Here is a 115,343-nt window from a genome sequence, read left to right as displayed (position 1 = left end):
AAGGTGGTATAGCACGAATTATAGCCTCATAACCTATATTTGCCATTTGCGCTAAGGCACTGGCTGCCCATAAACGCACTGCGGGAATATCTGTTTTTAAAGCATCCGTGAGGGGGTTTAAACAACGATGATCATGGCAATTACCTAGTGCCCAAACTACACCCTTTCTCACATAACCATTTAAATCAAGATTTAGCTGATTAATTAGGGGGTCAACCGCTTCCATAGCAGTATTACGACCTAGGGCGTATGCCGCACTAACTCGAACTAAAGGACAATAATCAGATAATAGTTTAATTAGGTAGGGGATGGATCGTGGATCGGAAATATCACAAAAAGCACGGGCAGCCAACATTCTTTGTTTAGAATCGGATGCTTGCAAGAGTTCTAGCATGACATCAGGATCGGGTTTCACTATTTCCGATTCCGAGGTAATTGGTTCTATATTATCTAGTGGACTTTGTAGATCTACTTCATCATCGAGCAGACTAACATTCTCTTTGTCATACATAATATCTTTATCAGTTAGTTAAAAATCAGCCCTCAAGTGATTTTATCATCCAGAGGGATTGGGTTTGATAACCTAGCTGTTTATAAAGCTCTAGAGCAGGGGTATTAGTGGTGAACACCTGGAGTCCAATTTGTGGGTCTCCCTTCTGTTTAGCCCAGTTTTCCACGTGTTGCATGAGGGTTTTGGCAATACCCTGTCTACGGTGGGTAGGTTCTACGTAAAGTAGAAATATGTGGGTATGACGACTACCTGTTACCTGATCTATGGCATTACCAGCCCACAAACAAGCTATTGGAGACGGCTGCTGATTTTTATATACCCACCACAAAGGCGTATCATTGGAAAGATAGTTCTCCACAGTACGGGACAGGTGGGAAAAGTCTCGGGAGGGAAAAATTTCTTGGTAAGTACGCTGGATAAACTTGACCAAGAGGGCCTTGTCTAGGATAGAACCTCGACGAAGAGAATAGTCCGGCAAAGGAAATTCCAAAGTCAAATGTTAAAATTGTAACTTAGGGTGTAAACTGATAAATGATGAACGATTGTGCCAACTGGAGCGGGTGCAGCCATATCGGCGGGTAGAAAAATCCTCGCACTGACAGCAGCCAAGGCAACTAAAAATACTAAAACAACGAGCAAGGGAGCGATGTACTGACGAAAAATAGACATGATCTGTAATAATCTGAGTGGTTTTAATGTTGATCCCGATCTAAATCATCAAGGACTTTTTCACAGTACCAATTTTCTGGCATTCCTGGATAGTTTTGTTGGGCCTGTTCAATTAATCTTTCCGCAGCAGCTACATCACCAGATAGTCTGGTAATGAGTCTGTTTTTCAGGTAACTTCCTGTTATTTCCTCATCTACTTGTTTGACAGAACCGAAATTTGCTGGTTGTAACTGTCGTCGCAATTGCCAAAATATTACGTAGTAGAGGGCACCAAAAATCAACACCAGGCTGACTGTTCCTAGCAGGGTAAGAAGGCTAAACCCCAAATATCCTAAAACTAATTGTGAAACTACATAACCCAATAACAACCCTGTAATTATTAATACGATTGTACCAAGAATAATTACTGCTTGTGGTTCCATAAATCCTCCTTTTCAAGTCCTGGTCTGTTTACTGTTAACGATTTATTATTCCAAGGGGCGGCTATAGGTAACAGTATTAATCCAGGTAAAGCTGCTAATATAGATAACAGAAAGAAATTTGGCCAACCAGTAGCTTTTGCCCAGTCCCCTGCAGGTGCTGAAAGTATGTCTCGACTTAATGCCATAAGGCTAGAAAATAGAGCAAATTGTGTGGTGGTAAAGTTATGACTACATAAGCTCATTAGGTAAGCCACTGTAGCTACGGTGACTAGTCCAGCACTGCTGTTTTCGATCATAATAGCGATCGCCAGGAGAGGGTAGTCTTTGCCAACAATAGCTAGTGTATAATAACCTAGGTTGCTGAGTAGTTGGAGGATGCCAAATATCCAAAGGGCGCGGTTGATGCCAATTTTAGACATTATTATTCCACCGAGGATGACCCCTGTGGTGGTGGCTATTAGTCCAATAATGTAAACTGTTGCTAGTTCCTGGTTATTAAAGTTAATTTCTTTGGCAAATAGGTTGGCTGTGATTCCTACGAGGGAATCACCCAGTTTATAGAGTATAATGAAGATGAGGATAATTAGTGCTTTACTAATGCCATATTTTTCTAGGAAGATTTGTAGTGGTAAGATGACTGCTTCTTGTAGGGTGTGTGGTGTCAGGTCTTGGGAGTGTTCATTTAGTTGGGGTTTGGGCAAGATAATTGAGGCCAGAACCCAAGTTATTAGTAGTCCACCTAATATCCAATAAAAGACTTGCAGGGGGATTACCTGGGAAATTACACCCCCCACTAAAGCAGCAGTTATGGTGATAATCAGCAGGAGAAATATAATATCCTTAGTTTTTAAAAACCTATTGTTGGTCTTGGGTGAGTTGTTTTTCTCTTGGGTTTCTGGTGGAGCCAAAAGAGTGGTAATGAGTCCCACGGTCATAAATCCTGCCATGAGTAGGTATACCATATTCCATGACAGAAATCCTGCTAACCATGCTGCTAAAGAAAAGGCAATAAATAGAGCTACCCGATAACCTAAAACCCATACAGATGCTCCTGTTTCCAATTCTAGGGGCTTTAAAATTTCCGTTCTATAGGCATCCCCAGCAATATCTTGGGTGGCACTAAAAAAGGCAATAATAAATGATATAATGGCTAGGGTGATTAGCACTTGGGTGTTTTGGGTTGGTTGCTGTAATGCCATGATTACTATTGCTAGCACTAACCCCAATTGAGTAAGGAACAACCAACCTCTCCTCCCCCCTAAAAAGGATGGAGAAAATCTATCAATTAGGGGAGACCAAATAAATTTTAAGGAGTATGGTAGACTGACTAGGCTAAATAATGTGATTTTGGCAACCTCTACATCAGCATCTTTCATCCATAGTTGCAGGGTGCGAGTGGTGAGAAACAGTGGTAACCCGGAAGCAAAACCGAGCAACAGCAAACTCCCCATCTTGCGACTATAAAATGCCTGTTTTAGTGCTTGGATTTCTTGAATCATCTCTGGTGCTATGGTTGATCAACTAGATTATTACTAGCTTTTCACATTCTTGCTAGTCAGATCTATGAAATCTTCAATACTCTTAATATTTGGATCCCCTGCTAAATATCCTATACCTCTATGTAGGTGCAAGCGAAATTGGGTGATTAGGGTTTCTGAGTCTGTTCCTAAACCGTCGTTATTACACCGTTGTTTTAGTGCTAACAGCAAAATATCTGCTATTTCTCCCCCAAATACTTTCCACGTCAGCTCTACATTACTGTCTTGGGGTATGGGTATGGGTGATGGGGGACTGGTTTCAGCTAGAGAACGACAAAACGCCCACCGACATAGTATATTCCATTGTTCTATACGGGTGACACGTTTTAATTTCAACAGTTGATCCTTGGCCGTCTGCGATAGTTTAATTCTTTCTATGGGTGATTCCATTTTCATACCTGGTATGATATTAACTCTCTTACCTAATTACCAAAAATATCCCTCTTTGATGGTTGTTTCTCTTTTTCCTGAATCATACTCTAAAATATATTCTCGTGCGATCGCCTGATGTTCTCTGAGTATTGCTATTTCTTTCCTGGCTATTTCTGTATCTGTGGATAGTAAAATTACTTGATGGCTTGCTGTGGGGAAATATCTTTCCAGTAGGTTATTTCTATGGGATGAATCTAGTCTTCCTAGGGGGGTGTCAATTGCCACCGGTAGTTGTTTTCCAGACACTTTTGCTAAACCCCATAAAAAGGCGATCGCCAAGAGTTGTTTTTCTCCTGCGGATAGTCTATGTTTAGGGACTAATTTACCGTGGAGATCATACAATGAGAGTTGGAAACTTTTAGCATCAATTCCCACTCTATAGACCAAATATGATTTATGTAGTAAATACAAAAAACAGTTTTTTACTTCTTCTTCTAATTTATTTAATTTCCTTAAAGTTAGTTTTTCTTTAAACAACTTTAAATTTTCTTGTACTCTATGGACTGAAGCAATCAAATGTTGATTACTTTGATATTTAAGATTTTTGTCGGTATAACTATTCAACTCTCGTTTGGTTTTATCAATGGTGGTAGTTAAATTGATGAACTGACGATTGAGTATTTCCAAATTGGTATTTGCTCGACTCCATTCTTTTTCAGCCAGTTCTCGGATTTTTTGTAGTTTGATGTATGCTTCTGGTGGAGCAGCAGCTTGAATTTGCCTATCTAGGCTGACAATTAATTCTAGACAATTGCGCAGTTCGAGCAGGTGGTTTTTGGCGTTATTTTGGACTGTTGGCAAGCCATAGATCAGACGATCTAAAGAACTTAAAGTTTCTTCGTCTGCATGTAAGAAAGACCCTTCATAATTATTGGCATTATTGGCTTTCACATTGGCTTTAACTGTTTTATTATCATACAATTTAGTAGATAAATCCATATATAAACTATCAATATCCTGAAGCAGGAAATTTTCAATACTGGTGATTGTTTCCAGTTTTAGATTCAATTGATGGAGGAAGGAAACCAATCTTTTATCTCTAGTAATTAAAATATCTCTAGCCACTTGATTTTGTAACTGTATTTGTTGAAGTCTTAACTCTTTTTCACCCTGGATCTGGACTTGAGATAATAAATTACTAATTAACTGTAAAGGTAACACACCCTCAGCCAATTCGCATAAAGTTTTCCGTAGATTTTCCACCTTGCCAACCTGAGTTTCCCTCTCCCTATCCAGTTGACTGCGTTCCCCGGCAATTTTGCCACCTTCTGATATATACTTATTTAGGGCTTCCTCATATTTAACTTTTAAATTTTTTACCTGCTCCTCTAGGTCTTGCAACTGAGATTTTTGAGAATTTTTTTGCTCCATTTGTTTATGCAAACGGGTTTCCAATTCTTCCAACTTAGCCAAATCCTGATCATCAGCATTTTCCTTTTTTTTGCGATTGACTAATATTTCCAAATCTAAGGACAATTTATCTACTAACTCCAATCCCAAGAGTCCATTAATTGCATCCACCACTATGGGAGGAGGAACTTCCTGTTCTGCTAGTTCCTTGACCTGCTCACCATCAAATAAAAATAAATTAGAAATACCCAAGGGCAATATATTTTCTATGTATTCGTCCCAGATATTGGCTAAAGACTGGGGCCAGGTTTCGTCATCCCCCAAAATTCCCAGGGAATCTTTACCATCCTTGGGGTTTTTTTCCCAAGTTCTCACTACCCGATACCTCACGGGTTTATCATCTTCAATGTGTTCAAAAACCAACTCGATTCTGGTTTTATTAATCGGGTCAGCTTTGTTATTCACACACTGGGTGAGAAAGTCACCATAACTTAAATTTCCCCTGGTGGAACATTGGGCCCTTGCTCCATATAATGCCAAGCGAATAGCATCCATCAGGGTGGTTTTTCCTCCTCCGTTCATCCCCCCCAAAAGAATAATTGGACGAATGTTATTCTGATCGATTCTGGTATCCAAATTAATCACTTGCTTACCAGCATAAGGACCAAAGTTTTGCAGTACAAGTTCTAAAAAAATCATAATTCCAGCAGTTCAAAAATCAAGATGGCAAACTAATAATCTAAGAATCTATTCTTCTTGCTTATATTCATACTTTCTATATTTCATGCTCGCAAAACTCAGTGGTTGCTCTAGGGGTTTTTTATCTTCGGTCTTATTTTCAGTGTTATACTCAGTGTTATTTTGCTCTTGCACCCGTGGTATATCTAATTGTTTAAATGCCTGACGAATTGTTGCTACATTGCCTTCACTAGCTGCTAGACGTAGATCTCTTTTAAAATGAGCATAATCAATAGCCTCTTGTTGGGAACGGGAACTAGTTTCAAAGCACTTTTCTAAAGTTTCAAAAATCCCTACTCGGCGGGTTTTTTTCTTGAATTGTCTTTCCGTGTCTAGTAACTTTGCCATCAGCTCTAATTCCATAGAGTTACCCGCACAGATTTGTTCTAACACCTCCCACTCATCCCCACCTAATAGACTATAATCTGCGCCAGGTCGAGAATCTTTAAATTTTTCTCCTGTCACTTGTTCATATATTTGGGGTAAACTGTCGTCAAATTCGTGTTTTTCTTCCAGCCAGATACGGCGAATTTCACTCAGTTCTTCCATTGAGATTAGGGTGATATTGGCCATGTTTTCTGGTGCATTCTCTCTCATTTCTTTTTGTGCTGTTAATAATTTTCTTAACCAGTATTCTCGCCAATATTTTGTATATGGCCCAGGTATGGGTTCAACCGACATTTCCCCATTTCTGTTCCGTTCAAATAATTGAACTTCCCCCCAAATGCGACGAAAATCCCTTTTTTCTCTGTCATTTTCAATATCTAATTCCTTCCTAAACTCAACTATTGGTTGCATCCACTCTTTTTCTTGATCATTTTGAATCATTGCACTCAGGGATACATCACGATCAACTAGGGTACAAACCCAACAACCAAAACGAGAACTGCCACAACTAGGAGTAGATGTGTCAACAACCAATGGGCATTCATTGTCTTCCGTTGATTGCCTATACATCACAAATAGATCCTTATTACTGTGCCCCCAAGGATTATCCCACTGCATCAAATATAGCCAAACTTCATCAGTCCGCCAATCTTCTATGGGACTGTAAACCAGGGAATTGGGTAAATTGCCATTGGGACTCAGGCGATCGCGCAGTCTTTTAGCCTCCATTTTTTTCATGGTAGCAGCACGATTTTTACTTTCGGTCTTGCGAATACCCAGAACCAGGATTGTTTCTCCACTTTCCCTAACCATATCACGAATAAAACGGTTAGATGGGCTGATTTTTAGGCGTTCAGTACACCAGCGAAATTTTTGACGGGGAGCAGGATATCCCTTACCAATTAGACCCACCCAATATGTCTCCTTTGTTTCTGGTTGTAAAAGGTGAGCTTGCATGGGAACTTGCTGTTCTTGGGCAGCTTTTTTGATATTTTCATGAGAAGCACGTACCCAAGCGGAAACATAAGGATTCTCTACGCCTGTGTCTGTGGTAATGACGTGAATGGTCTTAGTTCTTTTTTCTGGTGGTAAATCAGAAATAGCATTCCAAATCAGTTGTAAGATTGCCGTACTGTCTTTTCCTCCAGAATAACCAACCACCCAGGGTATGTCGTCCAAACAGTATAATTGCTGAATTTCTTTCGTAAGAACTAGAATATTCTCCACCAGCTCAGCTACAGTTCGATTCGGCGGGGTTTTACTTTCTGATGTCACCATGGTTGTAATTGGGGATAATTGTTGTAATTAGGAGGGATAATTGGGAAAACAATTGCTGATGATCTTATCAATTCACCGATGAATTCTGTGGGAATTCAAGGTCGGGAATGTAAATCAGACCTTTACAAGGGAAATTTCTAGAAAGTATTGACAACTATAGTTTCGTACTAGTATGTAATATTTTGGCAAAATAGACAACCTAATCTCCAATTAAGTTTTTAAAAAATTAACTTCATGGCAAAAATACCTCAAGATAACCGTAGCATTTTTCCTCAGTACCCAGTAGGTCAACCCCCTCAACTTCCATCTCAAATTATAGTTCAACAAACGAAAATGGGTGATGTTACCGCTTATCTAGGCTCAGTTACTTTGGAATGGTTTGCAAAAAAGGTTGAGTTCGCTTCTACTCTACCGATATTGCAAAATAAATATAATCCGGTTACAGACAACATTGAAATTGACGCGGATAGTATTGAGCAGATTCAACAGCGTTCTTTAGATTGGTCACGTCAAGCTTCATTATTACAATATCTAACTATACATAGAAATCATAAGTTTCCACCAGTACTAGTTGTAATCAATCAACCCTGGGCGAATGATGCAAAATCAGAATTATGGGGTGGGGAGGGACGCGCCAAAAAAGCAACTACTGATTTTACCCCTTTAGATGCAAATGGTCATATTGGTTTATTGAATGTAGCAGAAAAAGATGTAAATATCTATGCTTTAGACGGTCAACATAGATTAATGGGAGTTCAGGGTTTATTAGAACTGTTAGAAAATGGAAGAATAACAAAATATAACCGAGATAAAATCCCCACTGATAGTTATATAGATCTGTCAGAGTTGGTAGACCAATATAGGATTAATATTGACTATCTCAAACAATTACCCCAGGAAAAAATTGGAATTGAATTTATTTGTGCAGTCAATAGTGGAGAAACCTACTCAGAAGCCAAACAGAGAGTCAGATCAATTTTTGTGCATGTGAATTTAATGGCTACCCCCTTGACTAAAGGTCAACTGATCCAATTAAATGAAGATAATGGTTTTGCAATTGTAGCCAGAAAAATAGCAGTAAGTCATCCCCTGTTAGCGCACAGAGAGAATCGGAAACCTCGGATTAACTGGAACAGCGCCACAGTAGCAGCTAATTCCACCGTATTGACCACATTACAAGCCTTACAAGATATGTCAACTAAATATTTAGGATACAAATTTCCCCATTGGCAACCCCAAATTAAGGGATTGATTCCCATGCGTCCAGACCCTGACGAGTTAGCAGAAGGAATTAGGGAATTTGAACAGCTATTTGACCATTTAGCCACCCTCCCTAGTTATAAGATTTTAGATCATGAAGATACAACTGTTTTACGGCGATTCAGTTTTGAAAAAGTTGGTGGTGAGGGCAATATTTTATTTCGTCCTGTGGCACAAGTTGCCTTAGCAGAAGCTTTAGGAATTTTAGTTTTTAAAAATGGTCTCTTATTAGAAAACATTTTTAAAAAGTTGCAAAAATTTGATCTTCAGGGTGGTTTTAGTCAAATGGAGTTTCCTAATTCTCTATGGTATGGAGTTTTATATGATCCGAATAAAAAGCGGGTTCAAGTGTCTAAAAAAGAATTGGCAGTAAAATTATTAATTTATCTATTGGGAGAAATCAAAGACCAGATGGAAATTGCAGAACTACGCAAAGCAATAGCAAGTGCTAGAACCACGGAAGATCGTGCTATTGACTTTGATGGGAACTGGGTTAGTGCTCAAGAGGTAGGACTTCCATCCATATAAGTAGGGAGGCGTAATTATTTGTAGGATGGGTTAGCGGTAGGGTAACCCATGGGGGTGTTGGGTTTCATACTTCAACCCAACCTACGTTCTACGTTCATCTTATATTTAATTCCAATCACCCACTTAGATTACAAATGGGGGAGACTAGGATAAAAATCTAGAGAGATCAAATTCTCCATCTTCCCCATCAATTGTTTGATGTTCACGCTGTAAAAACAATAGAATTCTCTCCGTATAATCGACGGATCCTCTGATTTGAGTCTCTAAAATCTCTAACCCTCCATTAGCATATTCTTCAAAAATTTGATTACGTTGTTTTTCTTCTTCGTCATTATTAGGTGATAAAAGTTGAATGTTCTCCGTTTCTACAATTGCCAGTAATTTGATCAACACATCATATCCTGATGTTGCAAAAACCTCTAATCTGATGGGAGAAGGATCCCTTTTAGAGATTTCTTCAAATGGAATACGCTTCTGATATTTAATACCTAAAGCAGCAGCAAAAGCAATCACATCAGCAAAGGTCTGAAAGGGACCCTGGGCCCCATCATTAGCAACCAAAGCCTTGACAAAATCGGCTTTATCCCCAGCAATTCTAATTCTACTAGTTTCAGCCATAACCAGAAAAAAATTAACTCCTTTCTACTTCTACAATTTCACTGTACTCGAAACCATTAGAACTTTGACGAGTTAGGTAATACTTCTCCCTACCTATTTGCAAAAAGTCCTCTTCACAGTTGGTTTTAGAAGAATAATAGGTCAACACATATTCCTTACCAATTCGCTCCATAATCTCGGACTCAACTTCCTCTCTCCATTGGGTCTTAGTCACCAGCACTACTAACTGATTTGCCAACTTGGGAATGGTTTGTGCAATATGACGACGAGAGTTAGCATCTAAACTGCCAAAGGGTGAGTCCATTACTATGGGGAAGGTACTACTATCGGGAACCATCATGATTTTTTTCTTTTCACTCCATTCCCTTACTTTATCAATAATACTGGCGATAAATGATAAACTCAGAATTTGATTTTCCCCGGTAGATGCTGCAACAGCAGCTTCTATTCCGGTTGTATTCTCTACTAAGGTCAGTTCATATTTTTCGCTAATTTTGGGAATATATGGTGTAACGGAAATTTCTGAGAATATTTCTTGCACTCTTTTTTCTAATTGCAATCTAAATTGCTTTTCTTGTCTATTTTTCACTTCAGTTAATATGTCAATAGCATCTTGGGTAGCAATAATTCGACGCTGTGCCAAAATCTGTCTTCCTTCATTTTGTTTTTGCTTGGCAATTTGTTTGACTACAATATCAATTTCTGTATTGAGGTGAGAAATTTCTTTTTGGTTTGCTCCTTGCTCCCGATTTAAATCGTCAATTCTTGCTTCTATTTCATCCAATCTCTTTTGTAAACCGCTAATGTCTTCATTTGGGTCTTTCCGCAAAATCTCCTCAATGCTATCTAAATTCATCTCTATGTCAGAAAGTGATGTCTTTAACTGATAGATTCTTTGTTGTTCTCGATTGATCATCTCTAAAAATAATTGAGCTTGTTTTTCCAGATCATCTATTTGCGCTCCCATTCTAATTGCAGTTTCTTCCACGGAAGAAGATCCGGTTTTTCTCAACAGTGATTTAACGTGAAAATGTCCATTCCCTCCTTCTTTTAATTCTGCGCCACAAATACACCTACCACTTTTCATCAGTTCGCTGACAAATTCTCTGGAAATACCAGATTTTAATTGCCCGCGCTGTTTAAAAGCAACAATAATCTGTCTGAATTTAACTGTTGTCTCACTTAATAATAATGTGTATGCCTGTTTGGAAATAGCTTTTTTCAAACCCTCTTTAGTTTTTTTTAATTCATCATAATTATTGCGTTTTTGATTTTCTAGCCTTTCCCTTCTTTCTTGTAAATCCCTAACTGAACTTAATTCTACCAATCTGGCGCTGATATCTTTTTTAAAAACTTGTTGACTTTCTAAATCTTCAGCTATTTCCGTTTGTCTTTGGGAAATTTTACTAATTTCTTTTTCTAGTTTACTTTGCTGTTTTAATAATTGTTTAGTTTCCGCATCTCCAATAGCTGCCAATTCACTATCTAAAGTTTTTTTAGCCTCCTTTAAATGTTTTGTCGCCAGATCAATTACCTTAACACCTAAAAATATTTCCGTGGCTTCAGCAATTTCAGCTTTTTTATCAGAGCGGACAATTTCTTCTATTCTTTCTCCATCAAAAAAGAAGTATTGATGTAAACTTACAGGCAATATATTATTGATTATTTCCTCCGGTTGTTCAATGGGAAAATACCACTTGCCATCATCCCCCACAATTTGAATTGTTAATTTAGTTTTGGTAGCATCAATACTAGTGGGATTTTTATAAACCCGACAGTTACGTTTTGCCCGGTAGCGAACTCCTTCATGTTCCCAACCTACTTCTACCCAACATTCTACAGCTTGATCCTCTCCTACTTCTGAAATCGCACGTTTATTAACCAGCTGCTCTGTCACCGCGAAAGCAGCTGTAAATTTTTCATATAGCACCCAGGTAAATCCATTTAATAAACTGGTTTTTCCCGCACCATTATTACCATGAATTATGGTGGTATTCTGAAACTCTCCACCTGCTATGGCAATTTCTGGTGTTTGTCCATAAAAGGAACGAAAATTACAAAATTTAATCGAAGTTAGTTTCATTGCTACACTACTTATTTTACCGCTTCTTTAATTATTGCTAAAATGTCTTCATTAACTGCACCCTTGCTTTTTCTGGCCAGTCGCGATTTTTCTAATCTACACACTTTTTCTATTATCTGTTTTACTTCCGGTGATGCAGCAGTAATTGGTGCTTGTACATCCTGAATTTTTGACTCTTGAGCTTCTAGTTCTCTGTTCATAATATTCCCCCAGGTTTCACCTTTCGATCATACCACAATATTGTGTGTGTAGTATATATTATTAATCTATACAAGTTGACAAATTAATTGCGCTTGTAACTTTATTTATTTGGTCTTGTCTTTTATCGTATAAAACTGATTGGTCATCTAGAATTAAAATAAACTGACTGCTTATGATTCTAGCATGGTCAAACAAATATTCGTCGCCTTGAGTTAACACCGGAACTAATTCAACTCAACCAAAAGTATCCTTTATCTCACCTTTGGCTTATGGGAAATCTTGGAGGAGTGCTAAACGTTTAGAATAAATAATAATACGGAATAACCATGTTGTTACCAAAAGATGACATTTTCCCCGATTTCTCCACCAAATCTCCCCTAAATATTTACCCTAACCTTGTAATATTGACTTCATCAACACATCATAGAAATCAAAAGCAATGCGCAGAAGACACTTACTTTATCTGGGTGGTGGTGCTACCTTAGCACTTGCGACCCATGGTTGTACCCAAGGGAATTCCAAATCCACCCCGGATACTAGTGAGAATCCTGGTAAAATCACCATTGGGTTTTGGCCTGTAGCTTCTGGGTTACCCTTATTTGTAGCGGATAAAAAAGGCTACTTTAAAGAAGCGGGTCTCAACGTGGAAGTAGCTCAATTTGCTTCTCCCAATCAAGTAGCTGAGGCTTTAATTGCTAGTAGATTACAGGGTACGGGTAATGGAGTGGCCAGTGGTGTATTGGGCCTGTCTGAAATTACTTCACCGGGTCTGTTTAAAATTATTGCAGCTAATCCCAGTAATGTGGATTATAAACTAGATCAAGTTGTGGTTGGTAAAAACAGCCCTATTAAATCTGTTGCCGATTTAAAAAATAAAAAGTTTGCCACAGGACCGGGAGCGCAAAATCTAGCCATTGCTCAAGCTATTTTAGCCGCAGCAGGGGTTGAAAAACCAGAAATCCAACAGTTAGAGATACGCCAACACGTAGCAGCAATTGAATCAGGACAAATAGATGCTGCTTATACTTTAGAACCTACAGGTACGGTTGGGGATATGAAAGGTATCACCAGAATTTTAGAAAATGGTGTGGTGTCGAAATATATCCTAGGAGATCCTAAAGCACCCTGGTTTGGTGGTGCGGCGGTTTTAAGCACTCAATTTTTGCAAACCTATCCCAAGTCTACCCAATCTTATATACAAGCTTATCGTCGAGCTATTGCGGATATTAAAAACCAACCGGATGCAGTGCGACAATACTTAGTTGGATATACAGCCATCTCTGGGGACTTAGTACAAAAAGTGCCACTAATTACCTACACCATGTATGATGAATTTACCGCTGAGGATATTAACTACTTCCAAAAATTCTTCGATTTTATGACTGATAAAAAAGTCTTTTCCAAAAAAGTAGATGTGAGTAATCTGTTATATAAAAATTCGTAAGGATTCACGCCATCAACCCATTCTGGCTAAAGCCATTATTCAGCAATAATTGAAGATAATCATGGATTCACTTCTACAGACAAAGACAGCAAAATCGGAAGAATTTATCACGGTCAAAGGGTTGTGTAAGTCCTTTGCTGGGCAACCTGTATACAAAAACTTTGATCTCAACCTAGCCAATCATCAATTAGTCTCGATTTTTGGTCCTAATGGGTGTGGTAAATCTACTTTAATCAATATGATGAGTGGTTTAATTCCGGTGGATCAAGGTGAAATCAAAATCCATGGTAAACCCATTCAGCGGACTCGGATTGGCTATGTATTTCAAAATTACCGAGACTCTCTTTTTCCCTGGATGAGTGCTTACGATAATATTGCCTATCCACTTCGTGTTAAAGGTATTTCTGAACGGGAGTGTCGTCATTCTGTAGAGCATTTAATTGAGACTTTCAATATTTGCTTAGATCTAAAACGATATCCCTATAGTTTTTCTGGTGGACAGCAGCAGTTAGTTTCAATTCTCAGAGCGTTAGTTGCTCAACCGGAGGTGCTATTTTTAGATGAACCCTTTTCAGCTTTAGACTTTGAAACTACGTTATTTGTACGGGATAAATTGCAAGAGATTTTTATGGCCACCACCATTCCTATGTTGATGGTTGTACATAACCTAGAAGAGGCTATCTTTTTGGCTGATAAGATTTTATTACTAAGTAAACGTCCAACCCGGGTAGTTGAAATGGTGACCTTTGATGCTCCTCGACCTCGCACACCTGAAACTCTAACTTCTCATAAATTTGTAGAAGTCAGTCGTTATTGTTTAGATATTTTTCGTCAGGAAATGCAAAAATGAATTTCCCATTTTCCATCAAGAACAAAAATTCAAACCAAGTTTTAAACCTGGATTTAATCCTGAACCGTTGTTTACCTTTAACTGGTGTTCTATTGTTTTTTGGATTGTGGTGGTTTATTGCTGTATCGGGATTTGTTAATCCTGTTTTGCTACCAACTCCTTTAGCAACAGTCCAAACCTTGATTGAGGGATTGTTTGGTGGTTCCATGTTCTCTGATTTAGCTACCACAGTTTTACGAACATTTAGTGCCTTTTTCCTAGCTACCTTATTTGGCATTCCCCTAGGTGTGGGATTGGGAAGCTCTGAAAAAATCTATCGTAGTGTGGAGTTTTTAATTGAGTTTTTTAGGTCTACACCTGCTAGTGCATTGATTCCCTTGTTTATTCTCTTTTTTGGCATTAGTGATTTTTCTAAGGTGGTAATTGCTGGATTTAGTGCTTTTTTATTAATTGTTTTCAATAGTGCTTACGGAGTAATTCATGCCAAACAATCTCGAATTTTAGCTGCTAGGGTTATGGGAGCAAATCGTTGGCAAATTTTCAAGGATGTATTATTGTTGGAGAGTTTACCACAAACTTTTATTGGTCTGCGCAGTGGAATTAGTATTGCTCTTGTGATTGTGATTGTTTCTGAGATGTTTATTGGTAGTCAACAAGGATTAGGAAAGCGCATTATTGATGCTCAACAGATTTTAAATGTTCGGGACATGTACGCATCAATTTTAATTACAGGGAGTTTAGGCTACCTGCTGAACATGCTATTTTTAGGACTAGAAAAGCGTCTGATACACTGGAGTGGTAAGTAATATGATTGAATTTGCTGTAAATGGTACTCTAATGAGGGGACTAAAATTAAATAATAATTTGCTGAACGTGGGTGCGGTTTTTGACCGAGAATCTTTCACAGCACCCTGCTATCGTCTATGGTCAATTAAGGATCAATATCCGGGAATGCTTCGTGATGTGGAAGGAGGTAAATCTATTAGTGTGGAGATTTGGCAAGTTCCTTTAGGGGGAATTGCTGATATTTTAATACAAGAACCACCAGGGTTGTGTGTGGGTAAAATTGAGTTGGATGATAAAAAAGTAGTTTTAGGAGTGTTAGCAGAGCCTTTTTTAGTAGCAGGACAAAAAGAAATTACTATTTATGGTGGATGGCGAAAGTATGATCAATTATGTCATCAATAAGTGATCTACTCAAAAATTGGTAATTTCACTATAACCACTGTTCCTTGACCTAGTTCACTTTCAATTTTCCATTCACCCTTATGTCTTTGTATACAAGCTCTGACAATAGCTAGACCCAATCCAGTACCCCCAATTTCTCCCACATTACTACCTCGATAAAATGGGTTATAGATATGAGGTTTATCATCGGGAGAAATGCCAATACCAGAGTCTTGAATTTGCCAAATAATTTTTTTTTCCTCTCGGGTAATTCTCAGTTGGACTGGAATTGCACTTGGGGAATATTTAATGGCATTATCTAGAAGATTAATTAGAATAGAACGAAGCAATTTTTTATCTAAGAATACTTGGGTTAATTTAGGAGAAAATTCTAACTCAATAGGGTGATCGGTAGTTAACTGGATTTCTGCTATGATTTTCTGACAAAAATCTTTTAAATTAAATATCTCAGGTTGAAATTCTAACTCTTGAAATTCGGATCTGTTTAAAAGTAATAAATCATTAATGTGCCTGCTCATTTGTCGAGCAGTTAGGTTAATACGCTGAATATTAAATTGTTTTTGTGTTTCTGTCAGGTGATCATAGTTAATTTGCAGGCTTTCACTAGATAATAAAATGGTGCTCAAGGGAGTTCTTAATTCATGGGAAGCCATGGAAAAAAAACGAAATCTCAATTCACTTAAAGTTATAGTTTTTTCTAAATCTCGATTTAAAATATATAAGAAAAATACCAGGCTACTGGTTATTAAACATCCTATAATAAGAGTGGCAAAAGTGGTGTAGGGTTGTTCTACAGGATAATCTGGTGATGGATAAAATTCAATCCTCCATTTTCGTTGCCCCATTTTGAGAGTTTTCTGACACACTTGAGGATCGGAACATAAAAAATAGTGATAGATATTTCTGGTGACTGGTATGGATTGGTTGACAACTGTTTTACGGGTGGCGTCATACTGACCCAGAAATTTTTCTCCTGACTTTGCATCCTGATCTTGGATGATAAAGTTAATGCTATATCGCAAGTTTTTCAGGGACTCTTCAACTACGTCTGACAACCGAAACACACCTATTAAAACTCCCCTAATTGGCAATGTCATCTTCTCTTTAGACTGTGGATCATCCACTGGTAAAAAAACTAAAAATCCAAATTGATCCCGTCTTTCTTGTACCAAACGAATTCTCCCAGTAGTGGTTATCTGTTTGGTTTTAATAGCTTGACTAATAGCTATTTTACGAGTAGGATGGGAATTAAGATCATACCCGAAAGCAGACTCATTACCTTGGAAGGGCGCTACATAAGTTACGGGAAAATAATAGGGACGTTTTTGAGCCACTACCAGTTGATTTTGCTGGTTTAATTCCCTAATGCGAAAATTTGTGTATCCTTCAAGTTGTATTTGTTTTTCATAGGAAAAACGCTCTTGGTGGGAAATCAGAGGCGCCCATTCTAAAGCTTGTATCCCAGAATAGATTTGGATTGAACGATGGGTAAATTTATTGAAGGATGAACGATCAATTGGCTTTTTGTCTTTTTGTATATAATCTGTGGTGTAATAGTCTCCTAAAAATCCTATAATATCAATGTAGCGATTTAAACTACGTTGTAAGGCTGTGGTTAGATTTTCAGTTTGTCGCTGGAACCGTAATTGCTGATTGGATTTTTCCCAATGACTGATCATAAGTGTGGCTAATCCCGATAAGGTCACACCTACAACTGATACAATAATTAGTAATCTATTATTAACCATCGATTATAGAGTATAAGCTATATTTGATGCGCATTAAGGTATCCATTCATCAATAGCTCATATCCTTGGTCCAGAATAGATCTTCCCCGGAGAAAGCCAATATGAGCACCTGGACAGATGTATTGTAATGTATCAGGAGAAAAGCGATCGCATAGTTTAGCAAGACTTTTGAGTTGTCTAGGCCAATGGAAAGTTGTTGCAGTGCGAAATGGTGCTAGTTGAGCTTGGGGATTAGGGACTAAATGTCTTCCGGAAAATAAAATTCCTCCAAATTCGCGATAGTATAGACAAGAGGATCCTGGGGAATGACCTGGAGTCCAGATTAATTGTGTGGTGTGATCAACAGACAGTTCTTGACTAAAAGTGGTGAGAGTTAAACCTGGTAATAAATAGGCTTCCTGCTCTTGGATGAGAATTTCACAGTCAAGAGCTTGTTGAATTTGGGCAACCTTACCCATAGCACCGCGATGACTAATAAACAACCAACGTACCGCACCCTTTTGCAGGTAGGTCTGATTCCCAGCTATTTGTTCCCAAGCGGGACAATCAATGAGGATATTACCCCCATTCCTGACAATCAAATAGGAGGTTCCACCCAAAGTTTCCCGATTTGGGGGAAAGGCTAAAATTTTGGTTGACTTTTGGGAATTGGTAAATTTTGTATCTGGTGATACTGTTGCTTCCTCCTCCGGATCTTGAGATAGTATAATTTGTGGAGGTTTTATTGTATTACTAGATGTTGGAGGTGCTAAGGACATAAGTTGATAACGATTCGAAAAATAATTAAGAGCAATTATACTGGATTAATCGTGTTCATTAATCAATTTCAAATATAGATCATTTGGGGTCCAATATTTCTGATAAATCCTGAACCTCCCAAACTCTGAAAAAATCTGAAAAAATATGACATCTTGGTTTCTAGTGTTATTAGGACTGTTTATCTATGTTATAGTGAGAAACGTCCTTTCCCATATAACCCGCGTTCCTGTCTGGTTATTATGGTTGATATTAATGGCCCCAGCAATTATTTGGGAACTTTGGACAATTATCTATGGTTCAACCCAATCACCGCCATTAGTATTCATTGTTGCGTGTGTATTTTTAAGTGTGTTCTTATGTTGGATTTTGTTTATTTCTGGAAACAGGGGACAAAGAAATAGAGAAACTGAGAATAGGGAATCAACATCAATAAGTAATAGCGAACCACAGCAGTCACCAGTGAGACCAATTGAAATAGGAGAAGAGACAAATCTGAGAAATTGTTTTCCTTGGTCCTTATATTATATTCATAGTATTGAGTATAGACCTCAAGCAGTAATATGTCGTGGACATTTACGAGGCAATCCCCAGGAAACCTATCAGCAGATTAAGACCAATATTGAAAGAGAATTTGCGGATCGCTTTTTGGTCATTTTTCAAGAAGGAGCAGATGGCAAACCATTCTTTGTTCTAATTCCCAACAAACAGGGCAATAGACAAGAGAGAGAAAAAGACAATTTACGCCAAGGGTTCACAGCATTAACACTATTAATACTCACCCTAGTGACCACCACTGGGATAGGTGTACAAATTGCCGGAATTCAAGCAGGAAGATTACAAGCTGACTGGTCTTTGATGATTTATGGTTTACCCTATGCTTTGGGGTTAATGACAATTTTGGGTATTCATGAACTGGGGCACTATTTTACTGCTAAATTGTATAGAATCAATTCCACCCTCCCCTATTTTATTCCCGTACCTTTTTTCTTGGGGACATTTGGAGCATTTATTCAAATTAAAAGTCCCATCCCCAACCGAAAAGCTCTATTTGACGTGGGTATAGCAGGTCCATTGGCTGGTTTTTTGGCAACTTTACCCTTACTATTGTGGGGTTTAGCCAATTCAGAAATCGTGACTATTAGTCAACAGGCAGGAATTTTAAATCCTGACGCATTGAATCCTCGTTATTCAATATTATTAGCCCTACTATCTAAATTGGTATTGGGTGGTCAATTAACAGCTAACTCAGCCCTAGATTTGCATCCTGTAGCCGTAGCGGGACTTTTAGGTCTAATAGTCACAGCCTTAAATTTAATGCCCGTGGGTCAATTGGATGGTGGTCATATTGTTCATGCCATGTTTGGTCAGAGAACTGCCATGTTAATCGGGCAACTTGCTCGGTTTCTTCTGTTGATTCTTTCTTTTATTAGACAAGAGTTTTTATTCTGGGCAATTATGTTATTGTTTATTCCTCTAGTTGATGAACCAGCTCTCAATGATATTACAGAATTAGACAACAAAAGAGATTTTTTAGGGTTGATGGCAATAGCTTTATTATTACTAATTGTCCTCCCCATTCCTGACTTCTTTGCCCGTATTTTACAGATTTAGGTAGGGAGGCACAATTATTTTACCTTTGTTTTGCCAGCTTCTTCACCATCTTACGTAAACGTATGGACTGGGGTGTTACTTCTACTAGCTCATCTGAAGCAATGTACTCTAACGCCCTTTCTAAACTCATTTCTACTGGTGTTTGTAACTGCACAAGTTCGTCCCCACCCGATGCCCGGTGGTTAGTTAACTGCTTAGTTTTACAAACATTCAGTTCTAAGTCTTGAGGACGATTATGCTCACCTACAATCATACCCTTGTAGACTTTGGTTCCAGGATGAATAAAGAATACACCACGGTCTTCCGCGTTTTTCATGGCGTAAAATGTGGAAACACCTTCTTCAAAGGCAATTAACACACCTTTGTTGCGGGCTTCAATTTCTCCAGAAAGGGGGCGATAGTCCAGGAAACTGTGGTTCATAATACCTTCACCACGGGTCATGCGCATAAATTCCCCCCGGAACCCAATTAAACCACGAGCAGGAATCACAAATTCTAATTGGGTGCGATCGCCTGCTCTTGGTTGCATATCTTGCATTTCTCCTCGACGTTGACCCAAACGTTCTATACAGCTACCAACAGCATCAGCGGGAACGTCTAATACTAACAGTTCGTAGGGTTCACAAGGTTGACCGTTAACTTCTCGGTAGATTACTTGAGGTTGGGAAACCTGGAACTCATATCCTTCCCGACGCATGGTTTCAATCAAGATCCCCAAGTGCAGTTCACCTCGACCAGATACGTGGAACTTATCAGGTGAATCGGTTTCTTCCACCCTTAAAGCTACGTTGGTTTCTAGTTCGCGGAACAGGCGATCGCGCACTTGACGAGATGTGACCAGTTTACCTTCCTGTCCAGCAAAGGGTGAATCATTTACCCAGAAGGTCATCTGTAAGGTTGGTTCATCCACTTTAATGAGTGGTAATGCCTGGGGTTCATTGGGGTCTGTAATAGTTTCTCCAATATAAGCATCTGCGAAACCAGCTACTGCCACAATATAGCCAGCAGAAGCTTCTTCTAGTTCTACTCGCTTTAAGCCTTCAAATCCCATCAGTTTAGAAATTTTGGACTTGACAATATTGCCAGTTTCTGTTACTAAAGCTGCCTGTTGTCCAGCGCGAATAGTACCATTATGGATTCTACCAATTACAATCCGTCCCAGATATTCCGAATAGTCCAGGGTGGTAACTTGTAGTTGGAGTGGTTTGAGGGGGTCACCCACCGGTGCGGGAACGTGGCGTAAGATTGCCTCAAACAAGGGTTTCATGTCTACGGATTCTGCTTCCAGGGTTTCTTTAGCATAACCAGCCATTCCCGATGCGAATAGATAGGGAAAATCACACTGATCATCATCTGCACCCAATTCCAGGAACAGGTCTAAAACCTTATCAACAGCCACATGGGGATCAGCCTTAGCGCGGTCGATTTTGTTAATTACCACAATGGGACGTAAGCCCTTTTCCAAAGCCTTTTTCAACACAAACCTGGTTTGAGGCATTGGTCCTTCATTGGCATCAACAATTAGTATACAGCCATCAACCATGCCCAGAACCCGTTCCACCTCTCCACCAAAGTCAGCGTGACCGGGAGTATCCACAATATTGATTAGGGTATCTTTATACTTAACCGCAGTGTTCTTGGAAAGAATAGTAATGCCTCGCTCTCTCTCTAGATCATTGGAGTCCATGACACAATCCGGAACGTCTTCGCCTTCGCGGAAAATGCCGGACTGTTTCAGGAGAGCATCAACCAGGGTAGTTTTGCCGTGGTCAACGTGGGCGATAATGGCGACGTTACGAATTGGGAGCGTCATAGAGAGCCTTTGTGAGTTTTTGAGTTTTTATATTTGAGAACTAGATAGGGCTTGCATATCAGAAATGGGGGTCTTTTGCCAGCTCTGTAACAAACCTTTAATAATTCTAACTCAATTGTCACGAATATGGTTTTTGCGATCGGAAATTCATTGGAAATATCAATGTTTTTTTGTATAAGCACTAATATGAGGGTTTTGAAGAGCAATAATAAATGCTGGCTATCCAACATATACTAGTTGATAGTGATCCCGTTGAGTATCAAAAATCATTTTTGCTTGAATACGTTTATATTAGGAAACTATAAGTACGGTAATCATCATTAAATAAGTGAGAGAGCCGAATTTACATCTTTTTTAACTAGGAATAACATAATAGTCAAAGGGTTGATAAAACTCTTGCAATCACTAAACAAACTACTAATAAATTGACAGAGGAATCGGTTATGGCACTAATTCGTTACAGTCCTTGGAAAGAAATAGAAACCCTAGAACGTAATTTGAACCAATTGTTGGGTGATTTTGTACCTACTAGCTTAAAGGATTTAAATACTGTGGCTAGGGTTCCAGCAGCAGAAATGACTGAAACTGAGGACACAATTGTTCTCAAGCTAGAGATTCCTGGCATGGAAGCTAAAGACCTGGATATTCAAGTTACAGAGGATTCAGTTTCTATTACCGGAGAAAGGAAGTCTCAAACTACTGTTGAGGGAAAAAACAAAACCAAGACAGAGTTTTATTATGGTCAGTTCCACCGAGTGATTTCCCTTCCCGTACCTGTTCAAAACACCAATGTTACTGCTGATTACAAAGATGGTATTTTGCATCTGACCTTACCCAAATTGGTAGAAGAAAAAAGCAAAGTGGTGAAAGTTAGTTTAGGCAGCAATTCCTAGTTCTTCCTAGTTCTTAGTTAAAATCCCCCCAGGTTCCATCAGAACCTAGGGGGATCTTACTTTGTATTTTTCCTACTTGTCTTCTAAACTAGTATAATTACCTCAAGTTTTTAAAAATGTCAGCGTCCTAATTGTATGAATGACCAAGAATATGATCATTGTCCAAGAATTACTGGAAAAACTAAAATTATGGGAGTGATTGGCTATCCTGTGGAGCATTCCCTATCACCCTTGATGCACAATTCAGCTTTGCACCACTTAGGATTAGACTACGTGTATTTGCCTTTTCCCATTGCACCGGATAATTTACAACAGGCGATCGCTGGTTTTGCTTCCATTGGTGTGGTTGGTTTTAATGTCACAATTCCCCATAAACAGGCAATTATACCTTTATTACATGAAATATCTCCTGTTGCTCAAGCTATAGGTGCAGTTAATACGGTAATTCGTGTAGGGGAGAGGTGGATAGGAACAAATACGGATGTGGCAGGATTTATAGCACCACTACAAACTACATACAATCAAAACTGGCATGAAAAGAAAGCGGTAGTTATAGGCAACGGTGGTGCAGCAAGAGCAGTGGTTGCTGGTTGTATTCAACTGGGAATGGCAGAAATTCACCTAGTAGGTAGGAATATGGAAAAATTAAAACAACTTGAGCAAAGTTGGATAGATTCTCCCTTGGCTCATGAATTTACTAATAAACTAAAGACCCATACTTGGGAGCAATTACCACAGCTTATCCCTCAAAGTAACTTATTAGTCAATACTACACCCATTGGTATGTACCCAAACACAGATGAATCACCTGTGACTCAAGACCAACTACATAAATTACCTAGCCATGCGATCGCGTATGACCTAATCTACACTCCCAAACCAACCCGATTTTTACAATTAGCACAAGCACAGGGTGCGATCGCACTGGATGGATTGGAAATGCTGGTGCAACAAGGTGCAGCAGCTTTAAAACTTTGGCTACAACAAGAAAATGTCAATGTGGAGATCCCCATTGTCAAAATGCAGCAGGTTCTCACACTCGGGGTCCAAACTGCAAGTTAAATTTTACCGCTCATTTTATACGTTCTAGCTGCACGACAGCTTATTACTACTCTTTTGCCAGAGCGATCGCATGAGCAAGGATAGTCGGACTAATGCGTAAACCAACTTGTATCAGCTTTTCTAAACACAGTTCACTGAGTAAATAATGTATGCGATTAATTTTGACTAGGCTGATAATCGGGGAGGCATTGACTACCCAACGCTTAACCACGGTTAATTTCCTCCGTGAGTTCTTCTAAGGTAGTCTGAAATGGGGAAACTCCAAATCGCTCAAGGGCCTGTAAAAAAGACTGACGACTGATGCCAGCAATTTCGACAGCTTTGGATTGGGAGATCATGCCAATTTCATACCACTTAACTACGCCAGCGATAAGCAATTCTTGAGCGAACTCCTCTGGGGTGCTGCGGAGAGCAGAGAAGGCACCCTCGGGTAGGTTGAGTTGAATTTGAATCATTAGGTGGGCGAGTCTGGTTTATACGAACTGGGATCATGAAGACAATCAAGGCTCAGCACATGATTATAACCCTAATTTATCTAACTTTGTTGAGTAAGTCAAGCGTGATATTTAGATAGATGGTTTTTTTGGCATAATTCAGGAGGCGATCGCTCTCAAGCATGAGTAAAGATATTAGATTTAATCAACTCAATTAATTTTAAGTGGGGGTACGAAACACATTTCTACAGAAGCCATGTTATAGTAAGTTAAACCGATTGAGTCAGTACCAAAGTCAATGGGAGGTATAGATATGGTGAGGCAAGTTCCACCAAAAACTCAACTAGGGGTGATAAAATCTAATAAAAATCAGCTTGGAGAGACAATCGTCCCTGAAATTGTCTACCCAGAAAGTGATGGTGAACCCATGGCGGATAACACTAAACAATTCACATGGATTGTCAAAATCAAAGAGAATCTGGAAATACTATTTAAGTCTAATCCACATGTGTTTGTAGCTGGGGACTTATTTTGGTATCCAATAGAGGGGAGCAACAAAATTAAACTAGCTCCCGATACCATGGTGGTGTTTGGGAGACCCAAGGCACACCGGGGGTCTTATCGACAGTGGGAGGAGGATAATATTCCTCCCCAGGTGGTTTTTGAAATTTTATCTCCCGGGAATACTCAAGATGAAATGGACAAAAAAAAGCTGTTTTATCTGAAACATGGAGTAGAAGAGTATTATGTGTATGACCCAGATAGGATTAGTCTAGAAGTATCTATTAGAGAAAATAATTTATTTAAAGAGATTAAGGATTTTAGTGTTTGGACTAGTCCAAGATTGGATGTACGGTTTGATATGACGGGAGATGAATTAGTCATCTATTATCCAGACGGTGGTAGGTTTCTTAGTCCTGTAGAGTTGAGCAATTATGCAGAACAGGAAAAATTTCTTCGAGAACAAGCAAATCAACGTGCAGAACGGGAAAAAATGCTTAAAGAACAGGAAACTCAGCGTGCAGAACGGGAAAAACTGCTTAAAGAACAGGAAACTCAGCGTGCAGAACGGGAAAAACTGCTTAAAGAACAAGAAAGATTTCTTAAAGAGCAGGAACAACAAAAGTATCAAACCTTACTAGCACAATTAAAAGCTAAGGGTATTGATATTACTACACTCGAATAAACTATTACCTGGACCGAAATACCCCTGGGAGAGGGGTTTTTAAAAACTTTCCCTTTCTTGCGGAGAGCGGAGAAGGCACCCTCGAGTAGGTTGACCGGAAAGCTTAGAACAGCTAATCGAATACGTAGTAAATAATTTTACTGTTATCCAGTAGTTGAAACCTTTGTAGTATTTCTCCTAGAATGGTAGAACTCGGAAAAACATCTATTCCGTTAATCAAATAAAATTAATTTTTAACGCAAAAAGGTATATATAATGGACTTACTCGAGTATCAAGTTAAGGAGTGGTTTAACAAGATAGGAATTCCCGTATTACCATCTCAAAGAATTGACCACCCCACAGATTTAAAAAGGTTAAAAATCCCCTACCCAATTGTGCTGAAATCCCAGGTGTATGCCAAAGACCGCTCACAAGTTGGCGGAGTCAAAATTGCAGAAACGACTATTGATGCCATTGCAGCTGCTCAAAGTATATTTAGCTTACCCAAAGGGTGCGATGGCACTGGATAGACTGGAAATGCTACTGGAAAAAGGCGCAGCAGCTTTAAGTAAGTTGGCTATAATAATCTTTACTCATGAAGTCAGTTTTAAGCAAGAGAATGAATAAACTACTGTTTTTTAAAAAGCTTACCCCCTCAAAAATTATCTTTGGCCTATCCGCAGCTTTAAGCATACTCTGTTTTCTTTACCTTATCATAGGTTTTTATAAATTGATAATAAATGCACAATCTACAGATTTATATACTCGTTGGAAAGAACAAAGGTATATTTATTATGGTTTATATCCCTATGATATTACCAACGGTTCACCTTTGATAGATCCTCAACTGGGTGCTGTAACATCTGGGGGATATCCAGCTTGGGCTTTTTTCTCAGGTTTCATATTTTTCCCACCCATTCCTTTTGAATTAACCCTGTGGTATCATGTTCTTTTAAATGCCATCTCTCTAGTTATTTTAGCCATTTTTGCTTATCAAATCGGCAAACCCTATGGAAAATTAAAAGCCTGGTTTACAATAGTTACTTGTTTGTCACTTGGTACTCATACCACTACTCTGGGTATTGGACAATATGGCATTATTATCAATGCTTTATTAGTACTAATGTTTTGGCTATTGCAGGGCAATGCTAACATATCAGCTGGGTTAATTTTAGGGTTGGCTTTACTCAAACCAAATATTTCTGCCCTTTACTTTTTTATTCCCATCATCAAGAAAAGAATTAATGCGGTCATAGCTTGCTGTTTATATATTGTGGTTTCTAGTTCAATAATAGGATTAATTGTAAAAGTTTCTCCTATTTATATGATTGAGAAAGTTGTTAAGGTTTCCCAATATTATGTTGATAGAGGATATTCGGGAATCAATGTTCTGCTCAAGTTTGGAATTAACCCACTCTTAGCAACAATTTTATTAGCTATAGTTGCTACTGTTGTTACTGTGTGGTTATTTTATTTATTTAAGGATTGCTCTTTGCTCTTTCTCTTTGCTATTGCTTCTGGAATAGGTCGACTATGGACCTATCATCTAATTTATGATAATGTGATGTTAGTTTTCCTGTTATTAGCAATAATCGAGCTAAATTTTAAAAGACCAAATAGATTTAACCTCTTAGTATTAATCTTGCTTTGCTTAACTCTATTGATTCCTACCTTTATTACCTATTCAATTCATGCCCAAATAATACAAAGTATAGTTTGGTGTACTTCTTTAAGCTACATTGTCATTTGTCAGAAAGACTTTAAGGTAACTTAAAGGACGAATCTTTCAAAGTGTTCCGCATGAATGACTCTGTAATTGCTCAATAGCTTGTGAGTAATTGTGAGGCCTAGGCCACTGTAGAAGCCATCGTCAACGGCATAGATCAGAATGTCCTGATCTTGACAAGTTACATGCCAGAGGTCAGCTTCCTCTGGGATCAGCACACAATTTCCGGCAATCCGGGGACTCGATGATGTGTTGGCAGGGGAGGCGTGAATGGTTCGCGGGTCGTAACAGACAGCCTGTCCAATCTCCAGCTCAATCTCTGTCATGCTGGAGAGTTTGATGTCTGTATACTTTCTGAAAAGATTTGACCCACATAGGGGTGTATAACGATGGGATCCTGGTAATACATGCAAGCGTCCTGCAGCAGCAGTGGTTTCCGTCAAAGGGACCCAGATGGACACGGCAGAGTAGTACCTATCGTCTACAAGGGTGAAGTCAGTATGTGGGGGGATTGCACCATTTTCACCAGGGTATTTGGCAACAAAGGAACTATTGACAAATTTGTAATTATCCAAAAAAACCGATGCTTTTTCCCCAATCACTTGACGCACGAAGTTTTGTGCCTTGAACCGGCGATTGCAATCCGTATCATGACAGGAAAATACACAACCTTCCTGATTGTATGGATAGAGACTTCGATAAGCCTCAGCTAAGCGATTCATTTTCTCCGATTCATCCAAATTTACTACCACATAGCCCTGGGTTCGGAAGGCTGCCTGAAGAACCGAATCTTTGAAGGTGCGACGTTTTGATATGGCCATGGTAATGGAAATTAGCTATGGTTAATGAACTGTATTAGCAGGTAATTTTCCTTAAAGCCCTAGAAATAGGATCCTAGCCCCTTTAATATTAGTTCGACCCGTTTTCTCAGACTTTGAACAGCAACAGTTGGACTAGGAAGCTCCGGTGGTAGCCACGAACGCCAGCCTCGTATATCCTCTGGGGGAAGTATGCCTGTGACTGGACGGGAGAAGGGCTGTGACACTATCTGCTCCATTAGGTGCAGATAAGACTCCGTCATGGCATGAATGGTAAATCCCCCGGTTTCAATAGTCTGGCGGGCTGCCTGTGCCATCTGCGCCATCTGTTGAGGGTTTTCGGACAGATGGGTAATGTAGTTAGCAAAGGCATCTATATCACCCACGGCTACTAAAAAACCATTTTCACCGTGGCGTATGACCTCATCTACCCCACTACGAGAGTGGGTTACCACGGGTATAGTACCGTGGGCCATAGCCTCCAAAAGGCTCACAGGCAACCCCTCAAAGGCCGATGGTAACAGAAAAATATCTGCCTGTACCATCAGCGTTTGCACGTGGTGGTTCGCCATACCCCCCATGAAGCGCATCCTGCCACTGACTAGGGACTGGGCCGAGGACTGGAGAAATTCCCGCTCCTCCGGACCACTGCCCACAACAGTGAGTTCCACAGACACATTACGGGTTGCTAAAGCATCAAGGATACACAGTAGGTCAAACACCCGCTTCTGATAACGGATTAACCGACCAGCATAGAGTAATCGCAGGGGCGCATGGGGTGATCGCACGGTACTTATGGGAGAGGAAGGCAGACCCACACCATAGGGAATAGTGTATAATCTGTCTGCCAACTCAGGGGCCAGATCCCTAATATGATTGGCAACTACCTTACTAACAGCTACTATCCCGTTCCAGGTAGACCCGAGCTTCAAACAGTGGGCATAGTGAGCGGGGTCATCGCTGTGGGCAATACCAATCACCTTTACAGTTGCTGGTAGAGTACCGCAGATGCCAGAATGGTACCAGTCATAGTTGGGAATGTAGATGCAGGGACTATGTTCTATGAGGGTACGGCGTAGCAGCGCCCATCGTTTTTGCCAACTGCTCCCTGGTTCAACAGCAAGGGTACGTACGGGTATATGATCTGGAAAGGGCATTGGATCTGGAACCTTTTCATCGGGACGGGTAACTAAAATCTCCGCCTTTAGACCGCGAGACAGAAGTGCCTGAACTAGGTTTATCGCAAAAACATCAACACCACTAATGCGACCTTTTGTGGTGGCTAGAATGATGCGATGCTCACTGAGGGGCGCGATATGGGGGCGGTGGTGCTGGCTTACCCGAGTGGCGGTCCGGGGTTCAGGCCAGAGGGGAACCTGATTCACCAGTCGTGCGAAGGAACTGTACTCACCTGGCAGGATTGAAACTCCACCAAAGGTAGCGGGGGGGGCAGTCATAAAGCCACGGGGACGATATCGGGCATGTCTGGTACGGGTCTCCAGGCGATCAAATAGGGCTTGCCACCGATCAATCATGGTTTCCAGGTCGTAGCCAAGCTGACGTACACTGGTCGCGGCCCGCTCAGCCATGGCGACTCGTTCCACCGGGTCAGCGGCTAGTCGAGCCACAGCCGCAGCAAAGGCCTGCATATCTCCGATCGCACAGCGAAATCCTGTCTTACCCTCGGCTACGATATCCGTTAGGGTTTCGATGTCGGAAACCACGGGTACACAACCATAGGCCATTGCCTCTAGCAGGGCATTGGGAGTGCCTTCAAATTCTGAAGGCAGGATATAAACGTCCTGATGCCTGAGGGCCTCCAGGGTTTGCTCGTAGGGAAGGGTACCTGATAGTACCAAGCGTCCATCGGAGATAAACCGGGTCGCTGCCTTTTCAAGGGCTGGACGGCACTCACCATCGCCGATTAGGGTAAGACAAAAATTTACACTACGGACTTCAAGTTGCTCAAGCAGATCGATGAAGTCGAGGCTGCGCTTTTGGTACTGGCATAACCTACCATGGTATACCAACCGGAGTTTGCCCTGGGCTGAGCGGATGGGTACATCACCGGGCATGGGTACACAGATGGGAATCGTGACCAGGTTAGCCGCCAGCCAGGGCACCCAGAGGGCCGCCCGCCGCTGAATGGCTGAGTTCACAGCCACTACCGCATCCCAGTGGCGAACCAATCGCTCCACATGTTCGTACTCTAATCGATAGTCCGTCATCATGGTTGCCACAACCACGACCCGGGAGGAGAGGCGGGCTGTAATGCAAGTAGAACGAAAATCAACAACGGGAACATAGATGCAGGGAGCCTGTTCCTCCAGGAACCTTTCAATCGCCATCCAGGCATCGCTCCAATGGTCATGGGAGGTAAGGCGAATCAGTTCAATGGGTAAATCAGCAGGTAGCGGTGGAATATAGCGGGGATGATTGACCAGGGGGGTGTGTTCCTCGGTTAACAACAGACGGGCATCTTCTCCTCTGGCCCGTAGACCCCGAACCAAGTTGGCAGCACAGATGTGAGCGCCTCCCAGACTCCACTCCGGTAGACTAACAATGATGCGTCGGGTCATATCGTCTCCTTAGTTTAGGTATTCAGCCCTATAGGGGGCGTATACAGGATCGGTCGCTAGAAGCGATGCCTTACCTCGAAACCGCTCCAGGACATCTGCCGGAACCTTGATAACGGGGTGAAGTAAGACCTGGGAAGTCATCGCTGGGCTCCATCGAATCGTTTCAATACCAGGGGACTCACTTCACCCCACCAGAGCTTTAAGGGCCAACCGGCAATCAGGAGGTAAACCAATGACAGGGGCCATAGGGATGGATGGCGCAGTAACATAACCCATAGAGAAAGCAGGGGTAGCAGGAGTTCGGTGAAGGTAGACAGGAACCGCATACCCAGCCATTCTGACCATTCAATCGGTTTCCAGAGACGGGGCGGGGGTACGGGCTGCAGCCACTGTTGACGCAGCACTCTCCATTCCCAACCGGAAAAGGCCATGAAGCCAATCATAGGTAAAATCATTGGCCAGGAAAGCACCGTCAGCGCCAGCACCATAGCCGGCAGCTCAATGGGCAGCAGATAGTTTTGAATCACCTTTAGGGTGGCGGTGCGACCATGGCGCACGGCAAAGGTGCTAACTCCGGCCCCACAATCGCCATCAAAATCATAGTACTGATGACGCAGTATATGGCGTATACCCTTGGGAAGCAGCCAGAGCAGCAGGCATACCGGATAGGTAAAAGCTGATAATCCTTGAGGTTCAGGAGCAAATATCGTCCAAGCTACAAGGGCAGGCATTACATAGCCATAGAGGCCATCAACAATAATGCCTGGCATGCCCCGTTCCTTAAACCGCAAAGGTGGCACGGCATAGATTATAAATAGGATAAACTCTCCGGCCACCAGCCACCGTACCGTGGCCCAATGGGGGAGAAAGTAGAGTGGCAGCCAGGCCGTTATAAACAGTAAAGAAAGTACCAGGCTAGCCTTGACCTTACCTAGGCTCAGCCAGCCATTGGACTTACCGTTCAGGCGATCCTCCCGCTGATCAAAGGCATCAAGAAAGAGATGACCGAAACCAGCAATGCCAAAACAGGCCAGCAAAAACAGCAGTAACTGCACCGTCAGGGAGAGGGCAGACGGTTGAGTCGAATCATGAGATACACCCAGAAAGGCATAGGCCATTAGGGGACTGATCTTGTTGCCCCACCATTGGTTAATCTTCAAGTATTTATACATGGGCATCTATCCAATACTTTGGTTTTTGAGGGTCAGGTTATAAAAATCATTAAGCTTCTCCGGTCTAAAGACACGGAGATTTCTGAAGAGTCCATAAACGAACTTTCTGAGGCTGGCTTAAACAGCCTCTACTGATTCCGCTAAGATCAATTCCTAGCATCACCGCTACTTTTTTCAAAATATTAGCAGCACCATTACAGTCCGCATTAATTTTGAACCCATCAGAAGTTTGATATACTCCACGACTAACTCGTTTCCCGCTTGCTTCCCACCCTTCGGGTTTTTCACCGAATTTAGGTATATTGTCGCAATCAAAAAACGATGATTGAGAAGTGTATGATTCTTCTGTTTCAATAAAATCTATTCCGTATTGTTTACATAATTGAGCAATACGGTCTTTTAATCTTGCTGTGGGAATTTGCACAAACTTCTGATTGTTTTTAGACCCTAAATCAATACTATCTTTTTGTCCTTTATTCCATCCAAAAACAATAGCACCAATCTTATTTTCAATAAAGTACATCTGCCTAGAATAGTAAACGCCACAATTTGTCAGCTTTTTAGCTTCTGTGCAGACGTACTCCAATATCGCTGTTATTGATTTATCGGACTTGATAAGAACTTGTTGGCATCCGTACATTGTTCGACCCTCAATGTTTGTTGATTTCAAAAGTATAGTTGAGATATGATTTACTTGTCAATAGCAGCCACGAAACAACATGAAGACAACACTGGAATATTGAAGATCCGCATCACGGTTAAATATCAAGGCGAATAAATTCGCGGTTGGCACTTCCTGTCTAAAGCCAAGTGGCTTCCGTGCCGGCGATTTTCTTGTGATTCCCATTGTCTAAGGAAGGAGATACTAACCGGTTGACAAAATCCACTAACGTAGCTAATTCTTTTCTTTAAAAAGGCAAAGCCTTTAGTGGTGAAACGGCTGCACTCTCTATCTCTTTAAAATCTGACACCAGGGATTTAAGCTAACTCCTGGAAGCAACACGAATAATCAATTCAAGGGCTTATAGGCCAGAAATTCAATGTCTTCGATCGCCTTTCCTGACTCTCTAACCCAAAAGGTATTGGTATGCCGCATAAAGTTTTTCCATGCCGCCGGAGAATAGGCATACATAGGCTTACGCATGTAATAGATGTCAAATCCTAACTCGCTGATTATATCTACCATACCTGGAAGATCTGGCATTACCAGGCAGTAGATTCGGTTTAACTCCCGTAGATCTTTAGCATGTAACTCCAGTAACTCAGGGCAAGAACGGTGATCAACGGCGTAAAAATCCTTGATATAGAGAAAGCCACCCGGTTTAAGGACCTTTTTAGCCTGTTCTAAAGCTCGACGATAATCTTCAGCATGGCATAAGGATTCCAGAAATAGGACTCGGTCAAAACTGTTAGCCGGATACAACTGAGCCAGGTGATGAAAATCGCCCTGCCTGACATTAATCTGGTGTTCCAATCCCTTAGCTTTAATGCGTTTTTGAGATTCCTCAACCTGCACCTGGGCAAGGGTGAGGGCTTCAATATTTAAGTTAAACTGTTCAGCAAATCTAATGGCTGGTCCACACACTCCACAACCCGCGTCTAAGACCCTAATCCCATCTTCTAACCTGGCGGATTGAATCAAATACTCAAGCAATTCGTCCGTAGAGGTGGGTCTTGATCCCTGAAAAACCTCTCCAAAACCTTCGATATAGCTACGGGTCCATTTTTCGTAGTAGCGTTTAACATCGGCAACGGTATGTTGGTTAACAGGGGAACGTACATCCCGAACCACCTCGGACGGCTGGGAAATGTTCCGCGTTGACCGAGACTGCGCCCTAAGTAACCGCTTGACAGTGGCAGTGATGCGGCTCAGTAAGGGTGGTATCTTGGCTGTTTGGGGTTGTACCTCCTGCGGTGGACCATTTAATAACCGCGTAGCCGCATCCATGAGGATAGGCTCTGCAGCTAATTCCTCAGAGATCGGGATAGGATAGTGAACTTCCCGGTACATTTCCTGCTCTTTCTGAAGCAGGTTAGCAAATTCTACCGGAGAAACATAGTAACTATCTGGATAAAGTTCTTGGCGCAGTTGGGCTGCATTCCCCATGCGCTCTTGAAACTCTTCAAACCCGTAGGGACGATTCTGATTAGGAATAATTTTAAGTAGCTTTAGATCCCCAGGTCGTGGTACGGGTCTACCAAATTCTTCTTCAAAAAATTTATCTGTCCCTTCATAGATTTCAAACTGTTGAGGAGACCTGGAGTCAAAATGAATATGAACAGCAATTGCTTCTCTAGGAATACAGGTGCAATGAACCGCGTAACGGGCAGAATTTGTCAAATTCTGGGGTGACCAATGGAGTAAACTATCTTCAAAAATCACCCCATGCCCAGCTTTTGATGGCAGGGCAATGGAATACTTTTCACGAATATTTCGCTTATAGTCTCGACAAAAAAGAGCCGTCTCGGAAGGATAGTCAATAACCTCTGGGAAGATTTTATGGCTCTCCGGAACAACACAGAGGGTGCCATTAGATAGGTCTGTATCCAGCAATGGACACCAGATATCGATGATCCAGTGCTTTAAATCCTCCACTACGGTTGGATGATAATGAATATCCAGCCAGCCACCCCTTGGAGCTTTAACGAATAGCCCGCAGTAGAGAATCCGGTAGTCATCCAGTAGATCCTCGATATGGGGCGATAAAATATTCTGTATAATCTTAGGACCAATCGCACGGACTTCCTCCGATTGATCTGTGTAACTGTTGGCGACATAGGACTGGGAAATATTGGCTTTATCGGGAGAAAACCTACTTTCAGGATAGGCTTTCTGAGTCTCCTCTAGCAAATAACTAACTTCCGAGTCTAGTAGCAGTGGTTGCTGAATATACCCTCTCTTGAGGAGCAGGTGGTTTAGGTCCTTGTCTCGAATAACTTGACGCATATCTATTTCCCGAAAGTATTAGTTTATACCTAATCAAATTTATGGGTAAGGTTAGCTAGGTTTGAAATTCAACAAAACATCGATTTCCTAATTGTATTACAATTTTCCATTCTCTCTTTAAACTCCTCAAAGGTGTAGGAAGGATTTTTATTAGGCAAAATTGCCAGCAGTTTCAGGTTATCATGCTCGGTTGAAGGTGTGCGTTCAATAAAAAACTGATCGGTGACTTCATAGATTTCAAATTTAGAATCCCCTGGATTAAGATAAATATAAACGGCTGTTGCTTCCCTGGGAATACAGGTACAGTGAATCGCATAGCGGGGTGAATCTGTCAAATTTTGTGGAGACCAGTGGAGCAAACTGTCTTCAAACAGAATAGCTTCTCCGGCTTTTGCCGGTATCGCCACCGAATACTGATGACGAATCTCCTCAGCATAGCCTTGGTAAAAAGGAGGATCTTGGGGAGAGCAGTCAATAATCCTGGGAAAGATTTTATGACTTCCGGGAACAGCACAAAATGTACCGTTGGAAAAATCGGTTTCCTGTAAAGGACACCAGATATCAATAACCCAGTGTTTTAGATCTTCAACAGCAGTTGGGTGATAATGCAGATCAAACCATCCACCCTTTGGGGCCTTAACAAATAATCCACAGGCAAGAATACGGTAATTCTCCAGCAGGGTGTCTAGGTGGGGGGACAGGGTTTCCCGGATAATTTGAGATACCTGTTCCCGCAGGGCTATATCACTAGCCAGATAGCTCGTCGTAATGTCAGGATCAGAAGATTCATCTGCTTTGGGTAGAAACATACTTTCGGGATAAAGCTTACGAACCTCACCCAATAAATACTGAATTTCCGATGCTGATAAAAGCTGATGCTGAACATAGCCCTTCTCAATCAGATGGGAGTTTTGACTCTGATTCGAGATTATATTTCGCATGGAATTTCCTCGGAGTTAAAAAGTTGTTTTCTGGCGTAGATCTGATGACGAATCTCATTCCCTTGTTTGAGTAATTGAATGAACTCTGCTTCGGATATGGAGCGATTTTTGTTCTCTACAAATCCCAGACTCCTGCGCGGATGTTGGCGCACAGCATGCTCGTTTAGCTCCTCCGTCAGATAGAATTCTGGAGAGATTTCGAATTTCTCAAATCGTTCTGGATGCTGCTTGTCACGTAGGTATAGAACGGGAGTCTTGTTCTTTGGGAAAGCCGTAATCTGGACAGCGATGCGGGGCCTACTCGAGTTATTGGCTGGCGTCCAATGAATTAAGGACTCATCAAAGATCAGACCTTCCCCAGCCTTCAATATCATAGGCTGAAGATACTTTTCTACCAGGGCGTTTTCGAAGTCTTTGAAGTAGGGGAAACCAACGGCCGCTTCTATACTTTCTACATGGGGAAGAATTTTATGGCTACCAGGAACGAGATGCAGGGTACCGTTATGGGCATCCACATCCTGTAAAGGGCACCACAGTGTAACGCTGGTATCATCTAAATCTAGAACTGGCCAGTTCTGGTGAATTCTCAACATCCCTGTGTAGGGAGGCTTGATAAAAAAGTTACAGGACAGGATTTCAAAATCGGGCATGAAACCCTTTAAATAGGGCTCAAAGATATCTTTTATCAGATCGAAAGCCTTCTTTCTATAATCCAAGTTTTTATCAAGGGACGTGCAATGGTAGGTAATATAGTACTTTTTGTCCAGGTGGGGATTAAAGCTATCATGGGGGCATAGCTTATTAATTTCACCTAGTAGGTAGTTTACTTCCAGGTTAGAGAGTATGGGGGCCTGGATATATCCAGTAGACAAGAACTGTTTTTGTAATTCCAGGTCTGCAAATAAACGATTCACTGACTGCTCCTTTTGTTGTTTTGGGGCTTCCTTGCCCCTATTTTTTTACACCCTTATTTTCTCAAATTATTGCCACATCTCATCTTCAACCCGCTTGTCACCCGGTAAGGAGGTTTCTACATCAATCTGGCTGGCAAGAAAAATCTTTGAGGACAGGGACTTTGCGATATTTCCGTGGGAACATCCTTCTCCAGGGATGTGGAAATCTAGCGGCCTATCTGACCAACCCTGGTTCCATAGCGAAAAGGAAGTACTTTCATCGATCAAACAGAGTTTTACCAGGTAACTGCCAGGTATCAGGGGCAAAGATGGGATTGCCATCGTCAGTTTTTGTAAACCCGGGGATAAAACCACCGCATCGCTGATAGATACTGCGATCGCATGGGAACCCTGCTGAGGGAAAATGGCAGCTAGCCCGTTCAGCCTGATTGGGGATCGGTGGACAACCAAGGTGAAATCTATTGTAGCTGATCCGTGCCTTGCCTTAGGGATCGGTGGTTGATAGGCAATGGCCGTACTTTCTACCTCAAAGAGGAGGCAAGCGCTGGCATCACTAGCCGCCTGGATTGGGAACTGACCCGCAGTAGACAAAGTAGGGTCTTGGTGTGAAGCTGATTCAGCGCCATCTAGCACCAGATCGATGGCATTTACAATCGAACCATCGAAGTGAATGCAACCCTGGTTGAGGATAATGCCACGCTCACAAGCCGCCTGCATTTGATAAGGATTATGGCCAACGAACACTACAGCCCCGCCCTGTTGGCGAAACCTTTCTACCAGTCGCAGGCACTTATTTTGGAAGGACAAATCGCCTACGGCCAGTACCTCATCCACCAGTAAGAGGTCGGGGTTACCGTGCACCGCTACCGCAAACCCCAGCCGAGCCCGCATGCCGGTGCTGTAGTGCTGAACCGGGCTATCAATAAAGTCGCCTAGATCGGCAAAAGCCAGGATATCCTCCATTTGACGACGTAATAACCCTGGGCTGTAGCCATGGAGCAGGGCCTGGAGACGGATATTTTCCCGACCCGATAGATTGGGGGCAAAAGCTGAGCCCAACTCGATGATCGCACCAATGCGTCCCCTCACTCGAACGTGTCCGACTGTGGGCCGATAAATTCCAGCAATTAACTTCAGTAGGGTGCTTTTGCCAGCGCCGTTATTGCCTAAAATCCCCAATGACTCCCCGGCCTTGAGGGAAAAACTAACATCACGTAGGGCCCAAAACTCCCCAGGTCTTAGCTGTCCGGCCCGATCACCCTGGGATGGCATGAGTTGCTGGAAGATGTCATAGACCCCATACCGCAAAGCATGGCGCATGCTGCGGGAAAACCGCTGGCTAACGCCCTTAATCTCTAGTATACTGCGCTCACCCATCAGCCAGCCCTCACGGCGAGATGGGGACGGGCCAGCCTCAAAAAGACTAAAGCCAGAATGGCCACCCCCGTAGATATCAAACTGGCCAGGATGGTCTGGAAGGACATGGAAACCCGGCCTATCAAAAGAGTCTCGCGGGCAGCAACCAGTAACACAGCCACAGGGTTCCACTCCACCACTAGCTTGCCTATTCCCTCCGTGGGCATGGGATAAACAATGGGAATTAGGAAAAACATCAGTTGCAGGCATAAATTGGTGCCTTGTCCAATATCCTCATAAAGTAATCCGATGGGGGCTAGTAGTAGGCCCACCCCACCACCTAACAACAGTAGGCTTGCCATCAGAGGTAGCGAGAATAGGATGGTCGAGAGGGTGCCAAAACCAATCAGCCTCAGCACCACCAAGAGAACACCCATGCTGAGGGCAAACTCAACGACGGCTTCAGCCCAACCCGCCAGGACGATTGCCTCCCATGGGAAGTGATATTTACTAAATAGGTGCCGAAAGGCAGAAAGATGGGATAGGGAGCTATTAAGTTGTCGGGAAAACCCCTGCCAGAGAAACACCCCTGTGACTACATAGGGCCCGTAGGGAATATTGGTCTCTGGAATGTGGAAATTCCCGCTACGTTTCAAGAAAATCCATGTACCAGCTAATACCAGAGGCGACAAAATCAACCATAGATAGCCCAATTGACTATTGCGGTGGCGAGCCACCATATTACGAACAAAAAGTTCCCAGCTCAGACGAAACGTGATACTGATTTTTTCATACTTCATATACTAGGTTACCTACCAAACAGAGCAGTAATAATATCACATAACTGACGCACCAGGTTAAGGCTGTGTTCAATCAGGAGTTGAGATTAGTCCAGGGTCTAGTTTTTTGTGAACTCTTCATATCCTCATAATAGGAACGTTCTGTGTTCACATCCCATAAGTCGTGATTCTCTCCTAAAATATTTTTCGCGGCTAATAGTCCTGTTAACATGGAATGGTCTTGATTATTATAACGGTGCATCCCATTACGTCCAATACTTTGGAGATTATTAAAAGTTTTTAAATAGTCTTGAATGACCTGTAAATTGTGTCTATATTCCTCATCGTAAACAGGATAGGCTTTTAATTGTCTAATTACCGTCCCATCTTCGATTTTATTTATATTTTGTAATAGAGATAAACCTACAATTTCTCTACTGGCAAAATCAATTAATTCACTATCTGACATTGACCAAAGTTGATCGCCTTGATTACAAAAATATTCCATCCCTACACAGGTTTTACTTCTATCTGGAACCATCGCCAGACTCCAATTTTTGAAATTTTGTATCCTTCCTACACAAAACGCTGGACTATGAACATAAATCCAGTTATCAGGAAATAAATCAACCTCATTAATTATTAAAGCCACAATCAAAAAATCTCGATACTTCAAATTGCCTGCTGCTTGCAAAACTGCTTTTGGTGCTGGTGGATCTAACGCTAATATTAAACCAGTTAGTGGCATACTAGAAACAAACTGGTCAGCTTCTAAATCAAAAGTTTTATTTTCCTGTTGTACAGTAATTTTTTTAATCCGATGATCTCGGTGGTAAACCTGATGTACTACCGTAGAAAAATAAGTCGTTCCCCCTTTATTGGAGATTATTTCTTGGCATTTTTCCCACATCATCCCCGGTCCTAATTCTGGATAGTAAAATTCCTTAATTAAGGATTTAATTTGTTGTGTTTTTTTCAAACTATTAATAATTGTTGTTGTTAATGACATTCCTTGAATCCTTTGTGCCGCCCAATCTGCTCTAATTTTTGTACAGGGAATACCCCAAACTTTTTCAGTATAACTTTTAAAAAAAGTTTCATATAACCTTTTACCAAAGCGGTTACACACCCACTGTTCAAAATTTTCTTCTACCGGATCAGGTTTGATTTTAGCTTGTAAGTAACTAAGTAATACTAGGAAACTTTTAATGAATCCTAGGTTTGATAAAGCGTCAGTTACTTCTAAGGGATAGTTAAAGAATTTGCCATTGTAGTAAATGCGCGATAGTCTATCAACTTTTTGAAAGTTGTTACCCAATATCTCTACCCAAATTTGCTGAATTTCTTCAACTTTAGTGTAGAACCTATGACCGCCAATATCAATGTGATATCCCTTATATGTTTCCGTACGGGAAATACCCCCAACTTTATTAGTTTGTTCCAGTATAATTGGATAAACCCCCTGATGAACCAGATGGTAAGCTGTTGTTAATCCAGCAGGTCCAGCACCGATAATTAACACCTTCTTTTGATTAGCTTGTAGCAAAACAAATTCTTCTCCGTAACTTTTATAAATTTGTTGAGTAAGCTGTCGTGCATTTAAACTGCACTTTTTAGTGGCTGTAATCGTTTACAGGTGTAGACTATATGAGAAATTTAGATGACGAACAGCTTTTGTCCCGTGACAATTCAAGTTTTCCATCCAGTATTTTTGGAGAATTTTAACAAAAATATACCCACTACAAAGGCTAAACCACTGTAAAAATAGTACAACCAATGCCAAAATAACACGCCAAACGTAAATAAAACACCTCGCTTTTCAACGAAAAAGCGGTAAGCTGCCGCATTAACACTTACTAGTACTATACATATAACGGCAGCAAAAATAAATAGTTCCCACTGCCACCAACAAGCAACTAAACTCAATAGAAACAAGTAAACTAGAACTACACTTAGCCGACTTGACCAACCAAGATTCAGATCGGAAGGCATTTTCCCCTGGCGGAGTATCAATTGAGTCCAGGGTAAAGCGCGATCGCACACATCCGCTTTAATTAAAGATATAATTTCCCACCGTTTCAAGTGTTTTACTTGCAATGACTTAACTAGTTTAATTTTGTACCCTGCTGCTTTTAAACGATAACCTAACTCAATATCTTCCACACAAGGACGACGATAACCTTCATCAAAACCACCTATAGCCAAAAAGACATCACGGCGAATCGCACCGCAAGCTCCCCAAAAAGTGAAAGCATCCTCATTGGCATTTTGATGGGTATAGTGGTGAAAAAGGTTTTTGTATTGAGAAAGAAAATTACTTGCTCCTGGAGCATCATCATAGGAACCAATCAATGCTGCTAGATTTACATCTTCTTCAAAGGTAAATTTGACCCGATTGATTGTGTCTGGAGCTATGGCTACATCAGCATCCACAAAAAACAGGATATCTCCTTGAGCTGCATTTGCCCCTAAATTTCTCGCTTGTGCAGGTCCACTCTTTTCCTTGACTCTCATAACTTTAGCACCCCAGTCTGTTGCTACTTGCCAAGAATTATCTGCATCGCCATCAGCCACTACAATAACTTCTCTGGGACGAATTTGGGATATGCTAATACTTGACAAACACTGGCGGAAACTGTCACCACCATTGTGAACAGGAATGATCACCGAAATTGATAGCTCTGTGAACAAATTCATGTTTTTATATTTATATATATAGAAAATTTCAGTATCGCATACAACATATCTTTTGGTATTTTTCTAAAAATCTATCTACGTAAATATCATGACTATACTGAGTTTTAGCGACTTCTCTTGCTCTTTTACCCATCCGTTCTGCCCATTCCCGATTGTGTAGTATCTGCAACAACGCAGCAGCTAATGCTTTATAGTTTTTAGATGGTACTACTAAGCCAGTATCATTATTTTTAACAATCTCAGGCAGACCACCAGATGCACTGACTACTACTGCGGTTCCACGCATCATAGCTTCAATCACAACTGTACCAAAGGGTTCCGGCCACAGAGATGGAACTACCTGTACCCACGCGGTAGAGAATAATTTCTCTGTTTCCAGTCGTGACACTAATCCAGGCATAAAAACATTAGCGGTAATATTTAAGTCATTGATTTTTTGTTTTAAAGCTTCTCTTTCAGATCCATCTCCCACCAGCAATAACTTTGCTTCTGGTATTTGATGCACTACCAAAGCAAAAGCTTTTAACAATACCTCTGCACCCTTTTCTTTGACTAGTCGTCCGGCAAATGCTACTGTTGGTGGTGATCTCAGGGGGGGACGTTGGGGTTGAATTGGTGTGCCATGCCAAACTATCTCAACGGATTTAATTCCTGCCTTCATTAAATGTTCTTTTACAGCTTGACTAGGGGCTATAAATAAGTCGAAGGCATTACACCAACGTTGCCACAATTTCATTTGAAGCATTAATGGCAACCAATCCCATAAAGGTAAGCAATGATTCTGATAACAAGCCATACCCATTTTTACTTGGCAAGCTGTTCCATTAGGTAGGATTTTAGTACCAGTGGGACAAATAGACCGATACCAAACTGCATAGTAAAGACTGGGGATATTTTGGAGTAAAGGTAGTATTAACGGTGAAAGTTGAGTTAAAAATAGTGTTACGTGAACCACATCAGGCTGAAATTCAGCCAGGATTTGTTTTAACTTCCTAAAAGCCCAAAAGTTAGCTGTTTGCAATAAGGTACGAAAACTAGATGTTGTGCCAAAACAATGGTAATCTGCTTGGCTTTGGGCATTCAGAGGACGAGCAGAACTAGCAAGTAGACGGGCATCGTGACCGCGCGATCGCAATCCATCTCTTAGTGCGATGGTCAATATTTCTGCCCCCCCTGTTGGTGTGGCATAATCAGTAATTAGCAAAATTTTCATGAATTCACCGACAGAAAATCGTTTTTAGTAAAAAATTCTAATGCCAACCCTACGCTTTGTAAAAATTCTCTTCGCTCTATTTTCATAAAATTTTTTTTAGTGATGGTAAACTAAATATTTTCCAATTTGGTTTTAAAAAACCCGCAAATGTTAGCTAATTGTGAGATAAATAATAAACCAGAAAGAAATATTTTGGACAGGTAATGATATTTTTTCCCGAATGGATAAAGTAATAACCGCCAGTAAAAGTGCAATGGCTCAACCTTTATGGATACTTGATTACGCTGAGACCGAATTTGATGATAATAAAATGCACCACAGCCATAATTAAAATGTTGTCGCCAAAATTTCGGTAAATTTAGATCATGGAAATGGTAGACCATTGCCTGAGGAACATAATGTAAAGAATATCCATGAAATAGCCAGCGATCGCAAAATTCCCTGTCTTCTCCAGCTGCTGAAGGAAAAGTAATATCAAATTGACCCAGTTGGTTAAATAAGTCCCTAGCAACAGCAAAATTATTAGAAGCGAAAAATTTAGGTTGCGCAGAATCTATATTGTAATACTCATAAATATAATCAATAAGTAATTGACTAGCTGTAGAATAAGAATTTTTTGGCAAGCCGTTGATTGTTTTTCCCCCTAAAAGGGCAATCGGGAACTGAGAGAAGGCGTTTTCTAGGGTATAGAGCCAATTAGGATCGGGAGTACAGTCATCATCAGTAAATGCTAAGTATTGACCTTTTGCTACATTAGCACCCGTATTCCTAGCTTTAGCAGGTCCTGAGTTTTGTTGACAAATTAGGGTAAGATTTAGTTGAGCTTGATAGGTTTGAACAAAACTATCTAAAGAGTTGTAACTTCCGTCGTCAACAATAATAACTTCAAATTGATGATTTGGGTAGTGCAGACCAGCTAGGGAGTCCAAACAATTTTTTAATTTTTCATGACGATTATAGGTAGGAATAACAATGGAAAAGCTTAGCATATATTTTTTTTTGAACGCAAAAATTGGCGTTGCATATTTGCGGGATAAAATAGTGTCCGAAACCATTAAAAAATGGTTGAAAATTTGGGTAAATCATCCCATAATTCAGCAATGCCTGGGGTTCTATATTTGGGGAATGAGTTGGCGTTTGAAACCCTGAAATTGAGACAGAGAAATCCTCACCATTCGACCCTTGTAGCTACCTTGGGTAGGCGGGTCTGGTTTGTACGAACTGAGATTATGTAGACCGTCAAAGCTCAGTACATCATTGTTGACTTTATTATGTTATATGTGTTACGTTACAGTTACTTACATGGTACACAAATAATTTATCAAACTTTGTTGAGTAAGTCAAGCTATGATCGCGGTTAGTTTACATTTCTTTAAAATTAGTTCTCCATAAAACAGGTGCAAAAATGGAATAAAATGAGCTCGCGGAGCCAGATATAGCCCCAAAACGCCTACTCACCCGTCACTTTTGCCCATCAATCCTATCATAACGGTTATGGAAAAAGCTATTAAGCAGTTCTGTTTCACTCATATTTATCATGGATTATGAAATCAACGAATATTCAACATACAGAACATCTTGTGTCCCCATTTGATCGTTGTTTAAAGAATGGTCACCGAAATGGGATTCTATGGTTTACTGGACTATCAGGATCAGGTAAAACAACTCTAGCTTTCGAATTAGAGCGGATTTTGTTCCAAAAGGGCTGGTATACTTTTGTCCTTGATGGTGACAATATGCGTCATGGATTATGTGCTGACCTAGGATTTTCTGCTGCTGATCGCGCAGAAAACATGCGTCGCGTTGGCCAGGTGGCCAAACTCTTTGCGGAGTCAGGTTGTCTAGTCATTACTGCTTTCATTTCACCTTACAGGAAAGACCGGGAGCAAATCCGGATTCTGTCCGGAGATCTATTTCATGAAGTATATATTGCAACTCCACTGGAAATTTGTGAACAACGTGACCCCAAGGGACTCTATGCAAAAGCACGCTGTGGAGAAATTGAGTCCTTTACGGGAATCAGCGCCCCCTACGAACCACCCAAAGCGCCAGATTTACGGGTAGAAACTTCTCAACTTTCTGTCGAGGAAAGCTTAGAACAGCTAATCGAATACGTGGTAAATAATTTTACTCTTACCCAGTAGTTGAAACCTTTGTAGTATTTCTCCTAGAATGGTAGAACTCGGAAAAACATCTATATCCGTTAATCAAATAAAATTAATTTTTAACGCAAAAAGGTATATATAATGGACTTACTCGAGTATCAAGTTAAGGAGTGGTTTAACAAGATAGGAATTCCCGTATTACCATCTCAAAGAATTGACCACCCCACAGATTTAAAAAAGTTAAAAATCCCCTACCCAATTGTGCTGAAATCCCAGGTGTATGCCAACGATCGCTCACAGGTTGGCGGAGTCAAAATTGTAGAAACGACCATTGATGCCATTGCAGCTGCTCAAAGTATATTTAGCTTGCCCATTGGTGGAGAACTACCAAAAGTTTTATTAGCGGAGAGCAAGTATAATGCTCAAGAAGAATTCTACCTAGCAGTAGTTTTAGATACAGTTATTAGTCGTCCTGTACTTTTAGGCTGTAGATACATAGATTGGCAGTCTCCCGGAGAGAACATGCAATACGTGGTTGTGGAACAAGAGTTTTCCCCATTTTATGCCAGAAGACTAGCATATCTCATGGGTTTGAGGGGCGGACTAATGCAGTCCGTCAGCGACATTGTGACAAAAATGTATCATTTGTTTTTGCACAAAGACTTAGATTTAGTGGAAATTAATCCTCTTGGCGTAAGTTCGTCTTGTCAAGTAATGACACTTAATGGCAAAATTAGAGTTAATGAAAGGGCTATTAATCGTCATCCAGACATAGCTGACATAGCAAGTAAAATAGCACGGGATCCCGGGAGCAAAAGAATAAATGGCATGTTGGTTGATATGCTGGGTAGGAATAACCAAGGGGAAATTGGCATATTAGCCAACGGTACTGGTTCCGCTTTAACCACTTGGGATGCAGTGGTAGCTGCAGGAGGTAAACCTGCTGTCTCCTTAAATTTACGACATTCTTGGTTGAACCACACAGAACCGACAAAATTTAGTCAACGCATGGAAACTGGACTAAGGGTTTTGGCTGCTGATCGCAATATTCAGGTGATTCTCATTAATTTGCTGGGTACTATTCCTGAACTCTCGGAAGTACCAAGAGTGATGACTGATTTTATGGCATTACAATTGGAAGAACTTAGATGCTTTTTAAATACTCCTCAGAAAACCCTCCCCCAGCGCTTACCCAAAATAGTCATGCGCCTAGCTGGTAATGATTTTCAAGTGGCCAGGAAGTCATTACTGTCCATCCTACAAGTTCAAAGCGAAAATTTCATCTTGGTTGAAAATTTGGATGTAGCTGTTAAGGAAGCAGTAAGTTTAACCAAATCACAAGTGTATAGAAAATAGCTGTACTAACTTTCTTTAAAGAAATTTTCTAAGTTTAATAAGGAGTTTATGAACTTAAAGCCAGATAGTAAAGTTTTAATTCAAGGTTTTTCGGAGTTGATATCCACAACCCATATTGACCAAATGAAATCATACTATGGCACTAATTTGGTCGCTGGCGTTGATCCCGGTCATGGTGGCATAATGGCACACAATTTGCCAGTTTTTGATTTAGTGGAAGAGGTGGTATCAAGTTTCGGGACAATTGATACAACAATTATTAGTGTACATCCCTATCAAGTGTTAGATGCTGCACTAGAGGCGATCGCTGCTAACATTTCCCAGATCATTATTATCTCCCCGGGGGTGCCACCTCTGGATATGGTGACATTGCTGAGGAAAACAGAAAACCACGAAATCCTAATTGTGGGGCCTAATAGTCCGGGGATTATTGTGCCAGGGAAGATTCTCCTGGGTACTCAGCCTAGTGAATTTTATACTCCTGGCAATGTAGGTATTGTCAGTCGCAGCAGTACCCTTACCTACGAGGTAGCTTGGGAACTAACTAAAGCTGGTTTGGGTCAGTCTATTAGCGTGAGTATTGGTAGTGATGCAATTGTAGGTTCTTCCTTTTCTCAATGGTTACAAATTCTAGATGAGGATGAAAATACGGAAGCAATAGTTTTAGTTGGTCAACCGGGAGGTGAAAGTGAGGAGGTAGCTGCCAAATACATATCCACAGCTATTGATAAGCCAGTTGTTGCTTATATTGCTGGTAGACATGCACCACCTTCTAAATCCTGGCACCAATCAGGCAACTTTGCCACTGTGGTCAAACGTGATCCTGATTTTGGCAGTGTTTCTACTAAGTTAAGCACCTTTAGTAATGCCCAAATACCTGTTGCCCAATATCCTCAGCAAATTCCCCAGTTGCTGGTAAAAGCCATGAAGTGCTAAGAATTGATGAATTTTCTGCAAATTTCTGGTAGTTTAAGTGGTTGAGCGGATATAACTGTGATACCATAACAGTTTTCACCCCATCAGGGACTTCCGACTACCGCAACTACTCCTATAATCAGGCCATGAACGGGACAGAACAAAAATTATCATCTAGGGATCTACTGCAACAAACTAACACATCAACTCACTATTGGGTATCAATGCCTAAACCAGAAAATCACCTATTTGAGGTGACTCTGCACATTGACAACTACCCCGGAATAGTCGTTGATTTGAAAATGCCCGTATGGACACCAGGGTCATACTTGGTGCGAGAATATGCTAAAAACCTACAGGATTTTACCGCATTTGCTGGTTCTAAACCTTTAAGGTGGAAGAAGGTTAGCAAAAATCACTGGCAAGTAGAAAAAGGTAAAGCTAATCAGGTCGTTGTACGCTATCGTATTTTTGCCCACGAACTGTCAGTACGTACAAATCACCTGGATGCTACCCATGGTTATTTTAACGGTGCAGGGATGTTTTTTAGAATCCCTGGTTGGGAACAAAAGCCAATTTACATTACTGTGGTCACACCTAATCCACAATGGCAAGTAACTACCGCCTTACCACTAGTTAACCAAGAGGCTAATACATTTTTAGCAGATAATTTCGATGCTCTGATTGATAGTCCTTTTGAAATCGGTAATCATCATTTACATCACTTCCAAGTAGGGAATAAACCTCATGAATTAGCAATTTGGGGGAAGGGAAATTATCAAATCAAACAGGTACTAGATGATTTACAAAAAATTATCACCCGTGAGGCACAAATATTCGGGGGGTTACCTTATGAAAGATATGTATTTATCCTCCACTTAAGCCATGATCTTTATGGAGGTCTAGAGCATAAAAATTCCTGTTCCTTAATTTATGATCGGCTAGGATTTAGGTCTAAGGAAAAATATGAAAGATTCATGCAATTGTTAGCCCATGAATTCTTTCATCTGTGGAATGTGAAAAGAATTCGTCCCCGGGAGTTACAGAGTTTTGATTATGACCAGGAGAACTATACACCTTCTTTATGGTTTTGCGAAGGAATTACCAGTTACTATGATTTACTAATTCCTTTTCAAGCAGGAATTTATGACGCCAGGTCTTATTTCCATCATTTGAGTCAGCAAATTACCCGATACCTCACAACTCCAGGGCGTTATGTCCAACCCCTGAGTGAATCTAGTTTTGATGCTTGGATTAAGTTATATCGTCCCTCTCCTAATAGTCGAAATTCTCAAATTTCTTACTATTTAAAAGGGGAAATGGTCGCCTTGTTATTAGATTTGCTCATTCGCGATCGCCATCAAAATACAGTTTCTTTAAATGATGTGATGGTGGAAATGTGGCGGAAATTTGGTACACAGAAAACTGGTTATACTACCCAAGATTTAAAAGAAGTCATTGAACAGGTAGCCCAAATAGATTTATCTGACTTCTTTAAACAATATATAGATGGTCTAGAGCATTTACCATTCCTCAAGTATTTAGAACCTTTTGGGTTGGCATTAGTCGAGCAATCCGAGTCCGCACCTTATCTGGGAATTAGGGTGGAACCGGAAAATGGACAGGAAACTATTAAGTTTGTGGAAGCTCACTCCCCTGCTAGTACAGCAGGATTAGATGTGGGTGATGAACTGTTAGCCATTGATGGGATTAAGGTAGGTATAAATCAACTAGGTCATCGGTTACAAGACTATCAACCCAAGGACACCATTGAAATAACGGTTTTTCACCAGGATGAATTGCGGAACTACAAGGTGACCTTGGGCAAACCACGTCCCAACAAATATCAATTACGTCCAGTGGAAAATCCTAGTACCAGTCAAAAAAACAACTTTCTAGGTTGGCTAGGAGTACCAATCACCACAACTCAGTGAGCATTGTGACTTGTTAAAACACCTGGCTGTTTCTGTAGGGGTAAAACGTTTAAAATGTCCGTCTGAGCACAATATTTTAAGTCCTCTGCACATTCTAGACGTAATAATCTTTTACCATGACTGGCTTGATGAAATAATCCTATTAAATTATCTTCCCATTGTTCATAAAGAGCGATCGCACTCGTAACTTCATCATTACCGGCAATTTGATCCAACTCTAAACCGGTTTTCTGCCAAATACTATGGGCGATCGCACCTGCACAAACAGTATCTTCCAGGGAGAAACTCCCCTCCCACCCCGAACCAACTATCCAGACGCTTTGGGGTTGTTTCTCTAATAAAAAATTGACTACTGCAGAGCGATTGATTAGGGCTGCTGCTAAAACAATTGGGGCATCTTCTATTCGTTTTAGGGCACGGGTGCCATTGGTGGTACTAATAAATAAACGTCTCCCTTCCACTAGTTCTGGTGTGCAATCCAGAGGGGAATTACCTAATTCAAACCCAGCTACCTTACCACCACCTCGTTCTCCAGCCCGTAATCGCTTTTGCGCAGGCCATTGTTCGCTAACCTCTGTTAGTTCGTTGAGGTCAGAAAAAACTTGTACCGCTTCGCCACCAGCAGCCAACACTGTAGCTATAGTGCTAGTGGCGCGTAGAACATCGACGGCGATCGCACATTCTGGTATTTCCCCTGTGGGGGTTAATTCTGGAGTATGATATACAAATATCTTCACGGACTAGATATACCTACCTTAATAATACTGGGGTAATTGTACCTCATCGGCGAAATTTCCCCAACGGACAAAGTGAAATGGCCCAGCGAGGGAACCCCAAACATGTTGATCGGTTTCTAAATCTCTTCCCCTATCCCAGCTGAGGAATTTTTGGTCGTCTATCTCAAATTTACTATCTAAATAGGTTTTTTGTCCCTTGCGAAATACTAGACAATTCTTACCGGGTTCCACAGTACCGGTAAAGCAACTACCAGTCCACTCCACCCGCATATTACAACCACATAGTTTTTCCAGGCGATCGGCAGTTAAATTTTGTAATTTACCCAAATCCCGAGATGACCCATAAAGATCCTTCTCGTCTTTGACCGTATAGTTTTCAATGATAATGTGCCCTTCTTCAACCAATAACTTTAATACTCGAACACGATAGGGATCTTTGAGATCATAATCATAAGCTTGTTCAACAAAAAGACTGACTCCAGATAGGAGAGAATAAGCTAGGGGACGCATACAGACACGAATATGGGCATATAGAGGCGGATTTTCAAAAGCCTGAGCTTGATTGCTGAAATCCGCTGCCATCCAACGAGCTAAGGTAATAAGATCTTGAGAATGGGTCATAGGATATGTCAATAGAACCACTTATAGTGTACATGGGGAGTGGGAAGAATCCTACCAAGTGGGTTGAATTTGGGGTAGACTATCCTGACTACCCTGGGACAAAACACGAGGAATCACTTCCTGGTAAATGGGATTGGCAATGGTTAGTCCACCCAAGGGACTGCGCTTTACCAAGCCTAAATCCAGCAAGAAACGGCGATCATCCTCCGGGGTATCGGGTAGATCGGATCCAGCTAACATGGGTTGAATAATGGCTTTGACCCGATCTTCCCGTAAGCGCTCTGCCAAACTATCTAAATGGGTATCCTGGCGCTGAATCAGGATTTCTTTGGTTCGGTTAATGACTTCAGCAGTAATGGGTTGGGTAATGTCTTTCACCAAAACCTGGGTAGCTTGACGAGCTAGGGCGTTGACTAACCACGGTTGTCCATCGGTTAAATAAAATGCCTGTTGAATGGCTTCCGGGGTAAACACCTGTCCCGTAGCTTGTGTATGTTGTAAGTAAAGTTCTTCTACTTCTGATAAAGTAAAATTATTTAGGGTTAAAGACTCAGCCTTGATATTGAAAGGACTTGACGTATTAAGTCGTTCACTTCCACCGGATTTAACCTTATAGTCCCGCACATCCCGCATGCCAATTAACCCTACCGAATGGGGAAAGCTATGGGGACGACGATTGTAACCTGAGCGTAATTGTCTGAGAACAGAAATCAATGTTTCATCTGCTAAAGCATCAATTTCATCCAGGAAAACCACTAGGGGACGAGTAGCAACCTTAGCCCAACTAGCTAATGCGGCTCCAATTTGCCGCCCTGTCCAGCAGTGTTAAAGTGTTTAGCCATGGTGGAGGTTTTGAAAAAATAACCTTAACAACTTTATTCTAGAACCTAAGTAGGTGGGTGGAATTAAATATAAGATGAACGTAGGTTGGGTTGAAGTATGAAACCCAACATTAATGATTTAAACAATAATGGCGATCTCGCGTACCCAGTGCTTCGCGACTAACTACGAATGACGGTAATGGTTCGTCCCCCCGGACTAATGACCTCCTCCGTACTAATTCTCTCTCCCATGGGTGGTAATCCCGCACGGCGATCAAAAATCACTAACCACCCTCTATCCAATCCTAACCCATCCAGGTATTTATCCAGTTGGGTCAAACCCTTGGTTAGGGGATCCAACTTTTCCCTCCGCACCTTTAACTCTATGCCCATCACTACCTTGCCATAGCGTAAACAAATATCCATTCTTCCAGAACCAATGGCATATTCCCGCTCTAACGTACCACCACCGTTTACTACTCGATGTAAAAATGCCATTAATACCAAATGGGGAGCAATCTCATGGTAGGGCGCACTTTTGAGCAGTGGTTCCCCATGTTGTCGCCAAAATTCCAGAAATGCTTCCAATAATTCATCGGGTAATAGCTCCCCCTGTTCATTTAACCAACGAGGTTCAATAACTCCAATGGAAGCCCTGGTTGTGTAACTTAACACCAAGGGTAGAACTTCCCGATAAATTGGATTGGCAATTTCCAAACCCTGTCCTCGGTCTCGACACAGTCCTAAATCCAGGACATAACGAATATCATCCTGGGGTACATCAGGTAAATCTTCACCCGCTAAAATTGGTTCAATAATGGTTTTGACTCTATCTTCCCGTAATCGCTCTGCTAAGCTGTCTAAATGGGTATCCTGGCGCTGAATCAGAATTTCTTTGGCTCGGTTAATGACTTCAGCAGTAATGGGTTGGGTAATATCTTTCACCAAAACCTGGGTAGCTTGACGAGCTAGGGCGTTGACTAACCACGGTTGTCCATCGGTTAAATAAAATGCCTGTTGAATGGCTTCCGGGGTAAACACCTGTCCCGTAGCTTGTGTATGTTGTAAGTAAAGTTCTTCTACTTCTGATAAAGTAAAATTATTTAGGGTTAAAGACTCAGCCTTGATATTGAAAGGACTTGACGTATTAAGTCGTTCACTTCCACCGGATTTAACCTTATAGTCCCGCACATCCCGCATGCCAATTAACCCTACCGAATGGGGAAAGCTATGGGGACGACGATTGTAACCTGAGCGTAATTGTCTGAGAACAGAAATCAATGTTTCATCTGCTAAAGCATCAATTTCATCCAGGAAAACCACTAGGGGACGAGTAGCAACCTTAGCCCAACTAGCTAATGCGGCTCCAATTTGCCGCCCTGGTTGAGATGGTGGCCAACGGGGTGGGTGGAGATTAGTTGGTAGGTATACACAAGCGGATTCTTGCCATTCATCCAAAATTGCACGTTCAGCCATACCCGGATCCCTGGAGAATGGTGCCCCTACTTCTAAAGAAAGCATCACGGCGATATATTCCCCACTATCAGTCAATTCTTGGGCTAGGGCTATCATAGCGGTGGTTTTGCCTACTTGTCGCGGTGCATGAATGATAAAGTAGTTTTCTCCATCAATTAGCGCTTTTAACTCCGGTAAGCGAGCGGTGGGGGAAAGCATATAGTGGATGTTGGCTTTACATGGTCCAGCAGTGTTAAAGTGTTTAGCCATGGTGGAGGTTTTGAAAAAATAACCTTAACAACTTTATTCTAGAACCTAATAAAGGCGAACTCCTAAGGGATCTTCATTGAAACCAGCTTGTGTAGGTTGGGTTATCGCCATGAGGATCCGACTCAACTGACGTATTGTCGTCATTTTTATTTCTGGTAGCAGGCACTGTAATAGTGTTATAATCTCGAACATGGGCTGTGTGTGGTTTTTGAGTTTTTGCTTTGTAAGACTATAACTCTACTACATCGCCCCTACTTTTAATACTCTTTTTTGGCTAAGGTATTGGTCAATATGACTGTAAATAAGAAATATATCAAAGATGTAAATGATCAAAAACAAAAAATTAGATAAAAAAACTTGGGCCCATGCCATATCGCAACCAGCAGAAGAATTTCCCCTCTCTCAATTACCCATAATTACAGGTAAAATTCCCCAGGGTTTGCGGGGTACATTATACCGCAACGGTCCAGGGAGATTACAACGGGGAAATATGTCTGTGGGACACTGGTTTGATGGGGATGGAGCCATTTTAGCAGTTCACTTCTGTGATGATGGTGCTAAAGCAGTTTATCGTTATGTACAGACCAGGGGGTATGAAGAAGAAACTCAAGCAAATAAGTTTCTTTACGGTAATTATGGTATGACAGCACCGGGTATGATTTGGCATAAGTGGCAAAGACTCGTTAAAAATGCTGCTAATACTTCAGTTTTGGCATTACCAGATCAACTTTTAGCCCTTTGGGAGGGTGATCATCCCCATGCTTTAGATTTAGAGAACTTAGAAACCAAGGGTTTAACTAGTTTGGGGGGGTTAACCCAGGGAAAAGCTTATTCTGCTCATCCCAAAGTTGACTATCAAACGGGAGAAATATTTAACTTTGGGGTAAATATTGGCACTATTGGTATGGGTTCCCCAGGGAGTGGCATCCTAAGTGTTTATAAAAGTGATTTCACTGGTAGAATCATTCAACATTCCCAGTTTGATTTAACCCAATTTAGCCTAATTCATGATTTTGTTTTAGCAGGAAAATATTTAGTATTTTTTGCCCCACCTGTACAGTTAAATATCTGGTCCGTATTGTTAGGAACTAGCAGTTACAGTCAGGCTTTGACTTGGCAACCACATATAGGAACCCAGATTATTGTTATTGATAGAGAAAATTTATCTTTAGTTAGTCGAGGAGAAACCGAATCCTGGTTTCAGTGGCATTTTAGTAATGGCTATGTAGATAATAGAGGTATAGTAATTATTGACTTTGCCAAATATGCTGATTTCCAGACTAATGAATATTTACGAGAAGTAGCAACCGGAAAAGTAAAAACAACCGCCAAAACTACCTTTACCAGAGTAGAACTTAACCCCCAAAACGGTCGAGTTAAACAACTAGTCACCTTATTAAATAGAACCTGTGAATTTCCTAGTGTCCCCAGCAAAAATGTTGGCAAATTTTCACCCGCTACATACATGTCCATTTTTAAAAAAGGGACGGAGACACAAGGGGAGATATTAAATAGCATCGCCAAATTTGACCATGAGAATGGTAGTTTAACCGAAGCTAACCTGGGTTTAAACCGCTATCCGTCAGAACCTATTTATGTTGAAGATAGAACGAATTCTGACAGGGGTTGGGTATTAACAGTGGTTTATGATGGTAATAACCACAGTAGTACAATTTGCATATTCGAGAGTCATCGAATGAACGAAGAACCAGTTTGTCAACTTGCATTACCTTCCGTAATTCCCCATAGTTTTCATGGAACTTGGAAACCATCTAAAACCATATAATTAAATGAAATCAATGTTGAAAATGCAGGATGTGAAAACTGAAAGGGCGGGGTGGTCTCTCACACATAGAGATCCCCAATTTATTGCCAAGATGATGCCATTATTAGCAATTTTATATAATTGCTATTTCCGGGTAGAAACCAGTGGTTGGGAAAATATTCCACAAGGAAAAATTTTGGTTGTTGGTTCTCACAATGGGGGGTTGGCATCCCCGGATACGTCTATGATGATGTATGACTGGTTACGTCGATTTGGTACTGAAAGGCTGATTTACGGTTTAATGCATCCAAAAGTATGGGAGGTTTTTCCGCCAGCAGCTGAAATAGCTATGAAGGGAGGTGCAATCCGAGCCCATCCTAAAATGGCTTATGCAGCATTTCGTGCAGGTGCAAGTGTTTTAGTTTATCCTGGTGGCGCAGAGGATGTATTCCGTCCACATCGGATGCGAGATAAAATCTATTTTGCCCAAAGACGGGGTTTTATTAAGTTAGCACTGCGAGAGAATGTCCCCATTGTTCCAGCTATTTCCTGGGGATCCCACGACACCTTGATTGTATTAACTGATTTATATCAAATCATGGCACGGTTTCATCAGTGGGGAATGCCATGGTTATTTGATGTTGACCCTATAGTTTTTCCTTTGTATTTGGGTTTACCCTGGGGTTTAGCCCTGGGTCCACTGCCAAATATTCCTTTACCTGCTAAAATACATACTAGAGTTTGTCCACCAATTATATTTAAAAGATATGGAAAAGATGCTGTTAATGACGTGAGTTATGTCAATGAATGTTATGAACTGGTTAGGAACCAGATGCAGACAGAATTGAACCAATTGATCAAGGAAGCTAGCTAGGAGAGACTTTAGTCCCGAGTTCATGGTATGATGCTATCAAACCGTTATTCGTAAAAACCACTTGTAAATTATACTTGTAAATTAACTATGGCTACTATTAACGACAACTACCTAAAACTAAAAGCTGGTTATCTGTTTCCAGAAATTGCTAGAAGGGTCAATGCTTTTGCCCAAGCTAACCCTGATGCCCAAATTATTCGTCTGGGTATTGGTGATGTTACTGAACCACTGCCAGATGCTTGTCGTCATGCTATGATTCAAGCTGTTCATGATCTGGGCGATCGCACTACTTTTAAGGGTTATGGACCGGAACAGGGTTATATTTGGTTACGGGAAAAAATAGCTGTTCATGATTTTCAAGCAAGGGGAGCTGCTATAGAAGCAGATGAAATCTTTATTTCTGACGGTTCTAAATGCGATACGGGTAATATTTTAGATATTTTTGGCAGAAATAACATTATTGCTGTTACTGACCCTGTATATCCCGTTTACGTCGATACTAATGTGATGGCTGGCAATACTGGAGAAGCTAACGACAAGGGAGAGTATGGTGGTTTGGTGTATTTACCTGTGACTGCGGAAAATAACTTCACAGCGGAAATACCTCAACAAAAGGTAGATCTAATTTATTTATGTTTTCCTAATAATCCTACCGGTGCAACAGCTACCAAGGAACATTTAAAAGACTGGGTAAACTATGCTAGATCCCAGGGATCGATAATTTTCTTTGATGCTGCTTATGAAGCATTTATTACCGATCCTGATCTTCCCCATTCTATTTATGAAATTGAAGGTGCTAGGGAATGTGCCATAGAATTTCGTTCTTTCTCTAAAAATGCTGGGTTCACTGGTACCCGTTGCGCTTTAACCGTTGTTCCCAAAATCCTAACTGCTAAAGCTGCAGATGGTTCCAATATAGAATTGTGGAAATTATGGAACCGTCGTCAGTCTACCAAATTTAATGGGGTTTCTTATATTGTCCAAAAGGGTGCAGAAGCTGTTTACTCTGAGGAAGGACAAGCTCAAATCAAGGCCTTAGTAAGTTTCTATTTGGAAAATGCTCAAATCATTCGTCAACAATTAACTAGTGCAGGTCTAAAAGTTTATGGTGGAGTAAATGCTCCCTATGTATGGGTGAAGACACCAGCTGGTTTAACTAGTTGGGAGTTTTTTGACAAACTACTACAGACTGTAAATGTTGTAGGAACTCCCGGTTCGGGTTTTGGTGCTGCTGGTGAAGGTTACTTCCGCATTTCCGCATTTAATAGTCGAGAAAATGTGGAAGTAGCAATGCAACGAATTACAGAAAAGTTCTCCATCAATTTGCCATAATCTAAATATCCAGCAAACTATAGCGCTTTTGCAGGTTGAGTAGCTTCATTCTAGCTTCACCTGCGTTATCCGCTAAATTAGAAAATTCTACAAACCTTTTCAATTCTTTTCTCAGCAAGTTCCTTTCTACTTCCATTGCTTCTCGATCTAAGTCTGGAGGTGACACTATCATATCAAAAATTGTCGCCCTTTCTTTACCGGGATGGGGACGTAACACCCTACCGCGACGCTGAATAAATTGACGGGGATTGCTAGAACTGGATAAAATCACTGCGGTTCTAATTGCTGGTATATCTACACCCTCATCTAAACAACGAATAGCTACTAAACCCTGCAAGTCCCCACTTTCAAATTGTTTTCTTAACACTTCTCGCTCTGGTAATGATGTTCGCGCAGTGTAGGTGCTGATTTTATACCCTAGTTCCACTCCTAAAATTTTGGTTACCTCTTCCAGTTGGTAAGAATGGTTCCCCCCCTCTTGGGAACCATCACTACAATAAAATAATGTATGGCTCGTGTTTAGACGATTTAACATTAAATGTTTTAATGCCACTAGTTTATTTTCCGCGCTGCTAATTAATCTAGCTCGTTTTATCAGTAGAGATTTAATACCCTCCATATCTTCAAAACTAAAGGTCTCCCGTATCTCCCGATTTTGTAAACAACGCCCTATTTTTTTGGTTAATCTTAAATAATTCATACTCTCCAACTCCGTTAATTCCACGAAAACTGGATAGTATAAATAATGCACCAATGCTCCCTGGTCAATGGCATCTTTTAAGCTAAACTCCGGTTGTAAAACCGGTCCAAAATATTCCAATAAGGACTCCGTACCTTCCTCATCAAAATATCTTTCTGGTGTAGCTGATAGAGCTAGTCTTAATCCCACACTACGAGGTAAACTTTCTTCTAACCTGGGCGCACCCAAATTATGTGCTTCATCCCCAATGATTAAGGTTTTCAACGGAAAATATTTCAGTTGTGATTGGAAACCTTCCCCAATTAAGGTCAAGTTAGTGGTGATAACAGTCAGAAACTTTTGATAACCAGAACCCAAGTTATATAACTCTACCGACATTTGACTATGCCAATTTCGTATATTTTCGTAAGCTAAAATGGGCTTTAAGTTAAATTTCTCACATTCCCTACCCCACTGGGTAACCAAGTGACGATGGGGACAAACCACTAACAAGACTTGTAAGCCTATCTGTTTATATAATTCATAGGCGATCGCCAATGCGGTAATTGTTTTTCCACTACCGGTAGCCATTTTCAATGTTCCCCGACCATTATTAGCAAACCAGCTAGTAATAGCCTGTTTTTGGTATCCTCGTAATTCGACGTGTAAAGGTATTCTAGGACAACCGGGTAAAAATGGATTGACATGGTAGTCACCGCTATTTTCCCTGACAAAGGGTAATTTAAGGGAAAAGGTATATGGTGCTGATACCGGTAGTTTAGAACTTGAAGCAATGGAAGACGCTATAAAGTACATTTTTTATTCAAACTAATTAGGACTAGACCCGTAGCAGCTCCTAAGCATTTTGGCTAAAGCCATAATTGTAGTTTCGCCAGACACCGACTAAAGAACCTTGTATTTCCACATGAATAGCGGGGACTTGAATAGGTTGATAGTTGGAATTAGCTGGTTTAAGAGTGACCATATCTCCCTCAAGATAAAACCGTTTTAAGGTTGTACCATATCCCTCCACCCTAGCAGCAACAATGGTGCCATTTTTCATCAGATTGGGTTCAGCCACAGGACGCAGGAATACCACATCACCATCAGCAATTAAATCCTCAATCATACTATCACCAGCTACCCGCAAAGCATAACTTTGAGGAGGAATAGGCAGATTGGCTAAATCTAAGTACTCACACTCTACCGCATCAGCAAAAGGTTCAATCAAGCCCCCTGCTGCAATGGTTCCTAAAATGGGCACGCCGTACTTACTAGAATGCAATATTCTAATGGTTCGTGCCTTACCCTCATCCCAGCCAATGTATCCCTTGTTCCGCAAGTGTTCCAACCTGCTTTGAACCGGTGCAGGAGACTTCAAATTTACTCCCTGCATCATTTGACGAATAGACGGTGAATGTTGATTAACCCGAATATATTCTACCAACCATTCGTATAGTTCGTTTTGGGCTTCCGTCAGTTTTTCCATATTTTTGGGGAAAGCAACAACAAATGTCCTTAGAACATTTGTACTACAAAAAGTTTCCCTTAACAAGACTCTATTGGGTATTTCTTAACAATAAATTAATATTCTGGCGGTAGGATTGGATACAGGGAAACCCATTTATCCATTGTAATTTAAAAAAACTCTGTTGTCAATCAACTTGGGCCCATGAGAATTTGGATTTTACGGTTCTTAGAGCCGAAAGTTGAGCGAAAAAAATTCAGTTAGCGCCCAAAATACTAGCCAGTAAAGCTTTTTGAGCATGCAATCTATTTTCAGCCTGATCCCAAACTTTTGATTGGGAACCCTCTATTACCTCATCGGTAATTTCTTCCCCACGGTGGGCGGGTAGACAGTGTAAAACTATGGCTTGGGGATCTGCTAGACTGAGTAAATCCTGGGAAATTTGATAGGGTTGGAAGATTGGTAGACGATTATCAGCTTCTGATTCCTGACCCATACTTGCCCAAACATCAGTGTAAAGGATGTGGGCATTTTTAGCTCCTATGACTGGATCATGGGTAAGCATTACTTCAGTTTTATCACCAGCAATAGCCCGGGCTTTTTCTACAATATCTTGATTGGGGGCGTATCCTTGTGGGAAAGCTATCCTTACATTCATGCCAGCTAAGGCACAACCCAACATTAGGGAATTAGCTACGTTATTACCATCCCCTACATAGGTAAGGGTTAATCCTATTAAATCACTGAATACTTCTCGAATAGTCAATAAATCTGCTAAGATCTGACAGGGGTGTTCTAGATCTGTTAGAGCATTAATTACTGGTATTTTAGCGTAGTGAGCAAAGGTGACCAATTCTTGTTGGGCAAAGGTTCTAATTGCTAAGACATCTAAATAACGGTCTAATACCCTAGCGGTATCTTGCACAGGTTCACCTCGACTCACCTGGGTGACATTTGGATGCAGGTCAATTACCTGACCTCCTAATTGGTACATAGCCACTGTAAAACTTACTCTAGTGCGAGTGGAGGCCTTGGAGAATAACAAACCCAAAACCTTGTTGGAATGTAGTGTTAGTTTTTGTGATTTGAGTAATGTTGCCATGGAAAGGAGTTCTAGTAGTTCTGTAGAACTTAGGTCTCCTAAACCTAGTAAGTCTCTTCCAGTCAATGCTACCATGCTGATGATTTGTATTATTAAGTGTTTTTTAAGTTTTTCAGATATTTCAACAGTACTAGGTTTTCAAGTTGAAACTCTACTAACTATTGTTACCTGAAATTACAGGATTTTGTATGCCACATTTATACTATAGCACTGGGGGAAAAATTTTTGGGACTTTTTTGCCAGATTTTTAGAAAAAACCACTGGACAAATTTTGGTTCTGTGCTATGATTAGGTATCAGTGGGCATTAATTACATCCTAGCCCTTTGCCAGCATAGCACAGCGGTAGTGCATCCGACTTGTAATCGGAAGGTCGTCAGTTCAATCCTGACTGCTGGCTTTTTGTGCTGTCGCTTGCCAAATTATTTGACCGCGTTGACAAATTAATGTCCGTATTGCCAAATTATTGTCCCCGTTGACAAATTATTGTTTTTCGCGGTCAATAATTTGTTTACCATTATAACCTCCGCGCAAATTAAACCGACGACCTTCCGATCTTTCAACTCCCAAAGATATTTAACATTAAATAATCATAAATTCAGTTTTTTAAACAAGACATTATTTCGCCTTTTGGCATCGTTAATGAGTTTAGTAAAAGACAGAATTTCGACATAAGTATTAAGCCTGGGATTATAACCAAAGTAACCTTGTAAATCTGGTGTTGGATAATAGGTAGCATCTTCTGCAAAGCCTTTAATTTTTGGAGTTAAATCACAAATAATATAGGCATAAAAAGGAATGTGCTCAGGTAAATTAACCAATCTACCTTCTCTGTCAACAAAACTACCCGACTTAATTTTTCTAATATAGTCGTAGACTTGAGTAATTGGGTTTTCATTATCTTTATACCTCCCGCGCATAGGGCGTTTAAATTCAACTATGACAACTGATGAATAAGGTTGTTCTTCTCCTTCAACAAAAGCTATTGGGTTATTAAAAATTAGCAAATCAGGTCTTTCGGTGCTATCAATTTCTAAATCCTCAAGGGTATCCAGAGGTTGATCAGAAGCCAGGTATTGATGATAGGTTAATTTTTCGTCAATAATCCATAGGTTTTGTCTTTCAAATGCGACATCTTCGGATGTACTTCTGAGGGGAAAAACAATTTCGTGGATGTCTTTTTCTAATTTATATTTGCCATCATCGTCTTTTTTTAAATTCTTTTCAAAAATATCCAATATAACTTTTTTGTGAATCACATACTCTGCTAGTTTAGACTTACCGATATCATTATATCGTTCAAGAATTTTTTTAGCAATAGCATCAGCTTCCTGGGGACATTTTTCTTTATAAGGACTTTGATAATCCGTTAATTGTACAATTGTCTGGCATTCTATATCACCGGATGCTTGCCTACCTATTAAATCGAGCTAAATGGGCCACTAGCTTAACCCCAAATTCTTGCTCAAACACTTGCTTTTTCAAGTCTAAACTCCACATTTCTAGATCACAATCATCATCATACCTACTGGGAGAAACAACCATCTCTAATTGCCTAATGGTAGGCAAATATTCACACTTAATCCCACGAACTGCTCCAATTTGTCTCCTGTCTAAAGCCACAGCTACCCGCAAAATGGCACTCAGTTGGGATACCATTTGTCGATGTCCTTTATGGGTTAGATTTTGGAAGTTTTCATGCTTTTTCTTGGGTGGTGATTTGCGATGATAACGGGCCAAGTTGGCAATAATTTCTATTTCTGTCTCATTGTAACCTAATAACTCCCCATTCCTAATTAAATAATAGGAATGTTTATGATGTGCTGAATGGCTAATATGGTGACCACAATTATGTAAAACCGCCCCAGCCCATAATAATTCTCTGGTATCTTCACCCCAATTGTGTAATTTGCCTTGAGTTTGACTAAATAAAGTCAAAGCGAATTCCGCTACCCGTTGACTACACTCTAAGTTAATATGGTACTTTTGAGCCAGCTTTAAAACATTTCTCTCCCGAATAGAACTTTGATATTGTAGTCGATCCGCAATAAATCCATGGGTGAGCATCCAGTCAACTATTACACCTTCTCTCAAGGAACGTTCACAAACTGTGATGGTTTCTAATCCCAACAATGTCATTGCTTCCTGTAATATTACTGCTCCAGCCAGTATTACTTCTGACCTTCTATCGGGCATTCCCGAAATTGCCGATCGCTCTACATTGCTCATTCTTTTTAAACGGGTTACCCAGGTTTGTAAATCGTGGAGACTAAAACAATAACCGTTAAGAGTAGAAGGTACAATTCCCATTTTCTCCTTAGCATGAATGGTGGCTATGGTTTCAATCGTCCCGGAAGTTCCCACCAGCTTAGGAATCTCACCTGGTTGCAGTTTAGAAAGTATATCTTCTACAGAACGCTCTAACATTCCTTTAGCATAAGCCTGTAAGTATTGAAATTCTGTATTAACAATAGGATCGGTTGTAATTAATTCCCCAGTTAGTCGCACTGCGCCGATTTTGGTACTGGTTAAACTGCGAGGTTCTTGAGAATCACCTAAAATTAATTCCGTAGAACCTCCTCCAATATCAATGATAATATGTGGTTGTTGATTAAACTCCATCCCCGACAACACACCTAAGTAAATCCGTCGCGCTTCCTCCTGTCCAGAAATTAAGTCTACATCTAAACCTAACTCAGTCTCTATTTGATGTAAAAAAATTCTACCGTTGGGTGCTTCTCTAACTGCACTGGTAGCTACAGCAATAATACTATCAGTTTCAAAACTCTTCGCCAGTTCTTGAAAACGACCTAAACAGGCGATCGCCTTTTTCATAACTTCCGGTTTTAAATCCCCAGTTTCTAAATTGCGATCGCCCAGTCTGACAGTTTCCTTTTCCTTAGCAATTACTGTAAAAGTTGGTAAGGTTGGTTCAATACGTACTACGACTATATGCAAAGAATTAGTGCCAATATCAATAGAGGCAATAATTGGATTTGGCTTCACCGATGGAACTGGTACAACATTCCAGTTAGCAGGAACTATATTCACCATTATGAGTGTGTTCTCTCTTAATTTAGATGGACAAAAAAGCTAGGTTTCCGGATCCGCCAAGTCTTCCAAAAAGGATATTCTATAGATGTAGACTCAAAGTGCAAATCTAGTAAACATGCAAACCACACCAGAAGGCAATCAAAAACCATTATGGTTTATCATTATGCGCCTCTTACGGTGGCATAAACCAGGGGGTAGGCTAATTTTGATGATTCCCGCTTTATGGGCCCTGTTTTTGGCAGCTGATGGCAAACCACCCACAATCCTAGTAATAGTAATTATATTAGGTAGTTTAGCTACCAGTGCTGCTGGTTGTGTGGTCAATGATTTATGGGATAGGGACATTGATACCCAGGTTAACAGAACGCGCGATCGCCCTTTAGCTTCCCGAGCTCTTTCGGTGAAAGTTGGTGTAGTGGTGGGAATTGTTGCCCTGGTTTGTGCAGCTATTCTCGCCTTCTATCTTAATCCCTTGAGCTTTTGGTTATCCGTGAGCGCTTTACCAGTAATATTACTATATCCCGGCGCTAAACGAGTATTTCCCATACCCCAACTAATTCTTTCTTTGGCCTGGGGTTTTGCCGTTTTGATTAGTTGGAGTGCAGTCACAGGCAATATTTCTCTACCCACCTGGTTTTTGTGGGGGGCCACAGTCCTTTGGACTTTGGGATTTGATACCATCTATGCCATGAGCGATCGCCTGGACGATGAGCGCATTGGCGTTAAATCTAGCGCCCTATTTTTTGGTGATCAGACTCCTAACGCTGTGGGTATTTTTTTCCTCGGTACTATTATACTGTTAATGGCGGAGGCTATTTCTTTAAAATTAAATATATTTTTTTGGATCAGCTTATTGATTGCTAGTCTTGGTTGGTTTTGGCAAGTGCTACGATTAAGGGATCCTAAGCTACCTAACCGGGAATATGGAAAAATGTTCAGTCAAAATGTGGGCATAGGTTTCTTGATCCTCTTAGGGATGATTCTGGGATCTACCTAGATAACCTCAAATGTTAAGGTTGATTGCAAATCAATAAGCTAAGTAAAACAATGTGATAGGTTTTGATTATGTATTAAAATTTAGCGCCCAAGGAGAAAAAAGTGGTCATGGAATCAAAAGTATTAACAAGAACTGCTGTGGAAAATGAAAGCCAGGACATTAGTGAATACGTAGCCCATTTACAGCTACACATGACCCTACAAGCTCGCAATTTGGTTCCTACTCTAAAACAAATTCAGCAAGATAGCCGCCAGCAATTACTTCATCAAACCCAAGCCTGCTTTGAAAAAATGGCCTCTCGTCAAGCATTTTAGCCAACCATTTTTAGGAGAAAGTTGCCCAAATCTCTGGTTTGGCATAAAAAACGAACAAAAATTCCACAAAAAAGTGCTATAGTTGGTGAGCGTTCGGCAATGTTTTTCATATTGGTAGCGTGAAACCAGCTTCTTAGATCTGGATATAATCCTTTTAAATCGAAATGAACTCACTACTTCCTCCAAATCTGGAACTGATAATTCGTCCCGTACAATATAGGGATCTAGACGCTCTTGAACAGTTGAGACGTCCTAGAGAAGTCCCTACCAAGTATGGTATTTTTGGCATGCAGTGGCTAGGTCACTGGTTTGGAGTGCTGAAATTTTTAAACTGCTTCCCCAACCCATGGCAACATCGTTTCCGTCAATTTGTAGCGGAGCGCGGTCGTAAGTTGCTAGGCGCAATTCAAGTTTCCCCTTTCAATCGCACCCGCAGCACTTGGCGTGTTGACCAAGTCATGTTAGATACCTGCGCTGATAAATTGGGCATAGGCTCCCAACTACTACGCCACTGCTTTGAATCAATTTTAGAAGCTCGTACGTGGATATTAGAAGTAAACATTAATGATGTCAGTGCTTTGGCACTTTATCGTCAAAATGGATTTCAGCGTTTAGCGGAAACCACCTATTGGGAAATTAAACCAGATCTATTACAAGAATTAGCACAGGCTGAGCCGGATTTACCTAATCTCCTACCGGTTAGTAATGCGGATGCGCCCCTATTGTACCAGTTAGATACGGCATCCATGCCGCCTTTGGTAAGACAGGTATTTGATCGCCACACGCATGATTTTAAAACTAGTTTATTCGATATAATTGGTAATGCTATTAAACAATGGGTAGAGGAGACAGAGGTAGTGAGTGCCTATGTATTTGAACCTCAGCGTAAGGCGGCAATTGGTTACTTTGAATTGCAATTAGACAGACAAGGAACTAGTCCTCATGTAGCTACCTTAACAGTTCATCCAGCTTACACCTGGTTATATCCAGAATTGTTATCTCAATTGGCTCGTATTACTCAAGATTTTCCCCAACAGAATCTAAAATTAGCGTCATCCGATTATCAACCCGAAAGGGAACAATACCTGGAGAATATTGGTGCCCAGCGGATTGAACACACCCTAATTATGTCTCGCTCCGTGTGGCATAAAATCCGGGAGTCTAAATTTGTCTCCTTGGAAGGTATTCAGTGGACGGAGGTGCTTCAGGGACTACAACCTGCACGTAAACCTATTCCCGGTGGTATGTCCTGGATTCCTAAATCCCCACCTGTTCCTGAAGTAACCATGGGTAAGTCAGAAATGGTCGCTCTTACAATTGAGCCATCAGAATCACCACAGGAGAATAATTAGAGTAGTGGTTGAATTCCAGTCAAAATCTTTCATATCCGCTCTGGGGTTGGATGTGGGTAGTAAACGTGTGGGCGTTGCTGGTTGCGATGGTACCGGACTAATTGCCACAGGTATAACTACAATCCAACGCAAGTCCTTTGTAGAAGATCTACAGGAAATACGGGGACTGGTAGAAAAGCGACGAGTGCAAATTTTAGTTGTTGGTATACCCTACTCCGGGGATGGTTCTATGGGAGAGCAAGCCCGTCGAATACAGAAGTTTGCTAATAGACTAGCTAAAGCTCTAGGGTTACCCCTGGAGCATGTGGATGAGCGATTAACCTCTTTTCAAGCTGAGCAAATGCTCCTAGCGGAAAATCGCTCACCATCCTATAATAAAGGTTTAGTGGACCGCAAAGCAGCATCCATAATTTTACAGCAGTGGTTAGACGATAGAAGGTTAAGAACTCCGCAAAATCTACCAAACCAAAGTGAACTATAACCTCTGGGTGATTTTTTCTTGTTCTAGTACCTTTAAAGGTGATATCCTCAAGACTATTACTCAATACTGTATTCGGCTTTTTGGCTTGTCATATAGTTGAATGATTCTGGTGCATTTGAGTATTGATAAATTTAGATTGTGTAACTATGTATTCCTCTGACTTTTCCGAAGAAAATGACCGTACTGATGCTGATTTGATTACTTTAACAGATGAAAAAGGGCGATCGCTCGAATGTTATATAGAGAATTCCTTTGAGATAGAAGGTCAAGAGTATATTTTGCTTTTACCTGTGGACTCTCCTATACAAATTTTTGCCTGGGAGGGTTATGGAGACGAAGAAGAAGCAACTTTAGTAGACGATGATCAAACAATTGATCGGATTTTCAGCACTGCTCAGGCTGTCTTATCTGAGCAGAATTTAACTTTAAAAAACACTGCTTACGCTTTGACTGTAACTGGTGAGCTACCACCAGTGGAAGAATCTGAGATCTTGACCCTAGAAGTTGAGGGTGAGGAAGAACAAGAGACGGAACCAGAGCAATTACAACTGCTGACCAATTTTTATTACGAAGACCAAGAGTACGAAATCTATACACCTATTGATCCACTCCTATTTTTTGCTAGAAAAACTCAGAGTGGTAAACCCCAGCTGCTTTCCCCAGAGGAGTTCAATCAGGTTCAGCCCCTTTTAGAAGAATATCTGTTTGATACAGTCGAATAGTCTAACTGGGGAAAACTAAAATCAGCCCATTTGAGGCTTCCCCAGTTAGGCTTTAGCATATCTAAGCTCGAGCTATATTTTCCTAGTCCACTCATTTGAGGAAGCCATGATTTGGAGTGAAATCTTACAACCAGATTTGATCTTACACGGTCCGATTTTAAATCTGACACCGGATATCATTCAACAATATGGACTCAAAGGACTCATTTTAGATGTTGATGATACTCTAGTACCTATAACTGCTAACTCTGTCTCCCCAGAATTAGAACGGTGGGTCATGGAAATAAGACAATATGCAGCATTATGGTTGGTTAGTAATAATTTGAGTCAACCCCGCATTAGCTCTATTGCTAAGTCTTTAAATTTACCTTACTACCTAGGCGCGGCCAAACCTTCACGACGTAAAATTAGAGCAGCACTACGAGAAATGAACTTGTCTGCTAATCAGGTTGCTATGGTAGGCGATCGCCTGTTTACTGATGTAGTTGCTGGTAACCGTTTGGGAATGTTTACTATCCTGGTGGAACCTATGGTTCATGAGGGTACTGTTTTGCGTGGTTATTCTATTCGCAATGTAGAAGTTTGGATCTCGGAGATTCTGGGAGCTTCTATTAGACCTAAGCACACAAAAGTTCACAAAAATTGATAAAGCGAAACAAAACTAAATCTAAAGAAATAATTAAGGAATTTTAGATCAGGAAAAAAATCGGGGAGGATAATTATCAATAACATGGGGCAAAAAAATAAAGCCCTAAATAATCATAAGTAAATATAAAATCGTGCAACGTCTTCCTTCACCATAGAGGGAAAGACGTTGTGCAACTTTTTGCTGATCACAGATGACGGAGACAATAGTAGTTAAAATAGGCACTTCTAGCCTCACTCAAGCGGAAACTGGGAAATTAGCCCTTTCCACCATTGCTACCCTCACAGAAACCCTCTGTCGTTTAAGACAGCAAGGGCACAAGGTGATTTTAGTTTCTTCGGGTGCTGTGGGTGTAGGTTGTGCCCGACTCGGACTAACAGAAAGACCTAAAGCCATGGCCTTAAAACAAGCTGTAGCTGCGGTAGGACAGGGTCGTCTCATGCGTATTTATGATGACCTATTTACCACCTTAGAACAACCCATAGCCCAAGTATTATTAACCCGGGCGGATTTAGTAGAACGTAGCCGATATTTAAATGCCTATAATACATTTCAAGAGTTATTAGGACTAGGAGTAATTCCCATAGTCAATGAAAATGACACGGTAGCAGTAGAGGAATTAAAATTTGGCGATAACGACACTCTTTCAGCTTTGGTTGCCAGTTTAGTAGAAGCAGACTGGCTATTTTTGCTAACAGATGTTGATCGGTTATATTCAGCTGATCCAAGGAAAGTACGCAATGCTCAACCGATTAGCCTAATTAGTAACACCAGAGAACTGGAGGATCTGAAGATTCAAGCAGGGGGACAGGGTTCACCATGGGGCACAGGGGGGATGATGACAAAAATATCTGCTGCTCGGATTGCTATGGTGGGGGGGGTGCGCACGGTAATTACCCAAGGACGTTTTCCCCATGACATAGAAAAAATTATCGCGGGAGAGCAAATAGGAACTCACTTTGCACCTCAACCAGAACCAACTTCCGCTAGAAAAAGGTGGATAGCTTATGGTTTAGTTCCAGTAGGAAAGTTATACTTGGATGAGGGAGCAGTTATAGCCATTTCTCGCGGTGGAAAATCCTTATTACCAGCAGGAATTAAAATGGTAGAGGGGGAATTTGACAGTCAAGACGCGGTGCAATTATGTGATCTTCAAGGTAATGAGATTGCCAGGGGATTGGTTAACTATAACAGTCAAGAGTTGGAAAAAATTCGCGGTTGTCATTCCCAGGATATTGAAGATATTTTAGGTTACGGGGGTATAGAAACCGTTGTTCATAGGGATAACCTGGTTTTGATTTGACAAGAATCACCTTGCTCGAATTAGATGTGGTGCGGCAAATATGGAATGAGGAGCAAGTTGTATATTGACGTTATATGCACCTGACCACAATCTTACCAGGTTGTCTGTTAGTTCTTCTATTTGAGAAAGATTGTCCATTCCCGGTTTTAGGGATAGTAAAATTTTCCAGTTCACTGGAATTCCCTGTACGCTGTTGTATGCTCCCGACATCACCCCTGTGAGCACACTACAATAGCAGTTGAAAATTTGAGCTTGTTTATTACTTCGCAAAAGGCTTAATTTGAAATCTTCCACACTACTCAAAAAGCAATAAAGGGAAAGGGCCATATTGTGACTGATATTTTCCTGCAAGTTAAACTCCGCCCCCATTCGTACTATTCCTGCTTGTTGCTTTAACAAGTTATTTAGTTTTAATAAGCTTTCTGGGAGAGGAGAGGTTGTATTTCCTAAAAAATCAATTGTTTCAGGAATCAGAGTAACAGTGTTTAATGTTTCTGTTAGACATTTGATTAGGACATATCCCCAAGCTAAAGCGTTATCTCTTTCTTCTGGATCCGCATTGCCAAGTTTGAGGAATTGCTGTAGATTTTCTTTGAACTTGTCTGGATCTTCATGGTAAAAAATGGCTAGGGGTAGTGCAGCTATGACAATTATTCCCGCTGTACTTGTGGTGTTTTGGTAATTCTCCCACCATTCCTCTATTTCCAATCTACCCCACTTAATCAAACTCTGACTACCTGAAACTGCAATTTCCCCCAAACTGACCGATTCCTGATTAGTTAAAGTTTCGCCTAGCAGCATCCCCAAAAAAATACCCCTAACTCGACTCCTTAGAGAATAACGCATGATATGATTAAATCTCATTCTTTCTGAGATAATGCACCAGTGCTTGTAAACCTAATATATAACTCTGAACGCCAAATCCACTAATTTGTCCAATCACCACTGGAGCTATGTAGGAATGATGACGAAAATCCTCTCGGCGATAAATATTACTTAGATGAACCTCCACCGCAGGTAAATTAACACCGGCGATCGCATCTCTAATAGCCACACTAGTATGGGTGTAGGCACCCGCATTAATTACTATGCCTTGGTGCTGTTTTGTGGCAGCATGGATATTATCTATTAGCACTCCTTCGTGATTAGACTGGAAGGGAGTAACCTTCACACCCAATCTTACAGCTTCTGCTGCGAGGAGGGAGTTTATCTCTTCTAGGCTCTGAGAACCGTAAACACCCGGTTCTCGCTGTCCTAGGAGATTAAGATTGGGTCCATGCAGCACTAAAACACTGGCATAAAAGTTAGAGCCATGTATTCCGGTCATTAACGACCTCGTGGGCGTTCGTGCACTGGAATAGGGATGAGTTCCCCCTCGGGTTCCACTTCCGGACCTAGTAGTGCTTCTACCAACTTCCGGGCTAATTCTTTAAGCTTTTCCAGTACCTTTTCTATATAGTCCATTTAACTGAACACTCCTGAGATACTTCCCCATCCCCATTTGTGATTTATGATAACAGTTGGGAAATGGAAACTTTCCTTAACATACTATGTTTTTACCTTAGTTGTCAAGATCTAGCCTTTCTTTTGGCTCCTACTGGTGGATTTTGTGGTGGTTGACTTGGTTTTCGCAGTAGTTGATTTCTTGGTTGTGCTAGTAGTTTTACTCCTGGACTTACTAGAGGTTTTAGCTTTTAACAATTCTAGAGCTTGGCTGAGAGTAACACTTTCTACTGTTTGACCTTCCGGTAGACCGACGTTGGTTTTACCGTGATTAATATAATAACCGTATTCACCGTTATAAATATTCACAGGTGCATCATCTTCCGGATGTAAACCTAATTCTCGTAGAGCAGTCTTGGATTTACTATTTCTTGAACTTCTGGCTTTTTTGGGTTCTGCTAATAATTCCAATGCGCGTTCTAGAGAAATTGTCAACACATCATCACCCACCTTTAGTGAGCGGTAATCTTTACCATCTTTCCCCTGATCATGAACTACATAAGGTCCAAACTTGCCTAAACTAGCTTGAATTTTTGCTCCCGTTTCTGGATGCTCTCCTAAGTGTCGAGGCAATGACAATAAACCCACAGCCATATCCAAAGTGAGGTTTTCTTGGGTAACACCTTTAGGAAGGGAAGCTTGTTTTGGTTTGGGATTTTCGTCGGTTTTATCTCCTAATTGGATATAGGGTCCATAGGTGCCAATTTTCAGGTAAATGGGTTCACCTGTATCTGGGTGTGTTCCCAACTGATCTGGTCCCACGGTTTTTTGTCGCAGTAGCATATCCACCTGCTCAGGGTCTAAATCCGCTGGTGTAATGTCTTTAGGAATAGACGCTGTTACTATCCCTCCTTCATTTTCTACCTCAATAAATGGACCAAACTTGCCAATGCGAACCTTGGCGTTAAGGTTTTCTAATTCTACGGTTTTGGCTTTGCTAGGGTCAATTTGATCTTCTTGTTCTTGCACTAGGGCCTGTAAACCTTTCTCCCCTAAATAGAATTTCCGCAGATAGGGTAGCCATTCAGCTTCACCAGTGGCAATTTCATCCAGAGTTTGCTCCATTTTCGAGGTAAAACTGGGATCCACAATCTCCGGGAAATGTTGTTCTAATAAACTGGTAACAGCAAAGGCAGTAAAAGTAGGAATTAGCGCATTACTTACCAGTTGAGCATAACCTTTATCAACAATGGTGCCAATAATACTGGCGTAGGTGCTGGGACGACCAATCCCTTCACTTTCTAGAGTTTTCACCAAAGTTGCTTCTGTATATCTAGCTGGAGGTTGGGTTTCATGTCCCACTGCTTCTAATTCTGTACATTGGGGATGATCACCTACTTTTAAAGGAGGTAATATCACTTCTTGATCTTCCAGTGCAGCTTCCGGGTCGTCCGATCCTTCTACATAAGCACGAAGATAGCCAGGAAAATCTATACGTTTACCAGAAGAGCGGAATCCAGCCTCTTCTACTTTTAGGTGAACAGCAATCTGGATTTGGCGAGAGTCAGCCATTTGGGAAGCAATAGTACGCTTCCAAATTAAATCGTAAACCGCAAATTCTCGTCCACTTAAACCAGTTTCCTGGGGAGTGCGAAATGTGCTACCAGCAGGGCGAATTGCCTCATGAGCTTCTTGGGCACCTTTAGACTTGGTGGTATATTGTCTAGGCTGAGGACTGAGATATTCCTGACCATACTTCTGGGTTACACAAGCTCTAGCTGCGGCGATCGCCTGTTCTGACAGATGTACAGAATCTGTCCGCATGTAGGTGATATATCCTTGCTCATAGAGATTTTGGGCGATCCGCATTGTATCCCTAGCGGATAAACGTAGTTTTCGGTTAGACTCCTGCTGCAAAGTGGAGGTAGTAAATGGTGGAGCGGGTTTTCGGATCACGGGACGTTCTTCTATATCCGTCACAGTCCAAGTTTTGCCTTCCAAACGTTCCTGGAGTGCTAAAGCCTGCTCCTCATTTAGTAGGACCACATTACGTCCTGCAGCGATTTGTCCTGTAGCGGGATCAAAATCACTACCCGTGGCTACTTTTGTTCCTTCTAAGGTGATTAACACCGAGGTGAAAGGGCTTTTTGCTTGTAACAGACTAGCTTTTAAATCCCAATAAGTACCTTCACGAAAAGCTCGACGTTGACGTTCTTTATTTACTAGTAGGCGCACTGCTACAGATTGAACTCTACCCGCAGAAAGTCCCCAGGAAATTTTCTTCCATAGCAGAGGAGAGAGAGTATATCCCACCAGACGGTCTAAGATACGTCTAGTTTCCTGAGCGCGGACTAATTGATCATCAATAGTTCTGCAGTTGGCTAAAGCCTTTTTAATTGCTTCCTGGGTAATTTCGTGAAATACCATGCGTTTGGTAGGCACTTTAGGTTTAAGTAACTGATATAAATGCCAGCTTATACTTTCACCTTCCCGGTCTTCGTCAGTTGCTAAAATCAACTCATTGGCAGTTTTTAAAGCTTCCTTTAGTTGACTGACGACTTTCTTTTTATCTTTAAGAACAACATATACTGGTTCAAAATCTGCTTCTATATTTACCCCAAACCGAGCCCATTTTTCCCCCTTAACAGTAGCAGGGATTTCACTAGCAGACTGAGGTAAGTCACGGACATGACCCATAGAAGCTTCTACCTGGTAGTCTTTTGGCAGGTAGTTCCGAATAGTACGGGCTTTGGTTGGAGATTCAACAATAACAAGGGTTGACATGGAAATTTCAAAGAATAGCTTTGAAGCTAAACAGTCAAGTTGAGATAATTTTGGCACTGATTTTATTTTGCCACAAACTATAGGAAACGGGTAAAGATCCCATAAACCCCATAAATATGAGTATAAACGGCAAGAGCAATCTGGGATGCCGTCTACATCTATTATTCATCTTTAACTTATAGATGGTATGCTTGGCCAATAAAGTTGGGAAATTCCCACTCCAGTTTGATTTTGCCTTTTACCCGGTTCATGCTGTCCATAATTCTATAATTTCTAGTCACCAGAGTTAAAAACATAGAGATTAATGCAAATTCGGTCATGAACTATATATAGAATTGGAGTAGTTGGCCTTAATCTCTAATCACCAAAACCTATACATATCATGGATTTTGCTAATATTGCATCCCAGTTAAACGCGGGAACGATTTTACCAGAGGGGATTGTGATCATCACCCTCTTGGGGGTTTTGATCGTGGATTTGATTTTGGGGCGCGCTTCCTATCGCTGGATTGCTTACCTAGCTGTTGCTGGGTTACTGGGAGCCATTCTTTCCCTATGGTTACAATGGGACTCCCCCCATCCTATCGGTTTTACCGGTGGGTTTAATGCTGATGACCTCAGTATTATATTTCGCGGAATCATTGCTCTGTCTGCTGCTGTCACCATCCTCATGTCAATTAGCTATGTGGAGCAAAGTGGTACGGCTTTGTCAGAATTCATCGCTATTCTATTGACTGCCACTATGGGAGGTATGTTCCTCTCTGGTGCTAGTGAATTAGTGATGATTTTCATCTCTTTGGAAACTTTGAGTATCTCTTCCTATTTGCTAACAGGTTATACTAAGCGTGACCCACGCTCTAATGAAGCTGCTCTCAAATATCTGCTTATTGGTGCCTCTACCACGGCTGTATTTTTATATGGCATGTCCCTTCTGTATGGATTATCAGGAGGCGAAACTGAATTAAATGCGATCGCCAGTGGTATTGCTACAGCTCATGGAGGTCAGTCCCTAGGTTTAGTAATTGCTCTAGTGTTCATCATTGCTGGAGTTGGGTTTAAAATATCTGCTGCACCCTTCCACCAATGGACACCAGATGTTTATGAGGGTGCCCCCACCCCGGTCATAGCTTTTTTATCCGTTGGTTCCAAAGCAGCAGGTTTAGCTTTGTCCATCCGTTTATTAACGGTAGTGTTCCCCTTAGTAGAACAAGAGTGGAGATTTGTGTTTACTGCTTTGGCCGTGCTGAGTATGATCTTGGGTAACGTTGTGGCCCTCGCTCAAACCAGCATGAAACGAATGTTGGCTTATTCCTCCATTGCTCAAGCTGGTTTTGTGATGATTGGCTTAATTGCCGGTACGGATGCGGGTTACTCCAGCATGTTATTTTACTTACTGGTTTATCTGTTCATGAATCTGTGCGGATTTACCTGTATTATTCTTTTCTCTTTGAGAACAGGTACAGATCAGATTACGGAGTACTCTGGTTTATATCAAAAAGACCCCTTACTCACCCTGGGTTTAAGTGTTTCCCTATTATCTCTGGGTGGGATTCCTCCCCTGGCTGGGTTTTTCGGGAAGATTTACCTATTTTGGGCAGGTTGGCAAGCGGGTCTATATTGGTTAGTGTTGTTAGGATTAGTCACCAGTGTAATTTCCATTTATTACTACATTCGGGTAGTGAAAATGATGGTGGTGAAAGAACCTCAAGAAATGTCTGATGTGGTCAAGAATTATCCGACCGTGCGGTGGGATCTACCAGGATTTAGACCTTTACAAGTGGGATTGATAGTCACCCTAATTGCTACAACTATCTCTGGTATTTTGTCTAATCCCTTATTTACCTTAGTCAACACTTCTGTTGCTCACACACCAATTTTACAAGCTGGAAAATTGGCTAGCAGTCAAACCAGTTTAGTTGTGGATAAAAAGTCCCAACAACTATAACCTTTATGGGTAATGGATAGTCCCATTACCCAGTTCTCCATTACAATGGTCTAGTCAGCAATTTTTGGACTTGACATGAATTTTCGCTGTCCTTCAATTTTTCTTTTTGGCTTGACCACTAGTTTGGCATTAATACCCTCAAACCTAAACCTGCCAAGTGTCAGTGCTGTAGAAAATTGTTCAACTTCTGCTTTATCTCGCATTAAAAAACATCAAGTTAGTCCAGGTGAAAACTTGGTTACTATAGCGGAGAGATATAAGCTAATGCCAGCTACTATCTTACAGATGAATCCGTTAATCAGTAATGGTCAGGTTACACCAGGAACTCAATTACAAATTCCCCCTTTTGATGGCATGGTGGTGCAGGTATCAAATGGTCAGGGTTGGCAACAAATAGCTAAAAAGTATAGGGTTCGCCCAGATACACTATTTGAACTGAACGGTTGTCAACAAAATCCTACGGTGGTATTTGTTCCCTCTTCATCCAAGGTCAAACCCGCATCTAGGTCTGCTGGGTCTGTCACCACTATGGGATCGCCCATATCTAATTCTACAGGTGTGTCTTTTTCCTATGGTTGGCAAATTCATCCTATTACTAATCAAGTTTTTTTCCACAGTGGGATTGATTTATTAGCGGAAGTGGGCACTCCTGTCCGCGCTACTGCTAGTGGTGTAGTGGTCTTTGCTAAGGAGCAAGGTAGCTATGGTAACTTAGTTATTATTAACCATCAAGGTGGAATGCAAACCCGTTATGCCCAGTTAGAATCTATTAAAGTAAAGTTGGGTGAACAAGTTAAGATTAATCAAGTGTTGGGAACTGTAGGCGCTACGGGAGAACCCAGTTCCAGGGAACCACATTTACACTTTGAAGTTCGTGCTAGTGAGGATTTGGGATGGACTGCCAAGAACCCCGTAGATTACTTGAAGTGACAAAAAGCAAATTCTTCTAATATTAAACAAACCATCAGGTTTTATGTATGGTAGTTCCTAATTGTGATCTACCATTTCTCTTTTAAACCTAGACTTAAATTTTTAATTAATGTTTCCTAGTTTTCAATTGCCATATTAGATTATGTGATAGAGTCAAGTCAGACTAAGAAAAAACCTAAGGCAATTTTTTATGGGAGGTCAGGAAGTGGCTATTGCTACCATTAATCCTACCACTGGGGAAACTCTCAAGGTCTTTTTACCTCTGAAAGATGAGGAAATTGAAGCTAAACTGCATTTAGCAAGTCAGACTTTTCAACATTACCGTCATACAAACTTTGTAGAGCGATCGCACTGGTTATTGGAAACTGCCAATATTCTGGAAAGAGAAAAAACCGATCTGGGGAAATTAATCACCTTAGAAATGGGTAAAACTCTAAAATCTGCGATCGCTGAGGTGGAAAAATGTGCTTTAGTCTGTCGCTACTATGCCGAACATGGACCCAACTTCTTGGCCGACGTGAGTATTAGCACCGATGCCAGTCGCAGTCTGGTAAAATATCAACCATTGGGGGTTATTCTAGCCGTAATGCCCTGGAATTTTCCCTTTTGGCAAGTTTTTCGGTTTGCCGCACCTGCGCTGATGGCGGGGAATGTGGGATTACTTAAACACGCATCTAATGTTCCCCAATGCGCCCTATCTATAGAAGAGATTATTAATCGTGCTGGTTTTCCTCAAGGGGTATTTCAAACCTTATTAATTCCAGCCACACAAGTAGCAGATTTAATGGGAGATAATCGCATTAAGGCTGCCACCTTAACGGGAAGTGAACCAGCGGGTGTGTCCTTAGCAGTTGCATCTGGTAAACATATTAAAAAAACTGTTTTAGAATTAGGGGGAAGCGATCCATTCATAGTGTTAGAAAGTGCGGATTTAGAATTAGCTGTTAGTACCGCAGTTACAGCAAGATTGATCAATAATGGTCAGTCATGTATAGCGGCGAAACGGTTAATTGTGGCTGAAGCTATAGCTGATAGATTTGAGGAAATGCTATTGGCAAAATTTGCAACTTTGAAAATTGGAGATCCTTTAGCAGATGACACAGATATTGGACCATTAGCAACTAGCAAAATTTTGGCAGACCTGGATAATCAAGTGCAAATTGCCATAGCCAGTGGAGGTAAAATTCTTATAGGTGGTTATCCCATAAAAGAGGGTCATGGTAACTTTTATCCACCCACTATTATTGTAGATATTCCCCTAGATCATCCCATTGCTCAAGAAGAATTTTTTGGTCCAGTAGCCTTATTATTTCGAGTTCCAGATCTAGACGCAGCCATTAAACTGGCTAATGACACACCATTCGGATTAGGTGCAAGTGCTTGGACAAATAATCTCCAAGAACAGGAGCGGCTAATTACAGAAATCGAAGCAGGAGCTGTATTTATTAATGGCATGGTTAAATCAGACCCCCGATTGCCATTTGGAGGAATTAAACGTTCTGGATATGGTCGAGAATTAAGTATTCAAGGTATGCACGAATTTGTGAATATTAAGACTGTTTGGGTTAAGTAGTTAATGGTTGGTAGTGATATAATTCAAGGAAAATCAATGAATACAGCAGAACTATTAGTAAAGTGTTTAGAAAATGAAGGTGTAGAGTATGTTTTTGGCTTACCTGGTGAAGAAAATCTTCACGTTTTAGAAGCTATCAAAAACTCCTCTATTCAATTTATTACCACCCGTCATGAACAAGGCGCAGCATTCATGGCAGACGTTTATGGAAGATTAACCGGTAAAGCAGGGGTCTGTCTTTCTACCCTAGGACCTGGAGCTACTAATCTCATGACCGGTGTGGCGGATGCTAACTTGGATGGCGCACCATTAGTGGCAATTACCGGACAGGTGGGAACAGATAGAATGCACATTGAGTCTCACCAATATTTAGATTTAGTGGCTATGTTTGCTCCAGTTACTAAGTGGAATAAACAGATAGTTAGACCCAGTATCACACCGGAAATAGTCAGAAAAGCCTTCAAGCGATCGCAAACAGAAAAACCCGGAGCAGTTCACATCGATTTACCGGAAAATATTGCGGCCATGCCAGCGGAAGGTAAACCCTTACAAAAGGATAATCTAGAGAAAACCTACGCAGCTTTTGCCAGTATTCGTGCAGCAGCAGCGGTGATTTCCCAGGCAATTAACCCTATAATTTTAGTAGGGAATGGGGCAATTCGCGCCCAAGCTAGTGATGCTGTGACCCAATTTGCCACCCAAATGAATATTCCCGTGGTTAATACTTTTATGGGTAAAGGTGTCATCCCCTACACCCATCCTTTAGCCCTATGGTCTGTAGGACTCCAACAAAGAGACTTTATTGCCTGCGGTTTTGATCACGCCGATTTGGTCATAGCCATTGGTTATGATTTAATTGAATTCTCTCCCAAAAAATGGAATATGGAATGCAATATTCCCATTGTTCACATTGCAGCTGATGCAGCGGAAATTGATAGTAGTTATATTCCCCAGGTAGAAGTAATAGGTGATATTTCTGATTCCCTAAATGAGATTTTAAAAATTGCTGACAGACATGGTAAACCGGAACCTTACGCTATTAGTTTAAGGGGCAATATTCGAGCTGATTATGAACAGTATGCTCAGGATGATGGTTTCCCTATTAAACCACAAAAATTAATTTATGATCTACGTCAGGTCATGGGACCAGAGGACATTGTTATTTCTGATGTAGGGGCTCACAAAATGTGGATGGCTAGACATTACCATTGTCATAGTCCCAATACTTGTATTATATCCAATGGTTTTGCGGCCATGGGAATTGCCATCCCCGGCGCTTTAGCGGCTAAGCTGGTATATCCCAACCGCAAAATTGTGGCTGTAACCGGCGATGGCGGTTTTATGATGAATTGTCAAGAGTTGGAAACAGCATTGCGAGTTGGCACACCGTTTGTCACACTAATTTTTAATGATGGTGGCTATGGACTAATCGAATGGAAACAGGAAAATCAATTTGGTAAGGGTAAAGCAGCTTTTGTGCATTTTGGCAATCCCGACTTTGTCAAACTAGCAGAAAGCATGGGATTAAAGGGTTACCGTGTTGATTCAGCCACTGATTTGATTCCCGTCCTGAAAGAGGCCTTAGTGCAAGATGTTCCTAGCGTGATAGATTGTAGGGTGGACTATAGGGAAAATCGTAGGTTCACCCAAAAAGCCAATGATTTACACTGTGACCTTTAAACTGAATCTTAACACTAGGGGAGAAAACAATGGCGTGGCAAAAAATTCTGGCAACAAGTGACCTGCTACCGGGAGGTCGAGAAGTGGTAAAGGTAGGAAAAAGAAATATATTGGTGTTGAACCATGATAACCAGTATTATGCTGTAGAAAATAGCTGTCCCCACCTTAAAGTACCAATGAAATCGGCAAAAATTGAAAATGGTACAATTGTTTGCTCATTTCACCGTAGTGCTTTTGACCTAGCTACTGGGGAGGTCAAAACCTGGTGTCCTTGGCCTCCCGCAGTTGGGAAGTTAATGGGAATGGTCTCTCAACAAAAAAATTTACCCGTGTTTCCCCTGCGTGTGGAAAATGATCATGTTTTGATCGACATACCAGAATAGTGGGTGATGGGGAATCCTTTCAAGCTCGGGTTCCCCCCTGTTTTTAACTCCATCAACAACCTTGTGAATCTACTTTTACAAAAAACTTAAACCTAATATGGCTCGTTATACCTCTTCCTTTCTCATAGCTGTCAAAGCTGAATATTTACACTCGCTAATAATCCAACTACTGCAGGATTGCGGATTCTCGGTTCAATTTTACTCCCATGACTATATTATGGCTAGTGAGATCCCTGGTAAGGTGGCATTTTCTAAGTTAGTAGCTATAGAAGTGTTAGTTGATAAATCCAAAACGGAAAATGAAACATGGATAAATCTTGTGGTGAAGAGTGAAGAACTGCCATTAAAGTTGGATAATCATTGCCGACAAGTCTTTGACCAGGTTCGTCAAGAAGTTGAACATAACCGTAAATGGCAACTAATTGAAAGTGTAGTAAATTGCTGATTTTAGATCCCAGTTGTTTAATTGTAAACTATGGCCCAACTGCAACGTCTCACCATTCAAGCATCCCAACTACAACAAAACCAAGTTCTCTTAACCCCTCAACAAAAACATTACTTGTTACGAGTATTAAGACTACAAGATGGGGATGAATTTATTTCTATGGATGGCATGGGTAAATGGTGGTTGACCAGATTAACAGCAGATACGGCACAGATTTTACAACCCCTGACACCAAAAACAGAGTTACCCCTATCTATAACCCTCATGCTGGCCTTACCCAAAGGCAATGCTTTTGATGACGTGGTTCGCTACTCCACAGAACTGGGCGTATCCTCTATTTTACCTGTTTTGAGCGATCGCACTTTATTAAATCCCAGTCCTCAAAGACTAGAACGGTGGCGACGTATAGCTGCTGAAGCTGCGGAGCAATCAGAACGCGCTTTTGTTCCCACCATATTGGAACCCGTGGTTTTTAATGCTGCTCTAAGTGAATATATTAACTCTCAATGTTATATATGCCAAGCCAGGGGTAGCTATCCCCATTTAATCAATATAATTAATCTTCCGCTTAAAAGTATTAAAGAAATTGTAGTTGCCATAGGTCCAGAGGGTGGATGGACAGAAACAGAAATTGCCACTGCCATCCTAGCTAAATTTCAGCCAGTATCCCTAGGCGATCGCATTTTGCGTGCAGCAACTGCCCCCATAGTTGCTTTATCTTTGATTGCTGCTGCTTGTGAAATCCCATTCCCAACCACCCCCCAGAAGGTGTTCCTTGACTAGCGATTGCCAAAACCAATCAAATCAGGAGAGGATGCTTCCTTCACAAATCCGGAATAGGCTTCCATACCGTGTTCACCCACATCCAGACCTTCCAGTTCCTCTGATTCTTTGACTCGAATACCCATAGTATATTTGAGTGCGAGGAAGAAAATGCCAGATATCAGAACTGTAAACAAACCTATGGTTAGCACACCCACAAATTGAGTCCACAGTTGTCCAATACCACCACCAAAGAATAGCCCTGTAGGACCACCCTGATAGTAAACATTTCCCTCGGCAAATAATCCCACTGCTAAGGTACCCCACACACCACAACATAGGTGTACGGAAACTGCTCCCACCGGGTCATCAATTTTTAGTTTGTCAAAGAAGGGTACCGCCTGTACTACAAGAACACCAGCAATAGCACCCACAATAGCTGATGAGGGAACACTAATATAGGCACAAGAAGCAGTAACTCCCACCAGTCCGGCCAGAATGCCATTAATAATCATAGATAAGTCAGGCTTACCTAGAAATGCCCAAGCTGCAATGGTTGCTGCTATACCACCAAAGGCACCAGCTGTATTGGTAGTTAAGGCAATGTGGGCAATAGCGGTTCCATCTGATACACTCATAGTAGATCCAGGGTTGAAACCAAACCAACCTAGCCAGAGTATCAAACAACCAAGGGTAGCAATACTCATATTGTGACCGGGCATGGCATTAGCAGAACCATCCGGATTGTAGCGACCAATTCTGGGCCCTAACAAGAAGGCTCCCGCTAGAGCGGCCCAACCTCCAACGGAGTGAACCACAGTAGAGCCAGCAAAGTCCCAGAAACCCAGCTTGTATAGCCATCCTCCGCCCCAGATCCAGTGACCTGTAATGGGATAGGCCAAGCCAACCAAGAGTAAACTAAAGATGAGAAAGCTGAGAAATTTGACTCTTTCTGCTACTGCTCCGGATACGATTGTGGCCGCTGTACCTGCAAACACTAGTTGGAAGAAGAACTTGGCCCCTAAGGGAACACCAGTCCAGTTGAGGGAACTGAAAATTCCCTTATATGCATCCCCCATGGCTGGGCTATTATCAGCTCCCTGTAAAAATAAACCACCAAAACCTATGAAGGGGTTACCATCACTGAACATCAGGCCAAATCCAATGGCCCAGAAAGCTACTGTAGAAAGGGCAAATACAATTAGGTTTTTTGCCAGTACATTAACGGCGTTTTTCTGACGACATAACCCCGTTTCTAACATACCAAAACCAGCATTCATAAAAAATACTAGCATCCCGGCAAACATCACCCACATGGTGTCAATGCCAACTTTGAGATCAGCGGACTGTTTAGCAATGTCTTCTAGCTTAGGTGGGTCAGCTGCAACAGCTGCATAGCCCCAGCTAATTACAATTAGCATAGCGACAGTTATACAAGCACGCCCAATAGGAGCCAGGTTTCCTGCTGATAGCCATGGAAAACTCAGTCGAAGGGCAGAGCCCCGCTTACGCCGGAGGCGTTTTGATCTTATTCTTGTCATGCTCATCAGTGTAAGTGAGTAATTTAGCTAATGTTTTTCTAATGTTTTTTGAAGGATAAAGCTTTAACCAGAGGAATCCCTAGCATTTTCTTAATCCACTGTAAATTATCAAACTGTTATCTATAGTTCAGTTCTGTATGTTCAATCACAATTCGCCAATTTTTCTGTTTCTAGGAGGTTTTGAAAATTACCAATTCCGAGATATATATAGGAAATATATAATAGTACGTGATTGGGTAATAAATGACTAACTTACAAGAGCGCGGACATCTTTTAACAGAACAGATAAATCCTCATAGTTTAAACCTAGACCAACTTAATGCTCTGGAACTGGTAGAGTTATTCAACAGCGAAGATCAAAAAGCTTTATCTGCTATAGCTGGTGCTAAGATGGAGTTGGCAGCAGCTATTGAACAAATAGCCCCAAGGCTACATCAAGGGGGACGTTTGTTTTATATTGGTGCGGGTACAAGTGGGAGATTAGGGGTATTAGATGCGGCCGAGTGTCCACCCACTTTCTGTACATCTCCGGATTTGGTACAGGGGATTATTGCTGGTGGTGCGGGTGCTTTGTTACGCAGTTCCGAAGGTTTGGAAGATTTGGCAGAGGATGGGGAAAATGCTATCATTCAACATGAGGTAAATTGCCTCGATGTGGTGGTAGGTATCACTGCTGGAGGAACTACCCCCTATGTTCATGGTGCATTACATGGCGCACGTCAACGGGGTGCTTTAACAATTTTTATTGCCTGTGTTCCTGTACAACAGGTTCCGGTTGAAGCAGATGTGGATATTCGCCTATTAACTGGACCAGAAATTTTGGCTGGTTCAACCCGCTTAAAAGCTGGTACGGCTACCAAGTTGGCTTTGAATATACTTTCTACCGGTGTGATGGTCAAATTGGGCAAGGTCTATGGTAATCGCATGGTAGATGTCGCTGTTACTAATCAAAAACTACATGACCGCGCTTTAAGGATATTAGGAGATTTGACTGACCTAAATAGGGAAGCAGCTGAGACTTTACTAGAAAGAAGTGGTAAGTGGGTAAAACTGGCTTTGCTGATGCACTGGAAAGATTTGGATAGGGAGGAGGCTCAACAGCTACTAGCAGCACATAAAGGTAATTTACGTGCTGCTGTGAACAGTTTTTAAAATTCCAGTTTTCTGATATATCTGATATGATAGTCGGTTAGACTCCTTTTAAGTAGTAAATATAGCATTGAGTGTATGAGCAAGGGAACTCTATTTGACAAAGTTTGGGAAATTCACACCGTGGGCACACTTCCATCAGGACTCACCCAACTGTTTATCGGACTCCATCTTATCCATGAGGTTACCAGTCCCCAAGCCTTTGCTATGCTCAAGGAAAGGGGTCTCAAGGTATTGTTCCCACACCGAACTGTGGCTACGGTAGATCATATTGTCCCTACGGATAACCAAGTACGTCCTTTTGTGGACAATATGGCAGAAGAAATGATCCGGGCCTTGGAAAAAAATTGTCAAGAAAATGACATCACTTTTTATAATATCGGTTCGGGAAATCAGGGTATAGTCCATGTGATTGCACCAGAATTAGGATTGACACAACCAGGTATGACTATTGCCTGTGGAGATAGTCATACATCTAGTCATGGTGCCTTTGGAGGGATCGCTTTTGGAATTGGCACAAGTCAGGTGCGTGATGTTTTGGCTTCTCAAACTTTAGCGTTATCAAAACTCAAGGTGCGGAAAATCGAGGTGAATGGGAATCTTCTCCCAGGAGTTTATGCCAAGGATGTGATATTACATATTATTCGCACCCTGGGAGTAAAAGGTGGTGTGGGCTACGCCTACGAATATGCGGGAACCACCTTTGCCCAAATGAACATGGAAGAAAGAATGACCGTTTGTAATATGGCTATTGAGGGCGGTGCCAGGTGTGGATATGTAAATCCCGATGAAATTACTTATGAGTATTTAAAAAATAGAGACTTTGCTCCCCAAGGAGCAACCTGGGAAGAAGCCCTGGAGTGGTGGCAATCTCTACGGAGTGATGTGGATGCGGAATATGATGATGTGGTAGTATTTAATGCGGAAGATATTCCACCCACAGTCACCTGGGGAATTACACCTGGTCAGGGAATTGGGGTAGATGAAAAAGTACCCGCCGCCCAAGACCTACCAGAAGAAGATAGGTTTGTAGCGGAGGAAGCCTACCGTTATATGGATCTTTACCCTGGTCAACCCATTCAAGGAACAAAAATAGACGTTTGTTTTATTGGTAGTTGCACTAATGGACGCATCAGCGATTTGAGGGAAGCAGCTAAAATTGCCCAAGGTCGTCAAGTTGCACCGGGTATGAAAGCCTTCGTGGTTCCTGGATCGGAAAGGGTGAAAAAACAAGCTGAAGCTGAGGGTCTAGATCAAATCTTTATTCAAGCAGGTTTTGAATGGCGCGAACCAGGATGTTCCATGTGTTTGGCTATGAACCCTGACAAATTACAAGGAAGACAAATTAGCGCCTCCTCCTCTAATCGTAACTTTAAGGGTAGACAGGGTTCCGCTTCTGGTCGCACCCTGCTCATGAGTCCTGCTATGGTAGCAACGGCTGCTATTAAGGGTGAAGTTGCTGATGTGCGCGAACTTTTAACAGAAATGTAATTAAAGTTAATTAATGATCATAAACATGCTAAATCAAATTAACAAAATCAGCGATCGCGCCCTACCTTTAGTGGGAGACGATATTGACACAGATAGGATTATACCTGCCCGCTACCTAAAAGCCATCACCTTTGACGGTTTAGGGGAGGGAGCATTCATAGATGATCGAAAAGCCTTAAATGGTCAACATCCCTTTGATCTTCCCCAATATCAAGGGGCGAAAGTATTAATAGTCAACCGTAATTTTGGCTGTGGTTCATCCAGGGAACACGCCCCCCAAGCATTGGCTAAATGGGGTATTAGGGGGATTATTGGTGAAAGCTTTGCTGAAATCTTTTTTGGTAACTGTGTAGCTATGGGTATACCCTGCGTCACTGCTGAATCTGCCATAGTTAGACAACTACAAGAACTAGTTACTGCTGATCCTCAGGCATTGCTTACCATAGATGTGGAAAATTTGCAAGTACAAATTCACGATTTAACCCTACCCGTATTCATGGGTCAGGGAACAAAAACTGCCTTTGTGTCGGGAACCTGGGATGCTTGTGGACAGTTAGTAGCTAATGCGGTCCAGGTAACAGCGGTGGCAAGTCAGTTACCCTATATTGCCTGGGGATTTGCTAACTGAGTGCTATTAAGATTTCATTCAGATTCTTGACCATAGAACAAAAAGTTCTAAACTGAAAGGAAATAACCCTATTTGCTTTCAAGTGATCATTTAAAGGGAACATATCATGGTTCAACGCGGTTCTAAAGTTCGTGTCCTTCGTCCCGAGTCCTACTGGTTTCAAGAAGTAGGTACTGTTGCTTCCGTAGATAAAAGTGGCATTAAATATCCTGTGATTGTGCGTTTTCCTAATGTCAATTACAGTGGTGTGAATACCAATAATTTCGCTCTGAGTGAGTTATTGGAAGTACAACCACCCAGTAAATAAGACCACTGGCTGTAGGTATAAGCACTACTCATCAAACTTTATTCAGCTCCAGGTGTATTGACCACGCCTCCAGGAATTTATTGATTATTCTCTTGGTAATCCTCTAAATAAGTAATTAAGCAGTGCTAAACTTACTTGTTTGGGGGAAGGTCAAATTTGTTAATCTCAAGGAACTGAATTATTTGAGCTTACAAAAAGCACCCACCCACTTATGCCTGAATTGCCGGAAGTTGAAACAGTCCGCAGGGGTTTAAATCAATTAACTCTCCATCAACCGATTACTAGTGGAGAAGTTTTGCTTGCAAGGACTGTCGCTTATCCCTTTGCTGCTGACCAGTTTATTGGAGATCTTAAAGGTAGCACCATTGAATCCTGGATCCGTTGCGGGAAATATCTACTGGCCGAGCTTTCTTCTTCTGCTTGGTTGGGTGTACATTTGCGCATGACTGGACAATTGTTATGGTTAAATCGAGAGGAACCATTACATAAACACACCAGGGTAAGATTGTTTTTTGGTAAGGAGCAAGAACTACGGTTTGTAGACCAACGTACTTTTGGTAAAATGTGGTATATTCCAAGTGGGGTAGTGAGGGAGAAAATCATAACAGGTTTAGGCAAACTGGCAATTGACCCCTTTGCTGTAGAGTTCACACCTGAATATTTGGCTACTAAACTGGCAAAGGTTCGTCGTCCCATTAAAACCGCCCTATTGGATCAGTCTATAGTAGCAGGTTTAGGAAATATTTATGCTGATGAAGCCTTATTTAAAAGTGGTATTTTACCAACTACTATCTGCACAAACATAGATGAAAACCAGATAAGGAGTTTAAGAATGGCCATAATTGAGGTTCTATCAGCTAGTATAGCTGCTGGTGGCACCACTTTTAGTAACTTTTTGAATGTCAAAGGTGTAAATGGCAATTATGGTGGTGAAGCTTGGGTATACAACCGAGCGGGAGATCCCTGCAAGGTTTGTGGTAGCATGATCCAAAGGACTAAACTGAGTGGGCGTTCTAGTCACTTTTGTCCTCAGTGTCAAAGTTAGATAGATTAGTGTATTATGGTTTGTTATTAAGTTTTTCATAATTACCGCAATTGCATTAATATAACTAATATAACTGGAGTAGTATAAAAAATGTGTGGAATCGTTGGTTATATAGGCACTCAAACAGCAACGGAAATCCTACTATCTGGACTGGAAAAACTAGAGTATAGAGGCTATGATTCAGCTGGAATTGCCACAGTTGGGGAAGGTAGTATTAATTGCGTGCGAGCCAAGGGTAAACTAGTAAATTTACGCTCCAAGCTAGAACAAATAGAAAACCCAGCTCAACTAGGTATAGGTCATACCCGCTGGGCAACCCATGGTAAACCTGAAGAATATAATGCCCACCCCCATCAAGATACTGCTCTACGCATTGCCGTGGTGCAAAATGGTATTATAGAAAACTACCGCGAACTGCGAGAATATTTAAAGACTTTAGGTCATGAATTTCGTTCGGACACGGATACGGAGGTAATTCCCCATCTGTTTGCGGAATGTTTAAAGCATGTTTTATCTCCTAATAACTCTAATCATAACTCCAGTTCAGCATTTTTAGATGCAGTGTTAGCAGCAGTGGGTAAATTAGAGGGAGCTTTTGCGATCGCTGCTATTTGTGCGGATTTTCCCGATGAGTTGATAGTGATTCGTCAACAGGCGCCTTTAGTTATAGGTTTTGGACAAGGGGAGTTTTTCTGTGCTTCCGACACCCCAGCAATAGTTCCCTATACCCGTGCGGTATTGACTCTAGAGAATGGAGAAATTGCTCGGTTAACTCCTTTAGGGGTTGAGGTTTATAATTTTGCCGGAAATAGATTAAAGAAACACCCTCGTACCCTGGATTGGAATCCAATCATGGTGGAGAAACAGGGTTTCAAGCATTTTATGCTCAAAGAAATATATGAGCAACCAGGGGTAGTCAGAACTTGCTTAGAGACCTATTTTCCTAATCACTCCCACACACCGGTAAACTTAGGACTACCAGAAGAATTGTACACGGATCTGGCACAAATTCAAATAGTCGCTTGTGGAACAAGTTGGCACGCAGCATTGGTTGGCAAATACCTATTAGAGCAGTTGGCAGAAATTCCTACTCAAGTGCAATATGCTTCAGAATTTCGGTATGCACCATCACCATTAATGGCTAATACCCTAACCATTGGTGTTACCCAATCGGGAGAAACTGCTGATACCCTAGCAGCTTTGGCGATGGAAAGGGAACGGAGACTGGGTAAATCAGGGGGATATGAAGCTCGACTATTGGGGATTACCAACCGTCCAGAAAGCAGCTTGGGACAAATGGTGGGTAGTTTGATTAATACCCATGGAGGGATTGAAATTGGTGTAGCAGCGACTAAGACGTTTATTGCCCAGTTAATGGCTTTTTATGGTTTGGCCTTGGATTTGGCTTATCGTCGTCAGACTATTGGTTTACAAAGGATACAGGATATTATTACCGGTTTACGTCAATTACCTATAGAAATTGAAACCATTTTAGAAACCCAGGAAAAATATATTGAACAACTGGTGCATGATTTTTCGGAAACCCGGGATTTTATTTTCCTGGGACGAGGTATTAATTTTCCTATTGCTTTGGAAGGAGCTTTAAAGTTAAAAGAGATTAGCTATATCCATGCTGAAGGATATCCCGCAGGAGAAATGAAACATGGACCAATTGCTCTGTTGGATGCTAAAGTTCCCGTAGTGGCGATCGCCATGGGTGGTAGTGTATATGAAAAGGTGATTTCCAATGCGCAAGAAGCAAAAGCAAGGGATTCCCGACTCATAGGGATAACCTCTGTCAATGATGGAGAAGCAGCAGAAATATTTAATGATTTAATACCTGTTGCTAATGTGGAGGAGATTTTATCACCTATCTTGACGGTCATTCCCCTGCAATTGTTAGCCTATCACATTGCAGCGCGTAGGGGTTTAGATGTAGACCAACCTAGGAATTTGGCTAAATCTGTGACGGTAGAGTAACTCCTTATATTCTCATCTTCTCCTATTTCATGCTGAAGGTAATAGACACCACAGCTGTGATGTCTTTGTCAATGGAGGATGTATCATAAATTCCCGAATCACTCACATCCGTAGAGTTACGGGCAGTAATTTGAAATACTCCTGTCTGCGCACTCCTCACGGAACCTACCTGACCACCAGCACTGTCAGCAATGGCTTTGGCCCTAGCCTGGGCATCTTTGGTAGCTTCGGCTACCATTTCTACTCGTAATTTACTTAATTGTGTATAGAGGTATTCTGGTGGTTGTACGGTGAGATTAATTCCCTCGTTAATTAACTCTGTAGACTTTTGAGATAATTGACTGTATTTGTCCACATCCTGAGAGCGGATTTGTAGGTTTTGAGTTAACTTATGGGCTAGGATCCGACCTGTTTCTCTACCATTTTCAGCAATTTCCGGAATTATCATCGTTTCCACAGGACTGCTGGTAATTGCTGCATCGGGAACACCGTTTTCTTTGAGATATGCTTGGACTCTTACAGTTTGATTTTTGAGATCTTTAAATGCTTCCTCTATGGTTGGTTTTTGACTAACTAGGGCTAATCTTAAAACAATATAATCAGAGCGAATTGGGCGCTTGGCTGAACCAGTCACAATTAACACATCGTTAGCTTTTTTAAAATCTAGAATTGCTCTAGAACCAATCCAAGTGCTGATGACCAAAGATAAAGAAATTAGGCCGAGCCCAGCTAGCAGCTGAGGAAAACTTTTGGCAGTGGTAGTTTCTGACTGTGTCACCGGTTTTCACTCTACTTTAACTATTGATGACTATTGAAAAAAAACCATTAAAAAACAATTTATCATTCAGCTATACAACAGGCGATCGCGGATAGATGTTAAATGTTCTTGGGAGTTAACTGGACATCTAGGTGCTGGTAAATCACTATTAGGCCAGGTGAGCATGTAGTAACAGGGACAGGAGTTTGATGGCAGTCCTATGGTCTTAATGGGGACTGGCATTGCACAGCGTCCACAGGGTAAGATTTCCCAGCTAGGTGTTAACAATTGGGCTATGGTTTCTTGGGTTCCCTCTAAATAACAATCGCGGGTTTCTAAGGATAGAATTTCTTGCCAACAGTTTTCAAACTCTTGACTATAGCGATCGCCTTTTAAAACGGTACTTGGTAAGAAGCTGTGATGGTTTTGACCAACTATAACCTTTTTACCTAATTGAAACCAGTGGGCCAGGTATTTTTTGACTTCTTGTTTGTTTGCCATAATCCCTATTTTAATCACTAATTCCGTAATTGAACTTGTCAATGTTGAATTCCTTCTTAAGATTTCACCTGTGGTAGAGCAACACCCAAAATACTCAAATTCAAAACATAACCTCCAGTCACCAGGTAGACCGTGTGAGAAATTCTCCCCAACTGACGTACCAACCCACCCAACCGATCCCGAAATTTACGCCCTGTGGGGTAAGCTGGGACCACACCCCAACCGGTTTCTTCTGCTACAAATAGCAAATCCCCATCTACCAAAGGTAGGTCTGCCAAAAATTCCTCCAGAGTTTTTTCCCAACTGAGATCATCCTGCTCTAAACAATTGGCCACCCAGGTACCCAGAGAATCAATTAAAATACAGGTGTCAGCTGTTTGATTCTTCAAACTCCCTGTCAGTTCCCTGGAAACACACATAGTTACCCAAGTTTTTGGACGACGTTGCTGATGTTTTTCAATGCGTTGTTGCCATTCCAGATCATGGGGATTCTCATTAGCAGTGGCTATATAAACTACCTTTTTCCCTGACTCGATGGCTAAATTTTCTGCCCATTCGCTTTTTCCTGAACGTGCTGGACCAGTAACTAGGATAATTTTTCCCATATTTGCCATTATATATTTGATTGCATGTTGTTACAAAGAAAACCCAACCGATGTCTATTAGACATCTCCGAAAAAGAATCAAAGTGTGATAAAATAATATGAAATGGTATTTTTGGCAACTTATTATGAGCAACATATCTGAATATATCCAGAATAATCCTCACGAATCACACCGTTTATTGGGTCTGAAGTATGAGCAGTTACAGCAACTTTTGGAAAAAGCCATAAAACTGCATCATCAGAAACAACAATTGGTTGAATCAAAAAAAACCCGAATTATTCAAGGCGGTGGAGGGCGCAAACCCAAATTATCACCGTCGGAGCAAATAATCTTAACATTAACATATTTACGGCAGTTAACAACATTTCAGCTACTAGGTATTCAATTTGGAGTAAGTGAAACAACTGCAAATGATATCTTTAACTATTGGTTGCCAATAATAGGAGAATTATTGCCACCAAGTTTGCTAGAACAGGTAAAAAAAAACTCCAGTGATTACGAAGTCGTTAAAGAAATATTAACAGAATTTGAGTTAATAGTGGATAGCTATGAACAGCCTATAGACAGACCTGGAGAGTACCAAGAACAAAAAAAATATTATTCAGGTAAAAAAGCCTGTCATACTAGAAAAAGTCAACTAATCGTTTTACCAAATGGTAAAGATATTGTTGATGTAGTAGCGGGTAAACCTGGTCCAAAAAGTGATGTAAATTTATTCCGTGAAACCAGAAATATATTTGATAAAAAACAAAAATTTAGTGGTGATAAAGCTTATCAAGGAGAGGAGTTAATGAAAACTCCGACAAAAAAACCTAAAAACCAAGAATTAACGTCTGAACAAAAAGAAAAAAATAAAGAGTTAGCTTCCGAACGAATTTTTGTTGAACATTTAATTCGTGTAGTGAAAATATTCAGAGTGGCACAAGAAAGATTTCGATTAAATTCAAGTAAGTATGAACAGGTAATCATGACTATTTGTGGACTTGTTCGTTTCCGAATGGGAACCTACTTATTTTAGTTATCAAGATTTGGACTTGGCTAAAAATAAATTATCTCACATAGGTGTTATCTTTTGGTTAATTCCCAACAAGAGGCATCTCTAACGCTTATTTTAGCATACCAGTCAGCTACTTTTGTATTGGGGTGTCTCACCTTAAAAAGTAGTATTGGTAACGCTTTGGCTATTTCCGGAGATGTCTATTGTAAATTGATAAACAATAGGAAAAAATTATATTTGGTGGCAAGCAAGATAAGTTTTCTTATGGTTGAAGGGTTGGAAATGTGGTATTATGGTACACGTGTCGAGTTATTTACAAGAAGGATGACTATAGCTATGTTGCTTAGACATCGTCCCTCCTTTCCTCCCGAAGCTAAATCGGCGGTCTCCAGGAGAGAAGAAAGATGAAACCAGGCTTGAAACGGATTGAGGCAACTTTACATGATTTAGGGATCCGTAATCCTGAGTCACTATCAGCAAAATCCCCAGCTAAAAAACGACCTTTCTCCTTTAGGGTTAGCTTGGGTAGCGATACTACCCAGTTAAACAACACCGGTCAAGAAACTGTTGATATAAACAGCAATAAAAAAATCAACTCCCAACTTCAAGAGCACATATCATCTTCAGTCCCAACCTTCCCTACCCAAGATATTGACAGCAAAACTCCGGACTTACCTAAATTCAAAACCCCTAGTTTTAGTAATCATAGACACAGTGCCAATCCTGGGTTTACAATCGGTCTTTTGCAAGAGATACAACAAACCGTGGTAGCTTGGCAGGGTGAGTTAGAAATAATTCTCCAGCAAATTCAAGATATTTACTTAGAAGGTCAGGTGATTAATGGTTGGCTAGAATCCAATACCCAACCAATGGAAGGAACTGCAACCCTGCGTCATGGGGAAATTGAAGCTATTTTGGACTATGTACAGAAGATTTCTCAGTCAGAAGTGACAGTCAACCAATCATCTCGCACAGACTATCGTCTTTGTGGTGTGGATGCTAATGGTCAACTTTGGTCACGTCCTTGTTCTGTAGAAGAAGTTCCTAGTATTAGCATAGCTATAGCACGCTACCAAAAGTTACGCCATCTCCTGGGACGTAAACTCTATTTAGAGAGTCGTTTGACTAAGTTATCTGAAACATTGGTTGATTTGCAGGGTGGTTTAAAATAGATATAGAATCTCCACCGCCCTTTTAGGGCGGTCATTCTTGTTTATCAAACTAAAATCCTAAGAACAGAGATATTTTTTCCCACCAGGAAGTATGGAAATCACATCCTGCAATTTTACCCCAAAAACCTTGGCAAAACACTCAGCTACCCGGGGACGTACTGCTAAACAGTCAATATCGGGAATCCACTCAGCTAAACTGGCAACCTTTTTATCTTTAATCCCACAAGGTACAATCTTTTCAAAACCTGTCATGTCAGGACAAACATTTAAAGCAAACCCGTGCATAGTTACCCAACGACTGACTTTAATCCCTATAGCAGCAACTTTTTTTCCTTCTACCCAAACACCCGTTAAACCGGAGATCCTTTCCCCTACTAAACCATAACTGGCTAAAACATCAATTAATACCTGCTCCAGTTGGCGCAAGTACCAATGTAGGTCTTGACTATAACGACGCAAGTTTAAAATCGGATACCCTACCAGTTGTCCTGGACAGTGGTAGGTCACTTCCCCACCTCTTTCTACTCGATGCACGTTATACTCACTTTTGTCAAGATCAAATTTGAGAAAGTTAGGATCTGCACCCTGTCCCAAGGTGTAGACTGGAGGGTGTTCTACCAGAATAATTACATCCTCTAAATCACTATTCTCAATCCGCTCCTGGAGTAACTGTCTTTGCCATACAAGAACATCAAGGTATGGTGTTAACCCCCTATTATACAATAAACAACGATGTGGGTAGATTGGCGAATTATCACTCATGACTAAATAAAGAACTAAATAAATAGACTATATAGACCTTTACAGGGCGATCGCTCTATTTACCAGCAGTCAGGACAAAAAAATGTCAAGTAATGCAAAGTATTTTAAAGTAAAGTCAACGAAGTAACTTTCTTACAGAAAAGGTGTTAACCTAAACATATAGAATATATAACCTCAAAGATGTTGGGAGGAATAATCGGCAATCAGCGTCTCTTAATATGTGGGAGCGTAATTTTAGATCTCCACGATTTAAGAAAATAAACAAGTTTAGCGGGAGAGTTTACATGAACCTTGTCATCCACGGCAAAAATATTGAAATCACCGATGCAATACGTGAGTATGTACATCAAAAAATTGAAAAAGCAGTTAGTCACTTTCAAAACATCACAAATCAGGTAGATATACACCTAAGTGTTGCTCGCAATCCTAGAATTAGTACCAAGCAAGCAGCAGAAGTAACAATTTACGCTAATGGTAGTGTGATTAGAGCGGAAGAGAGCAGTGAGAGTCTATATGCGAGTATAGATTTGGTAGCGGATAAAATAGCACGTCAGTTGCGTAAGTATAAAGAGAGAAGGCAAGAGCATAAAACCCAGCCCATACCCACAAATGAAGCATTAGTTCCTGAACCAGTGACCGATTTAATAGCTGGTCGAACTCCTGAACTACCTGGTGAGGTAGTAAGAACCAAGTATTTTTCTATGCCACCTATGACTCTGGCCCAGGCGCAGGAACAGTTACAGTTGGTGGGACATGATTTTTACATGTTCCGCAATGCGGAGAGTGGAGAAATCAATGTGATCTATGAACGTAATCATGGTGGATATGGGGTAATTCAACCCCGTAACGGAAATGGACACACCAACGGTAAAACCGCTAGCACTTCTGAAAAGTCTAAAGTAGTGCACTAGGGAGAATTGTGGAGACTGGTGATAGGGTAAATAATTCACCCATCACCAATCAATATTATTGTTATATGGAAGAAAGCTGTTGGAGTTTTTTCAGGCTTTCTTGAACGTGACCGTTAAAGTTTAGCATAGAGTCAAACACATATTGCACAATGCCATTTTGATCGATGATATAGGTTACCCGACCAGGTATGAAACCAAAAGCAGTGGTTGCTCCGTATTGTTTTCTAACTTGATCGCCTGGATCGCTCAATAGGGTAAAAGGCAAATTGTATTTGGTTGCGAATCTTTGGTGAGACTCCCTAGAGTCACCACTGATACCGATGACCTCCGCGCCAGCAGTTTTAAATACTTCATATTGGTCTCGGAAGGCGCAAGATTCCGCAGTGCAACCGGGGGTGTCGTCCTTAGGGTAAAAATAGAGGACGACCACCTTTTTGCCGCGAAAATCTCTCAAGCTGATGGTAGAGCCATTTTGAGAAGTTAGACTAAATTCTGGTGCAGAATCCCCGATTTTGATGGACATATTTAAAAGTTAACTAGACTGATTAAAATTCTACAATATAATCTTCATAATCTTCCCGGTTTCTAACCGCTCATTAATGTCTACCCAAACCTACCCAGACCTTAACAATCTTGGTAGGTCGAACAGCAGCCAACCCCAAAATAATATAATCTCTATGCGTCTAATCTCTTTAGATGTTTTTCGTGGCTTGACAATTGCAATGATGATTATTGCTAATATGGCAGGTGTTGTACCAGACGTCTATCCTTTTCTTTCCCATGCACCATGGAACGGTTGTACGCCAACGGACTTGGTTTTTCCCTTTTTTTTATTTATTGTTGGGGTGGCTATGAGCTTCTCCCTATCTAAATATAGTTTGGAGAGTAAGTTAGATAATTTGGTTTATTTCAATTTGTGCCGTCGTGCAGTAATACTATTTACTTTAGGACTGCTACTAAACGGTTTTTGGAATCAAGGCGTTGGCAGTTTTGATTTACAAAGTTTACGAGTGATGGGGGTATTGCAAAGAATTGGTTTAGCCTACTTGTTTGCTTCTTTAATAGTTTTAAAATTACCAGAAAAAACTCAATGGGCATTGGCAGGAATACTGCTGATATTTTATTGGTTGACCATGATGTATATTCCTGTTCCTGATTATGGTGCGGGTATGCTCACCCAAGAGGGAAATTTCGGGGCGTTTATTGATAGATTAATTATTGCTAAACCCCATTTATATGCAGGAGATGGGTTTAACTTCAGGGGTGATCCAGAAGGGTTGTTTAGTACCATTCCCGCAATAGTCAATGTTCTCTTTGGGTATTTTGCCGGACAATGGATAAGAAAAAGCACCATTAACTCCCATACTAGTATGGATTTAGTCCTGTGGGGACTATGTAGTTTAGTCGTGGGTATGATTTGGGATGGTCTATTTCCCATTAATAAAAAACTCTGGACAAGTTCCTACGTTTTGTTTAGTACTGGTTGGGGGTTAGTTTTTTTGGCAGCGTGTTACGATCTAATAGAGGTGAGAAAAATTAAACGTTGGAGTAAAGGATTTGAAATTATTGGACTAAATGCGATCGCCCTGTTTGTTGCATCAGTTTTTCTCATTAAAGTCACCGTAAAATTGAAAATTGGTGAAGGAGATAATGCCATAAGCGTATACAATTGGATTTACCGCAATCTGTTTGCTTCCTGGGTAGGTAATACCAACGGCTCATTTTTATTTGCACTTGCTACCCTATCATTGTGGTACGGTCTAGCATTTTTCATGTATCGACAACGTTGGTTTATCAAAGTATAGGGAATACGGAATAAAGTGGAGGTATAACCATGGAAGTGAAAGAACTACTAAATAGATACGCTAGGGGAGAAAGAAACTTCAATGGTATTTGCTTGCGAGCAGTCAATCTCAGGGGGGTTAATTTAGGTGGTATTGACTTTGCTAGAGCAGATCTAAGTTGGTCCGATATGACGGGAATTTCCCTGAGTGGAGCGAATTTAAGCCAAGCCAATCTGCGAGGTGCAAAACTAGAAAATGCCCATTTATCGGAAGTAATTTTGTGCGGAGCTGATTTGACACAGGCTATACTAATCAATGCTCATTTAAATGAGTCCGATCTTAGTGGAGCATTACTAGTAGATGCCAATTTGTGTGATGCTGATTTACATCAAGCATCAATCACAGCTGCCAACTTACAAAGCGCCAAATTGAATGGCGCAAAAATGGGCGGTGTGCGGATGTGGAAAGCTGACCTACAAGGAGCGGATCTAACCGGTGCGGATTTAAGTGAAGCCAACATGTGTGAAGTGAACTTGTCCATGGCAAATTTAAGTGCTACGGACATGAGTGAAACTTTTTTAACCGGTGCGATTATGCCAGATGGTAGTCTTCACAGTTAGTCCTGCGCTCGGGATAATATAAGTGATTAAACAGGTGACCATAGGAAAGGTAAGTACGGAGGTGACCTTAGAAATTATCCATAGAGTTGAATTAACTTCTGATATTGTCATTGCTAAAGATTAGATTGATCTACCCCTAGTTACTGACCATGATGCAGTATCCCGATTTAGAAAAAGAATTAAAAAAATACTTTGGTTATGACCAATTTCGTCCCGGACAAAGACAAATTATAGAAGATGCACTAGAAAACCGTGATTTAATGGTAGTTATGCCCACGGGAGGTGGAAAATCCCTATGTTTCCAATTACCAGCTCTTTTGAAACCAGGTTTAACAGTTGTAGTATCTCCCCTGATAGCATTAATGCAAGATCAGGTGGAAGCACTAAGAAATAATAATATTTCTGCCACTCTTATTAATAGCAGTCTCACTACTTATCAAGTTCGCTCTCGGGAAGAAGCGATCATGAATGGTAAGGTGAAATTATTATATGTAGCTCCAGAAAGATTAGTGAGCGAGAGATTTTTGCCCATTTTAGATGTGGTTAAAGAAAAATTTGGCCTGGCTAACTTTGTTATTGATGAAGCCCATTGTGTTTCTGAGTGGGGTCATGATTTTCGTCCAGAATATAGACAATTAATCTTGTTGAGGAAGCGATTTTCTCATGTTCCCACCATAGCTCTAACCGCAACTGCTACCGATAGAGTGAGAGCTGATATCATCCAACAGTTGGGATTGAAACAACCAGCGGTTCACATTGCTAGTTTTAACCGACAGAACCTGTACTATGAAGTGCGGCCTAAAAATAGAAATTCCTATGGGGAAATATTAGAAATTATTAAAGAAAATGAGGGTTCGGGAATTATTTACTGTCTAACCCGTAAGAACGTAGATGAACTAACCTTAAAACTACAGAATAGTCAAATTGCTGCTTTACCCTATCATGCAGGTTTAGTTGATCACGAAAGAGCCAAAAACCAAACTCGATTTATCCGTGATGATGTGCGAATTATGGTGGCAACTATTGCCTTTGGCATGGGTATTAATAAACCTGATGTACGGTTTGTCATTCACTGTGACTTGCCCAGAAATTTAGAAAGTTATTATCAGGAGTCAGGTCGCGCTGGAAGAGACGGGGAACCCTCTCGATGCACCTTATTTTTTAGTTTTGGTGATGTGAAAACCATTGAATGGAGTATAGGTAAGAAAACCGATCCCCAAGAACAGCTGATTGCTAAACAGCAGTTAAGACAAGTGATAGATTATGCTGAAGGAACGGACTGTAGACGCACAATTCAATTGGGGTATTTTGGGGAAAGATTTCCTGGTAGTTGTGCTAATTGTGATAATTGCCGTTATCCCAAACCCTTGCAAGATTGGACTGTGGAAGCAATGAAGTTTTTATCTTGTGTAGCACGATGTCAGGAAAAATATGGTATGAATTATATTATTGATGTGTTAAGAGGGACGAAAAATCAAAAAATTTCTTTGCATAAACATGATCAACTTTCTACCTATGGTATCGGGAAAGATAAAACAGCAGATGAATGGAAAATGTTATGCAGATCTTTGTTGCACCAAGGGTTATTGGAACAAACTAATGATGGCTATTCGGTGTTAAAATTAAATGCTTTAAGTTGGGAGGTGATGCGAAAACAACGACAAGTTTCAATTGCTGCTCCCGTATATCAAAAGGCTGATTTGGTCGCTGTTAATACTAAGGCTTTAGATATAGAAGCTCTGATGAATGAACTCAGACAGCTACGAAAACAAATTGCTGACGAACTGGGTTTAGCTCCCTATATTATTTTTCAAGATTCGACCTTACGACTAATGGCCCAAATCAAACCCAGAACTCTAGAAGAGTTAGGACAAATTTCTGGGGTGGTTAGTTATAAGGTCAACCAATATGGAGAAAGGTTTTTGGCAGTTATTCAATCCTATATTCAAGAACAAAGTTGGCAACCACCAAAAAAGAGTGATGATGATCTAATAACTAATACAGAATCAACTACCTTGGAATTGCACCAGCAAGGATTCACTATTGAACAAATTGCCCAAAAACGGAATATGAAAACTGCCACCATTATTCGTCATCTGTCAGACCTGATAGAAAAAAAACAACCTGTTGATTTGAATTTGTTAATACCTTTGGATAGACAAAAGAAAATTTGGCAGGTCATAGATGTTTTGGGTGACATTAATTTAACCCCCATTCGAGATTATTTGGGTGATAGTTATACCTATAATGAGATTCGCTTAGTCAGAGCTAGATGGCGAAGGGAAAATCGTAAAAATCTATCCCCTAAATAGGGTTTTAAGCCACAGTTTTTAAAAACTACTGTTGGAGTAGGAAAAGCCATCTCTTGTACTGCTTCCCTTGCAGTATGGGATTTGGGGGTTTTGGTTTGCTCTCTATTCTGTTCTTATGAATGGGAAACACAATTGAGATCAGTTTAGGCAAAACCATGCAAGCAACTGCGTTGAATAACGTAAAAGTGACGACATCCATTAGACTCATAGATGATTCCCCCTTAATTTGGTCTTTATTGCCTCGATTTGCCTAAAATTTAGACATTATTTAATCATCAACCATAATTCTAAGATTAGACCAACCATTTAGTTTTAAATTTCTTTTATGACCTATAAGTAAATTAAATGATTTGAGCTATGTAGGTTGGAATGTCCCTAATTGAAGGATTTACGAGTTTTTGTGTCACTACTTCCATGAATTTTTCAGTTTCTCATGTTCCCGGTAAGAAGAACATCGCTCACAAAACTGGGGACTAAACTTGCACCATTGACTACCTGTTAATTTATAAACTGTACAATAAGGAAAACTCGTGATTCCACTGTGGTTTCTATCCCTCTCAAGATGATTATTTTTTCCAGATGAGAACAAAGATAAAAATTTGGGTAAAATCAAGCAAATAACAGCACTAACAATACTGGCTAATAGCCCCCCAATTATAACTATTATTAATCACCTCCTTCATTAGTTTAGATTTCCACCCAAAAACCACTACCCCACTATTATATAATATGCCATCATAAACTATTTCTGTATACCATTTGTCAATTATGCAACTTCAGCCTCCTTTTTTATCTACCTTTACAGATCGAGAAAAAAAGGCAATACAAGATTTGACTAGTTATTCTGGTATCCATTCCTTACCAGAAATATGGCCATTAGCAGCTCAACATTTTCGCGATATCACTGCTCTATATAACCCCCATAGCAAACCAGAGGTCAAAATCACCTACTCCCAATTGTGGGATCAAATCCAGCGTTTTGCCATAGGTTTACAGGTCTTGGGGGTAAACAAAAATGATGATGATCCCCACCCCCCACGCATTGCTCTCATAGCAGATAATAGTCCCCGTTGGTTTATTGCAGACCAAGGTATTATGACTGCTGGAGCAGTGAATGCAGTTCGTAGCTCCCAAGCTGAAAAGAATGAATTACTATACATTATCTCCCACAGTGGTAGTACGGTTGTGGTAGTTGAAGATGTTAAAACGTTAAATAAGCTAGAACCTGATTTGGCTGAGCTACCAATTAAGCTGGTCATTTTACTTTCTGATGAAACGGATATGCCTGAGTGGAATACCTTGCCTATTATAGAAACCTATTCGGTGATGAATTTTACTCAGCTGTTAAATCTGGCTAATGATCATACTTTGACTCCTGTCACAATTGCTGGTCATGTTTTAGCAACCTTGATTTACACTTCCGGAACTACGGGTAAACCCAAGGGTGTTATGCTTTCCCATAACAACTTATTACATCAGGTTCAAACCCTGGGAACTATAGTTCAACCCCAACCTGGTGATGTGGCTTTAAGCATTTTACCAACCTGGCACAGTTATGAGCGCAGTGGCGAATATTTTTTACTTTCTCAAGGTTGTACACAAATATATACAAATTTGAGAATGATTAAAGAAGACCTAAAAAGGTTTAGACCTAACTTTATGATTGCCGTGCCCAGACTGTGGGAGTCAATTTATGAAGGGGTGCAAAAGCAGTTCCGTAGCCAACCAGTGAAAAAACAAAAACTAATTCAATTCTTGCTGAAAATGGGTCAAGAATATATTTTCGCTCGACGTGTTGCCCAGGGATTAAGTTTAGAGCATATTGGTGCTTCAGAATGGATAAGATGGGCAGCAAAAATTAAGCAATTAGTCTTATCACCATTACAAATATTGGGAGAAAAGTTAGTTTATGCTAAAGTGCGAGAAGCTACAGGAGGAAAAATCAAGCAGGTGATTAGTGGAGGTGGGGCACTGCCTAGACATATAGACAACTTCTTTGAAATTATCGGGGTGGAGATTTTACAGGGTTATGGATTGACGGAAACTTCACCGGTCACTAATGCTCGTCGTATCTGGAGAAATTTACGCGGATCCTCGGGACAACCAATAGCAGGAACTCAGGTGAAGATAGTTCACCAAGAAACAAAAGACCCTCTATCTCCAGGGAAAATTGGCTTAGTTCTACTTAAAGGTCCCCAGGTGATGGAGGGCTATTATCAGAATTTGGAAGCTACAAGACAGGTTATTGACAATGATGGTTGGTTTAATAGCGGTGATTTAGGTTGGGTAACACCTGAAAATGACTTGGTGCTAACTGGTAGAGCTAAGGATACTATTGTATTAAGCAATGGTGAAAATATTGAACCCCAACCTATAGAAGATGCTTGCTTGCGATCGCCCTATATTGACCAAATTATGCTGGTAGGACAAGATCAGCGCAGTCTTGGTGCTTTAATAGTTCCTAACCTGGATGCTTTGGAAAAATGGGCGGAAGTTGAGAATATCAATTTACCTACTCAGGATGATTCCACGGAAAATGAAGATCAAAAAATCGGTCAAAAAATTGACTTAGAGAACAAAATAATTCAGGATTTATATCGGAAGGAATTAAATAGGGAGGTGCAAAATCGTCCAGGTTATAGGGTTGATGACCGCATTGGGCCCTTTAAGCTAATCCCGGAACCCTTTTCCATGGAAAATGGCATGATGACCCAAACCATGAAAATTCGTCGTCATGTTGTGGCACAAAAGTATGGTGATACTATTGACAGCATGTTTGTCAAGTAGGTCTAATTAAAAACAATTACAAACTAGTTAGGGTAAACCTATAATCTTTATGGAACTATCGAATCTGGAATTAATGCTCAAACGTGTTGTTAACGTGAAGGTGATTGTAACTCCACTATGGAAAGAGGAAGTACAACAACAATTGCAAGAACAGATCAACCAAACAGATCAGCAGTTGCAACAACTTGACATGGAAGGACAAAGAACAATTAGTGTTATTCAAAAACAGAGTCTGCAACCCCCCGGTCCCCAAACTCTACAACAAATCGACAATGTTCAACTACAAATTAACCAGAAGAAAAGCGAGTTGTTGGAACAGAAGAACCAATTATTGCAAAACCTTCAGCAAGTACAGTATTTGGATTTGGAGCAGGAGGTCAATCAGTTTCAAATGGAAAGTTTTTTCCAGGTGAAAACTGGTGATAATCTGATTAGTAAAATGCAGGTTGAAATCGTTCTTCGTGATGGTGTGATTGAAGAGATTCGTGGTGAAGTCTAATCACAGTCCTGACTAAGATCATCCTGGGTTAGATCCTGAGAAAAACAATCTCTTTGGGATCCAGCCCAGATCACCTCCCATACTTGTGGTGAATTTACTAACAGCGATCGCCCAAAGCGACTCATTTCAACACGATATTTAGTGGTGTTGACCACGCTATTTTTAGCTGGTGAGGGTTTGATAATTGTAACCAAGGCCTGATTAGGTTGGGGATACACTACCTGCACTTGTATTTTTTTATGAGACTCTTTACCTTCATCAATCATATTTAAAGCTATAGTAGCAGGGTCACTTCCTATCAAAAGAGAATTTACTGTTTCTAAAGGAATTATGTGGTAATCAGAACGTTCCAAGTTTATTCGTGCTTCATCGGGATTTATTTGCTTAGGGATTATTTGTGGCTGTCCATGGGCGGATAGGGTCAACCTTATAGAAGGTTGATGCTGAATCCAATAAAGTCCAGCAGTACTAATGAAAGTACCTAGGGCAAAAATTAAAAAAAACTTGAGTCTTGCTAACATGGTTGTGTGTGTGAGAAAGCGGAAGACAGTAACTTGTATCAGAGTGGGTGGCCCAACACGACTATAAGTCAATTAGGATCTCCCATTATTGAACCACCCATTGCACCATACAATTTACTATATGGATATTTCACACCAAGTTTAAGTTCCCGTTAAGTCCCAGTTAAGTTCCACCCTGACCTAAATGTTTGGCGAAAAATTCCCTTGGTGAGCTACAATTTGATTTGGGAACATACGTTAAATTCCACTCAAAAAATTACCAAATTGATTCTAAAGCCACCATTATGAGCATTCATGAAGTATTTATGCCAGCCCTAAGTTCCACCATGACGGAAGGAAAAATAGTCTCTTGGGTCAAATCACCAGGAGATAAAGTGGAAAAAGGTGAAACAGTGGTGGTTGTTGAGTCAGATAAGGCTGATATGGATGTAGAGTCTTTTTATGAAGGATTTCTAGCCCATATTCTCGTTCAAGCTGGTGAAACTGCTCCCGTTGGCGCAGCGATCGCTTATGTGGCCGAAACCCAAGAAGAAATTACCAGTGCTAAGATTCTTGGAGGTGGAGCTAGTGCGGTGACACCCACTTCCCCAGTAGCACCGGTAAGTGCCTCTGTGGTTCCAGTACCTATAACAGTTTCCCAAAACGGGTCAAATCATCAACAGGGTAGGTTAGTGGTTTCTCCTCGCGCTCGTAAGCTGGCTAAGGAACTCAAGGTTGATTTAAATAATCTCCAAGGTAGTGGTCCTTATGGTCGAATCATTGCGGGAGACATAGAAGCTGCTGTGGGCAAACAACCCACTAGCCCTGTTATCAGTACCATTCCTACTATTCCATCTACCCCACCAGCTATACCAACAAAATCAGTACCATCCGTGGTTAATTCTGGTCAAGTAGTACCATTAACTACTTTACAGAATGCCGTGGTACGTAACATGATGTCCAGCCTATCTGTACCTACATTTCATGTTGGCTATACCATTACCACTGATGGTCTAGATAAGCTGTACAAGCAAATCAAATCCAAGGGCGTAACCATGACAGCCCTTTTAGCTAAAGCTGTAGCAGTTACCTTACAAAAACATCCTTTACTTAATGCCAGTTATTCAGAACAAGGAATTGTCCATCACCCCCAGATTAATGTTTCTGTAGCTGTGGCCATGGATGATGGTGGTTTAATTACCCCGGTTTTACAGAATGCGGATCAAATAGATATTTACTCCCTGTCGCGGAACTGGAAATCTTTAGTAGATAGAGCTAGAGCTAAACAACTGCAACCCGAGGAGTACAGCACGGGTACATTTACTATCTCTAATTTGGGTATGTTCGGTGTGGATACCTTTGATGCGATTTTGCCACCGGGACAAGGTGCCATTTTAGCAGTTGGAGCTGGGCGTTCCCAAGTTGTAGCTACTGGAGATGGTTCATTTGCTCTCAGACAACAAATGAAGGTGAATATTACCTGTGACCACCGAATTATTTACGGTGCCCATGCAGCTGCTTTCCTCCAGGATTTGGCAAAGTTGATTGAAACCGATCCCCAATCTCTCACAGTTTAGTTCTTAATAGTTTAGAGACGTTGGGTATTCAACTGCAACGTCTCTATAATTATAATTAGAGTGGGAACTAGTTCCTACCTAGCCATTTTTGACCGTTGAGACGGTAAACTAGACGGGATACCAGCAAGTCAAGGGTGATCTTACGCTCGTCTATTAAGAAGGACTCCAGCGTGCTGGGTTTTTTCCCTTCATGACAGGAAAACCCCTTTTTACCTTGAATGTCTTGGTCGGGAAAGTAAACATTAAACTGTTTAGACCCGTTTTGCCAAGAACCAATGATTTGCCAACACTCCTGGGAAGAATCAAAACCAACAATGGCATATTTCTGCTTGGCAAAGGTCAATTTTACGTCAGAAATACCTTCCTGGGCGATCGCTTTTTGTAAAGCAGGTAAGTAGTGTTCTTGCATAAACTCCTCAAATGGCTTATCTTCCACTGCTGGGGGTTTTTCTTTTTTAGCTACGGGTTTTTGGTTTGTTTCTTCCACCATCACATTGTCCTCTATTGTGTCCATACTTATATTTATTATTCCATATCAATCCGTTTGCTTACCAAAAAAACCACCCTAGGAAATGGGTGGCATTTTGAATGTTTAGGCAGGTGTTAGAAAAATCACTTGATTAAGGCTAGACACATACTGGCCAAAACCGCACCAATCATATAAAACACGCCCACCACCTGCAATTCAGACCAACCAGATAATTCCAGATGATGGTGTAAAGGAGCCATCTTGAATAATCGCTTGCCCTTGCCATCCGGTCCCTTAGTTGCTTTGTAGTAACTCACCTGTGCCATTACAGATAGAGTTTCTACAAAAAATATTCCACTTAAAATAAACAGTCCTACCAAATTATTAGTTAAAAGGGCCACTGCACCTAAAGCACCGCCTAAAGCGAGGGAACCAGTGTCACCCATGAAAACTCGAGCGGGATTGCGATTATGAGCTAAAAATCCCAGACAACTACCACTCACCGCTGCACAGAAGATCATTAAACTGGGTGCGGTGGGAGCAATCAACGCTCCTAAACCCAAAATGGCGATCGCCACTGTTCCCCCAGCTAACCCATCAACTCCATCAGTCAAATTAGTAGCATTGCTTTCCGCGACTAGCACAAAGGTAGCTAAGGGCCAAAACATGAATCCTAAAGGTAAAGAAAAACCCACCCAGGGCAAAACTATATTTGTTATACTAAAGTCTCCCCTTAAAATCATCCACACACAAAAACCAATGGCAAAAACAATTTGTAAAATCAATTTTGTTTTGGGGGATATACCCTTGTTGGATTTCCTCAGCAGGATTTGCCAATCGTCTATCCAACCTATGGTTCCGTAAGCAAGTGTTAAAGCGGAAACAGCCAATACATCTTTAGCAAAATTGGAAAGCACACAAGCTACTAGCAGGGCCACGGGTATGAAAAATACACCACCCATGGTGGGAGTACCCGCCTTCTTTAAATGGGCCTTGGGTCCATCTTCTCGAATAATTTGCCCAGTTTTTAACGCTTGCAACAGTGGCACAAACCATAAACCAGCTACTGCACTACCCAAAGCACTCAGTAAAAATGGCATGGTTAAAGAGTTGGATTGCCAAAAAGCCCTATTTCCTAGACCATCTACAACTAGGGTGGCACAAGTCATAGCTGCTGCTAAAACCGATGCTAACCCGATCCCGGAAATACTCAATCCTTGGTTGGGAGATAATTTTGCGTCCACAGAAATTTTTCCTTCACTCCACACTTAAAAAAATTCAAACGTTTAACCTTGGTCACCAGGAAGAATAAAACCTATCCTAATCTAAGTTGATATTACTATCATCCATAGTCAAAATGGTAAATTCCATTCTCTTCAATACAAAAAAGCCAATGAATTGGTAATGCTTTATGTTGGTCTCCTTTAAAGAAAACTCATAAATCACTGCTCCATTCCTAGTTAAGTAGGGAGGAACGAGACCCATGCGGGTGTTGGGTTTCATACTTCAACCTAACCTACGTTGATCTTATATTTAATTCCACTCACCCACTTACACTGCAAAATATCTGCCGTCATCTCCTTAGAAGAGCCTACATATAACAAAACCTTTTTTGATAATTTGTATTTGGTACTGTATTTGACGCGGTGTGATTTTAGTTAATCATTCAACCGTTTTTGGATTTATCCGGTACAGAGCAAAAAAATTTTTTTGTTAACGCCTTACCAATTAAAGCATCACCAGAATTATAACATGGGAAATCCGCAAACAATAATATTAGATTCTCGGACTTTTGTCAATCATGTTCTTTATTTTACCGTTTCGGTTAGACCGATCACAATAGTTTTGGTATTAACTGTCATCATTTTGATATAAGTATCCGCATCACTTCCCCTTGCACCCAAAGAGTCGGAATAAAGTTGATTTGTTGCCATTTTTACCCCCGCTTCTTGAGCTACTGTTTTCATCAAGTCTGGATTAATCGTAGTTTCGGTAAATATAGTAGGAATATCCGCTCTAATAATAGCATCCACCAATTCCTTTACCGTTTTAGCACTGGGTTTTTCTTCTGTACTAATTCCAATCAAAGTCCCTATAACCTCCATACCGTAAGCATCAGCATAATACTGAAAAGCATCATGGGAGGTAACTATTTTGCGGTTGGGCGGTGGAATAGTTTCAATTTCCTGTTTGATCCAATTATCCAACTTTTCCAGTTCCTTAGTTAGTTGGGCAGCATTTCGTGTAAATTTTTCCCTGTCCTTATCCGACAACTCCACTAAAGTATCTCTAATAGCATTTACCATGGTTATGGTGTTTTTAGCACTCCCCCACACATGGGGATCGGGAACTATTTCCCCCCGATGGGTTTTTAATTTTAAGGGTTTGACTACTTCCCCCACTGCCAGTTTTCTAGCCATTACACCCGTAGAATTCATTAACTTAATAATTCCTGGCTCTAAATTATACCCATTATATACAATTAAATCCGCTGTCTCTAAGACCTTGCCATCTCCTGGTACTGGTTCATATACATGGGGATCTGTTCCAGGTTGAAGTATTCCAGTTAAACTAATCTCCTCACCTCCTATTTGTGCCACTAAGTCCGTAATTATTGTACTTGTTGCTACAACTCTTATTTTGCTTAGTTTCCCACGACTGCCATTCTTCGAGGTTTCCACCTGAGAAACACTACATCCTAGTAAATATAATGGTAAAAATATTACTATCCATATCCGAATGTTTTTATTTTTCATATTTGTCTCATATTTTTAGCCTTCTTCATAGTAAGCTCAAAGTAGGATCTCAAGAATTATCAATCCTACTATGCAAAACACCTCCCCAAAATTTGGTCTATTACTAAAAACACCTCAAAGGATGCCCATAAATAGAGAGTTTAGGGATATTCATATTTCCCATTTAGGAGTACAATACCATAGACAAGACGCTTTACAGGATATAACCTGTACTATTAAAGCAGGAAGATTAACAGGAATTTTTGGACCTAATGGTGCTGGTAAGAGTACGTTGATCAAAGCAATTCTAGGATTAGTCCCCATGAGTATGGGTAGTGTACTGTATGACGGTAGGCCATTAGTAGACCAACTAGAAAAAGTTGCCTATGTCCCCCAAAGAAGCCAAATTGACTGGAACTACCCCGCTACGGTCTGGGATGTGGTCATGACGGGAAGAGTGAAAAAAACCGGTTGGTTACGTAGTTTTTCTAGTATGAGTCGGCAAATAGCAATGACAGCATTGGAACGGGTAGAAATGTTAAAATATACTGACCGACCTATAGGAGAGCTTTCCGGAGGACAACAACAAAGGGTATTCCTGGCCCGCGCTCTAACTCAAGAACCTGAAATTTTTTGTTTTGATGAACCCTTCGTCGGCATAGATCACAAAACTCAAGGTGTCCTTTTTAACATTTTTCAAGAACTCACAGATCGAGGAAAAATTGTCCTGGTGGTCAATCACGATCTGGGTCAGTCAATTAACCATTTTGACGATTTAATTCTACTTAACTGTCAACTTATAGCTAGTGGACCTCGTCTGCATGTACTTACAGAAACTAATCTACAACGTGCTTACTTTACAATATAATTTTCATTTTTAATATTATTTATGTTAAGCGAAATAATGGAGCCGTTGCAGTATGGATTTATGCAACGCTCACTAATAGTTGCAGTGTTAATTGGTTTGTTATGTGCTGTGGTTGGTACTTATTTAATGGTACAACGTCTGGCACTACTAGGCGATGCTATTAGTCATTCCGTTTTACCAGGACTGGCGATCGCCTTTATAATAGGTGCGAATATATTTGTGGGAGCTTTTATTGCTGCTATGGTAAGCACGGTAGCTATAGCAGTGATTAAAAACCGGTCTCCTATTAAGGAGGATGCAGCTATGGGGATCGTATTTTCTGGTTTTTTTGCTCTTGGTGTCACACTCATTACAGGGATTCAAAAAGCTAATAAAATCGACCTCAATCACTTTCTTTTTGGCAATATTCTAGGTGTTACCCCCAATGAGGTTAGGGATACGGCCATCCTTGCTGCTGTGGCCTTAATTATCGTTTTTTTACTCTACAAAGAACTACTATTCTATACCTTTGATCCCATAGGAGCCCAGGTTGCTGGTCTACCAGTTAATCAACTCAACATTAGTTTGATGTTGCTCATTTCCCTAACCATTGTTGCTAGTATGAAAGCAGTGGGAGTGATTTTAGTCCTATCAATGTTGATTACCCCTGGTGCTACAGCGTACCTATTAGTTAACAGACTACATCAAGTTATGATCCTAGGAGCTGCGATCGCCATAATTTCTAGTATTGTAGGAATTTATCTGAGTTACTTCTATAATTTACCCTCTGGACCAGCTATTGTATTAGTCGTTTGCACAGCATTTGTCCTAGCTTTTTTATTTAGTCCCAAATCCAGAGTTTTGGGAGCCCTTGTAAAACATGGAAGGTAGGAATTACCTTCCCGATTTTACAGATTGGCCCTTGAAAACATTGAAACCTTAATTGATCAATCCCCCCGGCCAAAACTGGGGGTTTTTTTAAAAACATGGAAATTAAACAGAAATCAAATAAATTTTCCGGATTCCATGTTATCCCGTAGGAATAATCAAACTAGTAAATGCACCTTAATTACATTGTTACCCTCAGTTATTAACTGTTCGTTATTGGCTGGGGGATTTATTTTCATACTCGTTAAATATTGATTGGAACCTACCTTAACTAGGATTATAAGACACCCCCCATAAATGTCAATAGTGCCAGTAATCTTTATGTAATCAAACCAGGGAGCTGTAAAACTCCATAGACAATGAGGTAGAAAATTAGGGTGATTAATAGTGTTAATACATAGCAAATACATACAAGTAGTCCATCTGACTCCATACTAGCCGCAGCAAACAGTAAAATGCCAATGGTGGGTATGGGATTAGTCAAAGGTACAGGAGAAATAAGTAAAATAGCCAACCAGGAAATGCAAAGACCGTTACACCTCCAGGTAATATCATGATTTGCCAATTTTGTCAAGCGAGGACGGGCAATTTTTTCTAACAACCTGGTGACCCTACCTAGGTTGTGAAGAATAGTTTGGGCAAAAACCCGGGGAAACTGATAATTGGCAATTTTTTTTGGTAACCAGGGCGATCGCCTGCCCAAAAGCATTTGCAATGATAAGAGCAAACAAGCGGAGCCAAGAGGACCCGTGAGTCCGGGTGGCATAGGGAACAAGAATGGTAAAACCAATAAAGCAATGACTAGAATGAATCCGCGTTGAGAGGTTGTTTCCAGCACGTCACCCAAGGTTAGAGGTTGGTGTGCTAGACGCTGTAGCAAAGATTTTATTTCCTCAGAAAAGGTCAAGCGCATTGTTCAGGGTTTGGGTAAAAGAACGGGGAACGATCAAATATAACATTTGCTTCATTCCCCCTATCAATCTTTGATTATCACCTTTTAACTAAAGTCATAGCTTGTTCTAGAGCTTGTTTGCGCTCTGTCACCAAATGGTGGGGGGGTAATAAACTTAGAACTCCCAAATTTTCCAGTCGCTTTTTAACCTTACCAGTGATGCCAACTAGAATAATTTGTCGGTCTTTTTCAACTGCTTCCCGAATTGCACTTTCGATAGTTAAAGAAGCAGTGACACCCATCATAGGAACATCGCTGAGGTCAAAAATAATCACATCACAGTCTTGAATGGCATTATGCTCACGAGAGATGGCCTTGGAAACGCCAAATATCATGGCACCACTTAAGTAGAATAACAAAATTCGACCCCCAGCTTGGTCGAGCAATCTTTTCTCTTCTTCGTTTAAATCAATATCATCATCAGCGTCACTGATGGCCTTAACTTTCTCAGAACTCATGCTGGACAAACGCTCAATTGTGAGGATGTTAGCAACAAATACACCTATCCCCACAGCTACAATCAGATCTACAAAAACAGTCAAGAGTAACACACCATACATAATGATGGAACCCTTGAAGGAAACTTTGTGAGATCGCTTTAAAAAACTCCAATCTAGGATATCAATCCCCACTTTCAGCGCAATTCCCGCTAAGACAGCCATAGGAATACTTTGAGTAACACCGGCAGCACCTAAAACCACTACCAACAAAATTAGAGCGCGGGTGATTCCAGATATTGCCGTCTGTGCTCCGGTTTGGATATTTACTACCGTTCCCATGGTCGCTCCAGCACCGGGCAAACCTCCACACAAACCAGAAACTAAATTGGCAATACCCTGTCCAATCAGCTCTTTGTCAGATTTATGTTCCGTACGAGTTAAGCTATCAGCTATTACTGCGGTTAATAGGGTATCAATACATCCCAACATTCCCAACATAACCCCATCAACCAACATAATCGTTACACTAGTGGGGGTAAAAGTTGGCATTTGCAGTTTTGGCAATCCAGTTTCAATCACACCGATACGTGGGATATCCGCATTACTAAAAAAGACCAGTGAAACTATAGTTCCTAAAACTAGGGCAATTAATTGGGGTGGCACAATGCGTTTGACCTTTGATGGTGTCAAATAAATAATTGCCACAGTCATTACACCCAAAATGAGGGCAATGGGATTAATCTTTTCTAGGAGCTGAGGTAAATTTTGAACTATTCCTAAAACTCCCCCTTTTGGGTTAGGTTGCCCTAAAAACGGTGCGATTTGCAAAATAATTAAAATCACACCAATACCCGACATGAACCCAGAGATTACACTATAGGGCATGAGGGTGATATATTTGCCCAGCTTGAAGATACCAAATATGATTTGAAATATCCCCGCTAACATAACTACGGTAAAAGCCATAGCCATGCCATTTTCTGGATCCATAGCTGTTAAAGAACTTATAATGCCAGTAATTACAACAGTCATGGGACCAGTGGGCTCGGAAATTAATGTGGGTGTTCCACCAAATAAAGCAGCAAAAAAACCCACACAAACTGCACCATAAAGACCAGCAACTGGACCTGCACCGGAAGCAACACCGAATGCTAAAGCCAGTGGTAAAGAGACAATGGCCGCAGTGACACCACCAAAAATATCGCTCCGTAAGTTGCGCGTGTTAATAGTATTAGTTATTTCCATGTTTGTTAATTGGTTTTAGATGGCGTTTAAGCGATGCTTAGGTTGCTCTATCAGCATACTCTTCTTAGGTAGCCAAAATTTACCAACGCAAACAATTTACTGAATATATATTCTTATGAATTGCATAGGTATTAACCTATAGCTGAGGAGAATCCCTAGTTGGGTACAATTAGGCGAATGTGATTCGCCTATTGTCATCCTAACCAACATCATCATGAGCAAAGCGATTAAACAAGAAGTCTAAAGCATAGTTACGCAATTGATAATATTGAGGATCTTCCATAATCAGAGTCCGCTCACGTGGTCGTGCAAAAGGAATTTCCATCACCTCCCCAATTTTGGCATGGGGTCCATTAGTCATCATGACCAATTTATCAGCCAAAAATAAAGCCTCATCAATGTCATGAGTAATCATTAACACAGTACAACGGTTTTCATTCCAGATTTTTAATAACTCCTCCTGCAATTCTTCCTTGGTGATAGCGTCCAAAGCGCCAAACGGTTCATCTAAAATTAAAACCTTGGGACGAATAGCTAGGGCACGAGCAATAGAAACACGCTGTCTCATCCCTCCAGACATTTGAGGGGGTTTTTTCTCCATAGCATCAGACAGTCCCACCATGACTAAATGCTCCCGGACAATGGCTCGTTTTTCCGCTTCTGGTTTAGTTGGGTAAACCGCATTTACAGCCAAATAAATATTCTCAAATGCGGTTCGCCAAGGTAGAAGGGCGTAGTTTTGGAATACCACCATCCGGTCCGGACCAGGTTTAACTATGGGTTGTCCTTCTAATAATACCTGACCCGTGGTAGGAGTGTTAAAACCAGACACCATATTTAATAGGGTGGATTTACCACACCCGGAGTGGCCAATCACACAAATAAACTCACCCTTTTGTACCTCTAAATTTATCCCATCTAAAACAGTAAAAGGTCCTTTTTTAGTCGGGTAAATTTTAGTGACATTTTCAATTGTGAGGAAGGATTGATGGTTACGGACTTGAGTAGAGGATGTCATCTGATTTTTCCCGGGGTAAATTGTTGAACAACTGTCTAGGCTACAATTTTTCTGTTGATGTCAAGAACAACTTCTGCGACAGAAAAATCTCGTTTAATTTCTAAAGCGCTAAGATATGCAAAAGGATCATCAGCGTTAAAAGGTTTGCCATCAAATAACTGAATGGGTTGACGAGTATAACTGATATCCAAACCCAATTCCCTAGCGGCGGTACTAAATACACCCACGCGACAAACCCTTTCCACAATTTCTACCCAGTTGCGAGGAAAAGGAGTTTCACCCCATCTGGCCAGCTGGGTCATAATCCAAGTTTGTTCAGTCCTACTAGGACGATTAATTGCTGAGTTACCATAAAATTGATGGTGGGCATACTCACGCATGGGATGGTCTAAATCGCAGGTGTTACCACTGGGATCTTCCACCTGAATAAAATCCATATCAGTGTTCACATATTCCCGACTGGCTAATATTGCTCTCACCTCTTGTGCATTATTAGGATCTGCACAATATTTACACCCTTCCAACAAGGCTTTGGTTAAGGCAATATGGCTATTAGGATAAGCATTAGCCCAATCCTCTCTCACACCTAATACCTTACCGGGATGTCCCAGCCAAACTTCTAAATCTGTGGCTATGGTAAAACCTGAACCTTCCACAGCAGCTCGATAATTCCAAGGTTCCCCTACACAATAACCATCAATAGTTTTAGCCTTCAAATCCACCACCATTTGTGCAGGGGGAATATTTTTCATCTCTACATCCACATCTGGATCAATTCCCCCTGCTGCTAACCAATAACGCAACAGTAAATTGTGCATTGATGCTGGATGTACTACCCCCATGCGGTGCATCTGATCTCGGGTTTGTAACAGATATGATTTGAAATCAGATAGAGTATATATCCCCTGTTCATAAAATCTTTTGGCTAGGGTAATGGCATTACCATTACGGGTCATGGTTAAGGAGGTGACAATTGGTAGGGGCTGACTTTTATTACCCCCCAAAGATAACCACATGGGCATACCTGATGGCATTTGAGCAGCATCTAAATAACCGCCATTAATACCGTCAACAATACCTCGCCAATTACTTTCTCTGACCAAATGAACTTCGTCTAAACCATGTTTGGCAAACAAACCCTTTTCTTGGGCTATTGCCAAGGGTGCGCAGGCTGTAATTGGCAAAAAACCAACTTCCAAATTAACTTTTTCTAAGCCATGGCGGGCAATATTGGGAGTTTTTCTGGCCCGCAGTTTCTTGATCCTTTTTTGTTGGTTGAGAAAGTAAATCATCTCGCTACGCAAGGTGTAGTAACTGGGATGCTCTACTACTTCCATCCGTTTGCGAGGACGTGGAATATCTACTTCTAAAATATCCCCAATTTTGGACTCTGGTCCGTTGGTTAACATGACGATTCTATCTGATAATAACACAGCTTCATCCACGTCATGGGTCACCATTACCGCAGTTACCTGATTCTCTTCACAAATTTGCATTAATTGTTCTTGCAAATTTCCCCTGGTCAGTGCATCTAATGCGCCAAAAGGTTCGTCTAGTAGTAATAATTTAGGACGGATTGCTAAGGCCCGGGCGATCGCTACTCTTTGTTTTTGTCCACCTGATAACATGGATGGTTGTTTGTCTGCATGGGGACGTAAACCTACCATATCTATATGTCTTTCAACTACAGATTTACGTTCTCCCGCTGGCATTCCACTTAGGACGGAATCTACTGCTAGGGCAATATTTTCTCTCACAGTTCGCCATGGTAATAGAGAGTAGTTTTGAAATACTACCATTCTATCTGGACCGGGTTTTTTGATTCTCTGTCCTTCTAGGGTGACTAAACCCTCTGTGGGTAAATCCAGTCCAGCAATCATATTGAGGAGGGTGGATTTACCACAACCGGAGTGGCCAATGAGAGAAATAAATTCACCCTTTTTAATTTGTAGGTCAATACCTTTGAGGGCAATATATTGACCGCCATTACTTAGTTCAAAGACTTTGTCAATTTGATCAACAGCAACAAATACAGACATAGGTTTAGGTTGTGAATGGTAGATAATAATGGGTAAGAAAAAGGCAGTAACTATTTTTGTTCTGGTAAAATTCTTGTTTGTAACCAAGCCATGAATTTATCCAGCAGTAAACCCACAACCCCAATGTAAACCAGGGCTAAGATTACTTCACTCACCTTGTTAGCTTGATAAGCATCCCAAATAAAGAACCCAATACCAACAATACCGGACATGACAATTTCTGCTGCGATAATCGCCAACCATGCTAACCCAATGGAAATTCTTAACCCGGTGAAAATGTAGGGTAACGCTGCAGGAATCAAGACGTTGAAGAAATACTCTTTTTGGGAAAGTTGTAAGACCTTAGCCACATTATTATAATCCACGGGTATTTCTTTGACACCAACAGCAGTATTAATGAGAATCGGCCAAAG

At 41.0% G+C, this 115,343-nt stretch carries 105 protein-coding genes, 1 tRNA gene and 2 pseudogenes (2 of these 108 cut by a window edge); 50 read left to right on the top strand and 58 right to left on the bottom strand.

The features are described 5' to 3' along the window. The 8 genes in view from C6N34_RS04755 to dndC are tightly spaced (at most 48 nt apart) and all read right to left on the bottom strand, a layout consistent with a single transcriptional unit that may run on beyond the window. Nucleotides 1-511, bottom strand: partial view of a HEAT repeat domain-containing protein gene (locus tag C6N34_RS04755; RefSeq protein WP_006275779.1) — the 5' portion only. The gene continues 248 nt to the left of window position 1, outside the view; 511 of the gene's 759 nt are visible here — the first part of the coding sequence; it begins with the start codon at nt 509-511; its stop codon lies off the left edge, out of view. A gap of 25 nt (nt 512-536) precedes the next feature. Further along, on the bottom strand, nt 537-989 hold the full coding sequence (locus tag C6N34_RS04750) for a GNAT family N-acetyltransferase (RefSeq protein WP_057177321.1): 453 nt from the start codon (nt 987-989) through the stop codon (nt 537-539). A gap of 14 nt (nt 990-1,003) precedes the next feature. After that, nucleotides 1,004-1,180: a hypothetical protein gene (locus tag C6N34_RS04745; RefSeq protein ID WP_167317731.1), complete on the bottom strand. Its 177-nt coding sequence runs from the start codon at nt 1,178-1,180 to the stop codon at nt 1,004-1,006. Nucleotides 1,181-1,203: 23 nt separating this feature from the next. Then, nucleotides 1,204-1,602, bottom strand: a complete 399-nt coding sequence (locus C6N34_RS04740; RefSeq protein ID WP_057177284.1) for a hypothetical protein — start codon at nt 1,600-1,602, stop codon at nt 1,204-1,206. Beyond that, entirely contained in the window at nt 1,584-3,101 is a 1,518-nt protein-coding gene (locus C6N34_RS04735; protein WP_006275782.1) for an AmpG family muropeptide MFS transporter, read from the bottom strand. Before C6N34_RS04735 ends, C6N34_RS04740 begins: the two co-directional genes overlap by 19 nt. Nucleotides 3,102-3,134: 33 nt before the next feature. Beyond that, nucleotides 3,135-3,530, bottom strand: a complete 396-nt coding sequence (gene dndE / locus C6N34_RS04730; protein ID WP_057177283.1) for a DNA sulfur modification protein DndE — start codon at nt 3,528-3,530, stop codon at nt 3,135-3,137. Nucleotides 3,531-3,566: 36 nt separating this feature from the next. Further along, nucleotides 3,567-5,621 carry a DNA sulfur modification protein DndD gene (gene dndD / locus C6N34_RS04725; RefSeq protein WP_115538319.1) on the bottom strand — a complete coding sequence of 685 codons (2,055 nt, stop codon included), beginning with the start codon at nt 5,619-5,621 and terminating at the stop codon, nt 3,567-3,569. Nucleotides 5,622-5,669: 48 nt separating this feature from the next. Continuing rightward, a complete protein-coding gene (dndC, locus tag C6N34_RS04720; protein WP_115538318.1) occupies nt 5,670-7,325 on the bottom strand; it encodes a DNA phosphorothioation system sulfurtransferase DndC in 1,656 nt (551 codons plus the stop codon). Nucleotides 7,326-7,559: 234 nt separating this feature from the next. Between dndC and C6N34_RS04715 the strand changes: the two genes are divergently transcribed. After that, nucleotides 7,560-9,113 (top strand): DGQHR domain-containing protein, encoded by a 1,554-nt coding sequence (locus C6N34_RS04715; protein ID WP_115538317.1) that lies wholly within the window; start codon nt 7,560-7,562, stop codon nt 9,111-9,113. 144 nt (nt 9,114-9,257) lie between these two features. On the opposite strand, the gene C6N34_RS04710 is transcribed toward C6N34_RS04715, so the two are convergent. The 3 genes from C6N34_RS04710 to C6N34_RS04700 are packed head-to-tail and all read right to left on the bottom strand — an operon-like array spanning nt 9,258 to nt 12,014. Next, a complete protein-coding gene (locus tag C6N34_RS04710) occupies nt 9,258-9,731 on the bottom strand; it encodes a DNA phosphorothioation-associated protein 4 (protein ID WP_096545329.1) in 474 nt (157 codons plus the stop codon). 13 nt (nt 9,732-9,744) lie between these two features. Then, nucleotides 9,745-11,814, bottom strand: a complete 2,070-nt coding sequence (locus C6N34_RS04705; protein ID WP_115538316.1) for an AAA family ATPase — start codon at nt 11,812-11,814, stop codon at nt 9,745-9,747. A gap of 11 nt (nt 11,815-11,825) precedes the next feature. Next, entirely contained in the window at nt 11,826-12,014 is a 189-nt protein-coding gene (locus C6N34_RS04700) for a hypothetical protein (RefSeq protein ID WP_057177277.1), read from the bottom strand. 440 nt (nt 12,015-12,454) lie between these two features. Here C6N34_RS04700 and C6N34_RS04695 point away from each other — a divergent pair, with 440 nt between their 5' ends. From C6N34_RS04695 to C6N34_RS04680, 4 genes are all read left to right on the top strand, one after another. Next, the gene (locus C6N34_RS04695) at nt 12,455-13,459 is read left to right on the top strand and encodes an ABC transporter substrate-binding protein (RefSeq protein WP_115538315.1); all 1,005 of its coding nucleotides are present in this window, start codon (nt 12,455-12,457) and stop codon (nt 13,457-13,459) included. Nucleotides 13,460-13,520: 61 nt separating this feature from the next. Further along, complete coding sequence (locus tag C6N34_RS04690) at nt 13,521-14,309, top strand: ABC transporter ATP-binding protein (RefSeq protein WP_057177275.1); 789 nt, start codon at nt 13,521-13,523, stop codon at nt 14,307-14,309. Then, nucleotides 14,306-15,115 (top strand): ABC transporter permease, encoded by an 810-nt coding sequence (locus tag C6N34_RS04685; protein WP_115538314.1) that lies wholly within the window; start codon nt 14,306-14,308, stop codon nt 15,113-15,115. Before C6N34_RS04690 ends, C6N34_RS04685 begins: the two co-directional genes overlap by 4 nt. Before the next feature lies 1 nt (nt 15,116). Then, on the top strand, nt 15,117-15,497 hold the full coding sequence (locus tag C6N34_RS04680) for an allophanate hydrolase-related protein (protein ID WP_115538313.1): 381 nt from the start codon (nt 15,117-15,119) through the stop codon (nt 15,495-15,497). Nucleotides 15,498-15,502: 5 nt separating this feature from the next. Here C6N34_RS04680 and C6N34_RS04675 read toward each other — a convergent pair whose 3' ends face one another. Continuing rightward, complete coding sequence (locus C6N34_RS04675; RefSeq protein ID WP_115538312.1) at nt 15,503-17,245, bottom strand: CHASE domain-containing sensor histidine kinase; 1,743 nt, start codon at nt 17,243-17,245, stop codon at nt 15,503-15,505. Nucleotides 17,246-17,262: 17 nt separating this feature from the next. Next, complete coding sequence (locus C6N34_RS04670) at nt 17,263-18,003, bottom strand: MBL fold metallo-hydrolase (protein WP_115538311.1); 741 nt, start codon at nt 18,001-18,003, stop codon at nt 17,263-17,265. A 145-nt stretch (nt 18,004-18,148) separates the two neighbouring features. Here C6N34_RS04670 and C6N34_RS04665 point away from each other — a divergent pair, with 145 nt between their 5' ends. Next, nucleotides 18,149-19,615, top strand: coding sequence for a site-2 protease family protein (locus C6N34_RS04665; RefSeq protein ID WP_115538310.1), 1,467 nt, complete (start codon nt 18,149-18,151; stop codon nt 19,613-19,615). Between the two features lie 19 nt (nt 19,616-19,634). Here the strand turns inward: C6N34_RS04665 and typA are convergent, their stop codons facing one another. Next, nucleotides 19,635-21,428 carry a translational GTPase TypA gene (gene typA / locus C6N34_RS04660; RefSeq protein WP_115538309.1) on the bottom strand — a complete coding sequence of 598 codons (1,794 nt, stop codon included), beginning with the start codon at nt 21,426-21,428 and terminating at the stop codon, nt 19,635-19,637. A gap of 443 nt (nt 21,429-21,871) precedes the next feature. Between typA and C6N34_RS04655 the strand changes: the two genes are divergently transcribed. Further along, nucleotides 21,872-22,321: an Hsp20/alpha crystallin family protein gene (locus tag C6N34_RS04655; protein WP_096545286.1), complete on the top strand. Its 450-nt coding sequence runs from the start codon at nt 21,872-21,874 to the stop codon at nt 22,319-22,321. 135 nt (nt 22,322-22,456) lie between these two features. Then, nucleotides 22,457-23,383 (top strand): shikimate dehydrogenase, encoded by a 927-nt coding sequence (locus C6N34_RS04650; RefSeq protein ID WP_115538308.1) that lies wholly within the window; start codon nt 22,457-22,459, stop codon nt 23,381-23,383. A 46-nt stretch (nt 23,384-23,429) separates the two neighbouring features. On the opposite strand, the gene C6N34_RS04645 is transcribed toward C6N34_RS04650, so the two are convergent. Both C6N34_RS04645 and C6N34_RS04640 read right to left on the bottom strand, forming a co-directional pair. Further along, entirely contained in the window at nt 23,430-23,594 is a 165-nt protein-coding gene (locus C6N34_RS04645) for a hypothetical protein (RefSeq protein ID WP_181884008.1), read from the bottom strand. Further along, nucleotides 23,587-23,838, bottom strand: coding sequence for a UPF0175 family protein (locus tag C6N34_RS04640; RefSeq protein WP_006275802.1), 252 nt, complete (start codon nt 23,836-23,838; stop codon nt 23,587-23,589). Before C6N34_RS04640 ends, C6N34_RS04645 begins: the two co-directional genes overlap by 8 nt. Before the next feature lie 292 nt (nt 23,839-24,130). Here C6N34_RS04640 and C6N34_RS04635 point away from each other — a divergent pair, with 292 nt between their 5' ends. From C6N34_RS04635 to C6N34_RS04625, 3 genes and pseudogenes are all read left to right on the top strand, one after another. Further along, complete coding sequence (locus C6N34_RS04635) at nt 24,131-25,003, top strand: Uma2 family endonuclease (RefSeq protein ID WP_236107413.1); 873 nt, start codon at nt 24,131-24,133, stop codon at nt 25,001-25,003. 255 nt (nt 25,004-25,258) lie between these two features. Beyond that, a pseudogene (locus C6N34_RS04630) lies at nt 25,259-25,489 on the top strand (ATP-grasp domain-containing protein); the annotation flags it as partial. Nucleotides 25,490-25,602: 113 nt separating this feature from the next. Further along, nucleotides 25,603-26,757 carry a glycosyltransferase 87 family protein gene (locus C6N34_RS04625; RefSeq protein WP_236107411.1) on the top strand — a complete coding sequence of 385 codons (1,155 nt, stop codon included), beginning with the start codon at nt 25,603-25,605 and terminating at the stop codon, nt 26,755-26,757. On the opposite strand, the gene C6N34_RS04620 is transcribed toward C6N34_RS04625, so the two are convergent. The 13 genes from C6N34_RS04620 to C6N34_RS04560 all read right to left on the bottom strand — a co-directional run bounded on the left by C6N34_RS04620 (nt 26,754) and on the right by C6N34_RS04560 (nt 43,114). Beyond that, nucleotides 26,754-27,530 carry a phytanoyl-CoA dioxygenase family protein gene (locus tag C6N34_RS04620; RefSeq protein WP_115538305.1) on the bottom strand — a complete coding sequence of 259 codons (777 nt, stop codon included), beginning with the start codon at nt 27,528-27,530 and terminating at the stop codon, nt 26,754-26,756. The two genes, C6N34_RS04625 and C6N34_RS04620, sit on opposite strands and share 4 nt — an antisense overlap. Nucleotides 27,531-27,589: 59 nt before the next feature. Then, a complete protein-coding gene (locus tag C6N34_RS04615; protein WP_181884005.1) occupies nt 27,590-29,650 on the bottom strand; it encodes a glycosyltransferase family 4 protein in 2,061 nt (686 codons plus the stop codon). Between the two features lie 593 nt (nt 29,651-30,243). Next, nucleotides 30,244-31,278: a UbiA family prenyltransferase gene (locus tag C6N34_RS04610; RefSeq protein WP_181884004.1), complete on the bottom strand. Its 1,035-nt coding sequence runs from the start codon at nt 31,276-31,278 to the stop codon at nt 30,244-30,246. A gap of 64 nt (nt 31,279-31,342) precedes the next feature. Beyond that, nucleotides 31,343-31,801: a zinc ribbon domain-containing protein gene (locus C6N34_RS04605; protein ID WP_236107409.1), complete on the bottom strand. Its 459-nt coding sequence runs from the start codon at nt 31,799-31,801 to the stop codon at nt 31,343-31,345. 486 nt (nt 31,802-32,287) lie between these two features. Beyond that, entirely contained in the window at nt 32,288-34,225 is a 1,938-nt protein-coding gene (locus tag C6N34_RS04600; protein ID WP_115538302.1) for a methyltransferase domain-containing protein, read from the bottom strand. Nucleotides 34,226-34,293: 68 nt separating this feature from the next. Next, complete coding sequence (locus tag C6N34_RS04595) at nt 34,294-35,166, bottom strand: phytanoyl-CoA dioxygenase family protein (protein ID WP_115538301.1); 873 nt, start codon at nt 35,164-35,166, stop codon at nt 34,294-34,296. Beyond that, a complete protein-coding gene (locus C6N34_RS04590; RefSeq protein ID WP_115538300.1) occupies nt 35,154-36,080 on the bottom strand; it encodes a phytanoyl-CoA dioxygenase family protein in 927 nt (308 codons plus the stop codon). Before C6N34_RS04590 ends, C6N34_RS04595 begins: the two co-directional genes overlap by 13 nt. A gap of 66 nt (nt 36,081-36,146) precedes the next feature. Then, nucleotides 36,147-37,457 (bottom strand): ABC transporter ATP-binding protein, encoded by a 1,311-nt coding sequence (locus tag C6N34_RS04585; protein WP_115538299.1) that lies wholly within the window; start codon nt 37,455-37,457, stop codon nt 36,147-36,149. Then, complete coding sequence (locus C6N34_RS04580; protein ID WP_115538298.1) at nt 37,457-38,236, bottom strand: ABC transporter permease; 780 nt, start codon at nt 38,234-38,236, stop codon at nt 37,457-37,459. Before C6N34_RS04580 ends, C6N34_RS04585 begins: the two co-directional genes overlap by 1 nt. A 73-nt stretch (nt 38,237-38,309) precedes the next feature. Continuing rightward, a complete protein-coding gene (locus C6N34_RS04575; RefSeq protein ID WP_181884003.1) occupies nt 38,310-39,761 on the bottom strand; it encodes an NAD(P)/FAD-dependent oxidoreductase in 1,452 nt (483 codons plus the stop codon). Between the two features lie 143 nt (nt 39,762-39,904). Next, nucleotides 39,905-40,912, bottom strand: coding sequence for a glycosyltransferase (locus C6N34_RS04570; RefSeq protein WP_115538297.1), 1,008 nt, complete (start codon nt 40,910-40,912; stop codon nt 39,905-39,907). Nucleotides 40,913-40,940: 28 nt separating this feature from the next. After that, nucleotides 40,941-42,125, bottom strand: coding sequence for a glycosyltransferase family 4 protein (locus tag C6N34_RS04565; RefSeq protein WP_115538296.1), 1,185 nt, complete (start codon nt 42,123-42,125; stop codon nt 40,941-40,943). A 110-nt stretch (nt 42,126-42,235) separates the two neighbouring features. Then, complete coding sequence (locus C6N34_RS04560) at nt 42,236-43,114, bottom strand: glycosyltransferase family 2 protein (protein WP_115538295.1); 879 nt, start codon at nt 43,112-43,114, stop codon at nt 42,236-42,238. 555 nt (nt 43,115-43,669) lie between these two features. On the opposite strand from C6N34_RS04560, the gene cysC reads away from it, so the two are divergent. The 4 genes from cysC (at nt 43,670) to C6N34_RS04540 (ending at nt 48,435) form a co-directional block, all read left to right on the top strand. Continuing rightward, on the top strand, nt 43,670-44,269 hold the full coding sequence (cysC, locus tag C6N34_RS04555) for an adenylyl-sulfate kinase (RefSeq protein WP_115538294.1): 600 nt from the start codon (nt 43,670-43,672) through the stop codon (nt 44,267-44,269). Nucleotides 44,270-44,371: 102 nt separating this feature from the next. Next, the gene (locus tag C6N34_RS04550; RefSeq protein ID WP_115538293.1) at nt 44,372-45,586 is read left to right on the top strand and encodes an ATP-grasp domain-containing protein; all 1,215 of its coding nucleotides are present in this window, start codon (nt 44,372-44,374) and stop codon (nt 45,584-45,586) included. A gap of 48 nt (nt 45,587-45,634) precedes the next feature. Then, nucleotides 45,635-46,522 (top strand): succinate--CoA ligase subunit alpha, encoded by an 888-nt coding sequence (locus tag C6N34_RS04545; protein ID WP_057178490.1) that lies wholly within the window; start codon nt 45,635-45,637, stop codon nt 46,520-46,522. 125 nt (nt 46,523-46,647) lie between these two features. Further along, nucleotides 46,648-48,435 carry a M61 family metallopeptidase gene (locus C6N34_RS04540; protein ID WP_407928745.1) on the top strand — a complete coding sequence of 596 codons (1,788 nt, stop codon included), beginning with the start codon at nt 46,648-46,650 and terminating at the stop codon, nt 48,433-48,435. On the opposite strand, the gene C6N34_RS04535 is transcribed toward C6N34_RS04540, so the two are convergent. The 4 genes and pseudogenes from C6N34_RS04535 to C6N34_RS04520 form a co-directional block, all read right to left on the bottom strand. Further along, entirely contained in the window at nt 48,429-49,172 is a 744-nt protein-coding gene (locus tag C6N34_RS04535; RefSeq protein ID WP_115538292.1) for a 2-phosphosulfolactate phosphatase family protein, read from the bottom strand. The genes C6N34_RS04540 and C6N34_RS04535 overlap by 7 nt on opposite strands. An 18-nt stretch (nt 49,173-49,190) precedes the next feature. Next, on the bottom strand, nt 49,191-49,793 hold the full coding sequence (locus tag C6N34_RS04530) for a chromophore lyase CpcT/CpeT (protein ID WP_115538291.1): 603 nt from the start codon (nt 49,791-49,793) through the stop codon (nt 49,191-49,193). A 54-nt stretch (nt 49,794-49,847) separates the two neighbouring features. Continuing rightward, nucleotides 49,848-50,597 (bottom strand): annotated as a pseudogene (locus tag C6N34_RS04525) (ATP-binding protein); the annotation flags it as partial. A 197-nt stretch (nt 50,598-50,794) separates the two neighbouring features. After that, complete coding sequence (locus tag C6N34_RS04520) at nt 50,795-52,339, bottom strand: ATP-binding protein (RefSeq protein ID WP_141303564.1); 1,545 nt, start codon at nt 52,337-52,339, stop codon at nt 50,795-50,797. A 325-nt stretch (nt 52,340-52,664) separates the two neighbouring features. Between C6N34_RS04520 and C6N34_RS04515 the strand changes: the two genes are divergently transcribed. The 3 genes from C6N34_RS04515 to C6N34_RS04505 all read left to right on the top strand — a co-directional run bounded on the left by C6N34_RS04515 (nt 52,665) and on the right by C6N34_RS04505 (nt 56,310). Next, nucleotides 52,665-54,125: a carotenoid oxygenase family protein gene (locus C6N34_RS04515; protein ID WP_115539217.1), complete on the top strand. Its 1,461-nt coding sequence runs from the start codon at nt 52,665-52,667 to the stop codon at nt 54,123-54,125. Between the two features lie 13 nt (nt 54,126-54,138). Then, the gene (locus tag C6N34_RS04510) at nt 54,139-54,978 is read left to right on the top strand and encodes a lysophospholipid acyltransferase family protein (protein ID WP_006275811.1); all 840 of its coding nucleotides are present in this window, start codon (nt 54,139-54,141) and stop codon (nt 54,976-54,978) included. A gap of 87 nt (nt 54,979-55,065) precedes the next feature. After that, nucleotides 55,066-56,310, top strand: coding sequence for an LL-diaminopimelate aminotransferase (locus C6N34_RS04505; RefSeq protein ID WP_115539216.1), 1,245 nt, complete (start codon nt 55,066-55,068; stop codon nt 56,308-56,310). 1 nt (nt 56,311) lies between these two features. On the opposite strand, the gene C6N34_RS04500 is transcribed toward C6N34_RS04505, so the two are convergent. The 3 genes from C6N34_RS04500 to argF form a co-directional block, all read right to left on the bottom strand. Beyond that, nucleotides 56,312-57,805 carry a DNA phosphorothioation system restriction enzyme gene (locus C6N34_RS04500; RefSeq protein ID WP_115539215.1) on the bottom strand — a complete coding sequence of 498 codons (1,494 nt, stop codon included), beginning with the start codon at nt 57,803-57,805 and terminating at the stop codon, nt 56,312-56,314. A 40-nt stretch (nt 57,806-57,845) separates the two neighbouring features. Continuing rightward, a complete protein-coding gene (gene lexA, locus C6N34_RS04495) occupies nt 57,846-58,478 on the bottom strand; it encodes a transcriptional repressor LexA (protein WP_040007947.1) in 633 nt (210 codons plus the stop codon). 235 nt (nt 58,479-58,713) lie between these two features. Next, nucleotides 58,714-59,634, bottom strand: a complete 921-nt coding sequence (gene argF, locus C6N34_RS04490) for an ornithine carbamoyltransferase (protein WP_115539214.1) — start codon at nt 59,632-59,634, stop codon at nt 58,714-58,716. 251 nt (nt 59,635-59,885) lie between these two features. Here argF and C6N34_RS04485 point away from each other — a divergent pair. Continuing rightward, nucleotides 59,886-59,957 (top strand) — tRNA-Thr (locus C6N34_RS04485). Nucleotides 59,958-60,147: 190 nt separating this feature from the next. Here the strand turns inward: C6N34_RS04485 and C6N34_RS04480 are convergent. Together C6N34_RS04480 and C6N34_RS04475 are read right to left on the bottom strand one after the other, a co-directional pair. Next, nucleotides 60,148-60,816, bottom strand: coding sequence for a hypothetical protein (locus C6N34_RS04480; protein ID WP_115539213.1), 669 nt, complete (start codon nt 60,814-60,816; stop codon nt 60,148-60,150). 154 nt (nt 60,817-60,970) lie between these two features. After that, nucleotides 60,971-62,611, bottom strand: coding sequence for a Ppx/GppA phosphatase family protein (locus C6N34_RS04475; RefSeq protein ID WP_057178500.1), 1,641 nt, complete (start codon nt 62,609-62,611; stop codon nt 60,971-60,973). A 115-nt stretch (nt 62,612-62,726) separates the two neighbouring features. Between C6N34_RS04475 and C6N34_RS04470 the strand changes: the two genes are divergently transcribed. The 7 genes from C6N34_RS04470 (at nt 62,727) to proB (ending at nt 68,426) form a co-directional block, all read left to right on the top strand. Next, nucleotides 62,727-63,608: a 4-hydroxybenzoate solanesyltransferase gene (locus C6N34_RS04470; RefSeq protein ID WP_057178501.1), complete on the top strand. Its 882-nt coding sequence runs from the start codon at nt 62,727-62,729 to the stop codon at nt 63,606-63,608. Between the two features lie 107 nt (nt 63,609-63,715). Beyond that, the gene (locus C6N34_RS04465; protein ID WP_006275819.1) at nt 63,716-63,922 is read left to right on the top strand and encodes a hypothetical protein; all 207 of its coding nucleotides are present in this window, start codon (nt 63,716-63,718) and stop codon (nt 63,920-63,922) included. Between the two features lie 164 nt (nt 63,923-64,086). Next, nucleotides 64,087-65,274: a GNAT family N-acetyltransferase gene (locus C6N34_RS04460; protein WP_057178502.1), complete on the top strand. Its 1,188-nt coding sequence runs from the start codon at nt 64,087-64,089 to the stop codon at nt 65,272-65,274. Between the two features lie 4 nt (nt 65,275-65,278). Continuing rightward, nucleotides 65,279-65,755, top strand: coding sequence for a Holliday junction resolvase RuvX (gene ruvX / locus C6N34_RS04455; protein WP_115539212.1), 477 nt, complete (start codon nt 65,279-65,281; stop codon nt 65,753-65,755). Nucleotides 65,756-65,901: 146 nt separating this feature from the next. Next, nucleotides 65,902-66,477 carry a DUF3727 domain-containing protein gene (locus C6N34_RS04450; protein WP_006275822.1) on the top strand — a complete coding sequence of 192 codons (576 nt, stop codon included), beginning with the start codon at nt 65,902-65,904 and terminating at the stop codon, nt 66,475-66,477. A 106-nt stretch (nt 66,478-66,583) separates the two neighbouring features. Further along, nucleotides 66,584-67,123 carry a YqeG family HAD IIIA-type phosphatase gene (locus tag C6N34_RS04445; RefSeq protein ID WP_057178505.1) on the top strand — a complete coding sequence of 180 codons (540 nt, stop codon included), beginning with the start codon at nt 66,584-66,586 and terminating at the stop codon, nt 67,121-67,123. 193 nt (nt 67,124-67,316) lie between these two features. After that, on the top strand, nt 67,317-68,426 hold the full coding sequence (proB, locus tag C6N34_RS04440; RefSeq protein WP_057178506.1) for a glutamate 5-kinase: 1,110 nt from the start codon (nt 67,317-67,319) through the stop codon (nt 68,424-68,426). Between the two features lie 6 nt (nt 68,427-68,432). Here proB and C6N34_RS04435 read toward each other — a convergent pair whose 3' ends face one another. From C6N34_RS04435 to C6N34_RS04415, 5 genes are all read right to left on the bottom strand, one after another. Then, on the bottom strand, nt 68,433-69,290 hold the full coding sequence (locus tag C6N34_RS04435) for a hypothetical protein (protein ID WP_235528991.1): 858 nt from the start codon (nt 69,288-69,290) through the stop codon (nt 68,433-68,435). After that, a complete protein-coding gene (gene aroQ / locus C6N34_RS04430) occupies nt 69,280-69,753 on the bottom strand; it encodes a type II 3-dehydroquinate dehydratase (RefSeq protein WP_006275826.1) in 474 nt (157 codons plus the stop codon). Before aroQ ends, C6N34_RS04435 begins: the two co-directional genes overlap by 11 nt. Then, nucleotides 69,753-69,890 carry a hypothetical protein gene (locus tag C6N34_RS04425; RefSeq protein WP_006275827.1) on the bottom strand — a complete coding sequence of 46 codons (138 nt, stop codon included), beginning with the start codon at nt 69,888-69,890 and terminating at the stop codon, nt 69,753-69,755. Before C6N34_RS04425 ends, aroQ begins: the two co-directional genes overlap by 1 nt. Nucleotides 69,891-70,001: 111 nt before the next feature. Next, nucleotides 70,002-72,653 carry a type I DNA topoisomerase gene (gene topA / locus C6N34_RS04420; RefSeq protein WP_115539211.1) on the bottom strand — a complete coding sequence of 884 codons (2,652 nt, stop codon included), beginning with the start codon at nt 72,651-72,653 and terminating at the stop codon, nt 70,002-70,004. 176 nt (nt 72,654-72,829) lie between these two features. Further along, on the bottom strand, nt 72,830-72,973 hold the full coding sequence (locus C6N34_RS04415; RefSeq protein WP_177169512.1) for a hypothetical protein: 144 nt from the start codon (nt 72,971-72,973) through the stop codon (nt 72,830-72,832). A 62-nt stretch (nt 72,974-73,035) separates the two neighbouring features. On the opposite strand from C6N34_RS04415, the gene C6N34_RS04410 reads away from it, so the two are divergent. From C6N34_RS04410 to C6N34_RS04380, 7 genes are all read left to right on the top strand, one after another. Further along, nucleotides 73,036-74,598 (top strand): NAD(P)H-quinone oxidoreductase subunit N, encoded by a 1,563-nt coding sequence (locus tag C6N34_RS04410; protein ID WP_057178508.1) that lies wholly within the window; start codon nt 73,036-73,038, stop codon nt 74,596-74,598. Nucleotides 74,599-74,673: 75 nt separating this feature from the next. Then, nucleotides 74,674-75,528: a LysM peptidoglycan-binding domain-containing M23 family metallopeptidase gene (locus C6N34_RS04405; RefSeq protein WP_057178509.1), complete on the top strand. Its 855-nt coding sequence runs from the start codon at nt 74,674-74,676 to the stop codon at nt 75,526-75,528. A 205-nt stretch (nt 75,529-75,733) separates the two neighbouring features. Continuing rightward, nucleotides 75,734-77,101 (top strand): NAD-dependent succinate-semialdehyde dehydrogenase, encoded by a 1,368-nt coding sequence (locus tag C6N34_RS04400; RefSeq protein WP_115539218.1) that lies wholly within the window; start codon nt 75,734-75,736, stop codon nt 77,099-77,101. Nucleotides 77,102-77,137: 36 nt separating this feature from the next. Then, entirely contained in the window at nt 77,138-78,781 is a 1,644-nt protein-coding gene (locus C6N34_RS04395) for an acetolactate synthase large subunit (RefSeq protein WP_115539210.1), read from the top strand. Nucleotides 78,782-78,810: 29 nt separating this feature from the next. Then, on the top strand, nt 78,811-79,164 hold the full coding sequence (locus C6N34_RS04390) for a Rieske (2Fe-2S) protein (RefSeq protein WP_096546789.1): 354 nt from the start codon (nt 78,811-78,813) through the stop codon (nt 79,162-79,164). Nucleotides 79,165-79,261: 97 nt separating this feature from the next. Then, the gene (locus C6N34_RS04385) at nt 79,262-79,609 is read left to right on the top strand and encodes a hypothetical protein (RefSeq protein WP_115539209.1); all 348 of its coding nucleotides are present in this window, start codon (nt 79,262-79,264) and stop codon (nt 79,607-79,609) included. A 30-nt stretch (nt 79,610-79,639) separates the two neighbouring features. Further along, on the top strand, nt 79,640-80,392 hold the full coding sequence (locus C6N34_RS04380; RefSeq protein WP_115539208.1) for a 16S rRNA (uracil(1498)-N(3))-methyltransferase: 753 nt from the start codon (nt 79,640-79,642) through the stop codon (nt 80,390-80,392). Here C6N34_RS04380 and C6N34_RS04375 read toward each other — a convergent pair. Further along, the gene (locus C6N34_RS04375) at nt 80,389-81,912 is read right to left on the bottom strand and encodes an ammonium transporter (protein WP_220272396.1); all 1,524 of its coding nucleotides are present in this window, start codon (nt 81,910-81,912) and stop codon (nt 80,389-80,391) included. The genes C6N34_RS04380 and C6N34_RS04375 overlap by 4 nt on opposite strands. A gap of 243 nt (nt 81,913-82,155) precedes the next feature. On the opposite strand from C6N34_RS04375, the gene murQ reads away from it, so the two are divergent. The 6 genes from murQ to glmS all read left to right on the top strand — a co-directional run bounded on the left by murQ (nt 82,156) and on the right by glmS (nt 88,512). Further along, a complete protein-coding gene (murQ, locus tag C6N34_RS04370; RefSeq protein ID WP_115539206.1) occupies nt 82,156-83,064 on the top strand; it encodes an N-acetylmuramic acid 6-phosphate etherase in 909 nt (302 codons plus the stop codon). 75 nt (nt 83,065-83,139) lie between these two features. Then, nucleotides 83,140-84,552 (top strand): 3-isopropylmalate dehydratase large subunit, encoded by a 1,413-nt coding sequence (leuC, locus tag C6N34_RS04365; RefSeq protein ID WP_115539205.1) that lies wholly within the window; start codon nt 83,140-83,142, stop codon nt 84,550-84,552. A gap of 25 nt (nt 84,553-84,577) precedes the next feature. Further along, the gene (gene leuD, locus C6N34_RS04360) at nt 84,578-85,180 is read left to right on the top strand and encodes a 3-isopropylmalate dehydratase small subunit (protein ID WP_057178516.1); all 603 of its coding nucleotides are present in this window, start codon (nt 84,578-84,580) and stop codon (nt 85,178-85,180) included. 106 nt (nt 85,181-85,286) lie between these two features. Beyond that, entirely contained in the window at nt 85,287-85,487 is a 201-nt protein-coding gene (locus C6N34_RS04355) for a photosystem I reaction center subunit IV (protein ID WP_006275840.1), read from the top strand. Between the two features lie 211 nt (nt 85,488-85,698). Beyond that, nucleotides 85,699-86,532 (top strand): DNA-formamidopyrimidine glycosylase, encoded by an 834-nt coding sequence (locus C6N34_RS04350; RefSeq protein WP_115539204.1) that lies wholly within the window; start codon nt 85,699-85,701, stop codon nt 86,530-86,532. A 90-nt stretch (nt 86,533-86,622) separates the two neighbouring features. After that, a complete protein-coding gene (glmS, locus tag C6N34_RS04345) occupies nt 86,623-88,512 on the top strand; it encodes a glutamine--fructose-6-phosphate transaminase (isomerizing) (RefSeq protein WP_057178518.1) in 1,890 nt (629 codons plus the stop codon). Between the two features lie 22 nt (nt 88,513-88,534). Here glmS and C6N34_RS04340 read toward each other — a convergent pair whose 3' ends face one another. The 3 genes from C6N34_RS04340 to cobU all read right to left on the bottom strand — a co-directional run bounded on the left by C6N34_RS04340 (nt 88,535) and on the right by cobU (nt 90,375). Further along, a complete protein-coding gene (locus C6N34_RS04340; RefSeq protein ID WP_057178519.1) occupies nt 88,535-89,290 on the bottom strand; it encodes an SIMPL domain-containing protein in 756 nt (251 codons plus the stop codon). Between the two features lie 66 nt (nt 89,291-89,356). Then, a complete protein-coding gene (locus C6N34_RS04335; RefSeq protein ID WP_040007993.1) occupies nt 89,357-89,770 on the bottom strand; it encodes a hypothetical protein in 414 nt (137 codons plus the stop codon). Nucleotides 89,771-89,826: 56 nt separating this feature from the next. Next, the gene (gene cobU, locus C6N34_RS04330) at nt 89,827-90,375 is read right to left on the bottom strand and encodes a bifunctional adenosylcobinamide kinase/adenosylcobinamide-phosphate guanylyltransferase (protein WP_057178602.1); all 549 of its coding nucleotides are present in this window, start codon (nt 90,373-90,375) and stop codon (nt 89,827-89,829) included. A 125-nt stretch (nt 90,376-90,500) separates the two neighbouring features. Between cobU and C6N34_RS04325 the strand changes: the two genes are divergently transcribed. After that, nucleotides 90,501-91,394: a transposase family protein gene (locus C6N34_RS04325; protein ID WP_057178093.1), complete on the top strand. Its 894-nt coding sequence runs from the start codon at nt 90,501-90,503 to the stop codon at nt 91,392-91,394. Nucleotides 91,395-91,777: 383 nt separating this feature from the next. Then, nucleotides 91,778-92,545: a hypothetical protein gene (locus tag C6N34_RS04320; protein WP_057178520.1), complete on the top strand. Its 768-nt coding sequence runs from the start codon at nt 91,778-91,780 to the stop codon at nt 92,543-92,545. A 57-nt stretch (nt 92,546-92,602) separates the two neighbouring features. Here C6N34_RS04320 and lipB read toward each other — a convergent pair whose 3' ends face one another. Further along, the gene (gene lipB / locus C6N34_RS04315) at nt 92,603-93,307 is read right to left on the bottom strand and encodes a lipoyl(octanoyl) transferase LipB (RefSeq protein ID WP_115538583.1); all 705 of its coding nucleotides are present in this window, start codon (nt 93,305-93,307) and stop codon (nt 92,603-92,605) included. A gap of 284 nt (nt 93,308-93,591) precedes the next feature. Here lipB and hpf point away from each other — a divergent pair, with 284 nt between their 5' ends. Continuing rightward, complete coding sequence (gene hpf, locus C6N34_RS04310) at nt 93,592-94,218, top strand: ribosome hibernation-promoting factor, HPF/YfiA family (protein WP_006275849.1); 627 nt, start codon at nt 93,592-93,594, stop codon at nt 94,216-94,218. Nucleotides 94,219-94,279: 61 nt separating this feature from the next. Here the strand turns inward: hpf and C6N34_RS04305 are convergent, their stop codons facing one another. After that, complete coding sequence (locus C6N34_RS04305) at nt 94,280-94,741, bottom strand: peroxiredoxin (RefSeq protein ID WP_057178524.1); 462 nt, start codon at nt 94,739-94,741, stop codon at nt 94,280-94,282. Nucleotides 94,742-94,895: 154 nt separating this feature from the next. On the opposite strand from C6N34_RS04305, the gene C6N34_RS04300 reads away from it, so the two are divergent. The 5 genes from C6N34_RS04300 (at nt 94,896) to C6N34_RS04280 (ending at nt 102,220) form a co-directional block, all read left to right on the top strand. After that, on the top strand, nt 94,896-96,023 hold the full coding sequence (locus C6N34_RS04300) for an acyltransferase family protein (RefSeq protein ID WP_057178525.1): 1,128 nt from the start codon (nt 94,896-94,898) through the stop codon (nt 96,021-96,023). A 29-nt stretch (nt 96,024-96,052) separates the two neighbouring features. Further along, entirely contained in the window at nt 96,053-96,622 is a 570-nt protein-coding gene (locus C6N34_RS04295; protein ID WP_115538584.1) for a pentapeptide repeat-containing protein, read from the top strand. A 149-nt stretch (nt 96,623-96,771) separates the two neighbouring features. Next, a complete protein-coding gene (gene recQ / locus C6N34_RS04290; RefSeq protein WP_181407019.1) occupies nt 96,772-98,934 on the top strand; it encodes a DNA helicase RecQ in 2,163 nt (720 codons plus the stop codon). A gap of 768 nt (nt 98,935-99,702) precedes the next feature. After that, on the top strand, nt 99,703-101,721 hold the full coding sequence (locus C6N34_RS04285; protein WP_181407020.1) for an AMP-dependent synthetase/ligase: 2,019 nt from the start codon (nt 99,703-99,705) through the stop codon (nt 101,719-101,721). A gap of 49 nt (nt 101,722-101,770) precedes the next feature. Further along, entirely contained in the window at nt 101,771-102,220 is a 450-nt protein-coding gene (locus C6N34_RS04280; RefSeq protein ID WP_006275857.1) for a YlqD family protein, read from the top strand. Here the strand turns inward: C6N34_RS04280 and C6N34_RS04275 are convergent. After that, entirely contained in the window at nt 102,217-102,813 is a 597-nt protein-coding gene (locus C6N34_RS04275) for a hypothetical protein (protein ID WP_115538586.1), read from the bottom strand. The genes C6N34_RS04280 and C6N34_RS04275 overlap by 4 nt on opposite strands. Nucleotides 102,814-103,025: 212 nt before the next feature. Here C6N34_RS04275 and C6N34_RS04270 point away from each other — a divergent pair, with 212 nt between their 5' ends. Beyond that, nucleotides 103,026-104,297, top strand: a complete 1,272-nt coding sequence (locus tag C6N34_RS04270) for a dihydrolipoamide acetyltransferase family protein (protein WP_057178604.1) — start codon at nt 103,026-103,028, stop codon at nt 104,295-104,297. Between the two features lie 67 nt (nt 104,298-104,364). On the opposite strand, the gene C6N34_RS04265 is transcribed toward C6N34_RS04270, so the two are convergent. From C6N34_RS04265 to C6N34_RS04255, 3 genes are all read right to left on the bottom strand, one after another. Further along, nucleotides 104,365-104,811, bottom strand: coding sequence for a DUF2996 domain-containing protein (locus C6N34_RS04265; protein WP_057178530.1), 447 nt, complete (start codon nt 104,809-104,811; stop codon nt 104,365-104,367). A gap of 98 nt (nt 104,812-104,909) precedes the next feature. Further along, complete coding sequence (gene mraY, locus C6N34_RS04260; protein WP_115538591.1) at nt 104,910-106,010, bottom strand: phospho-N-acetylmuramoyl-pentapeptide-transferase; 1,101 nt, start codon at nt 106,008-106,010, stop codon at nt 104,910-104,912. A 564-nt stretch (nt 106,011-106,574) separates the two neighbouring features. After that, nucleotides 106,575-107,522 (bottom strand): metal ABC transporter solute-binding protein, Zn/Mn family, encoded by a 948-nt coding sequence (locus tag C6N34_RS04255; RefSeq protein ID WP_115538587.1) that lies wholly within the window; start codon nt 107,520-107,522, stop codon nt 106,575-106,577. Between the two features lie 121 nt (nt 107,523-107,643). On the opposite strand from C6N34_RS04255, the gene C6N34_RS04250 reads away from it, so the two are divergent. Both C6N34_RS04250 and C6N34_RS04245 read left to right on the top strand, forming a co-directional pair. Next, the gene (locus C6N34_RS04250; RefSeq protein WP_115538592.1) at nt 107,644-108,369 is read left to right on the top strand and encodes a metal ABC transporter ATP-binding protein; all 726 of its coding nucleotides are present in this window, start codon (nt 107,644-107,646) and stop codon (nt 108,367-108,369) included. Nucleotides 108,370-108,390: 21 nt separating this feature from the next. After that, nucleotides 108,391-109,239: a metal ABC transporter permease gene (locus C6N34_RS04245; RefSeq protein ID WP_057178533.1), complete on the top strand. Its 849-nt coding sequence runs from the start codon at nt 108,391-108,393 to the stop codon at nt 109,237-109,239. Nucleotides 109,240-109,555: 316 nt separating this feature from the next. Here the strand turns inward: C6N34_RS04245 and C6N34_RS04240 are convergent, their stop codons facing one another. The 5 genes from C6N34_RS04240 to ntrB all read right to left on the bottom strand — a co-directional run. Further along, entirely contained in the window at nt 109,556-110,149 is a 594-nt protein-coding gene (locus tag C6N34_RS04240; RefSeq protein WP_057178535.1) for an exopolysaccharide biosynthesis protein, read from the bottom strand. Nucleotides 110,150-110,226: 77 nt separating this feature from the next. Next, the gene (bicA, locus tag C6N34_RS04235) at nt 110,227-111,873 is read right to left on the bottom strand and encodes a bicarbonate transporter BicA (RefSeq protein ID WP_115538588.1); all 1,647 of its coding nucleotides are present in this window, start codon (nt 111,871-111,873) and stop codon (nt 110,227-110,229) included. A 199-nt stretch (nt 111,874-112,072) separates the two neighbouring features. After that, nucleotides 112,073-112,891 carry a nitrate ABC transporter ATP-binding protein gene (locus C6N34_RS04230; protein ID WP_057178537.1) on the bottom strand — a complete coding sequence of 273 codons (819 nt, stop codon included), beginning with the start codon at nt 112,889-112,891 and terminating at the stop codon, nt 112,073-112,075. A 35-nt stretch (nt 112,892-112,926) separates the two neighbouring features. Further along, nucleotides 112,927-114,930, bottom strand: coding sequence for an ABC transporter ATP-binding/substrate-binding protein (locus C6N34_RS04225; protein ID WP_096547803.1), 2,004 nt, complete (start codon nt 114,928-114,930; stop codon nt 112,927-112,929). 50 nt (nt 114,931-114,980) lie between these two features. After that, nucleotides 114,981-115,343: the 3' portion of a nitrate ABC transporter permease gene (gene ntrB / locus C6N34_RS04220; protein ID WP_236107407.1), read on the bottom strand. The gene runs 399 nt beyond the window's last position; the window shows 363 of its 762 coding nt (coding positions 400-762); its start codon lies off the right edge, out of view; the stop codon is at nt 114,981-114,983.

This window comes from Cylindrospermopsis raciborskii Cr2010, assembly GCF_003367075.2.
Taxonomy (GTDB): domain Bacteria; phylum Cyanobacteriota; class Cyanobacteriia; order Cyanobacteriales; family Nostocaceae; genus Raphidiopsis; species Raphidiopsis raciborskii.
Note: the sequence above shows the minus strand (reverse complement) of the source record. Positions and strands in the feature narration are given on the sequence as shown.

Coding starts and splice junctions, on each gene's coding strand:
- C6N34_RS04745 (WP_167317731.1), bottom strand. CDS start 1,180: ATGTCTATTTTTCGTCAGTACATCGCTCCCTTGCTCGTTGTTTTAGTA.
- C6N34_RS04740 (WP_057177284.1), bottom strand. CDS start 1,602: ATGGAACCACAAGCAGTAATTATTCTTGGTACAATCGTATTAATAATT.
- C6N34_RS04735 (WP_006275782.1), bottom strand. CDS start 3,101: ATGATTCAAGAAATCCAAGCACTAAAACAGGCATTTTATAGTCGCAAG.
- dndE (WP_057177283.1), bottom strand. CDS start 3,530: ATGGAATCACCCATAGAAAGAATTAAACTATCGCAGACGGCCAAGGAT.
- dndD (WP_115538319.1), bottom strand. CDS start 5,621: ATGATTTTTTTAGAACTTGTACTGCAAAACTTTGGTCCTTATGCTGGT.
- dndC (WP_115538318.1), bottom strand. CDS start 7,325: ATGGTGACATCAGAAAGTAAAACCCCGCCGAATCGAACTGTAGCTGAG.
- C6N34_RS04715 (WP_115538317.1), top strand. CDS start 7,560: ATGGCAAAAATACCTCAAGATAACCGTAGCATTTTTCCTCAGTACCCA.
- C6N34_RS04710 (WP_096545329.1), bottom strand. CDS start 9,731: ATGGCTGAAACTAGTAGAATTAGAATTGCTGGGGATAAAGCCGATTTT.
- C6N34_RS04705 (WP_115538316.1), bottom strand. CDS start 11,814: ATGAAACTAACTTCGATTAAATTTTGTAATTTTCGTTCCTTTTATGGA.
- C6N34_RS04700 (WP_057177277.1), bottom strand. CDS start 12,014: ATGAACAGAGAACTAGAAGCTCAAGAGTCAAAAATTCAGGATGTACAA.
- C6N34_RS04695 (WP_115538315.1), top strand. CDS start 12,455: ATGCGCAGAAGACACTTACTTTATCTGGGTGGTGGTGCTACCTTAGCA.
- C6N34_RS04690 (WP_057177275.1), top strand. CDS start 13,521: ATGGATTCACTTCTACAGACAAAGACAGCAAAATCGGAAGAATTTATC.
- C6N34_RS04685 (WP_115538314.1), top strand. CDS start 14,306: ATGAATTTCCCATTTTCCATCAAGAACAAAAATTCAAACCAAGTTTTA.
- C6N34_RS04680 (WP_115538313.1), top strand. CDS start 15,117: ATGATTGAATTTGCTGTAAATGGTACTCTAATGAGGGGACTAAAATTA.
- C6N34_RS04675 (WP_115538312.1), bottom strand. CDS start 17,245: ATGGTTAATAATAGATTACTAATTATTGTATCAGTTGTAGGTGTGACC.
- C6N34_RS04670 (WP_115538311.1), bottom strand. CDS start 18,003: ATGTCCTTAGCACCTCCAACATCTAGTAATACAATAAAACCTCCACAA.
- C6N34_RS04665 (WP_115538310.1), top strand. CDS start 18,149: ATGACATCTTGGTTTCTAGTGTTATTAGGACTGTTTATCTATGTTATA.
- typA (WP_115538309.1), bottom strand. CDS start 21,428: ATGACGCTCCCAATTCGTAACGTCGCCATTATCGCCCACGTTGACCAC.
- C6N34_RS04655 (WP_096545286.1), top strand. CDS start 21,872: ATGGCACTAATTCGTTACAGTCCTTGGAAAGAAATAGAAACCCTAGAA.
- C6N34_RS04650 (WP_115538308.1), top strand. CDS start 22,457: ATGAATGACCAAGAATATGATCATTGTCCAAGAATTACTGGAAAAACT.
- C6N34_RS04640 (WP_006275802.1), bottom strand. CDS start 23,838: ATGATTCAAATTCAACTCAACCTACCCGAGGGTGCCTTCTCTGCTCTC.
- C6N34_RS04635 (WP_236107413.1), top strand. CDS start 24,131: ATGGTGAGGCAAGTTCCACCAAAAACTCAACTAGGGGTGATAAAATCT.
- C6N34_RS04625 (WP_236107411.1), top strand. CDS start 25,603: ATGAATAAACTACTGTTTTTTAAAAAGCTTACCCCCTCAAAAATTATC.
- C6N34_RS04620 (WP_115538305.1), bottom strand. CDS start 27,530: ATGGCCATATCAAAACGTCGCACCTTCAAAGATTCGGTTCTTCAGGCA.
- C6N34_RS04610 (WP_181884004.1), bottom strand. CDS start 31,278: ATGTATAAATACTTGAAGATTAACCAATGGTGGGGCAACAAGATCAGT.
- C6N34_RS04605 (WP_236107409.1), bottom strand. CDS start 31,801: ATGTACTTTATTGAAAATAAGATTGGTGCTATTGTTTTTGGATGGAAT.
- C6N34_RS04600 (WP_115538302.1), bottom strand. CDS start 34,225: ATGCGTCAAGTTATTCGAGACAAGGACCTAAACCACCTGCTCCTCAAG.
- C6N34_RS04595 (WP_115538301.1), bottom strand. CDS start 35,166: ATGCGAAATATAATCTCGAATCAGAGTCAAAACTCCCATCTGATTGAG.
- C6N34_RS04585 (WP_115538299.1), bottom strand. CDS start 37,457: ATGGGTGAGCGCAGTATACTAGAGATTAAGGGCGTTAGCCAGCGGTTT.
- C6N34_RS04580 (WP_115538298.1), bottom strand. CDS start 38,236: ATGAAGTATGAAAAAATCAGTATCACGTTTCGTCTGAGCTGGGAACTT.
- C6N34_RS04570 (WP_115538297.1), bottom strand. CDS start 40,912: ATGAATTTGTTCACAGAGCTATCAATTTCGGTGATCATTCCTGTTCAC.
- C6N34_RS04565 (WP_115538296.1), bottom strand. CDS start 42,125: ATGAAAATTTTGCTAATTACTGATTATGCCACACCAACAGGGGGGGCA.
- C6N34_RS04560 (WP_115538295.1), bottom strand. CDS start 43,114: ATGCTAAGCTTTTCCATTGTTATTCCTACCTATAATCGTCATGAAAAA.
- cysC (WP_115538294.1), top strand. CDS start 43,670: ATGAAATCAACGAATATTCAACATACAGAACATCTTGTGTCCCCATTT.
- C6N34_RS04550 (WP_115538293.1), top strand. CDS start 44,372: ATGGACTTACTCGAGTATCAAGTTAAGGAGTGGTTTAACAAGATAGGA.
- C6N34_RS04545 (WP_057178490.1), top strand. CDS start 45,635: ATGAACTTAAAGCCAGATAGTAAAGTTTTAATTCAAGGTTTTTCGGAG.
- C6N34_RS04540 (WP_407928745.1), top strand. CDS start 46,648: ATGAACGGGACAGAACAAAAATTATCATCTAGGGATCTACTGCAACAA.
- C6N34_RS04530 (WP_115538291.1), bottom strand. CDS start 49,793: ATGACCCATTCTCAAGATCTTATTACCTTAGCTCGTTGGATGGCAGCG.
- C6N34_RS04520 (WP_141303564.1), bottom strand. CDS start 52,339: ATGGCTAAACACTTTAACACTGCTGGACCATGTAAAGCCAACATCCAC.
- C6N34_RS04515 (WP_115539217.1), top strand. CDS start 52,665: ATGATCAAAAACAAAAAATTAGATAAAAAAACTTGGGCCCATGCCATA.
- C6N34_RS04510 (WP_006275811.1), top strand. CDS start 54,139: ATGTTGAAAATGCAGGATGTGAAAACTGAAAGGGCGGGGTGGTCTCTC.
- C6N34_RS04505 (WP_115539216.1), top strand. CDS start 55,066: ATGGCTACTATTAACGACAACTACCTAAAACTAAAAGCTGGTTATCTG.
- C6N34_RS04500 (WP_115539215.1), bottom strand. CDS start 57,805: ATGTACTTTATAGCGTCTTCCATTGCTTCAAGTTCTAAACTACCGGTA.
- lexA (WP_040007947.1), bottom strand. CDS start 58,478: ATGGAAAAACTGACGGAAGCCCAAAACGAACTATACGAATGGTTGGTA.
- argF (WP_115539214.1), bottom strand. CDS start 59,634: ATGGTAGCATTGACTGGAAGAGACTTACTAGGTTTAGGAGACCTAAGT.
- C6N34_RS04475 (WP_057178500.1), bottom strand. CDS start 62,611: ATGGTGAATATAGTTCCTGCTAACTGGAATGTTGTACCAGTTCCATCG.
- C6N34_RS04470 (WP_057178501.1), top strand. CDS start 62,727: ATGCAAACCACACCAGAAGGCAATCAAAAACCATTATGGTTTATCATT.
- C6N34_RS04465 (WP_006275819.1), top strand. CDS start 63,716: ATGGAATCAAAAGTATTAACAAGAACTGCTGTGGAAAATGAAAGCCAG.
- C6N34_RS04460 (WP_057178502.1), top strand. CDS start 64,087: ATGAACTCACTACTTCCTCCAAATCTGGAACTGATAATTCGTCCCGTA.
- C6N34_RS04450 (WP_006275822.1), top strand. CDS start 65,902: ATGTATTCCTCTGACTTTTCCGAAGAAAATGACCGTACTGATGCTGAT.
- C6N34_RS04445 (WP_057178505.1), top strand. CDS start 66,584: ATGATTTGGAGTGAAATCTTACAACCAGATTTGATCTTACACGGTCCG.
- proB (WP_057178506.1), top strand. CDS start 67,317: ATGACGGAGACAATAGTAGTTAAAATAGGCACTTCTAGCCTCACTCAA.
- C6N34_RS04435 (WP_235528991.1), bottom strand. CDS start 69,290: ATGAGATTTAATCATATCATGCGTTATTCTCTAAGGAGTCGAGTTAGG.
- aroQ (WP_006275826.1), bottom strand. CDS start 69,753: ATGACCGGAATACATGGCTCTAACTTTTATGCCAGTGTTTTAGTGCTG.
- C6N34_RS04425 (WP_006275827.1), bottom strand. CDS start 69,890: ATGGACTATATAGAAAAGGTACTGGAAAAGCTTAAAGAATTAGCCCGG.
- topA (WP_115539211.1), bottom strand. CDS start 72,653: ATGTCAACCCTTGTTATTGTTGAATCTCCAACCAAAGCCCGTACTATT.
- C6N34_RS04415 (WP_177169512.1), bottom strand. CDS start 72,973: ATGACCGAATTTGCATTAATCTCTATGTTTTTAACTCTGGTGACTAGA.
- C6N34_RS04410 (WP_057178508.1), top strand. CDS start 73,036: ATGGATTTTGCTAATATTGCATCCCAGTTAAACGCGGGAACGATTTTA.
- C6N34_RS04405 (WP_057178509.1), top strand. CDS start 74,674: ATGAATTTTCGCTGTCCTTCAATTTTTCTTTTTGGCTTGACCACTAGT.
- C6N34_RS04395 (WP_115539210.1), top strand. CDS start 77,138: ATGAATACAGCAGAACTATTAGTAAAGTGTTTAGAAAATGAAGGTGTA.
- C6N34_RS04390 (WP_096546789.1), top strand. CDS start 78,811: ATGGCGTGGCAAAAAATTCTGGCAACAAGTGACCTGCTACCGGGAGGT.
- C6N34_RS04385 (WP_115539209.1), top strand. CDS start 79,262: ATGGCTCGTTATACCTCTTCCTTTCTCATAGCTGTCAAAGCTGAATAT.
- C6N34_RS04380 (WP_115539208.1), top strand. CDS start 79,640: ATGGCCCAACTGCAACGTCTCACCATTCAAGCATCCCAACTACAACAA.
- C6N34_RS04375 (WP_220272396.1), bottom strand. CDS start 81,912: ATGACAAGAATAAGATCAAAACGCCTCCGGCGTAAGCGGGGCTCTGCC.
- murQ (WP_115539206.1), top strand. CDS start 82,156: ATGACTAACTTACAAGAGCGCGGACATCTTTTAACAGAACAGATAAAT.
- leuC (WP_115539205.1), top strand. CDS start 83,140: ATGAGCAAGGGAACTCTATTTGACAAAGTTTGGGAAATTCACACCGTG.
- leuD (WP_057178516.1), top strand. CDS start 84,578: ATGCTAAATCAAATTAACAAAATCAGCGATCGCGCCCTACCTTTAGTG.
- C6N34_RS04355 (WP_006275840.1), top strand. CDS start 85,287: ATGGTTCAACGCGGTTCTAAAGTTCGTGTCCTTCGTCCCGAGTCCTAC.
- C6N34_RS04350 (WP_115539204.1), top strand. CDS start 85,699: ATGCCTGAATTGCCGGAAGTTGAAACAGTCCGCAGGGGTTTAAATCAA.
- glmS (WP_057178518.1), top strand. CDS start 86,623: ATGTGTGGAATCGTTGGTTATATAGGCACTCAAACAGCAACGGAAATC.
- C6N34_RS04335 (WP_040007993.1), bottom strand. CDS start 89,770: ATGGCAAACAAACAAGAAGTCAAAAAATACCTGGCCCACTGGTTTCAA.
- cobU (WP_057178602.1), bottom strand. CDS start 90,375: ATGGGAAAAATTATCCTAGTTACTGGTCCAGCACGTTCAGGAAAAAGC.
- C6N34_RS04325 (WP_057178093.1), top strand. CDS start 90,501: ATGAGCAACATATCTGAATATATCCAGAATAATCCTCACGAATCACAC.
- C6N34_RS04320 (WP_057178520.1), top strand. CDS start 91,778: ATGAAACCAGGCTTGAAACGGATTGAGGCAACTTTACATGATTTAGGG.
- lipB (WP_115538583.1), bottom strand. CDS start 93,307: ATGAGTGATAATTCGCCAATCTACCCACATCGTTGTTTATTGTATAAT.
- hpf (WP_006275849.1), top strand. CDS start 93,592: ATGAACCTTGTCATCCACGGCAAAAATATTGAAATCACCGATGCAATA.
- C6N34_RS04305 (WP_057178524.1), bottom strand. CDS start 94,741: ATGTCCATCAAAATCGGGGATTCTGCACCAGAATTTAGTCTAACTTCT.
- C6N34_RS04300 (WP_057178525.1), top strand. CDS start 94,896: ATGCGTCTAATCTCTTTAGATGTTTTTCGTGGCTTGACAATTGCAATG.
- C6N34_RS04295 (WP_115538584.1), top strand. CDS start 96,053: ATGGAAGTGAAAGAACTACTAAATAGATACGCTAGGGGAGAAAGAAAC.
- recQ (WP_181407019.1), top strand. CDS start 96,772: ATGATGCAGTATCCCGATTTAGAAAAAGAATTAAAAAAATACTTTGGT.
- C6N34_RS04285 (WP_181407020.1), top strand. CDS start 99,703: ATGCAACTTCAGCCTCCTTTTTTATCTACCTTTACAGATCGAGAAAAA.
- C6N34_RS04280 (WP_006275857.1), top strand. CDS start 101,771: ATGGAACTATCGAATCTGGAATTAATGCTCAAACGTGTTGTTAACGTG.
- C6N34_RS04270 (WP_057178604.1), top strand. CDS start 103,026: ATGAGCATTCATGAAGTATTTATGCCAGCCCTAAGTTCCACCATGACG.
- C6N34_RS04265 (WP_057178530.1), bottom strand. CDS start 104,811: ATGGACACAATAGAGGACAATGTGATGGTGGAAGAAACAAACCAAAAA.
- C6N34_RS04255 (WP_115538587.1), bottom strand. CDS start 107,522: ATGAAAAATAAAAACATTCGGATATGGATAGTAATATTTTTACCATTA.
- C6N34_RS04250 (WP_115538592.1), top strand. CDS start 107,644: ATGCCCATAAATAGAGAGTTTAGGGATATTCATATTTCCCATTTAGGA.
- C6N34_RS04245 (WP_057178533.1), top strand. CDS start 108,391: ATGTTAAGCGAAATAATGGAGCCGTTGCAGTATGGATTTATGCAACGC.
- C6N34_RS04240 (WP_057178535.1), bottom strand. CDS start 110,149: ATGCGCTTGACCTTTTCTGAGGAAATAAAATCTTTGCTACAGCGTCTA.
- bicA (WP_115538588.1), bottom strand. CDS start 111,873: ATGGAAATAACTAATACTATTAACACGCGCAACTTACGGAGCGATATT.
- C6N34_RS04230 (WP_057178537.1), bottom strand. CDS start 112,891: ATGACATCCTCTACTCAAGTCCGTAACCATCAATCCTTCCTCACAATT.
- C6N34_RS04225 (WP_096547803.1), bottom strand. CDS start 114,930: ATGTCTGTATTTGTTGCTGTTGATCAAATTGACAAAGTCTTTGAACTA.